Source organism: Afipia broomeae ATCC 49717 (assembly GCF_000314675.2).
GTDB lineage: Bacteria > Pseudomonadota > Alphaproteobacteria > Rhizobiales > Xanthobacteraceae > Afipia > Afipia broomeae.
Window position 1 is genome coordinate 1,870,179 of sequence record NZ_KB375282.1, and the last position, 113,198, is coordinate 1,983,376.

A 113,198-nucleotide genomic window follows, 5' to 3' on the forward strand; every position below is an offset into this window, starting at 1 on the left:
GACCGCTGAGCGTCGAGGACAATCTTCGCCTGGGTGCTTACATGCGCCGGGACAAGGACATCGAAAGCGACCGCGACCGTGTGTTCGGAATGTTTCCGATCCTTGCCGAGAAGCGCCGCCAGCTTGCCGGGGGATTGTCCGGGGGTCAGCAGCAGATGCTGGCGATTGGCCGTGCCTTGATGGGCAAGCCGAAGCTGCTGCTGCTAGACGAGCCTTCGCTCGGGCTATCGCCGACGCTTGTCGATCAGATCCTTGCGGCGATCGTGTCGCTGAGGAAAGAAGGGGTGACCGTTCTGCTTGTCGAGCAGAATGCCAGCGCCGCGCTCGAGATCGCCGACCGTGGCTACGTGCTGGAGACCGGCAAGGTGGCACTGGAGGGCGACGGCGCGACGCTGCTGTCGGACCCGCAGGTGAAAGCCGCATATCTGGGCGCCGCCTGATCCAGTTAACCGCGCAACGGTTCGACGGTTTGAGCTGGCATCGATGTTGTCTCTGATGCAACGCTCTCCGGCTTGCGTCCAAACAGCACATAAAGCGCGGGCAGAACGAACAGCGTCAGCAGCGTTGCGCTGATCAGCCCGCCGATCACGACCGTTGCAATCGGCCGTTGCACCTCCGCGCCGGTTCCGGTTGCCAGCGCCATCGGCACAAAGCCAAGCGACGCGACCAGCGCCGTCATGGCGACGGGCCGCAAGCGGGTGAGGGCGCCATCGAAGATGGCTTCCGCCTTCTCCTGCCCCCTGGCCATCAGTTGCTTGATGTGACTAAGCATCACCAGCCCGTTGAGGACGGCAACGCCCGACAGGGCAATGAAACCGACCGCCGCAGAGACCGAGAACGGAATCCCCCGCAGCCACAGCGCAACAACACCGCCTGTCAGGGCGAGGGGAACGGCGCTGAAGACGATGAGAGCGTCCCGCGCGGTGCCGAGCGCACCCATCAGCAGCAGGAAGATCAGGACGAAGCACCCCGGCACGACGAACGAGAGCCGCTGGCGTGCGGCTGCAAGGCTTTCGAACTGGCCGCCCCAGGACAGCCAGTAGCCGGGCGGCAACGCCACCCGAGTCTCGATTTGTGCCCGGGCGTCGTTCACGACCGAGGCAATATCGCGGTCCCGCACATTGGCGGTGATGACGACACGCCGCTTGCCATTCTCGCGGCTGATCTGGTTCGGACCGTCGCTGATCTTGAACGTCGCCAGTTGGCCGAGTGGGACGGTCAACGGGGTCAGGCCGGCCGGCGGCAGCGACACCGGCAGGTTCTTCAGGGCATCGAGATCGCCGCGGATGTCTTCCGGCAGGCGGACCACGATGTCGAAGCTCCGGTCGCCTTCAAACACCGCTCCGGCGCTTCGTCCGCCGATGGCTGTGCCGATCACGTCCTGAACGGCGGTGAGGCTGAGGCCGCGGCGGGCGATCTCCGCCTTGTTCACGGTGATATCCAGCACCGACAGGCCGCTGGCCTGCTCGACCTTGATGTCAGTCGCCCCTTGGGTTTTCTGCAGGATACCTGCGATCTGGCCCGCGCTGCGCAGCAGCGGCTCAAACTCGTCGCCAAAAACCTTGATCGCCAGATCGCCGCGCACACCCGCCAGCAGCTCGTTGAACCGCATCTGGATCGGCTGGGTGAATTCGTAGTTATTGCCGGGCAGTACGCGGACGGCTTCTTCGATCTGGTCCAGCAGCGCGGCCTTGCTCAATGCGGGATCGGGCCACTGGTCCTTCGGCTTGAAGATGATGAAAGTATCGGACGCGTTGGGTGGCATCGGATCGGAGGCGATCTCGGCCGTTCCGGTTTTGGAGAAGACGTAGGCCACCTGCGGGAAGCCGCTGATGGCTTTTTCGACGTCAAACTGCATCGCCTGCGATTGCGTGAGGCTGGTGCTGGGAATACGCAGCGCATGCATTGCGAGATTCTTTTCATCCAGCGTCGGGATGAATTCCTGACCGAGACGGAAGAACAGCAACAGCGCGCCGAGAAACAGAACCACGCCGGTCGCGATGGCGGCGAGGGGCCGGTTGATGGTGCGTTTCAGGAGCGGCGCGTAGGAGGACTTGAGGCGGCGCACGGCGAGGTTGTCGGATTCCTTCACCCTGCCGGTGACTGCGATTGCGATCAGCGCCGGAACGAACGTGAGTGACAGCACGAAAGCTGAAACGAGCGCGAGGATGACCGTCAAAGCCATCGGCTCGAACATTTTGCCTTCAACGCCGCTGAAGGTGAGCAGCGGGACATAGACCAGGATGATGATCGCCTGGCCGTAGACGGTCGGCGCGATCATCTCTTCAGCGGCGGCTTTCACCGTCGCGAGGCGCTCGGACAGCGTCAGTGTCCGGCCGGTTTCGGTTTGCCTTTCCGCCAGATGCCGCAGCGTATTTTCGGTGATGATGACTGCGCCGTCGACGATCAGGCCGAAATCGAGGGCACCCAGGCTCATCAGGTTTGCGCTGATCCGGCTTTGCAGCATTCCTGTGGCCGTCATCAGCATGGCGAGCGGAATGACCAGCGCCGTGATCAGCGAAGCGCGAAAGTTGCCGAGCAGCAGAAACAGGACGGCGATCACGAGCAGGGCGCCTTCGCCGAGATTCTTGGCGACGGTGGTGACGGTCGCATCGACCAGTTGGGTGCGGTTGAGGACGGTTTCCACTGTGACCCCGGCCGGAAGACTGCGGCGGATGTCCTGCATTCTTGCGTCGACTGCGGCGGCGACGGTCCGGCTGTTGCTGCCCATCAGCATCAGCGCCGTTCCGATCACGGCTTCGCGCCCGTCGCGGCTGGCGCTGCCGGTCCGGATCTCACCTCCGATTGCCACTTCAGCAACGTCGCGAATCCGCACCGGAACTCCGCCGCGCGTGATGATCGTCACATCGCCAATGTCGGCGAGGCTCTCCAGACGGCCACCGGCGCGGACAGCAATTCCCTCGCCGTTGCGATCGATGGTGCTGGCGCCCCGGCTGATGTTGTTGGCCTCGATGGCGCGAACGACATCGCCGAACGACAGCCCGAGCGAAATCAGTTTCGCAGGATCGGGCTTCACCTGATACTGCTTGATGTATCCACCGATGGCATCGACACCGGCGACACCCGGGACGCTCCTGACCTGCGGCCGGATGATCCAGTCCTGCACCGTGCGCAGATAGGCGCCGCGTTCGATATCGGTTTTGAGACGCTCGCCTTCCGCTGTCAGAAACGAGCCGTCGCTCTGCCAGCCGGCCTTGCCGCTGCTGCCGTTGGCTTTCGGCGCGAGGGAAACCGTCCACATGTAGATTTCGCCGAGGCCGGTCGAGATCGGGCCCATTTTCGGGTCGGCGCCGGGCGGCAGGCTGGCGCGGAGTTCGATCAGCCGCTCGTTGATCTGCTGCCGTGCGAAATAGATATCCGTCTTCTCGCGGAAGATGGCCGTCACCTGCGAGAAGCCGTTGCGCGACAACGACCGGGTGCTTTCCAGTCCCGCGATGCCCGCCAGCGCGGTCTCGATCCTGAATGTGACCTGCTTTTCGATTTCCACCGGGGACAGCGCCGGCGCGGTCGTGTTGATCTGCACCTGCTTGTTGGTGATGTCGGGCACGGCGTCGACCGGCAAATGCAGCAGCGACCAGGCGCCCAACGCGACAAAGCCGATGCTGAACAGGACGACGATCCAGCGGTGCCGGATGGACAGGTCGAGAATGCGACTGATCATGTTCGGTGGCCTAATGCGCGTGAGATGCTTCGCCGCGGCCGAGATCGGCCTTCAGGACGAAGGTGTTGGCGGTTGCGATGGGATCGCCGGCGGTGAGGCCGGATGTCACTTCGAACGAGCGGCTGTCCTCGCGGCCTGTGACGATCCTGCGAGGCTCGAAGCCAGTGGACGTTCGGACAAATACGGCGCTCTGGCCCTCAATGTTCTGCACAGCGGTTTTCGGCACCACCACGTCAGCCTTCACCTGCTGGAACGGGATTTCGGCGGTCACAAACATGCCCGGCCGCAGGATGTGCGCGGGATTGTCGACCGATGCGACGACGCGCGCCAGACGTGTGTCCTTGTCCAGCAGAGGGCTCACGAACATGATGGTCGCGGGCAAGGGCTCGCCCTGCGAACCGGCGCTGATGGTGATTTTCTGGCCCTCGCTGACCACGGCAAGATCGGCGGCGGCGAGAGCGAGCTCGGCCCACACGACACTTGAATCCACAATCACGAACAGCTCGCTTTCCTGACCTTCGCGGCCGACCAGAGATCCAAGATCGACGCGGCGTTCAGCGATCCGGCCGTTCATCGGCGCGCGCAATTCCTGTAATCTGAGGCTCTCGACAGGCTGCTGGGGCAGCACCGCGATCTGGTCGCTGGTCAGACCCAGCGCGAACAGCTTCTGACGCGCAACGTCGAACTTGATGCGGATATCCTCGAATGCGGTTTTCGCGCGCAGGAAGTCGTTTTCACTGCTGACCTTGGACTCGAACAGGCTTTTCGACCGCGTGAACAAGGTGTCCTGAAGGTCGAAGGCGACCCGCGCGGCGAGGTACTGGCTCTTGGCGTCGGCCACCTCCCGGCTTTCGATGATCGCGAGAACGTCACCCTCACGCACTGTGTCGCCGAGCCGCTTGCGTACCTCCGCCACGGTGCCGAGCAACCGGACGGAAACTTTGGCGATGCGGTCGCCGCTCGGCACGATTGCTCCCGGAACGACCATGCGTTTGCTCAGGAGTCCACCACGCGCTTCCTGGACCGCGAAGTTTCCGGCAGCGACCTGTTTCTCACTGAGCGTTATGCCGGGTTCGTCATGCTGAGCAGGCTGTTCCTGAACAGGCTGTTTTTCGTGTGCATAGGCTGCTACGAAGCAAAGCGCCGCGATCGCGCATGTCGCGCTTGCCGCAACAAGCAATTTGAGTCTGGTCATCGTTATGTTCCCGCGCACGATCGGAGTCGTGCCATCGCCATGTCTGCGAAATGGTGTGAACAGGCGCTCCCGCAGCTATGAGGCTGCGGTCATGCCGAACGGGCCTTGGCGGCCGCGTTAGTTCAGGCGCGGGGTGGTTTGAACAGGGGCAGGCCGGCCAGCGACGCCAGCGTTTGCTCACGGCCGAGAGGTGGCACGTGATGGCTCACGTCGGCCGGAATCTGCACGACAAATGTCGGTTGTCCGGTGACGTGGCTGAGACAATGCCCGCAATGAAAGGGCATCTTATGATCGGGCGTGTCAGGCGGGCTTGTCCCGTCGAAGTCCATTGCGACGACCGTGGTGTTCGAGCCGGCAATGGCCGGCTCGCAGCTTCCGCAATGAATCAGCGATGCCAGCAGGCCGATCATGAGCGCGAGGACAAGCGACAGACTGCGTCGCTGTCCGCTGCGTCCAGCGCCGGGCCTTGCATTGATGTAGGCATCGCTCCTCATGTCGTATCAGTAGATTCTCTGTCGGGCCTTTTCAAGGCTGGTTAAATAGCGCCTTCCGGCGCCAGCGTGCAGGCCGTGACCGCGCTGGTCACAATCTGGATCGTGGTGTGCTGAATCCCGAAGGTCTCTTTCAGGTGAAGCGTGGCCTGAACCAGAAAGGCATCCCCCGGATGCCCCGAGGGCATCACCAGATGACAGGTCAGTGCGGACTCGGTCGTGCTCATCGGCCAGATGTGCAGGTCGCAAACCTCGGTCACGCCGGGACGTTGTTCGAGGTATTGACGAACCGCAACCGGATCGATGCCTGACGGGACAGCGCCGAGCGACATCGCCGTGCTGTCGCGCAGAAGGCCCCATGTGCCCCAGACGATGACCCCAACGATCAAAAGGCTCACGACCGCATCCAGCCACACCCAGCCCGTGAACATGATGATCAGCGCGGCGATGACGACGCCGGCCGATACCGCGGCGTCCGCAGCCATATGCAGATAGGCGCCCCGGATATTGAGGTCGCTCTTGCGTCCGGATGCGAACAGCAGCGCGGTGAAACCGTTGATGGCAATGCCGATGGCCGCGACGATCATCACGGTCATCTCGGCCACGGGTTCCGGATTGAACAACCGCAGCACGGCCTGCCAGCCGATCGCGCCGACGGCGATCAGCAGGAAGACTGCGTTGAACAGTGCCGCGAGGATCGACGAGCCGCGCAGGCCGTAGGTGTAACGCACAGACGGCGGCCGCTTCGACAGAATGACCGCGATCCATGCGACGATCAGCCCGAGCACATCGGACAGGTTATGTCCGGCGTCGGCGATCAGCGCCGTCGAGTTGCTGGCGTAGCCGTAGACCGCTTCGACGACAATGAAGATCGTGTTGAGCGTAATTCCGATCGCAAAGGCCGGGCCGAAATTCGCAGGCGCATGAACGTGCCCGGCACCATGACCATGTCCATGGTCATGCCCCTCATGCCGATGATCAGTATGGTCGTGCGCGGTATCGTGCGAATGCGTCATGCGGTTCTCATACAGGCTGAACCCTGAAAGGTTCAGTTGCTGCATGCGATATGCGTTATCCGGAAACCGGATACTATCACATTCGAAAAATATGAGCTGATGGAGCCGTTACAGAAACGGCCTGACGCCGGCGACGGAGCGTGATCGTGCAACCGTGGCCGTGATGTTGTCGGCAAGCAGCCGGGCGAGGCAGGAATAGCCCCAGTCATTCATGTGCAGGCCGTCTGCGGAAATGAACCGGTCGAATGCAATAGCCTGATCTTCATGCCAGTGGCGCATCGCCACGAAACGCCGGAACAATGGAACGTGCGCCTGCTTGGCAACATAAGCGATAAGTCCGACCATCTCGCTCGCGCCGGGCTTGGCGTTGACGCGTGGTGCGAATTGCGGGTCGATCAGCAGCACATCCGCGCCGGTTTTTCTGATGCGCGAAATTCCGGCCTGCATCAGGTCCGCGGTTGCGGGAATGTTGCCGTCGCGAAGCACAGTGTTGGTGCCGAGCTGCCAGATCACCAGGTCCGGCTTGGGTGCGAGAACCGCATCCATCCGCTCCATCATCGAGGCGGCGTCCTCGCCGTTGACGCCCTGATTGATGACGGTGATCGGTGTCTCGGGAAACCTCTGGCGTAGTTCGCGCTCGAGGCGGCTGGGATAGGAATAGGCCGGAGAACTTGCACCCGCACCGCCGGTGGATGACGAGCCGACGGCGACAATGGTCACAGGCTCATGGGCATCCAGCTTCTTCGACAAACGAGCGATCGGTGCGTCGAGCTGGGCAAGCGATTTGGACTGCACGCAGGGTTGGGCCTTAAAGACGCTGTTGAGATCGTCGGAGACAACAGTGCTGGCGCCGGTTGTTGCCTGTTCAGCATGAGATGCGACGGGGGACAGCGCGAGAGCAGACAGGCCAAGCGCAAACGCACTGACCATCGCCGCGGTTGTCGAAGCGGTTTTAAGACCGTGAATAAGGCGAGGCATCAATCACAGACCCTGGCGTAGCGGCCATCCGAGGGCCTGCATCGATCAAGACCTAGCGAAAATTACCGTCATATTCAATGCGCCGTTTGGAGGGAGGGAACTCATGCTTAATTGAAATCTCTCGCAAAATTGGCGCTCGGAGCTGGAATTCCGATCTTGTTGCGATGCACAAATGCGTGAAGAGCGTGCGGATGGTGACCTGCAATGCGGGCTCAAATCGACTTGCCGAGCAGCGCGCTACACCCATTCCAGATGATCTGAATGCCGATGCAGAGGAGAATGAATGCCGAAAGCCGCATGACGACATTCGTGCCCCGCGTACCCAGAAACAGGATGATGCGGTCGGCAAAGCGGTAGCAAACGAAGATGGTGAGGGCGATGGCGGCAAGCCCCGCCACCGCAGCGCCACCGAGGATCGCGAGCTGCGCGAAATCTGCGGTTGGTGTCGGTCGTTGGCTGCCTAACGTGACAGCAACTGAAATCGATCCGGGACCGACCGTGAGCGGCATGGTCAGTGGGTAGAACGCATCGATTGCGGGGCCGGTGTCGACCTTCGCACGATCCGGGCCGGGATCTTCCGGGGCGTGCAACATCTGCCATCCAAAGGCTGCCACCACCAGACCGCCGGCCACGCGGACCACGGAAGGGTGATCCCGAAGAATTCGAGAACATGCGAGCCGATGAACAGCGATCCGAGCAGGAGAAAGAAGCTGTTGCGCGCCACGTTCAACGCAAGGACGCTGCGTTCGGCTGTGGTGCGCCCGCGCGTCATGCGCAGGAACAGGGGCGCACTGCCAACCGGATTGACGATCGGAAACAGCGCGGCATAGACCAGCAGGAATGCGTTGACCACGTTTTGCAAGATGTCCGCCCTGACGGTACTCACCCGGTCAGCGATTTCGAACAGAGATCGCGGATTCTTGCAACTCAAGATGAGGCTGGCCGCCAGATGAGGCCGTTGCCATGAAATGCTCGTCTCGGGCATCCGGTCTTGCTACCGTACTGCCGGAAGCAACCACGGTCGATTCATGCTGCGCAGACGTATCCTGATTTTAGTTACAGCTCTGGCGGGAGGCCTGCCTTCGGCGCTGCATGCCGAGCCGGTGCCGATCGTTTGCACGATTCTGCCGGGCGAACAGTCGGCCAGCATCTCTCTGACAAATCCGTTCAACTACACGGCGTCATGTCAGGCGAACTGCAAATTCTCGACGGCCGTTTACGACGACAACCCGCAGATCATCTGCGCCAAGCCGGTGCCTGCCGGCAAGCAGATCGAAATGTGCATTTTGAAGGCGGCTGGCAACAAGCTCGTCAAGCTTATCGAAGCGACGGCCGACTGCAGTAAGCCCTGAATTGCATGCGCGTCTTTGACGTGAAAGCCCTGCGTTGCGCAGGGGCTTTCGAAGTCGAACGAGTTTTAGCGGCCGAAGAAAAGCCAGAGCAGAATGATCACAGGGATCGGCACGCCCAGCAGCCACAACAAGAGTCCGCGTCCCATTTTTTCCTCCATGCATAATCGATGTCATGGAGAACGTGATTGCGATGTTCTTGTTCCGAAAATAAACCGGTGCCTACCAATGCCCGGTATTCGGCATCGAACTCCACGGCTCCTTCGGCGCGAGGGCGTCGCCCTTCTGCAAAAGCTCGATGGAATGAAGATCGGGTGAGCGGATGAAGGCCATCTGGCCATCGCGCGGCGGACGGTTGATGGTGATGCCGAGTTTCATCAGCCGGTCGCAGGTGGCATAAATATCGTCGACCTCGTAGGCGAGGTGGCCGAAGTAGCGATCCTCGCCATAGGTCTCTTCATCCCAGTTGTAGGTGAGTTCGACCAGCGGCGCGCCGCGCCCCTTGACCTGTTTGAGCAGACTCTCGTCTTCGTCCGCGCAGAGAAACACCAGCGTAAAGCGGCCTTTCTCGCTTTCCGTCCGGCGGACTTCCTTTAGCCCGAGCGCGTCGCTGTAGAACTTGAGAGCAATATCGAGGTTGCGGACGCGCAGCATGGTGTGCAGATAACGCATGTTTCTTATCCCTGTTCGAGCATCGCCGGAGTGCCGTTGAAAATTCCGACGATCAGATAGCAGCAAATCGGCCCCGAGGGCAGGTGTTGTTAAGGGAACCTTTTTGCTCCGTCGCCGTTATCTCACGGAATTGATGGGAATAAGGAGGCGTTCTTGGAAGAAGTGATCGATCGGATTATCCATACGTTCGGTATGATGCGTAACCTGGACGAGAACGAACTGAAGGAAGCCCGCGAAAGCGTCGATACCTATATCGAAACACTTTCTTCCGCCGGCGAGACCGACCCGCAACGTCTGACGGTGTGCGGTCTGACATTTCTCCGCAATCGCCTTGAAGAACCTTCCCCAAAATTTACCGGCTGTTGAGTCTCGACGCCTCGTCGCGATCCGCTGCCGTATGACAGTGGATAAGAAACCGCGTCGTCTGGCGAGGCACAGGCCTTCTTGGTACCTCCTTGACCCAGTCAAACGGGGAAGACCATGCAAAAGGTAGATTTGGATTCGATGTCGATCGACGATCTGGCGAACCTGCGCGACCAGGCCAGCGAGAAGCTTGCCGACAAGATCGCCGCACGTCAGCGCGAACTCGCCGCGGAAATGGAAAAGCTCGCCGCCTTGGGGAAGACAGCCAAGGTCAGCGCTCCCAAGAAGGATATGAGGGAGATCAAGGAAGCCCTGAAGCCTCAGGAAGCGTCCAAGCCTCAGGAAGCGTCCAAGCCTCAGGAAGCGCCGAAACCACAGGCGCCCAAGGCGGACAAGGCAGCCTGATTTTAGCGGTAGCTCGGAAGAGAATGGGGGCTTCGCGCCCCCATTTTTGTTGGGTTATACTGACACGATGATTGCATCCGATCTTCGCAGTGGAATCGACATGCTTGGCGATATGATCGCCGAGGCACGCACGATTGTACCGTTCACCGGTGCAGGCATTTCCACCGAAAGCGGCATTCCCGATTTCCGTTCGCCCGGCGGCCTGTGGACTCGCAATCGTCCGATCCCGTTCGGCGAGTTCGTCGCCAGCCAGGAGGCGAGGGACGAGGCCTGGCGCCGCCGCTTCGCGATGGAGCCGAGCTTCGCTGCGGCCAAGCCCAGCCGCGGGCACCGGGCGCTGGCGTCGCTGTACAAGGCCGGAAAGGTTCCGGCGATCGTTACGCAGAACATCGACAACCTGCATCAGGTGTCGGGGTTTTCCGCCGAGCATGTCGTCGAGCTGCATGGCAACACCACCTACGCGCGCTGCATCGGATGTGGACAGCGTTTCGAGATTCCCTGGGTCAAGGAACGTTTCGACGAAGAAGGCATTGCGCCCTCATGCACGACGTGCGGTGAGCCCGTGAAAACGGCGACGATTTCGTTCGGCCAGTCGATGCCGGAAGATGAAATGCGCCGCGCGACGGAACTGGCGCAGCATTGCGACCTGTTCCTTGCAATCGGATCGTCGTTGGTGGTGTGGCCTGCCGCGGGTTTTCCGCTGATGGCCCGCAATTGCGGGGCCAAGCTCGTGATCATCAACAACGAGCCGACGGATCAGGATGACGTTGCCGATCTGGTGATCCGTCACGATATCGGCGAGACCCTTGGGCCGTTCGTCGGCAATTGACCCCATTAATGATTCGCTGCCCTTCAAGGCTGTTCATAGGTCACCGCTGATTTGTTTTTTGTCTTTCAGCCCTGTTGCGGAGTGTTATCGTTAAATCAAGGATTCGCCTTAGTTCATTTTGATTCGTCACGATGAAATAGCGCGAGCTTCCTTGCATAACGTACTTGGTCATGTCGTTGACTGACTGAAGATTTGTTGGGGTCCGGGGGTCATGGGTTCGGACGGATTTGAGTCCAAGAAGGCAGGTGGTCAACCGGTTGGGGGATCCGACAGGTTTGCTCCGAGTGAACTGGCTGCCACTGCCGAGCGGAATTTGGCCGCCGACTCCTTCGCGGCCGCAGACGGTGCGGCTGTCAACCTCGTCGAGATTTCGGGCGTTATCAAATGGTTCGACGCCTCCAAGGGCTACGGCTTCATCGTCCCTGACAACGGCTGGCCGGACGTGTTGCTGCACGTCACGATCCTGCGGCGCGACGGCTACCAGACCGCCTATGAAGGTGCGCGTCTGGTCGTTGAATGCGTCCAGCGCCAGAAGGGCTATCAGGCCTTCCGCATCGTCTCGATGGACGAGTCGACGGCGATCCATCCGGCGCAGATGCTTCCGGCGCGGACTCACGTCAGCGTGACTCCGACCAGCGGGCTGGAGCGGGCGCAGGTCAAATGGTTCAACCGGCTTCGCGGGTTCGGCTTCCTGACCTGCGGCGAAGGCACACCTGACATCTTCGTGCATATGGAAACCCTGCGCCGTTACGGCATGACCGAACTGCGTCCTGGCCAATATGTGCTGGTCCGCTTCGGGCCCGGCTCCAAGGGTATGATGGCGGCCGAGATTCAGCCTGAGACCGGTGCACCCGGACTGTCGTCGCACTGACCTGACGTCAACCACATCCGCGTGATCATAAACGAAGGCCAGATCCTGCATCTGGCCTTTGCCATGATTGACGGGCTAGGGTGCGCCGTCGAACGTCAGGGTGTTGCTTGAGATGAATTCGGGTTCTCTGTTGAAATCTTTTCCATCCGTCATCCGGTCGCAAAACCTGAGGGGGTTTTTGCAAAGGGTTGCCGTTGCCTTCGTCGTGATGCTGACCGCCTCGCTCAGCGCCACCGCCGCCGAAGTGCAGCCGCTTGAGATCGTCACCAAGTCGGGTGTTCATGTGTTTTCGGTCGAGATGGCAAAGACCGAGCAGGAGCGCGCAACCGGCCTGATGTACCGCAAGGAACTGGCCGAGGGGCGGGGCATGTTGTTCGATTTCTCACCCGAGCAGCAGGTTTCGATGTGGATGAAGAACACCTTCATTCCGCTCGACATGATCTTTATCCGCAGCGATGGCCGCATTCTGCGGATCGCGGAAAACACCGAACCTCACTCCGAGAAGATCATTTCGTCGGGCGGTCTGGCGAAGGGGGTGCTTGAGGTGATCGGCGGAACGGCCCGGAAATACGGAATCCAGGCCGGCGACCGCGTGGCTCATCCGCTGTTCGGAACCCGCTGAGCCAATCTGGCATCGGGCGCGCGGACCGTCGGATGGCGTCCGTCTCCTGTAAAACTTAAGGAAATCAGTGGGTTGGTCGGGGCAGGAGGATTCGAACCTCCGACCTGCGGTACCCAAAACCGCCGCGCTACCAGGCTACGCTATACCCCGAGAGGGCAGTCGATACACGCTTCGCATGGCTCCAGCAAGGCAGAACGGCATATCGCGGGCGGTTAAACCGCCCGCGGCCAATTTGTCCGCCGTATGGTCAAATCAGGCCCCCGGAGCTGCCGAAGTCTGGGCCGCAGGTGCTTTCGCGGGTGCCGACCGCGCCGATGGCTTGTCCTGCTTCTTCGACCAGCTTCCGTAGTAGGCGACGGCGGTCAGGATCGCGACCCCGATGACGCTGACGCCGAGTTGCGCCCAGACCGTGCCCCAGCTCAGCATCAGCACGAAGTGCCCAACGAAGGAGAGGAAGATACCGACGCAGAACACCTGCAGCGATTGCTGGCCGCACTTGATCACCGGCTCGGCCCATTTCGACTCAAGCGGCCCCCAGTTTTTCGGAATAAAGCGCGTGATGAAGAACGCGATGACCACGAAATGGATGACGCGATACGGCGCCAGGAACGTCTTGTCGTTCGGATTGAAGGCGTCATAGAGCCACTTCGGAAACAGCGCGCCGAAGGATTCGAAGCGCCCGGCCATCGTCATGATCATCGCAAAGATCAGATAGAGTGTCCCGGCGATCAGCAGCCATTGCGACTTGATCACCGAGCGGGATTCGTTGGCCCCGCCCAGTGCGAACCAGGCGCCGAAGACGAACAGCAGCTGCCAAGTATACGGATTGAAGTACCAAGAGCCCACCGGATAGGCCGAGAAATTCCAGCCGAACTGGCGTGCCGCGAAATACAACACCAGCGAAGCGATCATCACCATGTCGGGCTTGCGCAGCATCAGCCACAGCACCGGCGGGAAGAAGCCCATCAGGACAATGTAAAGCGGCAACACGTCGAGATTGACCGGCTTGAAGCGCAGCAGAAGCCCTTGCGTCAGCGTCTGGATGGGATTTGCGATGAGGCCGGCGACGTTGAACTCGTTGAGGATGTCCGGATCGGCATATCGCAATGCGACCCAGCCGATCGCCGCGATATAGATCACGAACAGAATGACGTGCGCGACATAGAGTTGCCAGACGCGCTTCCACAGCCGGGTCGAGCCGACGATAAAGCCGCGATCGAGCATCATCTTCGCGTACACGAACGACGCCGTGTAGCCCGATATGAAGACGAACAGGTCGGCGGCGTCGCTGAACCCGTAATTGCGCGGGGTCGCCCAGTTGATAACGTTGTTCGGAATGTGGTCGAGAAAGATCCACCAGTTGGCGATGCCGCGGAAGAAATCGAGCCGGAGGTCGCGGCCCTTCTCTGGGAGTGTTGCCTGAATTTCCATGAGTACCGTTTCGTGATGCGATCGAACCAAATAACGCCAGCGGAACGCCTACCCGGACCCAAGCGGTCCGACATTGTCACCGCGTTTCGGACCGACTATACCAGAACTCGCCGTAAAAAGTCTTGTTCTGGGCAGTCATGCTCAGGATCTTGATGTTGGCCGGCATCCGAATCTCATGCTTTTTACCTATCCGATGCCACTAGTGATCAGGCGCAGGGACCCGTTAGCTCCATGACAGCAAGAATCTTCAAACCTGCTAAAAATGCGATGCAGTCCGGGTTTGCCAAGACCAAGGCATGGCAACTGGACTATGAACCCGAGCAGCCGCGTGTGGTCGAGCCGCTGATGGGCTGGACCAGCTCCGGGGACATGAAGCAGCAGGTGACGCTGCATTTCCACACCAAGGAAGAGGCCGTCGCCTATTGCGAGCGGGAAGGCATCCCCTATCAGGTGCTGGAGCCGAAGGAATTGCAGCCGCGCGTGAAGGCCTACGCGGACAATTTCGCGTTCCGCCGCGTCGAGCCCTGGACACACTAAGCCTCCCTCCGATGTTGCGCTCAGCGGGCGTTCGCCCGCGGGCCCGGCTTTGGTGTTCAGCCGGTCCGGCCTCATGAAATTGCCCCGGCAAATGTCGGGGACATGACATTTCCTGATGCCGCTTTGCCCTATTGAGGGCCTCTGACCCACGGCAAGTCTCTTCAAACTCGTCGCGAAAGTTGTGGTTGCATTCAGCCGCCAAGCAGTGACACCTTGCGGGTCGAAGCCGTCCGGAAAGGACGGAAGCAAGCAAGATCAAAACGTTACGCGGCGGGAAACAATGGCACTTCGTTCCGGACTCGATCCCAAATCGGCCGATTTCACCCGCAATGCGGACGTCATGCGGACCCTGGTTGCGGACCTCCGAGACAAGCTTTCACAAGTTGCGGGCGGTGGCGGGGAGGCTTCGCGCGCCAAGCATACCGCGCGCGGCAAGATGCTGGCGCGTGACCGCGTCGACCTCCTGATCGATCCAGGCACGGCGTTCCTCGAATTCTCGCCGATGGCCGCCTACGGCCTCTACGGCGGCGGTGTGCATTCGGCCAGCATCGTGACGGGCATTGGCCGCGTCTCGGGCCGTGAATGCGTGATCGTCGCCAACGACGCTACCATCAGCGGCGGCACTTATTATCCGATGACCGTGAAGAAGCATCTGCGCGCGCAGGACATCGCGCGGCAGAACAATCTGCCTTGCATCTACATGGTCGATTCCGGCGGCGCGTTCCTGCCGCAGCAGGACGAGATATTTCCCGACGAGAAGCACTTCGGCCGCATCTTCTACAATCAGGCCAACATGTCCGCGCAGGGCATCCCGCAGATCGCCATCGTGATGGGATCGTGCACCGCCGGCGGCGCATATGTGCCCGCGATGTCGGACGAGAGCATCATCGTGCGCAATCAGGGCACGATCTTCCTCGGCGGCCCGCCGCTGGTGAAAGCCGCGACGGGCGAGGTCGTCACCGCCGAAGAACTCGGCGGCGCTGACGTTCACAGCCGCCATTCCGGGGTCACCGATCACTACGCACAGAACGACAGCCATGCCATCGGCATCGCACGCCGCATCGTCGGCAATCTCAATCCGGCGAAATCCTCCGCAACTGGCCTGCGCGAACCGAGCGAGCCATTGTTCGAGCGCGAGGACATCTATGGTGTCGTTCCCGCCGATGCCCGCAAGCCGTTCGACGTGCGCGAGATCATCGCGCGCATCGTTGATGGTTCGGAGTTCGAGGAATTCAAGAAGCTGTACGGCACCACGCTTGTCTGCGGCTTCGCTCACATCTGGGGCTATCCGGTCGGCATCATTGCCAACAACGGCATTCTGTTCAGCGAGAGTTCGCTGAAGGGCGCACACTTCATCGAGCTCTGCTGCCAGCGCGGCATCCCGTTGCTGTTCCTGCAGAACATCACCGGCTTCATGGTCGGCAAGAAATACGAGGCGGGCGGTATCGCCCGCGACGGCGCCAAGCTGGTAACTGCCGTCGCAACCGCCTCGGTGCCGAAGTTCACCGTGGTGATCGGTGGATCTTACGGCGCCGGCAACTACGGCATGTGCGGCCGCGCCTATAGCCCACGCTTCCTCTGGATGTGGCCGAACGCGCGCATCTCGGTGATGGGCGGCGAGCAGGCGTCGATGGTGCTGAGCCAGCTCCGCCGCGATAACATCGAGGCCAAGGGGGGCACCTGGTCGGCGCAGGAAGAAGATGCGTTCCGTGCCCCGATCCGCGAACAGTACGAAACGCAAGGCCATCCGTATTACGCCACCGCGCGGCTATGGGACGACGGCGTGATCGATCCTGCCGATACGCGGCTTGTGCTTGGGCTCGGACTGTCCGCCGCCGCCAACGCTCCGATCGAGCCGCCGAAGTTCGGCGTGTTCAGAATGTGATGCGGGGCGCAAAACGATGACCGATCTTGTCCGCATCGAGCGCGATCAGGACGTGGCGCGCGTCACGCTGAACCGTCCTGAACTGAACAACGCCCTGAATCGCGCGCTGATCGAAGCGCTGCGCTCCGCCTTCGAGAGCATCGCTTCCGATCGCTCGATTGCGACGATGGTGCTCGCAGGCGAGGGCAAGAGCCTGTGTGCCGGAGCTGACATCAACGCGATGCGCGAAGCGGGCACCTATACGCGAGAGGAAAACATCGCGGACGCGATGCCGCTGGTGCGGATGTTGTCCGCGCTCGACCGGATGCCCCAGACCACCATTGGCCGTGTTCACGGGCCGATCTATGGCGGCGGTGTGGGAGTGGTCTTGGCCTGCGACATCGCGATCGGCTCTTCTGAGGCGACGTTCTGCCTGTCGGAAGTTCGTCTCGGCATCGTGCCAGGCATGATCAGCCCCTACGTGCTGCGCGCCATCGGCGAGCGGACGGCGCGGCGCTATTTCCAGACTGCGGAAGTGTTCGATGCGAACGAGGCGATGCGGATCGGCCTGCTGCACGAGGTTGTCGCGCCCGAAGCTCTGGACGAACGCATCGGCAAGTTGCTCAAGCAGTTGAAGTCGGCGGCGCCGGGTGCGCGGTCCATCGCCAAGAAGCTCGCTGGCGATATCGCCGGGCGTCGCATCGACGAAGCCCTCATGACCGAGACCGCGCAACTGATCGCCGATGTGCGCGCCAAACCTGAGGCCCGCGAAGGCCTTTCCGCATTTCTTGAAAAGCGCAAACCGTCGTGGACCTGATCCGATGAACGCCAAAGCCGCCACCAAGTCCGCAGCGCTGTATCGCCGGTTCAACACATTGCTGATCGCCAATCGTGGCGAGATCGCCTGCCGCGTCATCAGGACGGCGCGGGCGATGGGCCTGCGCACCGTCGCGGTCTATTCCGAAGCGGACGCCGATGCCGTGCATGTCGCCATGGCGGATGATGCCGTGCTGCTCGGCCCGGCACGCGCGCGCGACAGCTATCTCAATGTCGATCGCATCATCGAGGCAGTGAAGAAGACCGGCGCCGAAGCGGTCCATCCGGGTTACGGCTTCCTGTCGGAGAACGCCGACTTCGCGCGCCGCTGTGCGGCCGAAGGCATCGTGTTCGTCGGCCCGACCGCCGAGATGATGGAAGCCATGGGCTCGAAGTCAGGCTCCAAGGCGCTGATGGAAAAGGCGGGCGTGCCGCTGGTGCCCGGCTATCACGGCGAGGCCCAGGACGAGAAGACGCTGGCGGATGCGGCCAGCAAGATCGGCTATCCCGTGCTTGCCAAGGCGTCCGCCGGCGGCGGCGGACGCGGCATGCGCATCGTCCGCAGCGCGGACGAGCTGGCGGCGGCCATCGTCAGCGCCAAACGCGAAGCGCTGGCGGCCTTCGGTGACGACCGCATGCTGATCGAGAAGTTCGTCCAGAACCCGCGCCATATCGAAGTGCAGATCATCGGCGACAGCCATGGCAACCTGATCTCTCTGTTCGAGCGCGAATGCACCCTGCAGCGCCGCCACCAGAAGGTGATCGAGGAAGCCCCGTCGCCGACGCTCAATGCGGCGCAACGTGACGCAGTCTGTGCTGCTGCCCGCAAGGCTGCGGGTGCGGTGAACTATGTCGGCGCGGGCACCATCGAGTTCGTCTCCGACGGAAAGGAGACGTTCTTCATTGAAATGAATACGCGCCTTCAGGTCGAGCATCCGGTGACCGAACTGATCACCGGCGTCGATCTGGTCGAACTACAGTTGCGCGTGGCGTTCGGCGAAAAGCTGCCATTGGCGCAGGATCAGGTCACGCTCAATGGCCACGCCATCGAGGCGCGCGTCTACGCCGAGAATCCGAACAAGAACTTCATGCCGTCGGTGGGCCGCATCCGCACCTGGCACACGCCGGAAGAAGTGGATGGCCTGCGCATCGATGCGGGTTACGCCGAGGGCAAGACCGTGTCCCCGAATTACGACGCGATGCTGGCCAAGGTCATCGCCTGGGCGCCGACGCGCGATCTCGCAATCTCGCGGCTCAACCGCGGCCTGCAGGAAACCGATGTTCGCGGCATCGTCACCAATATTCCGTTCCTGTCGGCGCTGATCACGCATCCGGATGTCCGCGCCAACACCATCGACACCGGCTTCATCGAGCGCGAACTGGCGAAGCTGACGCCTGCTGAAGGGCAACTGACCGATCTTGAGTTGGCCGCTGCTGTGGGGTCAATTTTGCAAAGCGAGCGTGCGGCTGCGGGCGCTGACGTGAACTCGCCATGGCGCGCGGGAGCAGGCTGGGCCGCGGTCGCTGCGCGCCGTCGCCGGTTTATGTTCCGGCAAGCGGATGGCACCGAGCGCAAGGTGTCGATGCGTTATGGTCAGGGCCCTTCGACGCTGGCCATCGACGGACGGGTCATCGCGTTCGCAAGTTCTGCATCGCCGCGCGGCGGAATCGATCTTGTGCTCGACGGCGTGAAGCATCATGTGACCGTCGTGCTCGACGGCCACGAGGTCTATGTCCGCACCCGCAACGGACGCTTCGAAGTTCACTGGGTCGATCCGTTCGGCACTGAGGATGAGGAGCAGGCGGGTGCCGACCGTGTGGTGGCGCCGCTGCCCGGTACGGTCGTGGCGTTGCTGGTCGAAGAAGGCGCGGAGGTCGAGAAGGGCGCCGCGATCCTGACACTGGAAGTGATGAAGATGGAGCAGACCCTGCGCGCGCCGTTCGCGGGCACCGTCAAGGCGCTCAAGTGCAAGGTCGGTGACATCGTCGCCGAAGGCGTCGAACTCGCCGAGATCGAACCGAAGGCATAGACGGGTTTCATGAGCGATCAGGTCCGTATTGTCGAAGTCGGCCCGCGCGACGGGCTGCAAAACGAAAAGACGCCGGTCTCGGCCGAGACGCGGATCGCATTCATTGAAAATCTCGTCAAGGCGGGCCTTCACACCATCGAGGTCGGCAGCTTCGTCTCGCCCAAGGCCATCCCGCAGATGGTCAATTCGGATCAGGTGCTGCGCGCCGTCGACCACCATCCCGGTTACGAATTCCATGTCCTCGTTCCCAATGAGAAGGGTTACGAGGCTGCGAAGGCGGCGGGCGCCAAGGTGATCGCGGTGTTCGCATCGGCCTCGGAAGGATTTTCAAGGGCCAATATCAACTGCACCGTTGCGGAATCGATCCAGCGCTTTGTCCCGGTGATCGAGCGCGCCAGGGCCGACGGCATCAAGGTGCGCGGCTATGTTTCCTGCGTGCTCGGCTGTCCCTATGACGGTGAGGTGAAGCCATCCGCAGTTGTCGACGTGACGAAGAAGCTGTGGGATCTGGGCTGCTACGAAGTCTCGCTTGGCGACACCATCGGCGTCGGCACGCCGTCAAAGGCGCGGCAGTTGCTGCGCGCTGTCGCTGCCGAGGTGCCGATGCGGAATCTCGGCATGCATTTCCATGACACTTACGGACAGGCGCTCGCCAATCTCTACGCAGGTCTGGAAGAGGGCGCTCGCGTGATTGATTCCGCCGCCGGCGGTCTCGGCGGCTGTCCCTATGCGCCCGGAGCGACCGGCAATGTCGCCACCGAGGATGTCGTCTACATGCTGGAAGGCATGGGCGTTGCGACCGGTGTCGATATGAAGCAGCTCGTGGCCGCCACCAATGACATCGCCAAAGTCCTCGGCAAGTCGCCGGTGAGCCGCGTTGCATCCGCGCTCAACGCCAAGGCGCGCGGTTAGGAACCGAGGCGACAAAGCCGCCCCGGCGTGATCGCCTTTATTGGTGAACGGTCAGGATCGGGTTCATCACCAGGCCGAAGCTGCGCAACTGGCCAAGCAATTCGCGATGGCCGAAGGCCTGGCAGCCCGAAGCAAATCCAACCCTCTTCGGCGGCACCTGCAGCAACGAGAACGCGGCATAGGCCTGCAACATGCCAGTTTGCTTGTAGTTGCAGTTTCCGTGGATCACGCAATGCGCGCGGCCTAGCGGGCCGGACGCATAAACGGAATCGATCGAGGTGTTGATGCGTGGATTTTCGCGCGGCGGCATGCTGGCTTGCAGGCTCCCTGCGATTTCGGCCAGCGCCTTCTCCTGCTCCGCGGGCGGCAAGGGCTTGATCTTTTCCTTCACCATTTGCGTGGTTTGCACCACGCCTTCCATCACCGGGCGGGCAAGAACGCCGCCGAGCACACGGCAGTTGGAAACGCGCGGATCGTTCTTGAACCAGACCGGATGCGCGGTGCCTCCCCAAGGAACTGCGATCGCCGTTTCGTGCTGGCCTGGCACCACCACGTCGGCGCGGGCAGTGACGTCCCATTCGACATACTTGTTCTGCTCGAGGTAGTACCACTGCGCCTTGAGGATGGTGAAAATGGTCTGCGTCGAGGCGTAGGTTGGAAAACCCTTCCAGAACACCTGAATGTCGAGGCTGTCGAGACCGGGCGTTTCGAGACAGATGTTCGCCGCGATCTCGCCCGTCGTGTACATCTGAGCGATATTCGGCGCCAGCAGCAGGCCTTTCTCGGCGAACTTCGCGCCCCAGCGGTCCTGCGCCAGCATGACCCAGTCCTGTTCGCCCGTCGTATCGCTGTAATGGCAGCCGGCGGCCAGGCAGGCTTCGACGACCTCAGGAGCGTATTTGATAAAAGGCCCCACGATATTGCTGACGAATTTGGCGCCCTTAAAGAGGCTGGTCAGCGCTTCGACAGTGTGTGCGACCTCGACGACCTCATAATCCGCGGTCTCGATTCCCGGAATCTTCTCGACGACAGCCTGAACTCTCGCCTTGTCACGCCCGGCGGCGATAAAGGGAATGTTGTATTCCCGCAAATACTCACACACCAGGCGCCCGGTGTAGCCGGAGACGCCATATACGACGACAGGTCTTTTCGTTGTCATGATGGATGTTTCCTCGATTTGCCCTTTGTGAAGTTCAACAGCGCGTGCCGTCACATGCCCATTCCGCCGTCGACCGGCAGTCCCGCGCCGGTGATGAAGCGTGCGGCGTCGGAGCACAGGAAGACGGTTGCATCCGCCATGTCGGGAATTTCGCCGAGACGGCCGAGCGGCGTCTGACCGACGACGTCGCCGATGGCGGCTTCTCCGCTGGGATAAAGTCCCGCCGCGACGACGTCGCCTGCGAGTTGCATGCCCATGTCGGTCGGCACGAGGCCGGGATAGATGCAGTTCACCCGCACGCCGTAGCCGAGCTTGCCGGACTCCATCGCTGCGACGCGGGTCATGCGGTCGACACCGGATTTGGTCGCGGAGTAACCGGCAATGCCGGGGAACGCGATGGTGGCGGCGACCGATGCGATGTTGACGATCGCGCCGCCTTTGCCTGCCGCGCCACCCGGGCGCATGGCGCGGAATGCGTGCTTCATGCCCAGCGCGGTGCCGACGATGTTGACGCTGCACATGCGCTGCAAATCTTCGGCCTTGGCATCCACCAGCAGCGAGGTGATTTCGATGCCTGCGTTGTTCACGAGGATGTCGAAGCCGCCGAGCTTGGAGATCGTTGCGGCGACGGCGGCGGCCCAGCTTGCATCGTCAGTGACATCGAGCGGGACGAAGTCCGCCTTGGCGCCGCCAGTGGCGAGTGCCTTTGCGGTTTGCTGGCCGAGGTCTGTCAGCACATCGCCGATCACGACCGAGGCTCCGGCTTTGGTCAGGGCTTCTGCCATGCCGGCGCCGAGACCGCGTGCGCCGCCAGTCACCAGCGCCTTGCGTCCGGTGAGATTGAATACGCTCATGTGGGTTCCCGGGTTGTTTGTTGAGCAGGCAAGCCGCCGCCATCCGTCAGCGGGGTCGCTGCCGTTCAGTCGTTCTGAAGTGAGAAAGGCGCTGTCGTGACGGCAGCGGTTGCTGCCGTCGTGGTCAGGCGTTCCGCGTTGTCGCGGTGAGATCTGGCAATGTTTTCGGGAGCGGGAGGGCGCCCAAGGCCGGGCTGGCGACAGGACCGACGGACCGTTTGCAGATTCCTGCAAGCCGCATTTTATCCTCCCTGATGTTTCCTCGCGTCCCTCTTGGTGGGGAACAATGCGATCAGAGGCTCGTCTTTGACAGTTGTCAAGAAAATTTATACAGTCGTCAAGAAAATGCTGGTCAGGTGTCCAGTGCATCTTTCTTGTGCTGCGCTGTCCGCAGTTCCGGGCTCGCGAAGATTTTTGACGGATGAACAACAGACCTTGATCTCATGCGATCCGGTGTTATCCCTGAGGCGGGGATTTGAAAGGCTGAGAAACAATGGCTCCGGCCACGATCGAAAAAGCTGACCGCATCAACGGGCAGCGCGTCGACAAGTTTGCCGAACGACGCGCGGAACTGGCGCAGGCTGCACTGCAGACGCTGTCCGAACTGGGATATGCAAAGACCAGTTTGCGCGAGATCGCGCAGAACTCGATCTTCTCGCATGGCGTGCTGCACTATTACTTCAAGGACAAGGTCGACCTGATGATGTGCTGCGTCCGCCATTACAAGGCGGTATGCGTCACGCGTTATGACGAGGTTGTCGCGGGCGCGGCAACCTACGACGAGCTGCTCGAGGGATTTCTAGCCGCGCTGAGCGAGACCGTCCGCAATGACGCGCAGATGCACCGGCTCTGGTACGATTTGCGCTCGCAGTCGCTGTTCGAGGAAGAATTCCGGGCCGATGTTCTGGAAATCGACAAGAGCCTCGAGAACATGATCTGGCGGATCATGAGCCGGTTTTCAGAACTGACCGGTGAGCCGCAGCAGATGACGCCGGCGGTGCTTTACGCCGTTTTCGACGGACTGTTCCAGCAATGCCTGCTCAAGCATCTGGCTGGCGATGCAGATGCCATCGCGCAGATGCAGGCCGACGTCCGCGCGGTTCTGGCGCGGTTTGCGAAAAAGCCGGCCACTCCGGTCAAGGCCGTCAAAGCCAAGCCGGCCAAAGCCGGACCAGCCAAAGCCAAGTCTGCCCGAGCGATGGCGGGTGCCGTGAACCGGAAGATCTCTCAGCCTTCAAAGCGCGCGACAGCAAGCAGCCGCGCGCGCGCCTAGCGGACCGATTCCGGCCCCATCACCAGATCCGGCAGCCAGGTCGAGATGCCGGGGAAGACGCACAGCAACAACACGGCGAAGAACATCAGCAGCACGAACGGCAGCGTGCCCCAGATCACTTCGCTCAGCGGAATGTCCGGCGCGACGTTGCGGATGACGAAGATGTTCAGCCCCACCGGGGGATGAATCAGCCCCATCTCCATGACGATGGTCATGACCACGCCGAACCAGATGATGTCGAATCCGGCGGCGCGCAGCGGCGGCAGAATGATCGGCGCGGTCATCAGGATGATCGACACCGGCGGCAGGAAGAAGCCGAGCACGATCACCATGCCGAGGATGGCTGCGAGCAATTCCCACTTCGGCAGTTGCATCGCCACAATGGCGTTGGCCGCCGATTGCGAAATCGTCAGATAGCTCATGACATACGAGTAGAGCAGCGACATGCCGATAATCATCATCAGCATGGTGGACTCGCGAATCGTCGAGGTCAGGATCGGCGAGAGGTCCGCCGGTTTCCAGACGCTGTAGATCAGGGCGATCAGCAGCAGCGCCAGCAGCCCGCCGAGACCTGCGGTCTCAGACGGGGTGGCGTAGCCGCCATAGAGCGCGATCATCACGCCGGTCAGGAGGATGATGAACGGCAAGACGCGCGGCAGCGCATTGAAGCGTTCCGCCATGGTGAAATCGTCATGGGCAAGAATCGGCGATGTCGCGCCGGTCGCTTCATACGCCACCTTGGCGGCGGCATATTCCTTGCGGAAGCGGTACACCGCGTAGAAGCCGAACAGCGAGACCAGCAGCAATCCCGGTCCGATGCCGGCGAGGAACAGACGTCCGAGCGACTTTTCCGCAGCGACTGCGAACAGGATCATGGTGATCGATGGCGGCAGCAGAATACCGAGCGTGCCGCCTGCTGCGATGATCCCGGCGGCGAAGCCGCCGGAATAGCCGCGCTTTTGCATCTCCGGAATGCCGGCCGAACCGATCGCCGAGCACGTTGCGGGTGACGATCCCGCCATCGCGGCGAACAGCGCGCATGCAAAGACATTGGCGACGCCGAGACCGCCGGGCACCTTGTGCAGCCACGCATGCAGCGCGGAGTAGAGGTCCTGTCCCGCGCGCGACTTGCCGATCGCTGCGCCCTTGAGGATGAACAGTGGAATCGAGAGCAGGGTGATCGACGCCATCTCCTCGTAGACGTTCTGCGTCACCGTATCGAGGGACGCGGACGGCATGTAGATCGCCATGAACACGACCGCCACGGCGCCGAGCGCGAATGCGATCGGCATGCCGGAGAACATCGCGGCGAGGGTGGCGATGCCGTAGCTGATGCCAATTCCAAGAACGGTCATGAACGCGGAGCCTTGCCGAGAGAGGTAATGATCTGGAGCAGGATCTGGACGCACAACAGCGTCATGCCTGCCGCCATCAGGACGTACGGGATAGCGAGCGGCGGGCTCCACATCGAGTTGGAGACCTGACCGTCCACCCACGCTTCATGAGCCAGCGTCCATGATTTCCACGAGAAGAAGGCGCAGAACGCGAGGCTGGCGACATCGACCAGGGTGAGGCGTATCCGGTTCGCGGTCGGCGACAGGATGCCGACAAAGGCTTCGATGCCGATATGGCCACGCTGGCTTTGCACGAAAGCGGCGGTCATGAACGTCGCGCCGACCAGCAGAAAGACCGCGGCTTCATCCTGCCAGTAGGTCGCGCTGTGGAAGATGCTGCGCGTCAGGACGCTGTAGCTCAGGATCAGGCACGCCAGAATGAGCGCAGCGGACGCCAGCACGACGATGACGCGATTGCAGACAGCAAGAGCGCGTTCGACCCCGGCAATGAGCGGATTGCTCGAAGCCGGGGCGACCAGCTCCCGCTGGTCTTCCACCGAACCGTGCATCATGCGTCGGCCGCGAGCTTCATCAGGCTGGCAGAGGTCGCGGTCTTGCCCGAATAGTCCTTCCACGCGGTATCGCGGGCGATGTCGCGCCATTTGCCGACGATCGCAGCGTCCATTGTGGCGACCTTGGCTCCGGCTTTCTCATAGACCTTCGCCACTTCGACATCGTCGTCCTGCGCGCCCTTGCGGCCGAAGGCTTCCATTTCCGCGCCGACGGTCAGGATGATGTCCTGCTGGTTCTTCGGCAGTTTGTCGAAGATCGCCTTCGACATCATCAACGGTTCGAGCATGAACCAGTACGACTGGCCCGCGCCCGATGTCAGATGCTTGGCGACTTCCTCAAGCCGGAACGAGATCAGGCTGGTCGATGACGTGATGCCGGCGTCGCATGCACCGGTCTGCATCGCCGCATAGATTTCGTTCGACGGTACCGACAGCACAGCCGCGCCGGCGGTCTGAAGCACCATGTCCATCTCGCGCGATCCGCCGCGCACCTTCAGGCCCTTGGCATCTTCGGGTTCAACGAGCGGCCGCGTCCGGCTGGCGACGCCGCCGGCCTGCCACACCCAGGTGATGAGCATGATGCCCTTGTCGGCGAGGAAGTCGGTCAGCGCCTTGCCCACCGGTTTGTTTTTCCACCCGAGGCCCTGATCGTAACTCGACACCAGACCGGGCATCAGACCGATGTTGGTCTCAGGCAGTTCGCCGCCGGCATAGGGCAGCGGGTAGAGGCTCATGTCGAGCGCGCCTTTGCGCATCGCCGAGAACTGGGCGTTGGTCTTGATGAGCGACGAGCCGGGATAAACCTCGGCGACGATTTCGCCGCCGCTGCGTTTGGATATCTCGGCGGCGAAGACACGGGTCAGCCGGTCGCGGAAGTCGCCTTTGTCGATGGTGCCTCCGGGAAACTGATGCGAGATCTTGAGGGTGGTTGCGGCCTGCGCAGGGCCGAAGCGGAGAATGGCGGGTGCGGCAAGCGTGGTCGCGAGAAGGTGGCGTCGCGTAAGCATGGAGTCTCTCCCTGGCGTCTTTTTGCTTTTCGGTCAGCGCTTTGCGCTGATTAGAGGTCGTGCGTCATTCTGACCCAGTCATCCGCGCAATGCTACCGTTGCTGCACCGCACTACGTTGCGAAGGAGTCTATACTTTCGGCGCGTGCCGTCGTGACGGTTGGAAAGTTCCGGGAAAACCACCGGTCTGAAAATTATCTTCCGCGCGGGGGTAACGAAGCCGGCTTCTCACCGAAGACCCTGAAGCGACCTTTGTCGCACCAGAAACGGAATGAGAGGACGAACTTCAATGGCACGCACCACACGTTTCACCCTCGGCGCCACCGCTGCAATTCTTTCGCTCGGCCTGGCGTTCGCGCCCGCCGCCTTCGCTCAGGACAAGATGTCCAAGGATGGCATGAAGAAGGAAGATGCGATGTCGAAGGACGGCATGAAGAAAGATGACATGTCGAAGGATGGCATGAAGAAGGACGGCATGGCCAAGGACGGCATGAAAAAAGACGAGATGAAGAAGTAAATCTTCATCCCGTCTTTTTGCTTTTCGGCAGGCTCGCCATCCCCGGCGGGCCTGTCGTGTTCCAGATTTCGTGCGTCTTACTTCTTTGCCTTGCGTGCGGCGTAGCGCGCATCGCGCGCAGCCTTTTGCTTCGCCTTGAGCTCTGCCTCGGCAGCTTCCTTTTCCGCCTGGAGGCGCAATGCCTCGGCAGCGGCTTGCGCGGCGAGTTCGGCGTCGCGGGCCAGCTTTTCAACGCGGGCAGCCTCGCGCAGCTTCTGCGCTTCCGCGCGCGCGGCAGCCTGTGCCTGCCGTTCGGCGGCCTTCTTCTGGACCTCAGGATCATTGGGCCCCGGCTTGGCCTTGAATTTCTCGAGGATGTTCTTTCTGGCGTTCTGCGCGGCCGCGGCCCGGTCCGCGAAGCTTGGTTCCTTGAAACCCATACGGTCGATGTCTTTCTGTTGGCATGTGTCGCTGGGCGGCTTGTACCAGATTTTTTGCGGATGGTTGGAATTTGACGCGCCAGTTCGATAGGACAGCAAGGTTGTCCAAAGAGGTATCAGGGTGCGGAAAGACCGTTGCTGTGGCCCTCGGGTGACAGACTCTTGCCGCCAGTCATGATGGTATTTGGCACGGCGCGGTTCGCCAGCATTTTGAACCACACAGTTATTTCGGAGTTTTGGGATGCGTAATTTCCTGATTGCGGCCGCGGCTGCCACAGCCCTTTCGGCGAGTAACGCCTCTGCCGCTGACATCGCTGCCAAGCCCTACGTCAAGGTTCCCCCGGTGCCGGTCTACAACTGGACCGGTTTCTACATCGGCGGCAACGTCGGCGGGCAGTGGCTGGATTCTGGCTACGACGCCAGCTATCCGCCCCTGGCTCTCGTTGGATCGCGCGGCCTTCGCCACACGAGCGTCATCGGCGGCGGCCAGATCGGCTACAACTGGCAGTTCTCGCCAAATTGGCTGCTCGGCATTGAAGGCGACATCAGCTATGCCGACCACGATACGGGGGCGCTGATTATCCAGACCGCAACTCCAACGGACCACATCGATGGCGGCGCCCGTTTGCGGACGCAAGGCGCGATCCGTGGACGCTTGGGTTGGACCTCGAATGCGTGGCTGCTTTACGCGGTCGGCGGCATCGCGTTTGGCCAGACTGACACCGCCCTGAGTATCGTGCGTAATGGCGTCGGCGCGGACACGCGTACCAGTTCGGACACCCGGGTCGGCTGGACCGTCGGTGCAGGCGTCGAATACATGATGACGCCGAACTGGATCCTGGGCGTCGAATATCGCTACACCGATCTCGGCCGTGCAGATGTCATCGTTCCGGCAGGAGCGTTCCCGGCCGGGCATGGAATCGCATTCGGCAGCGCCGACTATCGCACCAACGACGTCCGAGCTCGCATCAGTTACAAATTTGGTGCCCCGGTGGTCGCCAAGAACTGATCTTGGCCGAGAACTGTTCTACAAGGTACAAAGACGACGGAAGACACTTAATCTCCATCCTTTCTCCAGTTTCCAAACTTAAGCCCGGCCTCGTGCCGGGCTTTTTTGCTCTCTGTGGCGGGTTACGAACAGCGATGACCCTCCCGCTGGAGTGGTGACGACCGCCACTCGACGCCTGGAATCGCGACGGTGTTCAGGGATTCAGGTCCTCGGTGGTGAGAACAAAGCCGTGGTCGGAATGCTCTTCACGCTGCATCTTCGCGATAGCGAGATATTCGATCTCGGCCCGGTGCTTCACAAAAATTGCAATGAGTTGCCCGTGGTTGAGGTGCTCGTCGATCACACGCTCGCGGTCCAGGAGGGCAGCCTCAGTTATCCGGCACCTCTCGGTATTTCCCTCGTAACGCACAACGAAGTCGACATAGTCGCCGCTAACGACAGCCATGAGGGTGACCCTCCGCTACCTTCCAGTCTTAACCGACAGCCGGCTGTTACGTTCCGGTCGGGCAGAGAAACATGGCCGCTCTCAAGCTTCACTGCGATCCTTGCCAATGGCGGCTGGCCGGCCCCGCACAAGCGCGTGCGGCATCATGGCTGACGTCTTCCTCAACGACGCCGACGCGGCAGGCTGCCGATCAGTTCTTCAAATCGAACTGCTTGCCGAGATGGTCGCCAATCTGGACGATGCGTGCGACGCACTCGCCGTAACCCACGGAGGACTGAGTGGCGTCGTCAGCGGTTGTCCGAAACTGCCAGGAAGCACCAGCCGGGATCACAGAGACGCTGATGCCCTCGGGACAATCGGCGTAGTGGTTCATTTCTTCGTTGAGGAGGGCAAGGAGATCTGCCGAGGTCTTTGCGGGTTTGCTCATGTCACGCACCTCCAGGTGGTGATGGAGCGAGATTAATACGAGATTTGAGACGACAGGAGACGCAGCTTGCGCCTGATTAGGCGCGGCTGAGAGATGCAATCGCATCAACCGGTCAATGCCGGATGTCCGAGCAAATATCAGGCATTGCGCGCTGATTTAACGGAGGCGGGGAGCTGAACAATCTCACCCCGATGGTCGGCTTTCACACCGGCTGCAGCGAGATAGTTTTGAACGGTGTCGTTGATGTCGTGCTTTCGATCGAGCCTGGGAAAATCCACAATACGCAGACGCCCAACCATGCGGTCCCTGCCTTTCGGTCCCAGCAATATCTTTTGCGCGAGTTCGATGTAATTCCCGATGTCGAAGTATTGAAACGTGTTCGGAAGATACTTTTCCATTTCAAGAAACTGCAGCGATCGCGTGAAATAACAGACCCTGCTCAACTCCACGGCCTGATTGGCCGGACCGGACGCGGACTGGCCCGTGTTCAGATAAGGCATGACGGCCGCGTCGCATATCTTCATGGCGAGGAGAAGATCGTCGTCGCTGACAGTGCCGATGAAATGGACCCGTTTCGTCAGCTTGTGCTTCTCGACCAGTCTGATCAGTTGGGCGAGATACGGCTGGACGCCGTCGCCGACCCGGAGAGTTGCCTCGTGAACGCCGGAAAACATCAAGAGATGGTAGTTTTCCGGCAGATGCTTCAAAGCAAGGATCGCGGTATCGAAACCTTTCTGCGGACCGATGAAGCCGAACACGCCGACGAAGCGGACGTTCGAGGGGAGATTTGGAAGGACGGACGGCAGGTTTGAGGTGTGAACCTTTTCATCCATGGCCTCGATGTAGCTCTCGGACATGTATGACAGCGGGTTATCCCGGACCTCGACGCCCGGAAGAATTCGCTTGAGAATTTGCGCGTCCGCCTTGCTGTGCGCGATTGCGCTCACCTTGTGTTTTCGGGTGTGCCCGGCGATATCGTCAAGCATGCCCCGCCACGTGAAGACGGAAAGCGCGTGACGGGCAAGCCTTACGAGCGCGCGCACCGAAAGATTTCGCGCCGTCTCCTTGAAAAGCCCCCGATACTCGTGTGGGGGGATCGAGTGAAACGTAACGATCAGCTCTTTTGAATTTTTCAGTACGGTTTGAAGCCGGCGCCGGATTTCAGCGGGCGTCAGGCCGAAAAGACTCGGTTCAAGCTGCACGCAGACGACGTCGAAATCGCGAAGGGCAGGCGCAATAGTGGCGATGTATTCGTCACCTTTCTTTCGATCCTTTTCATCCCGCAGCGTTTCACGCGGAAGAGGGACGACCGCGATGTCGAGATAAGGCTCGAGAGCCAGCTTCAGGAAGCTGCTGTAGTGCGCTATCCCGCAGCGCTCGTTCCATGTGGATAGAAGAGCGACCTTTTTCGATGCCTTGTTTTTCACAACAAGCTCTCGCCTCGGCGCGACCGGCTGTTCCGCGCCGGTTCGCGATAAATACAGATGCGCGATGTTTTGATCCCTCTGCTTCGGATCATAAATTTCTCCATCCGGTTCATTCAGCCGGATTTCAAACCCCTGCCGCATGAAGTTTTCAAGACAGGCCCTCGGATCAATTCCGCGTTCACGAATGAAAGGTTCGTGAAGTTCAAGATAGATCGACCGTAAGGATTTGAATGGCTTGAAGTCAGTCAGCGAAACCTCGTGTTCGGCCCCTTCGATGTCAATCTTCATGAAGGACGGATTCAATCCAGAGAAAGAGGTTATCGGTCTTATGGGTACCTCGAACTTGTTTCCGTCGGCGCCATGAAGGATGCGAGCGTCGGTGGACGCGATCGATAGTGTGCTCTCCCGGTCGGCAATGCCAACCATATGAACCTGAATGTTTCCGAGGCCGTTCAACTCGGCGTTCGCGGCCGTCGCGGCGGTGTTCCACGGGAAGGGATCGAATGAGTGGATGCGTCCTTCCTGTCCGACTTCCTTTGCGTACCAGACCGAGTTGCATCCGATATTGCAGCCCAGATCAAAGACCGTATCTCCACGCCTGAGCCAGTTGTGATCGCGAATTTGCTTGAACGACCATTCCGGCGTGTTGCTGTCGTACCAGGCCTTCGATTCACGATGAAATATGATCAACCGGAACTGATGGCCGAATTGATCGTGCTCGACGATGTAGGGATCCAGTCGCTCGAACGGACCTTCCATGACGACGTTTTGTTCGATGGTATCCAGCGCGCGCTGGAAGCGATCAAGAACCTGCTGGTCGTTCGAGCGTGAAAAGCTCAGCATTCGGCATTCCTGCGGTGGGTGAACGGCGCCAATGGCACGCCAATCGTGGTTGCATGATAATGAGCGAGGAAAGCAAATCCAGCCGCGCGATCGCAGCTCGGAGTTGCGTGTTTTACATCAGGGCGCGCTGAGATGCTGCGGTTGTTCGCCGCGCGGCCAGCCGATCGCGAGATCGGCTCACAAGCCAGTTCAGAAATGCGCGCGTCCTGTCCTTTTGTTTTTCCGTGATGAGCGAGAGCGTCATCGCCAGTCCCAGAACAACAAGCGAGACTGCGAGTGGAAGACCGTGCCGGCCGGGCAGTTGATAGGCCCAGGCGGGCAACAGCGCCGAGACAAGCTTGGTCAGCGGCGCACTGAAGAGGTAGATGCTGAACGTTGCTCCGGCAAAAATTCTCGCGAGGGATGTTCCTGGCAAATGCGAAGTCGCGCCTAGCATTCCGATCATGCCCAGCATGTTCGCAGCGAAAAGCCCGGCTGTCAGCCAATCAAGAGGAAAGGCGTTCGACGAATAGAATGGATAGCCGGTTGCGATGCTCAATGGTCCAACGATCTGCAAGGCGGTGAATTCGTAGAGCGGAAAGATCTGCATCAGGAGGAAGATTGCCAGCGTCGTGCCGGCGAGCAGAAGACCGAAAGATCGTGACGGCCGCCACGATCTTTGAATGTGGAATGTCGCGACACCTGCCAGCCAGCATGGCAACAGTGCCGCGATTTTGGGACCCATGAGTATGAGCGCGATGCCACCGGCCAGAAGTTTTGTCCTGCGGGATTTCGGATAGAAGACAACGCCAAACAGCGCGTAGTACCAGACCTCATAGGTGAGCGACCAATAAGGGGCATTTGAAAAACACGGATAGCTGTTATCCCAGACGTAACTTGTCATCGTCACGCAGATAGCGATTGTCTTCGCCATCTGGTCGAGAGGCGCGAAGTCCGGCCAGCCGCGCGGCCAGAGCGGACGCACATAGATGTCCACGAGGATGCCGAGAATAATGGCCGGAATGGCGACTGTGGCTATTCGCGCAATTCTGTTGATCGCGTATTGGCTGCCGGTCAGGTCTCGCTCGGCGGCTGTGTATGAGATCAGATAGCCCGACAGCACGAAGAACAGGATCACCGCGTCATGGGGCAGGGTGCGCCAGCCCAGCGCGTGGCCGAACAGCACGGTGCCCGCAGCGATAACGCGCAGCGCATCCAGATATGTCGATATCGCCGGATTCATCGCATTCGCGCGAACTGTGCGGCCAGGATGGCCGCCGGTCCTTCTTCTTTATTGTTATGCGGTGGGAGAAATCGTGGTCGCCGCCGCCGAGCGAGGCGCCATTTAACCGACTGGAAAGTTGGCGGCAAGGCGCCGGGGTTGGCGCTGATTTTCCGATCTGTGCATACGCTAAAGCCCTGAATCACAGCCCCCGGAGCTGAAAAACTGGGGACTTCATGCGAATTCAGTGCATTTTTGGCTTGGTATCGCGCTAATTCCAGTTTTGCAGACCGCAAACCACGTAAAGTCTGCAGGCACGAATCACTGGGAGCCAACATGGCAACGCAACTGACGAAGTCGCAGCTGATCGAGAAGATCGCTACGGAGAACGAAATCGCAAAGAAGGACGTCAAGGGCGTCCTCGAGACCCTCGCCAGCATTGGCTACAAGGAACTGAAGAAGTCGGGCGTGTTCCTGCTGCCCGGTTTCGCGAAGTTCGTTGTGATCAAGAAGCCGGCCACCAAGGCGCGCAAGGGCACCAACCCCTTCACCGGCGAGCCGATGACCTTCAAGGCCAAGCCGGCACGCAAGATCGTCCGGGCCCGCCCGGTCAAGGCCGCAAAAGACGCGGTCTGAACGACGACTGCCTGAATGCATAAAGGCCCGCCGGTTCATCCCGGCGGGTTTTTAGCAATGAACGCTTCGCGGACTTTCCAGGCCATCCTCGCGCGAAGCGGGTACGGGTTGTGGCCGGGGAGGCTGCGGCTTTGCACTTGGCGGGATTTTCGCGGCGTCCGTCATCGGGCAAATTCCTTATGATGCGTTGCAGCATTACATAGGGCGTTTCGGTCCCAATCCCCGTCATCCTTTAGTCTTGGATGCTTCCGGCAGACCACAACCGCTGGTTCAACAGTCTGCGCCTGCACGGCACTTCCCGCGATCGCCGGGAACGGATTCCCCATTGATCTCTTAAACAATGGCGCATCCAGGAGCCCGGCCATGACAGACCAAATTCCCCCGCAGCCATTCATCTACGAAGGGCTGGACCCCGTCGAAGACGAGGATCGCTTCGGCATCGGCAAGCTGTCGGCCGCAGTAAAATCTCTCAGTGATCTTGTGGAGAGCGCCAAGAAGCCCGGCATGCCACTCAGCATCCTGAGCAATATTGCGCGCGAAGCCCCGCTCGGGTCGCTGCTCGCGGCCTTCGTGCTCGGCATTGCAATCGGGCGGCGGCGCTGAGCTGAGCTCGACATTCTCCGGATGGATCTGGCACGAGTTGGCGATCCCAGCAGGATTCGAACCTGCAACCCACGGAGTAGAAATCCGTTACTCTATCCAGTTGAGCTATGGGACCGTTGGGGCCTTCATACCACCGCGATCGTGAAAAAACCGCCACCCGGCCGTGAAATTTCTGAACCTGTCCGAGGGCTCAGCCGACAAACCGGTGGGGCATACCCGAGGGCCTGCATTGCCTTTGGGGTCTCCCGACCTACAGTCGTGTTTTAGCCGGGTCAATGGCTGGGAGCGCTGCCTTGTGCCGCACATGTGCGGCGGTCGCGCGGAATCTTTCGACCCGATATCGGTAAGACCATGAGTCTGTCACGATTCGCGCATTGTCTATATTTCAAGCGACCTCGCTCAGCGTCGCCCGCAAGGAGTTTTCATCATGATTGGTCTGGTTCGCGCCATGTCGGTTTGCGCCACGCTCGCGCTTGGTCTGGTTTCAGCCCATGCTGCCGACAAGGCGTTCAAGCGGGATGACCTGGCGGACTCGGCGATCCGGCTCGAGGCCCAGATCAAGACCGAGGCCGGGATCATCAACAAGACCGTCGCGACGCTGAAGTCGGATACCGATGCCGCCTTCAAGCGCAGTGATCTGCGCGGCGCGCTGGTTCTGCTGGGACAGACGGCCGCCGTGGCCCCGGAGGACAGCGGCAACTGGCTGAGGCTGGCGAAGACCGTGTTCCAGATCCGCCCGTCGGATAACCGCGAGCGGACCTTCTTCCACGAGCGTGCGTCAACGGCGGCCTACATCGCCTATCAGCGTGCCGCGAATGCAGCCGAGGAAGCCGATGCGCTGGCGGTGCTCGGCAGCGCGCTGGCGGAGCGCAAGCTCTGGCGTCCGGCGCTCGATGCGCTGCGCCTGTCGCTCGACCAGAAGGAAGTCGCCGACGTTCGCGGCCAGTATGAAAAACTGCGCGATGAAAAGGGCTTCCGGCTGCTGGATTACAGCGTGGATTCGGACTCGGCCTCGCCCCGCGCCTGCTTCCAGTTCTCGGAAGACCTCGCCAAGCGGGCCGACTTCAATCCGTTCGTCGCGCTCGCGGGGACTGACAGCCCGGCGCTGACCTCGGAGGAGAAGCAGCTCTGCGTCGAGGGCCTCAAGCACGGCGAGCGCTACACCATCAACCTGCGTGCCGGCCTGCCGTCGACGGTGAAAGAGACCCTGCCGAAATCGGCGGAGTTCAACATCTATGTGCGCGACCGCAAGCCGTTCGTACGCTTCACCGGCCGCGCCTACGTGCTGCCGCGTACCGGCCAGAAGGGCATTCCTCTGGTCAGTGTCAACACACCCTCGGTGTCGGTGAACATTTTCCGTATCGGCGACCGCAACCTGATCAACTCGGTGCTGGGCAGCGACTTCCAGCGCAGCCTGTCGAGCTATGAACTGTCCGACCTCGGCAACGAGAAGGGCGTCAAGGTCTGGACCGGCGAGGTAGCGACTGCCGCCACACTCAACGCCGACGTGGTCACCGCATTCCCGGTCGATCAGGCGGTCGGCGAGATGCAGCCGGGCGTCTACGTGATGACGGCCGCCGCCAAGGGACCGGGCTCCGGCGGCGACGACGATTCAAGTTCGCTGGCGACGCAGTGGTTCATCGTCTCGGATCTGGGCCTGACCGCGTACTCAGGCAATGACGGCGTCCATGTGTTCGTCAACTCGCTCGCCTCAACCGAGCCGACGGCGAATGCCGAGGTTCGTCTGGTGTCGCGCAGCAACGAAGTGCTCGCGACACGCAAGACCGACAGCGCGGGTCACGTGCTGTTCGAAGCGGGGCTGGCGCGCGGCGAGGGCGGGCTTTCTCCGGCCTTGTTGTCGGTCTCCGGCGACAAGGGCGATTACGCCTTCCTCAGTCTGAAATCGAATGCGTTCGATCTGACCGATCGCGGCGTCTCGGGCCGCACAGTGCCTGCTGGGCCGGATGCGTTCGTCTACACCGAACGCGGTGTCTATCGCTCCGGCGAGACCGTCTACGTCACCGCGCTGCTGCGCGACGGCAAGGGCAACGGCGTCACCGGCACGCCGATGACGCTGGTGGTCGAGCGGCCCGACGGTGTGGAATTCCGCCGCACGGTTGTGCCCGATCAGGGAGCTGGCGGGCGAAGCCTGACGCTGCCGCTCAATTCGGCGGTGCCGACCGGCACCTGGCGGGTCCGCGCCTTCACCGATCCGAAGGCGCCGTCGGTGGGCGAAACCACCTTCATGGTCGAGGATTATGTCGCTGACCGGATCGAATTCACCTTAACTTCCAAGGCGAAGCAGATCACGGCTGAACTTCCAGCAGAACTTGAGGTCGATGGCCGCTTCCTCTACGGCGCACCCGCCTCGGGTCTAGCGCTTGAGGGCGACATGCTGGTGACGACCGCGACGGACCGTCCGGGCTATGCCGGCTACAAGTTCGGCGTCGCCGACGAGGAAACGGCAAGCAACGAGCGCACGCCGTTGGAAAACCTGCCGGAGGCCGATGCCAACGGCAAGGCGACCTTCAAGGTCAGTCTGCCGAAACCTCCGTCCTCGACGCGTCCGCAGGAAGCGCAGATTTTCGTCCGCATGGTGGAGACCGGCGGCCGCGCGGTCGAGCGCAAGCTGACGATTCCGGTCGCGCCCAGTGACGCGATGATCGGCGTGAAGCCGCTGTTCTCGGACAAGAATGTCGCCGAAGGCGATCCTGCCAACTTCGATGTTGTCTTCGCCGCCCCCGATGGCAAGGCGCTTGCGCGCAGCGACCTGCGCTACGAACTGCTCAAGCTTGAATCCCGTTATCAATGGTACCGGCAGGGTTCGTCCTGGGATTACGAGCCGGTGAAATCCACCAAGCGCGTGGCGGACGGCGCCATCGCCCTGACGGCGGACAAGCCGGCGCGTATCCAGGTCGCGCCCCAGCCCGGGCGCTATCGCCTCGACGTGAAGACCGGCGACAACGATGGCCCGATCACCTCGGTCCAGTTCGACGTCGGCTGGTATTCCGACGGCAGCGCCGATACGCCGGATCTGCTGGAAACGTCCATCGACAAGCCGGAATATAAGTCCGGCGACACGATGGTTGTGTCCGTGAACGCGCGCACGGCAGGCAAGCTCACCATCAATGTGCTGGGCGACCGCCTGCTGACCACCCAGTCCGCTGACATCAAGGAAGGCCAGAACAAGGTCAACGTTGTAGTCGGCAAGGACTGGGGCACGGGTGCCTATGTAGTCGCCACGCTGCGCCGTCCGCTGGATGCCGCTGCCCAGCGCATGCCGGGCCGCGCCATCGGCCTGAAGTGGTTCGGCATCGACAAGGCCGAGCGCACGCTCAAGGTCTCGCTCACGCCGCCGGCGCTGGTGCGTCCGGGCACGGCGCTCAAGCTGCCGGTGAAGATCGAAGGTCTGAGCCGTGGCGAGGACGCCAAGATCGTGGTCGCCGCCGTCGATGTCGGTATTCTCAACCTGACCAACTACAAGCCGCCTGCGCCGGATGACTATTATCTCGGCCAGCGCCGCATGACGTCCGAAATCCGCGACCTCTACGGGCAACTGATCGACGGCATGCAGGGCACCCGCGGGCAGATCCGCACCGGCGGTGACGGCGCTGCTGCCGAGTTGCAGGGCAGCCCTCCGACACAGAAGCCGCTCGCGCTTTATTCCGGCATCGTCACAGTCGGCGCCGATGGTACGGCAAACATCTCCTTCGACATTCCGGAGTTTGCCGGCACCGCCCGCGTCATGGCCGTGGCCTGGACCGCGACCAAGGTCGGCCGCGCCAACACCGATGTCACGGTGCGCGATCCTGTGGTGCTGACGGCAACGCTGCCGCGCTTCCTGCTCAGCGGCGATCGCGGCACCATGAACCTCGATCTCGATAATGTCGAAGGTGCTGCAGGCGACTATGTCATCAGCGTCAAGCCGTCCGGCCCGCTGAAGCTCACCGGCAACCCGGCGACCACGATGCGGCTGGCTGCCAAGCAGCGCAGCACCGTTGCGCTCGCCATCGATGCGACAGGCGGAGCAGGGGCCGCCGCGCTCGATGTCGACATCAAGGGGCCGAACGGGCTGACGCTCGCGCGGCACTACGACCTCAACGTCAAACCGGCGACGCAGATCCTCGCGCGCCGCTCGGTCCGCACGCTGGCGAAGGGCGAGAGCCTGACGCTGACGAACGACATGTTCTCCGATCTCGTGCAGGGCACCGGCGGGGTGCAACTGTCGGTCGGCCTGTCTACCGCGCTCGATGCCGCCACGATCCTGAAAGCGCTGGACCGTTATCCGTTCGGATGCTCCGAGCAGATCACCAGCCGCGCGATGCCGCTGCTTTATGTCAACGATCTGGCGGCGGAGAACCATCTTGCGCTGGATACCGGCGTCGATCAGCGCATCAAGGATGCGATTGATCGATTGCTCGCGCGGCAAGGCTCCAACGGTTCGTTCGGCCTCTGGTCGGCGGGCGGCGACGATGCCTGGCTCGACGCCTATGTCACCGACTTCCTGACACGGGCGCGCGAGAAGGGCTTTGCCGTACCGGACGTGCTGTTCAAGACGGCGCTGGACCGCATCCGCAACTCGGTGGTCAATGCCGAGGAGCCGGAGAAGGACGGCGGCCGCGATCTCGCCTATGGCCTCTACGTGCTGGCGAAGAACGGCACCGCGCCGATCGGCGACCTGCGCTATCTCGCCGACACCAAGCTGAACAACATCGCCACGCCCATTGCCAAGGCACAGTTGGCGGCGGCGCTGGCGCTGGTCGGTGATCGTGGCCGCGCTGAGCGCGTCTATGCGGCGGCGGTGAACAGCCTCGCGCCGAAGCCTGCGCTTGAATTCGGCCGCATGGACTACGGCTCGTCGCTGCGCGACGCGGCGGCGCTGGTCTCGCTGTCCAGCGAAGGCAATGCACCGAAGGCGACGATCAGCCTCGCGGTCGAGCGCGTCGAGGCCGCGCGTGGCCTGACGCCCTACACCTCGACGCAGGAAAACGCGTGGCTGGTTCTGGCCTCGCGGGCGCTGGCGAAGGAGGCGAATGGTCTTGCGGTAACGGTCAACGGCGAGACAGCGAAAAACGCGGTTTACCGCAACTACCGCAGCGCGGACGTCGCGGCGAAGCCGATCACCATCACCAACACCGGCGACACGCCGGTGCAGGCGGTGGTCTCGGTCACCGGCGCACCGGTCACGCCGGAGCCTGCGGCGTCGAACGGCTTCAAGATCGAGCGCAACTTCTTCACGCTCGACGGCAAACCCGCTGACGTGAGCAAAGCGAAGCAGAACGACCGCTTCGCCGTCGTGCTGAAGGTCACCGAAGCCAAGCCGGAGTTCGGCCGCATCATGGTGGTCGATTATCTCCCGGCGGGGCTGGAGATCGACAATCCGAAGCTGGTGTCGTCCGGCGACTCGGGAACGCTCGACTGGATCGAGGACGGCGAGGAGCCGGAGAACACGGAGTTCCGCGATGACCGCTTCAGCGCGGCCATCGAGCGCGAAGCCAAGGACGAAGCCGTGTTCACGGTCGCCTACATCGTGCGCGCGGTATCGCCCGGCAAGTACGTGCTGCCGCAGGCCTATGTCGAGGACATGTACAATCCCTCGCGCTACGGCCGTACGGGTACGGGAACGGTCGAGGTAACGAAGGCAAAATGAGCGAGAAGGCCGACCATAATTCTCAGGTCACCGGCGAAACTTCTCCGGTCGTCCCGGCGCAGCGGATGCATGCTCTTGCTTCACCTCTCCCGTGGGGAGAGGTCGGATCGCGAAGCGATCCGGGTGAGGGCGTAGAATCTATCGATGGATCGAGAGCCCCTCACCCCAACCCTCTCCCCACCGGGGAGAGGGGGCCGATTTCGCTCGCTGCAAGGTCGGCACCGCCGAGAGACATACTTCGCAGCTTCGCACTATCGACCATGGCTGTGTTTGCTTTCCTGGTCATCGCCGCCGCCATCTGGATCGCCTCACTCCCGCCGCTGCCATTCACCGACGCAAAGAAGGTCTCCACCACCATACTCGACCGCAACGGCAAGCTGTTGCGCGCGTTCGCCATGGCGGACGGGAGGTGGCGCCTGCCTGCTCACGCCAAGGATGTCGATCCCGGCTATCTCAATCTGCTGCTGAGCTACGAGGACAAGCGCTTCCGCTCGCATATCGGTGTCGATCCGCTGGCGATGGGACGCGCCGCGGCCCAGCTCGTCACGCGCGGACACATCGTGTCCGGCGGCTCGACCATCACCATGCAGGTGGCGCGGCTGATGGAGCCGCGGCAGGAGCGCTCGGTGACGGCCAAGCTGCGCCAGATGGTGCGCGCGATCCAGCTCGAGCGCACACTGAGCAAGGACGAGATCCTCGATCTCTATCTGACGCTGGCGCCGTTCGGCGGAAACCTCGAGGGCGTCCGCGCGGCCTCGTTCGCATACTTCGGCAAGGAGCCGAAGCGGCTCTCGCTTGCAGAGTCCGCGCTGCTGGTGGCGCTGCCGCAGTCGCCGGAAACGCGGCGGCTCGATCGTCATCCCGAGGTGGCGCAGGCTGCGCGGGATCGCGTGCTCGCGCGCATGGTGGAAGACGGCCGCGTTTCCGCCGACGATGCGGCGCACGCCAAACGCGAGATCGTGCCGCGATTGCGCAAACCGATGCCGCTGCTCGCGCCGCATGCGACCGATCAGTCGCTCGCGATCATGAAGGACACGCCGGTGATTCAGCTCACACTGGATTCAACGATTCAGAAAGCGCTGGAGTCGCTGGCACGGGATCGCGCGATTGCACTCGGACCTGACGTCTCGGTCGGCATTCTCGCGGTCGACAACGAGAGCGGCGATGTGCTGGCGCATGTCGGATCGTCCGATTACTTCGACACAAGGCGTGCAGGGCAGGTGGACATGACCCGCGCGGTGCGCTCGCCAGGCTCGACGCTGAAGCCGTTTATCTACGGTCTCGCGTTCGAGGATGGCTTCGTGCATCCCGAAAGCCTGATCGAGGACCGTCCGATCCGCTACGGCAGCTACGCCCCGGAAAACTTCGACATGACGTTTCAGGGCACCGTCACTGTGCGCAAGGCCTTGCAGATGTCGCTGAACGTGCCGGCCATCGCGCTGCTCGACCGCATCGGCTCCAACCGGCTCACCGCGCGGATCAAGCAGGCGGGCGCGAACCTGATCCTGCCCAAGGATGAAACGCCCGGTCTTGCCATGGGCCTCGGCGGCGTCGGCGTCACACTGAATGATCTCGTCCGGCTCTATTCGGGTTTCCCCCAGCTTGGCGAGACGACAGCGCTGCGGGAAATCGTGCGGCCGGACGACGCAGCCGAGCCCGAGACGCGGCGTCTGCTCGATCCATCGGCCGCATGGCTGGTCGGCAATGTGCTGATGGGCACGCCGCCGCCGGACAATGCGCCGCATAACCGGCTCGCGTTTAAAACGGGCACGAGCTACGGCTACCGCGATGCCTGGTCGGTCGGTTTTGACGGCCGGATGACCATCGGCGTTTGGGTCGGCCGTCCTGACGGTGCCCCGGTTCCGGGCCTGACCGGCCGGACGGCGGCGGCTCCGATCCTGTTCGATGCCTTCGCACGCACCGGGAAGCTGCCCATGGCGCTGCCGAAAGCCCCGAAAGGAACGCTGATGGCGAGCAACGCCAGGCTGCCGCTGCCGCTCCGGCGTTTCCGTCCGTCTGGCGACTTCGTCCGGACCGGCAGCGAACAGGCACTGCGCATTCAGTTCCCCCTGAACGGCTCGCGGATCGACGCCTATGGCGGCGGCGAGACGGGCCAGTCGGCCATGCCAGTCAAGGTCGCGGGCGGGGTGCTGCCCATGACCATGATGGTTAACGGCGTCGCGGTCGGAAATATCGACAGCCGGCGCCAGAAACTGGTCGATCCGCCGGGGCCGGGCTTCGTCCGGCTGACGGTGATGGATGCGACTGGCGCGGCGGACACAGTCGTCGTGAGAATTCAGTAGGGCGGGCTCAACCTGTTGTCCGGCTATCGGTTTCAGCGTATGCGGAACCGATGGCTGAGAGCTACCCAAGACCCCGATTTGGCGCGCCGCGCGAGCCCGTGGAACAGAAAAACCCGGGCAGTGGACTCGCGCGCGTCGTTGACGTCGCGGTCGGGAGCCATGCCCGCGCCGTCACCCTGCTTGTGCTGGTCGGCCTGCTGTTTTTCCTGCCCGGTTTCTTCAACATTCCGCCGGTCGACCGTGACGAAGCCCGCTTCGCGCAGGCGACGAAGCAGATGGTTGAGAGCGGCGATTTCGTCGACATCCGTTTCCAGGACGAGGTGCGCTACAAGAAGCCCGTCGGCATCTATTGGCTGCAGGCCGCCGTCGTGGAAACCGCATCCAAGCTCGGCCTGCCGCGCGCGCAGGTTCGCATCTGGCTTTACCGCATTCCCTCCATGATCGGCGCGATCGGCGCCGTGCTGCTCACGTACTGGACGGCGCTGGCCTTCGTGACCCGGCGGGGCGCGCTGATCGCCGGCCTGATCATGTGCAGTTCGATTTTGCTGGGTGTCGAAGCGCGCCTCGCCAAGACCGATGCGATGCTGCTGCTGACCACCACGGCCGTGATGGGCGCGATGGCGCGAGCCTATCTGTCGTGGCAGCGCGGCGACGACAATCCACATCCGTCGTGGACACTTGCGTTTGTGTTCTGGACCGCAATTGCGGGCGGCATTCTGCTGAAGGGCCCGCTGATCCTGATGTTCGTCGCGACGACCGTCGTGACCCTCGCGGTTCTCGATCGTTCGTCGGCGTGGCTGTGGCGTCTGCGTCCGGTCTGGGGATTGATGTGGACGCTGGTGCTGGTGCTGCCGTGGTTCATCGCGATCTTCCTCAAGGCCGGCGATACCTTCTTCGCAAATTCGCTTGGCGCCGACATGCTGAGCAAGGTCGCCAGTCCGCAGGAGTCGCATGGCGCGCCGCCGGGACTCTATTTTGTCCTGTTCTGGGTGACGTTCTGGCCCGGCGCCGCGATGGCCGGCATGGCGACCCCGGCGATCTGGCGCGCGCGCCGCGAACCCGGTGCGCAGTTCCTGCTGGCATGGCTGTTGCCGGCCTGGATCGTCTTCGAACTCGTCATCACCAAGCTGCCGCACTATGTGCTGCCGCTTTATCCGGCCATCGCCATCCTGATCGTCGGCGCGCTGGAGCGCAAAGTGCTGTCGCGTTCCGCATGGATCGTGCGCGGGTCGGCATGGTGGTTCGTGTTGCCGCTGATCATCACCGTCGCATCCATCATCGGAGCGATCGCGCTGCTGCGGCAGCCGGAGTTTCTGGCCTGGCCGTTCGCGGCTGGTGCGTTGATCTTCGGACTCTTCGCCTGGTGGATGTATGACGACACTCACGCCGAGCGTTCTCTGCTGAATGCGATCGGCGCATCGTGGTTCATGGCGGCGTGTATTTACGGCGTCGTGGTGCCGTCGCTTGCGCCGTTGTTCCCGAGCGTCCAGATCGCGCGTGCGCTGCGCAGCGTCGAATGCGTCGGACCGGCAGCCGCGGCCGCAGGTTTCCAGGAGCCGAGCCTCGTCTTCATGGTGGGCACGTCGACCGTCCTGACCAACGGCTCGGGCGCGGCGGACTTCCTGTTGCAGGGAAGCTGCCGGTTTGCGCTGGTGGAATGGCGCGAGGAGCGCGCGTTCGCGCAGCGCGCAGAAGCAATCGGGCTGCGCTACAACGCCGGCACGCGCATCGATGGTTATAATTTCTCGCAAGGCCGCGCGATTTCGGTCGCTATCTTCCGCTCCGAAGGTACGGAGTAAATGGCGACTGGACCCGGCGCGCGACCGGCAAATTATGTGACGCTGGTCGGGCAGGTCGCGTGGCAGTCGGTGGCGCGGCTGGTGCGTGCGTCGTCGCACTCGCGGCGTGCCGAGGCGCGCCGCGCTCTGGCGCGGAGATGGATCGGGGTGGCCGCACTGACGGCGATCGCCATCGGCATTCTGATGTTCGCAGTCGATGTCGCCGCCATCAAGCAGATGCCCGCGCGCGGCACTGCCAGCCTGTGGTGGCTGCGGATCTTCACCGATTTCGGCAAGTCGACTTATGTGCTGTGGACGCTGGCGGGACTGCTCTTCATCATTCTGCTGATCCAGCCGTTGCTCAGCGACGTCTTGCGATCAATGCTGATCGCGTTTGGCGTGCGCATTCAGTATCTGTTCTTCGCGGTGCTGTTCGCGGTTCTGTGCGGCGAACTTCTGAAATACATCATCGGCCGGAGCCGGCCTTTTGTCGGCGGCGATGCCAACGCGTTTTTCTACCAGCATTTTGCGGGCAATCCGGCCTTCGAGAGCCTGCCGTCCGGTCACGCGACCACGGCGTTTGCGCTCGCCTTCGCGGTCTCCGCCGTGTGGCGGCGGATGACGCTTTTCATGTTCGTCTATGCGGTGCTGATCTGCGTCAGCCGGGTGGTTCTGCTGGCCCATCACCCGAGCGACGTGGTCGCGGGGGCGCTGACCGGCATCATCGGCGCGATGATCGTCCAGTACTGGTTCGCGGCCCGCCGTCTCGGGTTCAAAATCGTGAGCGGCGGGGCCATTGAAACCCTCGCAGGACCGTCCTGGTCCGCCCTGAAAAGGGTTGCCCGCGGGGCGTTCGCACCATAAGAAGCGGTCGCCCGGTACGGTTTTGACCGCGTTTTCGGGTTTTCGGACCCATCGAGATATGAACGATCAATCCAGCATCCCCGGCCTGCCGGCCCCCGACGTATCGATTGTGGTTCCCGTCCGCAACGAACAGGACAACGTCGCGCCGCTGATCGCCGAGATCGCGGCGGCGCTCGATGGCCGCTGGGCCTACGAGATCATCTACGTCAACGACGGATCGACGGATGCAACCGGCGAGCGGCTCGCCGCCGAGATGAAGGCGCGCGGTAATGTGCGCCAGATCCGGCACGCCGCCTCAAGCGGCCAGTCGGCCGCGGTGCGGACCGGCGTTCGCGCGGCGCGGGGAAAGATCGTCGCGACGCTCGATGGCGACGGGCAGAACAATCCGGCGTTTCTTCCGGCCTTGATCGAGGCGATCGAGAAGGGCGGCGACAAGGTCGGCCTCGCGGCGGGACAGCGCGTCGGCCGCAAGGACACCGGCTTCAAGCGGTTTCAGTCGCGCGCGGCCAACGGCGTGCGCAACGCGATCCTGCATGACGGCACCCGCGACACCGGCTGCGGATTGAAGGCGCTGCGCCGCGATGTGTTCCTTGCTTTGCCATATTTCGATGGTCTGCATCGTTTTCTTCCGGCGCTGGTGCGGCGGGAGGGTTACGACATCGTCTATGTCGATGTGATTGACCGTCCTCGGCATTCCGGCGTGTCGAACTACGGGTTCTTCGACCGGCTCTGGATCGGGATCATGGATCTTGCGGGCGTGTGGTGGCTGATCCGCCGCAAGAAATCCACGCCGGTCGCAACGGAGGTGACCTGATGCTGATTCAGTTCGGTCAGGATCTTGGCAATTATCTCTACGATGTGTTCGTCGCGAAGTTCGATTTCTGGCTCGCGTTCGGCCTGATCGCGCAGTTGCTGTTCACGGCGCGGTTTCTCGTGCAGTGGATTTCGAGCGAGCGCGCCGGCCAGAGCGTTGTGCCGATGGCATTCTGGTTCTTTTCGATGGGCGGCGGGTTCATGACCCTGATCTACGGCATCGCCAAGCGCGAGCCGGTGATTATTCTGGGGCAGGGACTGGCGACGATCATCTATATCCGCAACATCATGCTGATCCTGAAGAACCGCGGGTCGGGATCGAAGGTCGAGAAGAACTGAAAAGTCAGCACCCCGTCATTGCGAGGAGCGTAAGCGACGAAGCAATCCATTGTTGCACGTCGCTGTGGATTGCTTCGCTTCGCTCGCAATGTCGAAAAGTGAGATTACGCCGCCGCCTTCAGCGCCGCGAAACCTCGCTCAAGATCGGCCTTCAGGTCGTCAAGATTTTCCAGACCGATGTGGAAACGCAGCGTCGGCCCGCCCGGATTCCATGTTGTAGCCGTGCGATAGGACGCGCAGTCGAACGGAATGACGAGGCTCTCGAAGCCACCCCACGAATAGCCCATGCCGAACAGCGTGACCGTGTCGAGGAACGCATCGACCGCCTGCTTCGATGCCGGCTTCAGCACGATGCTGAACAGGCCCGTGGCGCCGGTGAAGTCGCGCTTCCAGATCGCGTGTCCCGGATCGGTCTCCAGCGCCGGATGAATGACCCGCAAAACTTCCGGACGCGATGCGAACCAGCGCGCCATCTCGAGACCCGCCTGCTGGTGATGGGCGAGGCGCACGGACAGCGTCCGGAGTCCGCGCAGCGCGAGAAAGACATCGTCGGGACCGGCGCAGACGCCGAGCAGCCGAATCGCTTCGGTGATCAAAGGCCACGTCTTTGCGTTCGCCGAGATCGTCCCGAACATGATGTCCGAGTGGCCGCCGATATATTTTGTTCCGGCCTGAATGCTGATGTCGACGCCCTGATCGAGCGAGCGATGAAACAGCGGCGTCGCCCAGGTGTTGTCGTCCACAACCAGCGCGCCCCTGGCATGCGCGACGGCCGCGATGGCCGGAATATCCGGCATCTCGAATGACTGCGATCCCGGCGCTTCGACAAGGACGGCCCTGGTGTTTGGCTTGAACAGCTTTTCGACGCCTGCTCCGATCAGCGGATCGAAATAGGTGGTCTCGACGCCATACCGCTTGAGCACGCTGTCGCAAAAGTTTCGTGTCGGGCGATACACACTGTCGATGACGAGTAAGTGATCGCCGGCCTTGAGAATCGCCAGCAGCGCTGTGGAAATCGCGCCCACGCCGGACGGCGCCAGTCCCACGCCGGCACAGTTCGGTCCTTCCAGCGCCATCAGCGCCTGCTGGAGCGCCTTGGTGGTCGGCGTGCCGTGCCGCCCGTACTGAAACTCGCCGCGGTGGGCATGGAGGTCTTCGGCGGTCGGATAAAGCACTGTCGAACCGCGCACGATCGGCGGGTTGATGAAGCCCTTTTGCGCAACGGTGTCGCGCCCGGACGTGACCAGTTCGGTCTGCGGATCAAGCGGTTTCGAGGGACGGCTGTCTTTTGGGGAAGTCATGTGACGATCACTTGTGCAAGACATCTTGCCGCAGCCGCGGAGGGGACTGCTCGACAAAAGGCAATGTGCTGCCTTATGGGTCAGTAAGCTGACCGCAATGGCGGACGTCAACCCCTTGACCCGTCGCGTTCGGCGTTCTGTTATGCAGACCAGATATTTAGCTGGGATTTGTGTTGCTTCAGCAGGATCATTTCGCTCCGTGCGACGTTGTTCGTCGCCAGCGCGGAATTGCCGGGAAAGGTCGTTCTATGAAACGGGTATCGCTCGCTCTTATTCTCGCAGCATTCGCCATTCAGGCAGCCCAGGCACAGTCGCAGGACAAACCGAAGGATCGGGGCACGCTTCAGAGCATCAAGGATCGCGGAAGCCTGTCCTGTGGCGTCAGCCAGGGTCTGCCCGGATTCTCGGCCCCCGACGACAAGGGCAACTGGGCCGGTCTCGACGTCGACGTCTGCCGCGCCCTTGCAGCAGCGATCTTCAACGATCCGACCAAGGTGAAGTTCGTACCGCTGTCCGCGAAGGATCGGTTCACAGCCTTGCAGTCCGGCGAAATCGATGTGCTGTCGCGCAACTCGACCTGGACGCTGTCGCGCGATACCTCGCTCGGCCTGAACTACACCGGCATTTCCTACTACGACGGCCAGGGCTTCATGATCCGCAAGTCGCTCAAGGTCAATTCGGCGCTGGAGCTGAACAGCGCGTCGATCTGCGTGCAGACCGGCACCACCAACGAGCAGAACGTCTCGGACTACTTCAAGGGTAACAACATGAAGTACGAGCTGATCGCGTTCGGCACCGCGGATGAGACGGTTAAGGCCTATGAGTCGGGTCGCTGCGACGTGTTCACCTCGGACGTTTCGCAGCTTTACGCCGAGCGCCTCAAGCTCGCCGCACCGAACGATCATGCGGTTCTGCCGGAAGTGATCTCGAAGGAGCCGCTCGGCCCAGTGGTCCGTCACGGCGACGACCAGTGGTTCGACATCGTGCGCTGGACTTTGTTCGCGATGATCAATGCCGAGGAATATGCGATAACCCAGAAGAACGTCGACGAGATGGCGAAGTCCAGCAAGCCCGAACTCAAGCGGATTTTCGGCACCGACGGCAATCTCGGCGAACAGCTCGGTCTTACCAAGGACTGGGTCACGCGCATCATCAAGGCGACCGGCAACTATGGCGAATCGTTCGATCGCAACGTCGGCGCAGGCTCCAAGCTCGGCATCGCCCGTGGACTGAACAAGCTCTGGAATCAGGGCGGTCTTCAATACGCGCCGCCGATCCGTTGACGGCATTGCCGGATACGGCAATGGCAACCGAGCCCCGCAAGCCTCCGCTGCAACTGGTTGCACGGCTTCGCCGCGTACTTGGCGGGCAGGCGGGGTGGGGCGGTGTGATCGTTCAGATCCTGTTCGTCGCGGCCGTTGTCTGGATTGGATATGAGATTGTCGAGAACGCGCGGGCCAATCTTCAGGCCCAGCGGATCGCGTCCGGCTTCGGCTTCCTGTCGAACACTGCGGGCTTCGCTGTCAGCCAGGCGCTGATTCCATATTCGGAGACCGACACCTATGCGCGGGTGTTTTTCGTCGGCCTGCTGAATACCCTGTTGGTTTCTATCGTCGGTATCATCATCGCGACCATCATCGGCGTACTCGTGGCGCTGGGGCGGCTGTCGCCGAACTGGCTGCTGGCGCGGATTTCCGGCGGCTATGTCGAGCTGATCCGCAATCTGCCGCTGCTGTTCCAGATCCTGTTCTGGTATCTCGCTGTGCTGGCGACACTGCCAAGCCCGCGCCAGAGCATCTCGCTGTTCGGGACCGTCTTCCTGAGCAACCGCGGATTGATCGTTCCCGATCCGGTACCGCAGCAAGGATTTGGCGTGTTCGTGTCCGCCATCGTGATCGCTGTCGCGGCGTCGCTGCTGATGCGCTTCCATGCCCGCAGGCAATTGTTTGCCGCCGGTGTGAAGGTGACGATCTGGCCGTTCGTGCTGGGGATGCTGGTCGGTCTTCCCGCGCTGGCCATCCTGATTTTCGGCGCGCCGTTCGCATTCGACATGCCGCAGTTGAAAGGTTTCAACTTCGCCGGCGGCGCCAAGGTGCTGCCGGAGTTTGCCGCGCTCACCATCGCGCTCTCGACCTACACCGCAGCGTTCATCGCCGAGATCGTGCGTGCCGGTATCCAGTCCGTGCCGAAGGGCCAGATGGAAGCGGGCGCATCCCTGGGGTTGTCGCGCGGCGAGACGCTGCGGCTGGTGGTGATTCCGCAGGCCATGCGGGTGATCCTGCCGCCGCTGACCAATCAGTATCTCAACCTCACCAAGAACTCGTCGCTCGCGGTCGCCATCGGCTATCCCGATCTGTTCTCGGTGTTCGCCGGAACGACCCTGAGCCAGACCGGACAGGCGGTCGAGATCATCGCGCTCACCATGGGCGTTTATCTGCTGATCTCGCTGGTCACGAGCGCGATCATGAGTTTCTACGGCTGGCGTCTGAACCGGAGCCTTGCCACATGACGGAGCAGACCGCGTCATTCGTCCGGCAGCAGATTGCCGAACCGCGCCGCGCTCCGGTCAGGACCACGGGTGTCATCGGCTTTGCGCGCGAGCGGCTGTTCAATTCGCCGCTCAACATCATGATCACGCTGATCGGCGCTGCGCTGCTGTGGCTGATCCTCGTTCCCGCCGTGAAATTCCTGTTCGTCGATGCCGTGTGGCACGGCAGTGATCGCAATGCCTGTCTTGAAGCGAATGCCGGGCGGGTGGTCGGTGCGTGCTGGCCGTTCGTGCAGGCGAAATTCGATCAGTTCATCTACGGCTTCTATCCGGAGGACCAGCGCTGGCGGGTCAATCTGACCTTCGCGCTCGGCGCACTTCTGCTCCTGCCGCTACTGATTCCGCGCGCGCCCGCGAAGGCGCTCAACTCCGGGCTGTTCTTCGCCGCCTATCCCGTCATCGGCTTCTTCCTGCTGCGCGGCGGCGGACTGAAGGGCTTTGCCATTCACTGGCTGGCCGATCTCGGGTCCGGACTGGCTTCCAGCTTCCAGGACGCAGGCGCACGGTTGGCCTCCACGGCAATCGTGGGACCCTTGGGACAGGGGCTGTCGTTTGTCGGCAGGCTGGTCGGATGGATCGGCGACGGACTGGCCATCCTGATCTGGCCGGTTGAATGGTTGCGTGACTACATCGAGCGTTTCCAGTCTCCGCTGTGGACCGATCTTGCCGCGACCGCGATCATTGTTTCGTTGCTGATGTTTTTCCTGACCGGCGGATTCCGCAACGGCTGGCGGGCGCTGTTCAAGAGCATCGCAATCTTCGCCGGAATTGCTGCCGTGATCGTGGTGATGGGCCTCGACAAGGGGGGCCTGCCGATCGTCGATACCCGGTCATGGGGTGGTCTGCTGGTGACGCTGGTCGTCTCGGTCACCGGGATTGTCGCGTCGATGCCGGTCGGAATGATCCTGGCGCTCGGGCGGCGCTCGACCATTCCGCTGATCCGGGTGTTTTCGATTGCCTTCATCGAATTCTGGCGCGGCGTTCCGCTGATTACGGTGCTGTTCTTCGCAACCTACATGCTGCCGCTGTTTCTGCCGGGGAACTTCACAGTCGATGGTCTGGTGCGGGTGCTGATCGGCATCGCGCTGTTCGCCGGTGCCTACAATGCCGAGGTCATTCGCGGCGGCTTGCAGGCCGTGCCGCGCGGACAGGCGGAAGCCGCCAGCGCGCTCGGCCTGTCCTACTGGAAGACCACCGGTCTGATCGTGATGCCGCAGGCGCTGCGGAATGTCATTCCGGCGCTGGTGAACAGCTTCATTGCGCTGTTCAAGGACACCACGCTGGTGCTGATCGTGGCGATCTTCGATCTGCTCGGGCAGTTGCGGGCCTCGTTCGCCGATCCGAACTGGGCGACGCCGACGACGCTGTTCACCGGCTTCGCCTTCACCGGAATGATCTACTTCGTGTTCTGCTTTGGAATGTCGCGCTATTCGCTGTTCGTGGAGCGGCGCCTGAATGTTCACAAGAATGTCTGAGATGAAACCATGACCGCAGACGCAATCGTCAACATCTCGGGCCTCAACAAGTGGTTCGGCGACTTCCATGTGCTGCGCGATATCGACATGGCGGTCGGCCGCGGCGAGCGCATCGTGGTCTGCGGGCCGTCCGGCTCCGGCAAATCGACGCTGATCCGCTGCATCAATGCGCTGGAGGAATTTCAGGAAGGCCGCATCGTTGTCGACAATATCGAGCTCGGGCCGAACCTGCGCCACATCGATGCGGTGCGCCGCGAGGTTGGCATGGTGTTCCAGAGCTTCAATCTGTTTCCGCATCTGACCGTGCTGGAAAACTGTACGCTGGCGCCGATCTGGGTGCGCAACATCCCGAAGAAAGACGCCGAAGCCGCGGCGATGAAATATCTCGAGCGTGTGCGGATTCCCGACAAGGCGAACAAGTATCCCGGCCAGATTTCAGGCGGCCAGCAGCAGCGCGTGGCGATTGCGCGCGCGCTGACGATGAATCCGAAAGTGATGCTGTTCGACGAGCCGACCTCCGCGCTCGATCCCGAGATGGTCAAGGAAGTGCTCGACACCATGGTCGATCTGGCGAAAGAGGGCATGACCATGCTGGTGGTGACCCACGAGATGGGCTTCGCCCGCGAAGTCGCCGACCGCGTGGTGTTCATGGACGCCGGTCAGATCGTCGAAGCGAATACGCCGGAGAAGTTCTTCTCGAACCCGCAGCACGCGCGGACCAAGCTGTTCCTCAGTCAGATCTTGAGGTGACATCTTCACCTCTCCCCGCGTGCGGGGAGAGGTCGCGAGCGAAAGCGAGCGGGTGAGGGGCCTCTTTGTAGTTTCCGACTGCCCCTCACCCGGAGACTTCGCTGCGCTCAGTCTCCGACCTCTCCCCGTAAACGGGGAGAGGTGAAGTCAGAAGCGCTCGCGCTTGCAATAAAGGCAACTCACACCTTCTCAAACGGCGGCTTGATCGTGCTCTTGCGCTCCAGCCATGCAGGCACCGGCAGGTTCTTCGAGCGCAGGAACTCCGGATTGAACAGCTTCGACTGATAGCGCGTGCCGTAGTCGCACAGGATGGTCACGATGGTGTGGCCGGGCCCGAGATCCTTCGCCAGACGGATGGCGCCTGCGATATTCACGCCCGACGATCCGCCGACGCAGATGCCTTCGTTCTCAAGCAGGTCGAACACGATCGGCACGGCTTCCGAGTCCTCGATGAGATAGGCCTTGTCGACCTTGATGTCCTCGATGATCGGGGTGACGCGGCCAAGACCGATGCCTTCGGTGATCGATCCGCCCTCGGTCGATTTGACCTCGCCATGATCGAAGTAGTTGTACATCGCCGCGCCGCGCGGATCGGCGACGCCGATCTTGATGTCTTTCTTCTTCTCGCGCAGGAACGTCGCCGTGCCCGCGAGCGTGCCACCGCTGCCGATCGAGCAGATGAAGCCGTCGACCTTGCCGTCGGTCTGGTCCCAGATTTCGGGACCGGTCGAGACGTAGTGGGCCTTGCGGTTGTCGAGGTTGTTCCACTGGTCGGCGAAGATGACGCCGTTCTTTTCGGTCTTGCGCAACTCATCTGCAAGACGCCGGCCGACATGCTGATAGTTGTTCGGGTTGCTGAAGGGCAGCGCCGGCACTTCGACCAGTTCCGCGCCGAGCAGACGCAGCACGTCTTTCTTTTCCTGGCTTTGCGTTTCCGGAATCACGATGATGGTGCGATAACCCCGCGCCGCCGCGACGAGGGCGAGGCCGATTCCGGTGTTGCCCGCGGTGCTCTCGACGACCAGACCGCCGGGCCGCAGGTCGCCGCGCTTTTCCGCTTCGAGGATCATCTGTTTGCCGGCGCGGTCCTTCACCGACTGACCGGGATTCATGAACTCGGCCTTGCCGAGAATTGTGCATCCGGTCTCTTCGGATGCGCGCTTCAGCTTGATGAGCGGGGTGTTGCCGATGGCGTCGATGACGTCTTTGCGAATGTGCATGATATGGAAGGACCTGGGACCGGATGTATCAGGAGCAAAGGGAAGGGCTGCTGTTTCAGGGATCAACCTAGAGGCGGCCCGCCGTTCCGACAAGGGCAGCGCGTGCAGGCGTGATCTGCCCGCTTTTTGAGGAAGTTGAACCGGTCAATTAACCTGATTTGGCGAATACGACCTGACGCACATCGATATTGCCGGACAGGAATCCGGCTTCGCAGTAGGCAAGGTAGTATTCCCACAGCCGCCGGAAGCGCTCGTCGAATCCGAGCGGCATCAGGTTCGGCCATGCGGCGCGGAAGTTGTCTCTCCATGTCGCAAGCGTCTTGGCATAATCTTCTCCAAAAATGCGCTCACGGATGACGGGGACGCCGAACTTCTCGCCCAGCGATTTCAGCACCTGCGGCGACGGCAGCATGCCGCCGGGAAACACGTAGCGCTGGATGAAATCGACCTCGCGCCGGTAGGCGTTGAAGAACTTGTCCTGAATGGTAATCGCCTGAATTCCGGCGAGGCCGCCGGGGGCAAGGCGGTCCCGAAGCTGGCTGAAATACTGCGGCCAGAACTCCTCGCCGACGGCCTCGATCATTTCGATGGAGGCGATCCGGTCATATTGTCCGCGCTCGTCGCGGTAGTCCTGAAACCTGATCTCGACCTTCTCGCTGAGGCCTGCGGCCTGCATCCGCTTCAGCGCGAAATCGCGCTGCTCGGTGCTGATGGTCAGCCCGACAACCCGGACGTCGTAGTTCTTGGCGACGTACTCCGCAAAGCCGCCCCAGCCGCAGCCGATCTCCAGCACTTTCTGTCCGGGCTGAAGGTTGATCGCCTCGGCGAGACGCCGGTACTTGTTGTGCTGCGCGGCGGTGAGATCGTTGGTGCCGTCCTCGAACAGCGCCGACGAATAGGTCATGCTCGGATCGAGCCACGCCGAGTAGAACGAATTGCCGATGTCGTAGTGCGCGTAGATATTGCGCCGCGCCTGCCGCCTGGTGTTGCGGTTGAACCAGTGGCGCAGCGACTGCACGAACCGCGCAACCGGTTTGCCGCCGAGCATGGTCTGGATCAGATCGTGATTGACGCAAAAGATGTAAAGGAACTGCGTCAGGTTGGGCGTGTCCCACTCGCGGCGCAGATAGGCCTCGGCAATGCCGATGTCGCCGCCTCGCGCCAGCCGCCATGCAAATCCGTAGCTGTAGATCGTCATTTGCGCGGCGGGGCCGGGCTCGAGACCGCCGCAGCGCACCGTCCGGCCATTCGGCAGGGTGACGTCGAGGGTGCCGCGCCGGAGCCTCGAAGCGAACTTGAATGCAAACCGGACCAGTCGGGGAACATCCGGCAAAACCGCCTCGACATTGTCGGGGGTCAGGATGATCGGGTCAGACATCGCGCAATTCCATCAGTATGACGTGGCTCTGTGTCCAACTCTTCTGCTCGCGCGCCGGCCGCTTTCCGCCGAACTGTCCTTCGCTGTTGGTCTTGCCACAATTCTTGCGCCCTTTAGCCAAAGACGCAAGGCCGGGTATCATGGTGTGAAGGCCACGTCCGGCCTGCAGCCTCTGACGCCGGCTCCGGATGAAATCTTTGTAAGGCTTGCCGCCGTTCAGATCGATGAACGCAGGAAACCCTTTGTTTATGGGGATAAGTCGAATTCCGGACCTGACACCCGGGAGGCACAGGTCGCGCTTGTCTTGAGGACGGCGGCAGGACATGCCTGTCCGTGGCCAGAACGGCCCTGTAGAATGAGATTCTGGCCCATTTCGGAGAGTGTTAGCGCCGGTGTTTGAGCTGCCTTGCAAGTCGAGACGTGGAGCATTTCCGCGGCCGTCGTTCGCGCTTTGCGCGGCGCTGGCCATGGCGGCCATGTCGGGCGGCTGCATCCTCACGTCCGATCTGCCGGACCCCGCGCTGGACGTGCCCGGCGCCTACAAGGCGGCGTCAGGTGACGCGGAGAGCAAACCGCCGACGCTGGACTGGTGGCGAGGCTTTCGCTCAAGGGAACTGACCGTCCTCATGGAGGAGGCCCAGACCGTCAACCTCGACATTGCCGCCGCGGTTGCCCGCATCCGGCAAGCGGACGCGCAGGCCCAGACCGCAGGCGCTGCGCTGCTGCCGAGTGTCACCGGCACCTTCTCCGGCTCGCGGTCGCGCTCGTCGAGCAATACCGGCGTGGTGACGTCAGGCAGCTCGATCGGCGGCCGTGGCGAGGTGACGAATCATGTTGCCTCCCTCAGCGCGAGCTACGAGATCGATTTCTGGGGCAAGAACCGCGACGCGCTGCTGGCCGCGGAAGAAACCGCCAACGCCAATCGCTTCGATCGCGACGTTGTGGCGCTGACCACGTTGGCGAGCGTCGCCAATGCCTACTTCCAGGTGGTGGCTGCGCAGGAGCGCATCAACATCGCGACCCGCAACATCGCCAGCGCGCAGCGCATCTATGACGCCATCAAGGCGCGCGTCGATTCGGGGACGGGCTCCGATCTCGACCTTGCGCAACAGGAAAGTCTGCTTGCGAACCAGAAGGCAGCGGTGCCGCCGTTGCGGCAGGCGCTGGATCAGAATGCCAACATTCTCGCAACGCTGGTCGCGCGTCCGCCGGAGCGGGTAAGGCTGACCGGCGGATCGCTCGGCAGCATCGCCATTCCGCGCGTCACCCCGGGTATTCCCTCCGACCTGCTGACGCAGCGGCCCGACATCCGGCGTCAGGAAAACCAGCTCGCGTCCGCGACCGCGAATGTCGGCAGCGCGCGGGCACAGTTCTTCCCGAGCATTCAGCTCACCGGACAGGGCGGCTACCAGAGCGCGCAACTGGCGATGTTGTTCACGCCGCAATCGGCGTTCTTCAATATGGCGGCCGGACTGACGCAGCCGATCTTCGACGCCGGACGGATTCAGGCCAACTTCGACTTGCAGCAGGCACGGCAGGACGAGTTGTTGCAAACCTATCGCAAGACCGTTGTCTCGGCCTTTGCCGATGTGGACACGGCGCTCTCGACCCTCAAACAGGCCAACGAGCGGCTGCGGCTCCAGCGCATCGTGGTGTCGGCCTCCAGGCGGGCGTTCGAGTTGTCCGAGCGGCAGCTTCGCGCCGGCACGGCCGACATCGTAACTGTGCTAAACACGCAATTGACGCTATTTCAGGCTGAAGATTCGCTGGCGCAGTTCCAACTCGCCCGGCTGCTGGCGGTCGTATCTCTCTATCAGGCATTGGGCGGTGGTTGGTCGCCAAGGACGGAAGGGCCGGCTAATGCTCTTTAAGCCCGAGCTGAATGAAAAGGCCAAAGCGGCTGGCGAAGGAGTCGCGCGGGTGGCGTCCGGCGCGCGGCGGCGAACCGTCTCGATTGCCGTGTGGCTCCTGATCATCGGCGGTCTTGGCTATCTTGGGTGGACCTATTTCAAGAAGACCGAGACCGCGACCCGCACGCGGCCCGATTTGGCCATTCCCGTGCTGGCCACGACGCCGCGCATCGAAGACGTTCCGGTCTATCTAGACGGCGTCGGCACCGTCCGCGCGCTGAACAACGTAACGGTGCGCGCGCAGGTCAACGGCAAGCTGCTGTCGGTCAATTTCAAGGAAGGCCAGGACGTCAAGAAAGGTGATGTGCTGGCAGAGATCGATCCGGTGATTTACCAGGCGCAGTACGATCAGGCTGTCGCCAAGAAGGCGCAGGACGAAGCCACCCTCGCCAACGCGCGCATGGATCTGGTCCGCTATCAGCAGTTGGCGGCATCCAAGGCAGGCTCCGCGCAGCAGGCCGACACCCAGAAGGCGCTGGTTGCGCAGCTAGAGGCGCTGGTGAAATCCGATCAGGCGGCGATCGACAACGCGCAGGCCACGCTCGGCTACACCAAGATCATCGCGCCGTTGTCTGGCCGCGCCGGACTGCGTCAGGTCGACCAGGGCAACATCGTCCAGACCTCGGACGCGACGGGCGTTGTGGTGATCACGCAACTCCAGCCCATCTCCGTTCAGTTCAGTCTGCCGCAGCAACAGATTTTCCGTGTCAACACGGCGCTGGCAAAGGGGCCGCTCGCGGTCGATGTGTTCGGCAACGACGGCAAGACGGTGGCCGATACCGGAAAGGTCACGGGCGTCGACAATCAGGTCGATCAGACCACCGGCACGGTGAAGGTGAAGGCGGAATTTCCCAACGCGAATTTTCAGTTGTGGCCGGGACAGTTCGTCAATGTGCGCCTCAAGGTGAACACGCTCGACAAGGCCATCGTGGTTCCGACCGCGGCGGTTCAGCGCGGGCCGGCGGGCACGTTCGTCTACGTGATCGGTCAGGACAATACCGTCGCCGCGCGCCCCGTCACGGTGACATTGCAGAACGAAACCCTCGCCGTCATCGCGTCGGGCATCACGGTCGACGATCAGGTTGTGACCACGGGCTTCGCCAATCTGTCCGAAGGCGCGAGGTGACCATCAGCAAGGACTATCAGGCTCCGACGCCGGACCTTGCGCCGCGCAAACAGCAGCGGCCGGGCGGCGGCGAAAAGGGACAGGGCCAGCGCGGCGAGAAGGGCGAACGGCGCGGCGCGAGGGAGCAGGGAGCTGCACCGCAAGGCGGGCAACCGCAAACAGGCGGCGACACGAAAGCGCCGCAGTGAGCCTGCGATCGAAACAGGATTTCTCACCGTCATTGCGAGGAGCAAAGCGACGAAGCAATCCAGCTTCCCATATCCAAAAGATGGATTGCTTCGCTTCGCTCGCAATGACGATGGAAAATCCACGACTTGATGATGTTCTAGAGTCCAACCCGGTGAGCACGCATCGATGAGCGTCTCTGAGCCATTCATCCATCGTCCGATCGCGACCTCGCTGCTGGGCGTGGCGCTGCTGATCGGCGGTGCGCTCGGATACTGGGCGCTGCCGGTGTCGGCTTTGCCGCAAGTCGACTTTCCGACGGTGCAGGTCACGACCCAGTTGCCGGGCGCCAGTCCCGATGTCGCCGCGTCGCTGATCACAGCGCCGCTTGAGCGGCAGCTCGGGCAAATTCCGTCGCTGGTCTCCATGACCTCAACAAGTTCGTTCGGCGTCAGCCAGATTTCGCTTCAGTTCGATCTCAACCGCGACATCGACGGCGCGACGCAGGACGTGCAGGCCGCGATCAATGCCGCGGCCGGCGTGCTGCCGAAGAACCTGCCGTATCCACCGACCTACGCGAAAGTGAATCCCGCCGACGCGCCGGTGCTGACGCTGGCGATGACGTCGGAGACGTCCCCGCTGCGTGCGATGAGCGATCTCGCCGACACCATGATGGCGCAGCGGCTGGCGCAGATTTCCGGCGTCGGCCGCGTATCCATTCTCGGCGGATTGAAACCCGCCGTTCGCGTGCAGGCCGATCTCGCCAGGCTTGCCGCCTATGGCATCTCGATGGAAGACCTTCGCACCGCGATTGCAGGCGCAAACGTGTCCGGCCCGAAGGGATCGCTCGATGGCGCACAGCAGGCCTACACCATCTCGGCCAACGACCAGATCGCCACCGCCGACGCCTACAAGCCGATCATCATCGCCTATCGCAACGGCTCGCCCGTTACCATCGGAGATGTTGCCCGGATCGTCGATGGACTGGAGAACGAGAAGACCGGCGCGTGGTATCAGGGCAAGCCCGCGGTGGTCATCGAGATCCAGCGCCAGCCCGGCGCCAACGTCATCGAGGTGGTGCGGCAGATCCGCGAAGAGATCCCCAAGCTTCAGAAGGCCGTTCCTGCGGGCGTGGACCTGACCGTGGTCAGCGACCGCACCGTCACCATCAAGGCGTCGGTTCGCGACGTGCAGTTCACGCTGGTGCTCAGCGTCGTGCTGGTGACTCTCGTGGTTCTGATCTTCCTGCGCTCATTGCGGGCTACGCTGATCGCGGGCGTCGCGCTGCCGCTGTCGCTGATTACCAGTTTCGGGGTGATGTACTTCGCCGGCTTCAGCCTGGACAACCTGTCGCTGATGGCGCTCACCATCGGCACCGGTTTCGTGGTCGACGACGCCATCGTGATGATCGAGAACATCGTCCGGCATATGGAGGACGGCGAGGGCGTGATGGACGCCGCGCTGCGCGGCGCCAGTGAAATCGGGTTCACGGTCATATCGCTGACGGTGTCGCTGATCGCGGTGTTCATCCCGCTGCTGTTCATGTCGGGCCTCGTCGGGCGCATGTTCCGGGAGTTCGCGCTGACGCTGACGATTGCGGTCGTGACATCCGCCGTAGTGTCCCTGACCCTGACGCCGATGATGTGCTCGCGGCTGCTGAAACGGCATGACGAAGAACTCAAGGTTCCCGGCCTTGCCACGATCAGCGGCTGGATCGACAGGATGGTGGCGTTCTATGAGCGCACGCTGCTCTGGGTGCTTCGGCATCAGCGCGCGACGCTGGTGGTCACGCTTCTCACCATCGTTGCGACACTCGCGCTCTATGTCGTCGCGCCGAAGGGCTTCCTGCCGTTGCAGGATACGGCCTCGATCACTGCGGTGACCGAAGCCGGCACCGAGGTGTCCTTCTCGGACATGCAGTTGCGGCAGAGCCAGATCGCCGATGCCATCAAGGCCGATCCCGACATCGTCGGCGTCGTCTCGGTGATCGGCGCGGGATCGGTGAACCCTACCACGAATGTCGGGCGTCTCGTTTTGACGCTGAAGCCGCGCGGCGAGCGCAAGACCGATATCGCCGTGGTTGTCGACCGGCTGAAGCAGCGCGTCGCCGCCGTTCCCGGCATGACGGTCTACTTCCAGGCGGTGCAGGACGTTCAGATCAGCACGCGGTCCAGCCGGTCGCAGTATCAGTACACGCTGACCGCCACCGACGCGCCGTCCGTCATCGAATGGGCGAACAAGCTCGTTCAGGAGATGCGGCGCGATCCGATGTTCCGCGACGTCTCGTCGGACGGGCAGGAGGGCGGTCTGCGCGCCCTGGTCAATGTCGATCGCCAGCGGGCGGGCCAGCTTGGCGTCTCGGTGCAGGCGGTCAACGACACGCTGAACGACGCCTTCGCCCAGCGCCAGATCTCAACGATCTTCGGTCAGGCCAACCAGTACCGCGTCGTGCTTGAGGCGCTGCCGGAGTATCAGCGCGATCCATCGGTGCTCTCGAAGCTTTATGTTCCGGGCGCCGCCGGCGCGTCAGGCGCGCCCACCGCGCAGGTGCCGATCGACGCGGTGGCCACCATCGTGCGAACGACCGCGCCGCTGTCGATCTCGCATCAATCGCAGTTCCCGTCGGTCTCGCTGTCGTTCAATCTTGCGCCGGGGGAAGCGCTCGGCAACGCGGTCGAACGGGTTGCGGAGATCGAGAAGAACATCGGTATGCCGGGAAACATCGCCGGCCTCTATTCGGGCGACGCCGCCGAGTTCTCCAAGTCGCTGTCGGGCCAGCCCTGGCTGATCCTCGCGGCGCTGGTGACGATCTACATCGTGCTGGGAGTGCTGTACGAGAGCTACATCCATCCGATCACCATCCTCTCGACACTTCCATCCGCCGGCGTCGGCGCGATCCTGGCGCTGATCCTCTGCGGGCAAGACCTGTCGGTGATCGGCCTGATCGGCATCATCCTGCTGATGGGCATCGTGAAGAAGAACGCGATCATGATGATCGACTTCGCGCTGGAAGCGGAGCGGCATCAGGGCCTGTCGGCCTACGACGCCATCGTCAAAGCGTGTCTGCTGCGTTTCCGCCCGATCATGATGACGACGCTTGCGGCGCTGTTCGGCGCGCTGCCGCTGGCGCTCGAAAGCGGCACCGGATCTGAACTGCGTTTCCCGCTCGGCGTGTCGATCATCGGCGGATTGATCGTCTCGCAAATCCTGACGCTCTATACGACGCCGGTCATCTACCTTGCGCTCGACCGGATCAATCGCCGGATCGAAGCCGCGGTGCCGCCGGATGATTCCGGCAAGCCCTCGCCTCCGATCGCGGGAGCCACGGAGGGCATTCAGTAATGAGGCAACCATCCCATATGGTGCACGCCGTCATCCTGAGGTGCGAGCTTTTGCGAGCCTCGAAGGATGACAAGACGCCGTCGCCCTTCGAGGCCTTCGCTTCGCTTCGGCACCTCAGGGTGACGGATCGGTTGTCTTCATGCAAACCAGCTAGGCCATAACTCATGGCCTCGCTCTCCGAACCATTCATCCGCAGGCCCGTCGGCACCACGCTGCTGGCGATCGGCCTGTTTCTGGTCGGAGCGGTTGCCTACAACTTCCTTCCCGTCGCGAGCATTCCGTCGGTCGATTTCCCGTCGATCCGCGTGAGCGCCTCACGCCCCGGCGCCGATCCGACCATCATGTCGTCGACCGTCGCCGCGCCGCTGGAACGGCGGCTCGGTGAGATCGCCGGCATCGACCAGATCACGTCAACCAGTTCGCTCGGCACCACCAGTATCTCGCTGCAGTTCGCCATCGGCCGCAACATCGACCGCGCGGCGCGCGACGTGCAGGCTGCGATCAATGCCTCGCTTGCGGATCTGCCGACCGACCTGCCGACGCTGCCGAATTTCCGCAAGGCCAATCCCGCCGCGGCTCCGGTGCTGATCGTCGCGCTGACATCGAAGACCATGCTGCCGAGCGCGATCTATGACGTCGCGGATACGGTGATCGCCCAGCGCATTTCACAGGTGCCCGGCGTGGGCGAGGCGACCGTGAGCGGTGCGGATCAGCCGGCCATCCGCGTCCAGCTCAATCCAGGAGCGCTGGCAACCGCAGGTATCGCCAGCGACGATGTCCGCAACGCCATCGTCAACGCCAACGCGATTGGACCGGTCGGAGCCTTCAACGGTCCGGTTCTCGGCGAAACGCTCGCGGCCAATCCGCAGATGCGCACGGCGGCCCAGTTCCGCGATATCGTGATCAAGGCGGCCAACGGCAATTTCGTGAAATTGTCCGACGTTGCCACCGTGCTCGATGCGACGCGCAACAGCCGTTCCATCGCGTGGTTCAACAAGCAGCCTGCCGTTCTGATCCTGATCACCAAGCAGCAGGACGCCAACGTCATCGACACCGTGGACCGGGTGAAGGCGTTGCTGCCCGAGTTGAAGCAATGGATTCCGGGCGGTGTGGAGATTTCCATTCTCTCGGATCGCACCGGCACCATCCGAGCCAACGTCGAGGACATGGAATGGACGCTGGGCGCGACCGCCGTGCTGGTCATGCTCGTGGTGTTCGTGTTCGTGCGCCGGATGACGCCGACCATTGCGGCGGGCATTTCCGTGCCGCTGGCGCTGGCGGGGACCTGCGCCCTGATGTGGGTCGCGGGGTTTTCGATCAACAACCTGTCGCTGATGGCACTGGCGGTCTCGGTCGGCTTCGTGGTCGACGATGCCATCGTCATGATCGAGAACATGTACCGCAATCTCGAAGAGGGCATGAAGCCGTATCAGGCCGCACTGCTTGGCGCGAAGCAGATCGGCTTCACGGTGCTGTCGATCAGCATTTCGCTGGTGGCGGCGTTCACGCCGCTGATCTTCATGGAAGGCATCGTCGGGCGGCTGTTCCGTGAATTCTCGCTGACCCTGACCTTTGCCATTCTGGTGTCGATGGTGGTGTCGCTGACCGTGACGCCGATGATCTGCGCTCACTACATCAAGACCACCGTTTCGCCGGACGCCACCTGGTTCGACCGGCTGGTCGAAGGCAGCCTGTCGCGCATCGTGCGGTTCTATGAGCGGACGCTGCATGTCGTGCTGCGCTTTCCGATTTTGACCATGCTGGTGTTTGTCGCGACCATCGCATTGACGGTCACGCTCTACATCAAGACGCCGAAAGGCTATTTTCCGACCGACGACAGCGGCCTCGTGATCGGCGCGACGCGGGCATCGCCTGACGTCTCGTTCCAGGCCATGCTCGGTCTCCAGCAGCGGATTGCGGACATCGTGATGGCTGATCCCGCCGTCGCGGGTGTCGGTTCGAGCCTCGGCGGCAGCGGCGGGCCGGGCGGAGGCGGGGCCAACCGCGGCACCATGTTCATCAGTCTGAAGGACCTCGACCAGCGCGGCGGCCTGACCACCACGCAGGTGATCGATCGGCTCCGGCGCAATCTCGGCACGGTGCCCGGCATCCGGCTGTTCATGTTTGCCGCACAGGATTTGCGCGCGGGCGGACGCCAGAGCGACTCCAACTACCAGTACACGCTGATCAGTTCAGATCTGGATTTGCTGTCGAAGTGGGCGCCGATCGTAGCGAAGAAATTCGAGAGCGTGGAAGGCATCACGGATGTTTCCAGCGACCGCGACGCTGCTGGCCTCGCGCTGAACCTGTCCATCGACCGCAAGACCGCCGCCAGCCTCGGCGTGCAGGTTCAGGACATCGACAACGCCCTGAACAATGCGTTCTCACAGCGGCAGATATCGACCATCTACACCCAGCGGAACCAGTACAAGATCATTCTGGAGGTCGATCCGCGGTTGCAGGGCGATCCGACGGCGCTCGAAAAGATATACGTTGCGGGCGCAGGCGATGCGCAGGTGCCGCTGTCGGCAGTGGTGCGGATGGAGCGCGGCCTGTCGCCGCTGTCGGTCTATCATCAGGCGTCGTTCCCCTCGAACACGATCTCCTTCAACGTACCCGACGGCGTTCCGCTGCAGACCGCGACCGATAACATCCAGCGTGCGGTCGAGGAGTTGCACATGCCTGAAGGCATTCGCGGCGAATTCGCCGGCAACGCCGCCGACAGTCAGAAAACCGCGAACCGCCAGCCGCTGCTCATTCTCGGCGCGCTGATCGCGGTCTACATTGTGCTCGGCGTCCTTTACGAGAGCCTTGCCCATCCGCTGACGATCATCTCGACTTTGCCGCCGGCCGGACTTGGCGCGCTGCTGGCTCTGCAGGTCACCAACACGCCGCTGACGGTGATCGCGTTTATCGGAATCATCCTGCTGATCGGCATCGTGAAGAAGAACGGCATCATGATTGTCGACTTCGCCCTTGAGGGCGAACGGCAGCGCGGCCTGTCGTCGGAGGATGCGATCTTCGAGGCCAGCCTGGCGCGTTTCCGGCCGATCATCATGACCACGATGGCGGCGCTTCTTGCCGCGGTGCCGCTGGTGATCGCGACCGGGCCGGGGACGGAGCTGCGCAGGCCGCTCGGCATCACCATCATCGGCGGGCTGATCGTCTCCCAGATCCTGACGCTCTACACGACGCCGGTGATTTACCTGTTGATCGACCGGCTGCGCGGACGGGACACACGGAGGCCGCTGCCGCAGGCCACACCTGCCGAATAGCCGATTTGCGGCAGCGCACTTTGGGCGGGAACTTTGTGGTTCCACTGGCGTTGGGCCGGTATGAATAGACCGCCGATTCAAGAAGTTCTCGCTGAAACCGGAGAGCCGGTTGAAGCGCCCCCGCCCGAAATGGTTGAGCCCGAACCCGGGCTCTCTCCCGAGGAACTCGAACAGCTCAAACGCGACTATCTGCTGACCCGGTTCTGGATCAGCGCGCGCGGCTTTTGGGGCCGTGGCGGAGGCCGCCTGGCGTGGACGTTGAGCTTCGGCCTGCTCGCGCTGATCGTTCTGCAAATCACGTTTCAGTACGGCATCAACGTCTGGAACAGGTCGATCTTCGACGCCATCGAGAAGAAGGATGCCGCCAAGGTTTTCTATCTGACGGGAATATTCTTTCCGCTCGCGATCGGCAGCGTCGTTATCGGCGTCGTGCAGGTCTTTGCCCGCATGAGCATCCAGCGGCGCTGGCGCGCGTGGCTGACCAACTCCGTGGTGTCGCGGTGGCTGGCCAACGGCCGCTACTATCAGCTCAATCTGGTCGACGGCGATCACAAGAATCCGGAATACCGGATCGCGGAGGATCTGCGGGTTGCCACCGACGCACCGGTGGATTTCGCCGCTGGCGTGACGCAGGCATTTCTCTCGGCGGCCACCTTCATCGTCGTGCTGTGGACCATCGGCGGCGCGCTGACATTGTCCGTCGGGGGCAGTACTGTCACCATTCCGGGCTTCCTCGTCATCGCCGCCGTCGTGTATGCGGCGATCGCCAGCGGCTCGATGATGATCATCGGCCGGAACTTCGTGTCCGTCTCCGAGAGCAAGAATCAGGCGGAGGCCGAATACCGCTATGCGCTGACCCGCGTGCGCGAGAACGGCGAAAGCATCGCGCTGCTCGGCGGCGAGGAGGAGGAGCGTTCGGGAATCGACAAGTCGTTCGGGAATGTCTTGCGGCAATGGGCGCGGTTGTGCGGGCAGCACATGCGCACCACCGTTGTGTCGCAGGGATCGAGCCTGATTGCGCCGGTCATTCCGATCCTGCTCTGCGCTCCGAAGTTTCTGGAAGGAAGCATGTCGCTGGGACAGGTCATGCAGGCGGCATCGGCTTTCACGATCGTGCAGGCGGCGTTCGGCTGGCTGGTGGACAACTATCCGCGCCTTGCGGAATGGAACGCCGGTGCGCGGCGCATCGCGTCGCTGATGATGTCGCTCGATGGTCTGGAGCGAGCCGAAACCGGCGAGGGGATCAACCGCATCGAGCGTGGAGAGACCGAAGGCGACGCTATGGTGCGCCTGAACGAACTATCCGTCACGCTGAACGACGGCACCGCCGTGGTCGGCGAGTCTGAGGTGGTTATCGAGCCCGGCGAACGTGTCCTTGTTGCCGGCGAATCCGGCAGCGGAAAGAGCACGCTGGTGCGCGCCATTGCCGGTCTGTGGCCGTGGGGCAGCGGCAGCGTCGACTTCCATCGCGATCGCCGGATTTTCATGCTGCCGCAGAAGCCGTATGTCCCGACCGGCACGTTGCGGCGCGCGATCGCCTATCCCGGCGCCGCCGAGGACTGGACGGTCGAGCAGATGGCGGAGACGCTTGAGAAGGTCGGGCTCGCGCACCTGAAGGAGAAGGTCGAAGAGGACGCGCCGTGGGATCAGACCCTGTCGGGCGGCGAAAAGCAGCGGCTGGCCTTCGCGCGACTGCTTCTGCACCGGCCTGATATCATCGTTCTCGACGAAGCGACCTCCGCGCTCGACGACACCGGGCAGGACAATCTCATGAAGTTGCTGCACGAGGAATTGAAAGACGCGACCATCATCAGCGTCGCCCATCGCACGGAACTGGAGGAGTTTCACAGCCGCAAGATCACGCTGGAGCGCCGCAAGGGAGGCGCGAAGCTCGTCAGCGACATCGAACTGATCCCGCGAGGTGACAAGCGGCGTTTGCTGGGCGGATGGCTTCGGCACCGCCGGCCCCCGAAGCCGGGCAAGGCGGCCTGACGGAATTGTCCTCGGACGATGCTGACAGGTTGCCGTGACGGGGTGCGCAGCGTATAGCCGGACCCATGTCAAAAGCCGCCAAAGCCAAGCCGGGCGCCGATGCGTCCGAAGAGATCGAAGAGTGCACCCGCTGCGGCAAACCGTTGCCGCTGTGCATCTGCGACAGCGTCACTCCGATCCGCAACCGGATCGAACTGCTGATCCTGCAGCATCCGCAGGAGCAGGACAGGGCGCTTGGCACCGCGCGGCTGACCGCGCAACATTTCGAGAAGGTGACCCACAAGATCGGATTGTCCTGGCCGAGCCTGTCGAAGGCGTTGGGCCGCTCCGTCGATCCGCAGGACTGGGCCATCCTCTATCTCGGGTCGGCGAAGGTCGCAGACCTTGCAACCGATCGGGATGTCGTTGCGATCGACCGCAAGGGCGAGATCGAGGACCATCAGCGCCAGATTCTGAAAGACATCGAGGGCGTCGTACTGCTCGACGGCACATGGAGTCAGGCCAAGGCGCTGTGGTGGCGCAATGCGTGGATGCTGAAATGCCGGCGCATCATTCTCGGGCCGGCGCAGCCGTCGCTCTACGGCAAGCTGCGCAAGGAGCCGCGGCGCGACGGCCTGTCGACCATCGAGGCCGCGGGAATGGTTCTCAGCAGGCTGGAAGGACGCGCCGAGATCGAAACCGAACTCAATGCGACGTTCCAGCGGATGCTGACACAGTATCGCGCCGTGCAGTCGTCGATGCCCGAACTGGCGCCGAAGCCGAAGAAGCGCGATTACCGGCGCCCGGAAAACCGTCGCGGCAAGAAATCGTTGCAGTCATAAAAAACGCCGCCGTAAGCGGCGGCGTTTTTTTGAATGCGGCCACCGGTCAGAACGTGCGGCGGACGCCGAGCAGACCGGACCAGACACCCTGATCCTTGAAGTCATAGACACCGGTCGGCTTGAAGGTGCCGGTCAATTGGCCGGGATTGGTCAAGGCCTGCGAGCCGGTATGCGACTGATCGAGGTAGGAGTAGAGCACCTCGGCCGAGAAGGTCAGGTTTTTGACCGGGGTCCATGCCGTGCGCTGGCCGACCTGCCAGATGCTGAAGTTCGGATTACAGGAATAACCGTTCAGCTTCGGCGACAGGGCCGTGAAGGCGGCACAGAATGCCGCCGCGCCGTTCGTATTGTATTCGATGCGGGAATAGGTGCCGACGATTCCGGTCTCCCATGTTGGCGACCAGTTGTGCACGAAAGCGGCACGGACTCCCCACCCCGAAGTCTTCTCGATCTTGCTGCCCGTGGTGTAGACGCCGTCCGTCAACGACAGCACCGCCATGGTCTGATAGCTGCCCGCGAAGTTGGGCGTGCCGCCGCCAAACGCATCGAAAGCGGTTCCGGTCACGCCGCCGATCAGATACTTGGAGGCTCCATTCACATAGGATGCATCGATCGAAAACTTGTCGCCGGGGCCAGTCGGCAGGTTCTTCAGTTGCAGGCCGCCGAGCACGGCAAAGCCCCATGCATCGCTTGGATGTCCGTTCGGTTCGACCGGGGTGATCCCTCCGGGGCCGGCATAGTAGTTGGCGCGGATGTTATGCACGCCGCCCGAGAGCTGCGCGGTGAAAGCGGTCTGGTCGACCCGGATGTTGCCGACGAAATCAGGCGTGACATTCCCGCCGTAGGAATTGGTGAAGGCGCCGTTGAATGCGCTGGTCGCCGGCTGCGTCAGGCTGGCATTGAGCAGTTGCGCGCGATTGATGACGCGGTTGTCTTCGACCGCGACCGAGGCCGACACGCCGTTGCCGAACTGCCAGGTGTAGGCCACCTGCGTGATGCCATTAACGTTGTCGTAGCCGCCGAGCATGAACGACGTCAGCGTGTTGGCGCCGGTCGCGCCCCACGGTGTCTGGAAAATCGACACGGCCTTGCCGAAGGTGAAGCCGGCGAACTGAATGAAGCCGTAGTCCAGCGTCAGCACGCCGGTTTCCGGCAGCGCGCCGGAATCGAACTGGAAGCGCGGATTCATGTAGGTGCGCACCACGCCGTATTCGGTCTGGGTGCGGGTATCGATCTGAAATTCGGTGCGCGTGCGGGTCACGAAGTAGTCGCGGTCGCGCGACTTGGTGCCTTCGGCGTTCGTCTGATCCCAGCCGGGCCTGTTGTAGTTGCCGCCGTTGATGCTCCAGTCGGCCCGCATGTAGCCACTGAGCTTGATGCAGGTGTCGGTGCCGGGGATGTAGTAATAGCCCGCGCCATAGAGCGAGCAGATCTTCACATACTGGACGGGCTTGGCCTTGACCGGCAGGTCGGCTGCCGATGCGCCCGCCACCGTTGCGAGGCTGGCCGCGGCGCCGAGGAAAAACGCTCCGGTGACGGATGCGGTTTTTCCGGATTGTCCGGCCTTACCAGAGATTCCCATCGACTCGGCCCCCAGCGGTAACATTTGAGGATTGTTACCAACGAAGGTTTCAGGGGCAAGCACCGGGAACCCGTACGGATTACATGGCCGGGCAGTTGCGACATTTTTGTCATATCGAACGCGGGCGGCTCAGCGCCACCCCGCGTGCTGGATCAGCAGCACGCCCACGATCACTGCCAAGGTCACTGCGGCCGCGATCAGCATCGACCGTCCGCCCATGCCGCGGCCGATCCACCACAGCAGCGCTGCGCCCATCAGAACCGGAACAACAATGTCGAGGGGGTTGCTCATTCGGGGCTTTCCAAGACGCGCGCTGTCACGCCTTCCGGCCCATCCACTTCCGCTCGATCCATCCGAGCGCGTTGGCGAGCGGCAACTGAAGGAACGGCACATCCTGGGCGATCAGCAACAGGCCAAGCGGCAGCATCCAGAGACCCAGAATGGGAAGGAAGCTGAAGATGCCGCCGACGACCAGCAGCAGGGCGAGCGGAATGCGGACCCATCCCGAGCCCGGTTCGCGCAGCCAGCGGATGAAGCGGGCGCCTTTTTCGGGAAGCCGTGCTGCGATCCAGTCGAAATGACGGTCGAGCTCGGCCCTTGCTTCTGCGCTCACTTTCTACCTGCCTGTTCCATTCCGGGAGCGCCCCGCAGCCCGTCACAGGATTGAGCTATATACGCAGGCGATCCCGCGCAAGTTGCGGGACGGAGGCAGGCTGATAAGTGATTGATTTGATTGGCTCCCCGGGCTGGATTCGAACCAGCGACCATTCGATTAACAGTCGAATGCTCTACCGCTGAGCTACCGAGGAATACTGCTGAAGCAGCAATGGGCCGCCTATAGCAAAGGCACCGAGTCTTGCAAAGCATAAAGTCTCGCAAAGCGCCAATCGCCGAAAAATCGCGGCGGTTGGAGCCTTGTGGCTTTTCGCTCAGTACTTTCCGGGTTCAAGCCCCGAGAACTTGAAGCCAAGCCGGAACTGAACAAGATCCGCCTTGGCCGAAACGTAGCGCGCCGAACCGACGGCCGGGATGTTGGTCGTCTTGTACAGGTCAGTGTCGAATTCAATGTGACGATATTCGACGCCTGCGTAGAGCCAGTTTGTGATCAGATAGTCGATGCCGCCGCCGGCAAACCAGCCGTCAGGACGCTTCTCGATCAATGCAGGGACGTTGGGAAAACCTCTCGCATAGAAGGCGGTGCTAACCGTACCTCGTGCATAGCCGCCGGTTCCGTAAGCCAGCCACTGGGGGCTGAAAACCCAGCCCACGCGGGGGCCGACCATGAACAGCTGAGAAAGCGACATGTAAGCATCGAAGGCCGGTGCAAAAACGGGAGCATCCGGACCGACACCTGTCATCGGCTGCGTTTGCCACTGCGCCTCGACGCCGAAGACGAACTGCCTCCACTGATACTGAGCGCCGACGTGGGCGCCAACCTGGCCGCCCTCAGGTTTACGGGCGAGCGTTTGTCCCGGCAGGTTGTAATAGGCCCAATCGAGTTGGGTCCACTCGTAGCCGGCGTTGACGCCGCCATAGATACCGCTCCAGGTATATACGGGAACGGGGTCTGCCTTCACGGCTTTCACGGGTAAATCGGCTGCTAATGAAGCGCCGGTGCTCAAAATTGAAAGGCCGATAGCGAAAGCCAGCGTCTTCATTTGCAATATCCTTGATAAAAATCTGAATAAAATAATACCGACGATAGCGGTTCGGGCTGGCGGCGTCTGTGACGCGTTAAGCACAATGCCGAGGTAAGTTTGGGTGCCGCCCAATGGAAATCCCGGGCCGGGCTTCGCAGGCATCATCTTCGATGCGGCGTGCTTCCTCAATCGCATCAATGGGATTTCGTTCCTGACAGTCGGGATAGCATGCTGACGCAGCGTTCTCCTGCGCTGAAACCCGGCAGCTCGATGCTGCACCCTTGCACGTGTTTTTACAGGCTGACAGAGAACCCAGCACGCGAATCGTTCATTTTGCTAATACTCACCGCCGCATTCTCGTTGCAGTTCACGCAGAATCGCGCATTAGTTGTGCCAGCGTTGTTGAGCGCGCGGCTTGTATGCAATGGGCTAACTGTTGGGCGCTGAGGGCGTTGATCTTTGGAGCTTTCCTTCGCCACGACAGACTTGAGAGAAGTTTGCGAGCAGCGAGAAGTCGCTACCGCTAAATTTGGACCTGCTGTTGCGTTTGAACTCGGCCAAGTGATTGCGGAAATTGACGCGTCAACAGATTGCTCCGAGTACATCACGTTATTCAATGACGTTGTCCACAGGTCAGCAACCGAGCTTATGGTGCGGCTGAAATCCGGTTACAAACTGATCTTGAGGTCCGGCCATCCCCGCGATGCAAGTGTTATGCAGACCGATTGGGACAAAGTTACCCGAATTCGTATTCATGAGCTGAGACCCGATGAATAGTGGCGATTTCCATCCGAACTGGTTCTCCAAGCCGGGAGACACGCTCTCGAACTTGTTGTCGCGCAAATCAGTCACGCTAGATGCGTTTGCAAAAGACACTGATTGGGGAGTGGATAGAGTCAGGGGATTGTTAGAAGGATCGATCAAGATCGATGATTCAATCGCTGCAAAACTAGCCCATCACTTAGGTGGAACCAAACAGTTTTGGCTAAATCGACAGGCCTCCTACGATAAAGCCCTTAATCGCGCGGTTGATTCCGTACCTGTTGCTGAGCGTGATCTTTGGCTAAAGCAGTTCCCCCAGAGCGATATCGCCAGCTATGGGTGGGTGAATAAATCCGTCAATCGAAAGGAAGCTTTAAAGGCTTACCTTTCGTATTTTTCAGTCAATGGTCCAAGCGAGTGGCATTCGCGGTACGCAACGATATTTGAAGACTTCGCTTTCAGAACATCACCCTCGATGCAATCGAAAATCGGGCCCTTGTCTGCGTGGCTTAGGCGCGGAGAGATTGAGGCCGATTTACTTCAGTGCAAACCTCTTTCTATCTCGACGCTTAAATCAAATGTCGACGATATGAGAAAACTAACGAAAGTAAAAAATCCAACTTACTTTCTCCCCCGTTTGCGGAATCTTTGCGCCGACGCAGGTGTCGCAGTTGTGTTCGTGAGAGCACCGTCTGGTTGTCGTGCAAGTGGTGCGACCCGCTATCTATCTTCCGACAAAGCAATGATAATTCTGAGCTTCAGGCATCTGTCGGACGATCAGTTTTGGTTCACTTTCTTCCATGAACTCGGCCACGTAATTTTGCACAGCCCCTCGCAGACATTTGTAGACGACGGAATGGAAGGTAAAAGTGAGCAAGAGATAGAGGCGAATGCTTTCGCAGCAGACATCCTAGTCCCTCGCGAGCGACGCGAAGAATTATCCGACCTAAAACCGGGCAGTCAGTCGGTCATCCGATTTGCTACGTCCATCGGCATAGCGCCGGGCATCGTTGTGGGGCAACTTCAGCACTCAGGCATTATTCGACGAAATCAGTTGAATTTTCTGAAGCGATATCATCGGTGGGACGCAATCGCTTCTGCGGTTAACTAGCCGAGAAAATGGACAAATTTAGAAGGGCTTTTTTGCCAGTTGCAGAGAGCATCTTCCATTACTTGCATTCCGACGTTTAACGCAGCGTCCAACTTATCAAGCAGGTCTTGCATTGATGGAACGTCGATAGCGGCGTCGGGATCATTTGCGATAAGAAGTCTTACTCCTTTGCGAGGACCAGTCGCGCCATCTAGGTAGGCCGAGCCAGGCTCGATTGGAGCTAAATCTAATCTTCCCAACATAGCCAAAAAGTCGAATTTTCCTAACCGGCCAAAACGAGCGATATGCATGTCGTTATAGAATTTATCGAAGATTTGGTGCGGATTGTTGCCGCCAGCCTGTACTAACTGCGAAAAGCGAGCCCGATGGCTCGGGCCAATCCATGAGATGTAACTCTCAATTACACTTGCTGTGCCTTTGTTCGACGCAGTCTTAAGAGATTCGTACTTTCTGTGATTGCTAAACGCTCCACCGATCTTTGATTCGTTTTTTGAAAGCCATGCCCTGAAGGCCGGAGGATCTGCGCTGACTGCTACCCACGTCCAAGTCTTTTTACCAAGCCCCGAATAGACATCGATCAGCCTTTTCCACTTATGCCTTCCATGCTTGCCGAAATGGGTGGCAAGGAAAATGAGCCAAACAGCTTCGTCAATATTTCCCATTTTGTGGTGAAATATTGCGGCTCGCTCTGGGTCAAACAACGGATCGTTGGGATCGGCTCTGCGTGGATCAATAGGCCTTTTCAGTTGAGCTTGCGTGTAGTCGAGGCGTCGTATGCTCGCTACCATTTGTAGCGCCAAGGTGTGTGTTCGCTGCCTATCCGGAATTCCTAGCAAGGGAATCTCGTTGTTCGAGAACTCCCACAGCGCAGTTTCAATTCTTTGAATCTGCTTTTGTCTAGAAGGCCACATTAATTGTCTCTAGGTTCGAAAAGTGTGGGCTGTGCTGATTGACGTCGCTTGCGTGGTTTCATCGAAACGCGTGTATCGACGTAGACACTGTATCGCTTAAAGGCCATGGACTCTTTGAGATCAGCGATCTGCGCCTCGTCGCCTGTTGCTCGGAAAATCTGAAGCAGCCTCACCAAGTCTCGCCAATATTCATCAATCGGAAGCGATGACGCGGTAAGCTGCTCGCCTGTACGAACGCGCTCTTCAGCTTCCGACAGAATGCGCAATGATGGCCAAGGATCACCAATCGGCATTGGCGGCATTTCTATACGTGGTTGGACCGCTTCATCAATGTACAACTTGGCACCAGAAAAATCAGACTCGTACAAATGCATGCTGCCGACGAAGTGCTTGTAAGTCCCTAGTTCACAGTCAAGCGAGCGCGCCATAATTTCTTGCAACATCGTGAAACAGAAAACGTCATGCGGCAATCCTTTGTATGCATCGTTGGATCGCATGGTCACGACCATGTCGAACCGATTGTCCCTTATAAAAAATTGCAGAGTTGTCGTGCATGGAATTTCTTTGAAATTCGCTGTTAGATCCTCTGCATCGAACAATTGAATCACTGCTCGGCGAGTTTGAGGCCGCGCATGGAGTAAACCGAGTACATTCTGTATTTGGTCAATATTTCGGTGTCTAAACAGTCTGCGACCGTAGCCGCCGTGAACGGTTACCCCATCGTCGCTTTCTTGTTCGTACCGAGGAATATAATAAGCAACAAAATCTAATCGGTTGTTGCGTGAGAAATACCAAAGAAGCTCTCCCAACGAGCTAAATGGCTTTCCTCGCGTTTCAGTTCGACTCAACCGTGCACGAGGCTTCGTTATTTCAAGGAGTACGCCAATTGCTTCTACGGTTTTGCCACGAGATGCAGCGACAGAAGCGGATTGCGTAAGGAGACTCGGATATAGCTTACGGAGAACGTCATCCAATGTTTCCTGAACAATTTCCATGTATAGCTGCCTGTTTAAGCATAGGCTGCAAAATTGTCTCAGCCACGCGGGTGCCGACTTGCTTGAGAGAGGCTAACCAAGTGAAAGCAAAATAGCGGGGCTAATTAATCTTCGTACATGTACCTCCACCCATACTTGGGGTGTTTTCGTTGTCGTCGCTCCCGTCAACGTATCCGATGGCGTACCAAGTCAAGAACCGATTCGCTTTTAGGTTGAAACGGTAGCCACTCAATGATGATGTACAGAATGCATTCTCGTATTCATCAATGGACACCGGCAATTTCGCGTTGCTCGTATTGTGGCAAGGGCGGGATGTGTTTTTTCCGGCCTCCGTCAAACTTATCTGAAAATCTTTGTACTTTGTGGGTGGCAGAGAAGGCACATATGGCGGTTCCTCTCGCTCTTGGAGAAACCTTAGCTTGAGCACAAATTTTTCGGATGGTCGAAACTTCGCGCTGCCCCATTGTTTCGAGAAGGAATCGTAACTTATTCCGCCCGAAAACAGTACTGTGCAAAAGTAGGCCGCATCCTCAGATGGGAGTGAAAACGCCGGTGTTTGGGTACTGAGCGATATCGCTCCAAAAACTGCCGCACGGAGCGCAAGTTTAGCAAATGAGCAGAAAATTCCGAATAAGCGCTGACGAGTCGAAAGCATAAAAAGCCTCAGGCAATATGCTGACAATTCATTGACGTTAAAGAAGTTCGTGAGTTCGGCCCTGCTAAGTCGTTGAAATATTGGAGGCCACGACCAGAATTGAACTGGTGTACACGGTTTTGCAGACCGTTGCGTAACCACTCCGCCACGTGGCCTCACAGGCCGGACTAGTTACAAGGGCGCAGGCGCTTATGCAATCGTCCCGTGGCGGAACGGGTCCATTGCGGCCATTTGGCACCCAAATCCGCTTCTGATGGTGAATTCGGCGATAGTGCCGGTCCTTTACGATCCGCTCTCTACGATTCGCTCTCTAAGAACCGCTCTTCGCGTTGCTTGCCGCGATCACCTTCATGAGGTCCGCGACGGGAAAGCCGCTCCGGTTCATGGTGCACAGGACGTCGATCATCTGGTCGCTCGGTTCGTTCGCCGACATCAGGGCCGCGCGGACTTCGGACGGCAGATCGTCGAACTCGTCCATCTGCCGCCGCATCGTCGACAGTCTGCTTGCAGACAGGTCTCCCTGTTCCGAGCCCGGCGCGGGTTTGCCCGCAGATGGTGTCTGGTCGCGCTTCATTTGAATGTGTTCGCTGCCACGTCGTAGGTCCAGGTCAGGCGTCCGTTGGTGAAAACCACTAAGCGAAATCCGAGATCGCGCGCCTTGTTGAAGATATTCCCGGACCGGGCAAGGTTAAGGACCGTCGGCCGATCCATCTTGAAATACTTGTAGTTCAGCACCGTCTCGTGATCGCCGGACGTGCCGATGTCCATCGCAAGTCCTCTGCGCAACATCTGCTTGCTGGTCGTGATCGCGAACTGCTTACGGCCCTCAACGTTCTCGGCGAGCGAATCGAGCCGGGCGCTGATGTTGGTCGCGCCATGTTTGCGGACGTATTCACGCTCATTCTTCTGCATCGCCGCCAAGAGTTTCTTCGCGCGCGGAGCCTCCGGTGCGGAATCATCGATTTTTCCGAGATCGGCTTTGGCAGCGTAGTAATCGGCCAGGGCGGGAAGCTTCTGTGTGCGCCTGGCCGAATAATCGCTCAGCGCCTTCATGATGGCGGCGGCGCGCTCGACCACTTTCTTGCGCTTCGGCGCGGGCTGATCGGAGGCCGCAGCCGCTGCGGGCGCCGGGGTCTGTGCCGCCGCCGGCGCGATACCTGCGCCGATTAACAATACAGCCAGCGGGAGGCCGCAAAGCCGGGTGCGGAGAGGGTGTCTCGTTGCGCTGCCTGTCATGTGCCCCGCTTCAGCCGTTCAGGTGCCGTTACCACGGCGATCGCATATCATAACAAGACTTGAACCGGACCTGCAGGCTTGCATCGCATGCGGCCTTGCAGCAAATATGTGCCGCGCTGGCCACACCCCGCTGGCCGATGATCCATTCGGTGTTCCTGTCTTGAGGCTATCCCATGTCTGATTTCACGACCTCTCGGCAGTATATGGTCGACTGTCAGGTGCGGCCGAGCGACGTGACCGATCTGCGGATCATCGATGCGATGCTCGCCGTGCCGCGAGAGAATTTCGTGCCGCAGAGCAAGCGCCTGATCGCCTATCTGGATCTCGATATTGATGTCGCGGCGGACGGTCAGCCGAAGCGCTGCCTCATCAAGCCGGCAGTTCTCGCAAAAATGCTCCAGGCGGCGACGATCTCCGAAACCGACCGCGTCCTGGTGGTCGGCTGCGCCACCGGCTATTCGGCGGCGGTCGTGGCGCACCTCGCGGCGCAGGTCTTTGCCACCGAGCCCGATCCGGCGCTCGCCAATGCGGCGGCGAGAAATCTTGCCGATCTGGGCCTCGCCAATGTGACCGTCAGCACGGCAGAGCCGGCCGAGGGCGACAGGGCCCACGCGCCCTACGATGTCATCGTCATGGACGGCGCCACGGAAGTGGAACCTCACAAGCTGTATGAGCAGTTGAAGATGGGTGGACGGCTGGTGGGCGTGTTCGCGACCAGCCAGCCCCCCCGTGCCACATTGATCGCCCGGTCTCCGGCCGATTTCGGCAGCCGGGTCCTTTTTGACGCAACCGCGCCGGTTTTGACCGGCCTGGAACGTCGTCCAGCCTTCACATTCTAGCTTTCGGCGCACGTCTTCTAGGGTTGTTTTCCTAGGACTGCGACAGTGTGGCAGCAATGTCCCATCCGCACTGTTTCGGCAGTGAGTGCCTGCGCCGGGGTTTCACCAAGATGAACCGATGCATAGACTGACGCGGTACGGGCACAGGCGACTCAGCTACCCGGTTTTCGCGCGCCCTGATGGCGAGTGTAGAGCCGGTTTGGGGATAGAAGTGATGCAAGCTAAATATCGGAAGAAACTCAGTGCGGGTGTCGCCCTGGCGACGCTTCTGCTGTGCCCGGTCATGACGGTCCCGGTCATGGCTGACACGATCGAGGCCGCGCTGGTTCGTGCCTATCAGAACAATCCACAATTGAACGCGCAGCGCGCATCGGTCCGGGCGACGGACGAAAGCGTGCCGCAGGCCCTGTCGGGTTATCGCCCGCGTGTCGCGGTGACCGCCAGCGCGGGAACGCAGTACACCGAAACGCAGACCAACACGCAGATCGGCGGCCGGCTCAGCGAAATCGGGCTTCGCGGCGTGAATGCGCCGCGCTCGGTCGGTGCGACCCTCAGCCAGACGCTGTACAACGGCGGCCAGACCGGCAACCGCACCCGCGCCGCTGAAAGTCAGGTCTCGGCTGCGCGCGAAGGCTTGCGCGTGCTCGAACAGACCGTGCTGTTCTCGGCGGCGACCGTCTACATGGATTACCTTCGCGATTCGGCGATCGTCGAGGTGCAGAAGAGCAACGTCCGTGTGCTCGAACAGACGCTCAAACAGACTCGCGATCGCTTCAATGTCGGCGAAGTCACACGCACCGACGTCGCGCAGTCCGAAGCCCAGCTCGCCGCAGGCCGCACGCAGCTTCTGACGGCAGAATCGAATCTGACGACGACGCGCGCGAACTTCCGCCGCATCATCGGCAACGAGCCTTCCAACCTTGCGGCCGGATCGCCCGTCGATCGTTTCCTGCCGCCCACGCTGGCGGGTGCGGTCGATCTTAGCCTTCTCGAAAATCCGAACGTCACCGCCGCGATGTACGGCATCGACGTGAGCTTCCTTCAGGTGAAGGTCAGCGAAGGCGCGCTGTTCCCGGTCGTCACTCTTCAAGGCAGCGTGCAGCAGTCCTATGAAAGCACGATGTCGACCTATAAGGCGTTCGGTGCATCCGCCGTCGCGCAGTTGACCGTGCCGGTCTATCAGGGCGGCGCCGAATACTCACTGATCCGCCAGTCGAAAGAAACGCTGGCGCAGCAGCGCCTCAACCTCGAACAGGTTCGCGACCAGACCCGTGCCACCGTGGCGCAGGCCTGGGGCCAGCTCGTTGCCGGCAAGGCGCAGGTGCAGTCCGCGCAGGCGCAGGTGACGGCATCTGAAATCGCCCTGAACGGCGTTCGCGAAGAGGCGAGGGTTGGGCAGCGCACGACACTCGACGTCCTCAACGCCCAGCAGGCGCTGGTCAACGCGCGTGTCGCGCTCGTCACGGCGCAGCACGATCGCGTCGTCGCGTCCTACAGCGTGCTGAACTCCATCGGACGTTTGTCGCCGACCGTTCTGAAACTCGCCACCAACGTCTACGATGCAGGCGTCCACTATCATCAGGTTCGCGATAGCTGGTTCGGCGTACGGACACCTGACGGCCGCTAAATTGCGCTAGCTTGAATCGGCATTCGCGTCGCGATCCCATGTATGGGACGGGCGCGGATGCCTGAATCAGTTTCGCCGTGCCGACGGTTAACCGTCTCTCATCAGCGCTGTGATCAACCGGCCGAGTTCGTCGCCCGTTGCTTGCAATCAATTGTTGCCATGACATACCGTTCTGAAGGATCGCAAAGCGATTCGTGACGTTGGTGTGCGGCTATTGCAGGTCCCTCAGGTGAACCTTGCAGCCGATGGGGTGGAGTCCGAGATGTCGCAACCGGCAAAGGCGCAGGAGCCCTCAATGGAGGAGATTCTCGCGTCGATCAGGCGCATCATCTCCGATGACGAGGCCAAGCCGGCAGCGGGAGCTGCTCCGGCTGCCGCTGCTCCCGCAGCCGCGCCTGCTGCGCCTCAGAAAACGGAGGTTCCCAAAGCTGAGATGTCGCGGCCCGCGCCCGCGCGTCCCGTGATGACCGGCATTCCGCCATCCAGGATCGCGCCCAAGCCCGCGGCTGCTCCTGCGCCCGCACCGGCGCCGGTGGCAAAGAACAGCCAGGCCGAAATCGATGCGATGATGGCAAGCTTCGATGCGCCTGCTGTCCCGGCGAAAGCCGCCGAGCCGGAGCCGGAAGAGGACGCCGATGTGTTCGAATTGACCGAACAGATGGCCGTGCCCGAACCGCCACCGTCATTCAACAAGATCGAGCCCGAGGACGATCTGGAGTTCACCGAGTCGCCGATGGTTCAAGCACCCCAACAACGGTCGCCTGTCATGGAAGCGCCTTCATTCACCGAACGGGCGCAGCCACAGCGTGAGATGCCGACGCAGCAGATTCTGTCGGGATCGACGGTCTCGGCGGTCGAGTCCGCGTTCAACACGCTGGCGAATACCGTTCTCAGCAACAACGCCCGGACCCTCGAGGATCTCGTCAAGGAGATGCTCCGTCCGATGCTGAAATCCTGGCTGGACGACAATCTGCCCAATCTGGTGGAGCGGATCGTCAAGGCCGAGATCGAGCGGGTCTCCCGCGGCCGGTGATTTCGGCGATTCAGGCCTAAATCCTCCATATTCCGAGTGGTTGACTTGAGCCGCGCCGGGGGCTTTCTAGGGCGCGATGAAATCGGATTGGACCGCGATTTCGTCATTGTGAGCAGCGCCAGCGACGAAGCAATCCAGCTTCCTTTGCCCAGCGCAATCCTGTCCGGATTGCTTCGCTTCGCTCGCAATGACGGCAATGTTCCAGCCCTGATCCACTCCTTTTGATTGCAGTGTGATGATCGAGAAAAACTACCAGCCCGCCGAGATCGAAAACCGCATCGCGAAGGCGTGGGAAGACGCCGGCGCGTTCAGGGCTGGGCGGCCGGAGCGGCGCGACGCCGAGCCGTTCACGATCGTCATTCCGCCGCCGAACGTCACCGGCTCGCTGCATATGGGCCACGCGCTCAACAACACGCTGCAGGACATCCTGTGCCGGTTCGAGCGGATGCGCGGCCGCGACGTGTTGTGGCAGCCGGGAACGGACCACGCGGGCATCGCCACGCAGATGGTGGTGGAACGCCAACTGATGGAGCGGCAGGAGCCTGGCCGCCGCGACATGGGCCGTGCGAAATTCCTCGAGCGTGTGTGGCAGTGGAAGGCCGAATCCGGCGGCACCATCGTCAATCAGCTCAAGCGCCTCGGTGCATCGTGCGACTGGTCGCGCGAACGCTTCACCATGGACGAGGGCCTGTCACGCGCGGTCGCCAAGGTGTTCGTCGAACTCTACGCGCAGGGCCTGATCTACAAGGACAAGCGTCTGGTCAACTGGGACCCGAAGCTGCTGACCGCGATCTCCGATCTCGAAGTGCAGCAGATCGAGGTGAAGGGCAGCCTCTGGCATCTGCGCTATCCGCTGGAAGGCAAGCAGTTCAATCCCGAGGACGCATCCACGTTCATCGTGGTCGCGACCACGCGGCCTGAAACCATGCTTGGCGACACGGCTGTCGCCGTGAATCCCGATGACGAGCGCTACAAGCATCTGGTCGGCAAGCACGCCGTGCTGCCACTGGTCGGACGTCTTATTCCGATCGTCGCCGATGAGTATTCCGATCCCGAGAAGGGTTCGGGCGCGGTGAAGATTACCCCTGCGCACGATTTCAACGACTTCGAGGTCGGCCGCCGTCACAATCTGCGGCTCATCAGCGTGCTCGATCAGGAAGCGCGCATGTCGCTCTCCGCCAACGAGGACTATCTGCGCGACCTGCCGGAAGCCGCGCTCATCTTCGCCGAAGAACTGCACGGCAAGGACCGCTTTGCCGCGCGCAAGCTGATTGTCGCGAAGCTGGAAGAGGCGGGCTTCCTGGAGAAGATCGAACCGAACACCCATATGGTGCCGCACGGCGACCGCTCCGGCGTGGTCATCGAGCCGTATCTCACCGACCAGTGGTATGTCGACGCCAAGACGCTGGCCGCGCCCGCGATTGCAGCGGTGCGCAGCGGCGAGACCGCGTTCGTGCCGAAGAACTGGGAGAAGACCTACTTCGAGTGGATGGAGAACATCCAGCCGTGGTGCATCTCGCGCCAGCTCTGGTGGGGTCATCAGATTCCGGCGTGGTATGGACCGGACGGCAAGGTGTTCGTCGCCGAGACCGAAGACGAAGCGGTGGGCAAGGCGCTCGGCTATTACGTCGAGCAGGAGGTCATCACGGCGGAGCAGGGCCATGACATGGCGCTCGATCCGGCCAAGCGGGAAGGCTTCATCACGCGCGACGAAGACGTGCTCGACACCTGGTTCTCGTCGGCGTTGTGGCCGTTCTCGACGCTCGGCTGGCCCGACACCGACGTCGATGTGAAGCGCTACTACCCGACCAACGTTCTCGTCACGGGTTTCGACATCATCTTCTTCTGGGTCGCCCGGATGATGATGATGGGCATGCACTTCATGAAGGACGTGCCATTCCCGACCGTCTACATCCACGCCCTCGTCCGCGACGAGAAGGGCGCCAAGATGTCGAAGTCGAAAGGCAACGTCATCGATCCGCTGCATCTGATCGACGATTACGGCGCCGACGCGCTGCGTTTCACGCTGGCGGCGATGGCGGCGCAGGGCCGCGACATCAAGCTTTCGACCCAGCGCGTCGAAGGCTATCGCAACTTCGCGACCAAGCTCTGGAACGCGTCGCGCTTTGCCGAGATGAACGGCTGCGCGCTGGCCGAGGGCTTCGATCCGGCGAAGACGAAGGAAACGCTCAACCGCTGGATCGCGCACGAGACCGCGCGCGCCACGCGCGAAGTCACCGAAGCCATTCAGGCCTATCGGTTCAACGACGCGGCGGGCATCATGTACCGCTTCGTCTGGAACATTTACTGCGACTGGTATCTTGAACTCGCCAAGCCCGTGCTGATGGGCGCGGACTCGCCGGCGAAAGCCGAGACGCAGGCCAGCATCGCCTGGGCGCGCGACGAAATCCTCAAGCTGCTGCATCCGTTCATGCCGTTCCTCACCGAGGAGCTTTGGGGCGTAACGGCGCAGCGTGATGGGCTGTTGGCGCTCGCCGAATGGCCGCTCAAGGCGTCGGCGGAAACGATCATTGAACCTGCGATCTCCGCCGATCCGCTGGCGATGCCGGTCGTGGTCATGCCTGCACCGGAAGCTGCACCCTTCAGCGATCCCGCCGCCGAAGCCGAAATCGGCTGGCTGATCGAACTGATCTCGGCGATCCGCTCGATGCGCGCGGAAATGAATATTCCGCCGGCAACGCTGTTCCCGCTGGTGTTGGTCGGCGCATCCGCCGACATCAAGGCGCGTGCGGAGCGCTGGAGCGATGTGATGAAGCGCCTTGCGCGGCTCGGCGACATTTCGTTTGCGGATCGTGCGCCGGACGGCTCCGTGCAGTTGCTGGTGCGTGGCGAGGTGGCTGCGATTCCGCTCAAGGGTGTGATCGATCTCGGCGCCGAGAAGGTGCGTCTCGACAAGGAGCTTGCGAAGGCAACCGCCGACATCCAGCGTGTCGATGCCAAGCTCGGCAACGAGAAGTTCGTCGCCAACGCGCCGGAAGAAGTCATCGACGAACAGCGCGAGAAGCGCGAGGAAGCGGAAAGCCGCAAGACGAAAATCCTCGAAGCGCTGGAGCGGCTCAAGGGCGCGGAATGACCTTGCAGCGGTCATCCTCGTTCAACGCGCTGCTTCTCCTCTGGCTCGCGGGAAACGGCCTGCGGCTGACGATCCTTGCCGTGCCGCCGGTGCTGGCGCTCATCATTCTGGATCTGAAGCTGTCCGGCACGGAAGTCGGAATCCTGAATGCGATTCCGGTTTTCCTGTTCGCGCTGGTCGCCGTGCCGGGCTCGCTGCTGATCGCGCGCGTCGGCGCCGTGCCTGCGCTGATCATCGGACTTCTGATCGCGGCAGCGGGTTCGGCGCTGCGCGGTTTCGCATCCGATCCATGGTTGCTCTACATCACGACGATCATCATGGCGGCGGGGATCGCGGTGATGCAGCCGTCACTTCCGCCGATCGTGCGTCAGTGGGTGCCGGACCGGATCGGCTTCGCAACGGCGGTCTATACCAATGGCCTTCTGTGCGGCGAAATCTTCCCGGTCATGCTCGCGGCTTTCATCGTACCGCTTCTCGCCGGAAGCTGGCGCGCGAGTCTGGTGCTCTGGTCGATTCCGCTGGTCGCGATTGCGCTCATCATTTTCCTGTTTCAGCCTGGCGGAAAGGATGCGCCGGTCTCGCGCCATCGTCTCTGGATGCCGGACTGGCGCGATCCGTTGCTCTGGAAGCTGGGCCTCATCATGAGCGCGCCCAACCAGCTCTACTTCTGCACCAATGCTTTTCTTCCCGGTTACCTCCTGCACACGGATCGCACCGAACTGATCGGCCCGGCGCTCACAGCGCTGAATGTCGGCCAGTTGCCCGCGTCGTTTCTTCTGCTGGTCATGGCGAGCCGATGGGAGCGCAGGAAATGGCCCTTGCTCTCTGCGGCTGCGCTCGGGATTGCAGGTATCGCCGGCATTCTGGTGTCCGGACACGCGTGGAGTCTGATCGGATCGGCGGCGATGATCGGCTTTGCCTGCGCCATCACACTGACTCTCGTGCTGGCATTGCCCGCACTGCTGGTTGCACCAGACGATGTGCCGCGAATGTCGGCGGGGATCTTCACGATGGGCTATGGCCTTGCGATGACGATCTCCGTTCTTGGCGGCGTCGTGTGGGATATCACCGGGAATGCTGCGTTTGCGTTTGTCCCGATCGCGGTGTGGATGTTGCCGCTCATTTTCTTCACGCTGAGAACGGACTTCTCGTCGCGCCGGGCCTGAACGGCTGCTGGTGAATTTGAGTCCAGCCAGCAGCGCATGGCTCGGCTGCCTGCGTTTTGATGGATGCTCTTTGGTGAGGCTGTCGCGCTTTTCTGGTTATGCAGGCGACGCATAACAAGTGCACGAGCTGTCGATCGCGATGTTGCCGCGAGGCAAATAGCCAAAATCTCCAAGCGCCGCCGCTACGTCACCATTCCGCCTTTTGCGGCGAAGTTCGTCACCATTTCGCCTTATGCCGGAAACGGCTTGCTCATGAATTTCGAGCCCTTCAGGCCATAGCGCCACGGCAGTTCCACCGCCTTGGTGATGCCGATGCGGATGCCGCTGACGATCTCCGGCTTGCGCGTCCGTGCGTAAATCGCAATCGGCGGCGCATCGAGCGCGAGGCCGTTGTGCTTGCCGGTCACCGCCATCGCCTCACAGAGTTTGCCGGGGCCCGAAGACAGCATTCGTTCGTCGTGCAATCCGCGCCGCCGCCGCATCGCCGGGATGCCGTGGGTCGGCTCGATCGCGCGGATCAATACCGCGCTGGCGGAGCCTTCCTTCTCGCAGACGAAGTTCATGCACCAGTGGATGCCGTAGGAGCGGTAGACGTAGAGAAATCCCGGAGGGCCGAACATCACCATGTTGCGCGGCGTCGGCCCGTTGAACGAATGCGCCGCAGGCTCGGTGTGGTGGTAAGCCTCGACCTCGACAATGATTCCGCCGACGCCGTCCACCAGCAGCGTTGCGCCGATCAGGTCGGGTGCCACGTCATGGACGCTGCGCGCGAAGAATTTACGCGTCAGCAGCTGTCCGGCAGGGGCTTGGGACTGTAGGTCAGCCATTTATGGGCAGGGGATAGGCGCGCAGGGCCATGCAGGACCGGTTGGAAACGTGATAGTCATTCCAAGGTAGCACGATGCGGGCGGCTTGCGCCAAGACATTGGCGGGCTTAGGTAAGTCTAAGGAAATCGCGGACTTTTCATGGTCACTTTGATCGATACGGTGTCGCCAAATCAGGTGCGCCCACGTCATCCGGAGAAGGTCAACCGGCCCGACGCCAAGTCGCCGGCCAAGCCCGACTGGATTCGCGTGCGCGCGCCGAATTCGCGCGGCTATGCCAACACCCGCAACATCGTCAAGGAAAACGGTCTCGTCACGGTGTGCGAGGAGGCGGGTTGCCCGAACATCGGCGAGTGCTGGGACAAGAAGCACGCCACCTTCATGATCATGGGTGACACCTGCACCCGCGCCTGCGCCTTCTGCAACGTCAAGACGGGAATGCCCGGCGCGCTCGACGCGTCGGAGCCCGAGCATGTGGCGCTGGCCGTATCGAAACTCGGCCTGAACCATGTCGTTATCACCTCGGTGGACCGCGACGATCTCGCCGACGGCGGCGCAGATCACTTTGCGAAAACCATCCGCGCCATTCGCGCGAGCTGTCCGACCACGACCATCGAAATCCTGACGCCGGACTTTCTCCGCAAAGAGGGCGCGCTGGAGCAGGTGGTCGCCGCCAAGCCCGACGTGTTCAACCACAATCTGGAAACCGTGCCGTCGCGCTATCTGACCGTGCGTCCCGGCGCGCGTTACTTCCATTCGATCCGGCTGTTGCAGCGGGTCAAGGAAATGGACCCGACCATCTTCACCAAGTCCGGCATTATGGTCGGTCTTGGCGAGGAGAGGCACGAAGTGCTGCAGGTGATGGATGATCTCCGCTCGGCGGATGTGGATTTCCTCACCATCGGCCAGTATCTGCAACCGAGCCTCAAGCATCATGCGGTGATGCGTTACGTGACGCCGGATGAATTCGGCGGCTATGAGAAGGTCGCCTACACCAAGGGCTTCCTGATGGTGTCGGCGAGTCCGCTGACGCGTTCGTCACATCACGCCGGCGAGGATTTCGCCAAGCTGCAGGCGGCGCGCGACGCGGCCAACCGCTAAGATTCAATCGTCATTGCGAGCGAAGCGAAGCAATCCATCTTTGGCCACAAGAGAAGATATGGATTGCTTCGTCACTTACGCTCCGCGCAATGACGGTACACAACCGTCAACAACCTTAGACCGCCACTTTTGGTTTTCGATGCCGCAGTTTTCCAACAAGCGCCGCGTTCGCCATAGCGCGGAGAAGATGTTCGATCTCGTCGCGGACGTCGAACGCTATCCCGAATTCGTGCCGATGTGTCAGGCGCTGAAGGTTCGCCAGCGCACGCAAAAGCCGGACGGTACCGAAGTCATTGTCGCCGATATGACGGTGTCGTTTCAGGTGGTCCGCGAAACCTTCACCAGCCGCGTGACGCTGGACAAGCCGAACCTGAAAATCCTTGTCGAGTACTTGCAAGGTCCGTTCAGCAAGCTTGAGAACCGCTGGACCTTCGAGGCGAAGTCCGAAAACGCCTGCGATGTCGGCTTCTTCATCGCCTACGAATTCAAGAGTCGGATGCTCGCGGTGCTGATGGGCGCGATGTTCGACGCCGCTTTCCAACGCTTCGCCGCGGCGTTCGAGAAACGCGCGGATGCGGTCTATGGGCCGCCGCGCGTGGCCGCTTCTTGATCGGGGGCTGTGGTCCGCGGGCCATCTCAGTCAGCATTTTCAGCGCTTCGACCACTGACTGCTCGCGGACATTGCTGCGGCCGACCGCGCCGAAGCGGCATTCCTTGTGAGCAATACGGCCATCGCGTGCCGCGACCGCCAGATACACCAGCCCGACGGGTTTTCCAGGCGTTGCGCCGCCGGGGCCCGCGATGCCTGTGATCGAAACCGCCAGATCGACATCGGCATGTTCAAGTGCGCCAAATGCCATGGCGGTCGCGGTTTCCTTGCTGACGGCGCCGAATGTTTCCAGCGTCGAGGTTTCGACGCCGAGCATCGCGTGCTTGGCTTCGTTGGAATAGGTGATGAAACCGCGATCGACCACATCGGAAGAGCCGGGAATTTCGGTGAGTGCCGCAGCGACGAGACCTCCCGTACAGGACTCGGCGGTCGCAATGGTCAGCTTGCGCATCCGGCACAGATCCAGCAGCGAGCGGGAGAGGGCGCGGATGGTGCTGCCGCTCATGTCAGTTGCTCCCGCTTTCATCCCACGGAAGGCGGATCGTTGCGGCCGCCGTTGCGGCGATGCCCTCCTGGCGGCCGGTGAAACCGAGCCGCTCGCTTGTCGTTGCCTTCACGGCCACGCGTGACTGTGGAAGCCCGGTGATCTCGGCGATTTTCGCACGCATCTCATCGCGCAGCGGGCCGATCTTTGGTGCTTCGCAAATCATCGTCACTTCGAGATGTGCGATCCTTCCGCCGCGCTGATGCACGAGGCTGACCGCATGTTTAAGGAACTGGTCTGAGGCCGCACCCTTCCATTTCGGATCGCTTGGCGGGAAGTGCGAACCGATGTCGCCGTCGGCCAATGCGCCGAGGATGGCGTCGACAATCGCATGCAGTCCGACATCGCCGTCGGAATGGGCGAGAAAGCCGCGATTGAAAGGCACGCGAACGCCGCACAGCATCAGATGGTCGCCGTCGGTGAGCGCATGGACGTCGTAGCCAGTGCCGGTGCGGATATCGCCCAGCATGGCGCCAAGGCGCGCTTCCTCGCGTGCGAAGTCTTCCGGTGTGGTCAGCTTCATGTTGGCAGCATCACCTTCAAATGTTGCGACGGTCAATCCCGCCCATTCAGCGATCGCCGCGTCGTCGGTGAAATCGTCGCGCCCCTCGCGCGCGGCGCGCCGATGGGCATCGAGAATGGTGTCGAATCGAAACGCCTGCGGTGTTTGCGCGATTCGCAAATTCGCACGATCCGGTGTCGCCTGGATGGCGCCGGTTGCATCGACGACCTTGATGGTATCGGTCACCGGCACGACGGGAATCGCTGCACCCGTGATCAGCGCCGCATCGATCGCGCGCGAGATCACCTTGTCGGTGACGAAGGCGCGCGCGGCGTCGTGAATAAGAACGATATCCGGCGCCTCGCTTGCGAGCGCCTCGAGTCCGGCACGAACGGACGCCTGCCTTGTAGCGCCGCCATTCACCGGCGTCTGATATTTGAGATGGCTAACCGCCTGATCGAAAATATCGGCGTCATCCGGATTGCGGACCGGCTGAACGGCAAAAACGTCCGGATGGGTACAAAATGGCTCCATCGCCCTCGAAAGGACGGTTTTGCCGCCGATTGATCGGTATTGCTTGGGGCCTCCGGTCCCGGCGCGAAGTCCGCGGCCGGCAGCGACGATAATGGCGGCAGTCCGTTTTTGGTTTGGCATGAATATTTGACGACCGTCAGAGCAGGGTGGCTGAGCCCGTTGTTGGCAGCTTTGGGTGCTGCACTTACCATATTCGGGCGGGGAACAGCATGATTCCGCAACCCTGTGAAGAATTTGGAAGAATTGTTGCGCCGCACTTGCAAGCCTGCCGGAATTGGCTAAAGTGTAGGCATGCTTTCAGTATGCTTAGAAATTAAGCTGTTTGATCTCCGCAACGAGGCGGGGTTCGGCAAAAAACGAAAAGAACAGTGATCGGTATGGGTCCGGTAAGTCAGCCAACACTGACCATTGGCGGTATCGAGGTCGCAAATCGCGTCCTTCTCGCACCGATGTCCGGCATCACCGATGCTCCATTCCGGCGCATCGCTGCCGAGCTTGGGGCCGGTCTTGTCGTATCGGAAATGACTGCCAGCGACGATCTCGCGCGAGGCCGCCCAATGTCGGTTCTTCGTTGCGAGGCGGCCGGTATCGGCCCGCACGTAGTTCAGCTCGCCGGCTGTGAAACCCACTGGATGACCGAAGGCGCGAAGATCGCGGAAGCCGCCGGTGCAGACATCATCGATATCAACATGGGCTGTCCCGCGCGGCATGTCACGGGCGGCCAGTCCGGCTCCGCGCTGATGCGCGATCTTGATCACGCGCTTCGTCTCATCGACGCCACGGTATCCGCTGTCAGCGTCCCGGTGACGTTGAAGATGCGGCTGGGCTGGGATGACAAGTCGCTGAATGCTCCGGAGCTGGCGCGCCGCGCCGAAGCGGCGGGCGTCAAGATGATTACCGTGCACGGGCGCACCCGCTGTCAGTTCTACAAGGGAAGCGCCGACTGGACCGCCGTGCGGCCGGTCAAGGACGCGGTCACAGTGCCTGTGGTCGTCAATGGCGACATCACCTCGTTTGAGCAGGCTGCGATCGCGCTCGAAGCGTCCGGCGCAGACGCCGTGATGATCGGGCGGGGAGCGCAGGGTCAGCCATGGTTGCCGGGACAGATCGCGCGCCGTCTCGATGGCGGCGCAGCAGAATCGGTACCGCACCTCCGTGAGCAACTGGATCACGTCTGCAAACTCTACGATCAGGTCGTTGATCATTACGGATCGCGCATCGGTTCGCGTCATGCGCGTAAGCATCTGGGCTGGGCACTCGATGTTGCTGCGAAGGGCAGCGCCGCATCCGCGGACGTGCTCAAGCGTTGGCGCCAGACCATCCTGACAGCGACCGATCCAGCTCACGTTCGCCGCTCCCTTCACGATGCCTTTGGCGAGTTTTCCTGGAGCGCTGCTGCATGAGCAACGTCGCTGAACGACGCGTTCCGCAACTCGCTAACAGCGATGCGATTCTGAACGCGCTCCCGAATCCGGTGATGCTTGTCGCGCCGGACGGCAAGATACTGGATGCGAATATCGCAGCGGAATCGTTCTTTGAAACGTCGATCCCGCATTTACAGCGTCAGATGTTGCGCGAACTGGTGCCATTCGGCAGCCCGCTGCTCGCGCTGATCGATCAGGTGCGCCGTACCGGCTCGGCTGTAAACGAATACAAAGTCGATCTTGGCACACCTCGCATCGGCGGCGATCGTCAGGTCGATCTCCATGTCGCACCGCTCAGCGAGCACCCCGGCCATATCGTGGTGATGCTTCAGGAACGCACCATCGCCGACAAGATGGACCGGCAGTTGACTCATCGCAGCGCCGCCCGCTCGGTGATCGCGCTGGCCGCGATGCTGGCGCATGAAATCAAAAACCCGCTGTCGGGCATTCGCGGTGCCGCGCAATTGCTCGAACAGGCAGCTTCGCCGGAAGACCGTACGCTGACACGCCTGATCTGTGACGAGGCGGATCGCATTGTGACGCTTGTCGATCGCATGGAGGTGTTCGGCGATGAGCGCCCCGTGGCGCGCGGTCCGGTCAACATCCATTCGGTATTCGATCATGTGAAGCGGCTCGCCCAGTCCGGCTTCGCGCGCAATATCAAGTTCGTCGAGGAGTATGATCCGTCATTGCCGCCTGTGCTGGCCAATCAGGATCAACTGATTCAGGTATTCCTGAATCTCGTGAAGAATGCGGCCGAGGCCGTCTCCGATCTCGGGACCGATGGTGAAATTCAGTTGACCACGGCATTCCGGCCGGGTGTGCGTCTCTCGGTGCCTGGCAAGAAGTCACGTGTGTCGTTGCCGCTGGAATTCTGCGTGAAAGATAATGGACCCGGCGTGCCGGACGATCTGTTGCCAAATCTGTTCGATCCGTTCGTGACCACCAAGCCGACCGGCAGCGGTCTTGGCCTCGCGCTCGTCGCCAAGATCGTCAACGATCATGGCGGCATCATCGAATGTGAATCCCAGCCGCGAAAAACGGTTTTTCGCGTGCTGCTGCCGATGTTCAATCCAACCAAAAACAACAATCCCAACCACAGCAATAGCGACGGGCGCCCGGGAACGCTCTCGCATGCCTCACAGACCGCAGATGAGGAATAAATAACAATGCCCGCAGGTAGCATACTTGTCGCTGACGACGACACCGCCATCCGTACCGTTCTCAATCAGGCGCTGTCCCGCGCCGGATATGAGGTGCGGCTGACAGGCAATGCCGCCACGCTCTGGCGTTGGGTGAGCCAGGGTGAGGGCGATCTGGTCATCACCGACGTCGTGATGCCCGATGAGAATGCGTTCGATCTGCTGCCGCGGATCAAGAAGATGCGCCCGAACCTCCCGGTCATTGTCATGAGTGCGCAGAACACTTTCATGACAGCAATCAGGGCATCGGAGCGCGGCGCCTACGAATATCTGCCGAAGCCGTTCGACCTCAAGGAACTGATTGCGATCGTCGGCCGCGCGCTGTCGGAGCCGAAGGAGCGCCCGGCGGCTGTGAAGGACGAGGGCGAGTTCGATTCGATTCCGCTTGTCGGACGCTCGCCGGCGATGCAGGAAATCTACCGTGTCCTCGCGCGTCTGATGCAGACCGATTTGACGGTGATGATCTCCGGTGAGTCCGGCACCGGCAAGGAACTGGTCGCACGCGCGCTGCATGATTACGGCAAGCGCCGCAACGGCCCGTTCGTTGCCGTGAACATGGCCGCCATTCCGCGCGATCTGATCGAGTCCGAATTGTTCGGACACGAGCGCGGCGCATTCACCGGGGCGAATGCCCGCGCGACCGGCCGGTTCGAGCAGGCCGAAGGCGGGACGCTGTTCCTCGACGAAATCGGCGATATGCCGATGGAAGCACAGACCCGCTTGCTGCGTGTACTGCAGCAGGGCGAATACACGACGGTTGGCGGGCGCACGCCGATCAAGACCGATGTGCGGATCGTCGCCGCCAGCAACAAGGACCTGCGCATTCTCATTCAGCAGGGCCTGTTCCGCGAAGATCTGTTCTTCCGCCTCAACGTCGTTCCGCTGCGGCTGCCGCCGCTGCGCGAGCGGATTGAGGATCTGCCCGATCTGATCCGGCACTTCTTTGCGCTGGCGGAAAAGGATGGCTTGCCGCCCAAGAAGCTCGATGCGCAGGCGCTGGAGCGGCTGAAGCAGCATCGCTGGCCGGGCAACGTGCGCGAGCTTGAAAACCTCGCACGCCGCCTTGCCGCGCTCTATCCGCAGGATGTCATTACGGGCTCGGTGATCGAAGGCGAACTGGCACCCCCTGCCGTGGTGTCAGGCGGCAGCATGCCGCAGAGCGTGGACAACCTCGGAGGCGCGGTGGAGATGTACCTTGCGTCGCACTTCGCCGGCTTCCCGAACGGGCTGCCGCCGCCGGGGCTCTACCATCGGATCCTGAAGGAAATCGAAGTCCCGTTGCTCACGGCCGCGCTGGCGGCGAATCGGGGAAACCAGATCAGGGCGGCGGACCTCCTTGGATTGAACCGGAATACCCTCCGCAAGAAGATTCGGGACCTCGATATTCAGGTCTACCGCAGCGGCGGCTAGGACCCGTTTGCGGCTTCGCCGGGCCCGTTTTGACAGCGCGTCCGTTCCGATCCCGGTTTGCCACCGAGTGGCATTCCGGTGACGGAGGGGACAGGCGGAAGCGTACCGTCCAGCTTAGAAGCAATTGAAGGCGCAATTCGTCACGGACCTGCGCCTAGGAAATGTCGCAATTCAGCAACATTGTGATATGATTGCATCACTGGTCGGGGCACCCCGCCTCGTACCGGCAAAATTGGCCTGACACGATCCCCGCATGACAGCAGCAGAGGCGTCGGCCCAAACCCTCGACCCAACCGTCGCCGAGCCTCACAGCCGGCCATGGCACCGGCTATTGGCTCCGTTCGCCGTCGGCCTGGCGCTCCTCTCGGCATTCCTGACCTTCGTGGTGCTGACCGGACTGACCCCGATCGCACCGACCCACGAAATCGTCGTCACCTTCCTCCTGATTAATGGCGCCACGATCCTGCTGCTGCTGGCGATCATCGCCCGCGAGGTCTGGCAGGTCGTTCAGGCTCGCCGCCGTGGCCGCGCCGCTGCGCGCCTGCATGTCCAGATCGTCAGTCTGTTTTCGGTGATCGCAGTTTTGCCTGCAGTGCTGGTTTCGATCGTGGCCAATGTCACCATCGACCGCGGCCTCGACCGGCTGTTCTCGGTGCGCACCCGTGCGGTGATCGAGAACTCGCTGATCGTGGCCAACGCCTACGTCTACGAGCACGCGCAGCTCATTCGCGGCGATATCATCGGCATGTCGAACGATATCGCACGCGCGCGGCCCCTTTACGATCAGGATCGTCAGACTTTCCGCAGCGTACTGACGTCGAGCGCGACCTCCCGCAATCTGCCCGGCGCCATGATCATCGACAAGGATCGCAACATTCTTGAAACGGCAGCGACCGGTATCCGGCAGGATTTCCAGACCCCCGCCGCGGATTTTCTGAAGAACGTCACCGAGGATGAGCCTCAGATCGCCGTCTTTATCGAACAGAACTACGTCGCCGCGGTCATTCGCCTGCGCGCGTTTCAGGACAGCTTTCTTTACGTGGCGCGCATTCTCGATCCGCGCGTCGTTGCGCAGTTGCAGCAGACGCAAGCGAGTGTGAAGGAATACGCCGAGCTCGAATCGCGGCGTCTCGGAATTCAGGTCGCCTTCGCGCTGATGTTCACCGTGATCGCGCTGACGGTTCTGATGTCATCAGTACTGATCGGCCTGAATTTCGCTAACTGGCTGGTTGCGCCGATCCGCCGGCTGATGAGCGCGGCCAATCTCGTCTCTACCGGCGATCTCCATGTTCAGGTCCCGGTCATCAAATCCGAGGGCGACCTCGCCAATCTTGGCGAAACCTTCAACAAGATGACGCAGGAATTGCGCACCCAGCGCGATGACCTCGTGAATGCCAGTGGTCTTATCGACAGTCGCCGCCGGTTTATCGAAGCGGTTCTTTCATCGGCGAGTGCGGGCATCATCGGCGTCGATGGCGCTGGCAAGATCGCCGTTCTCAACCGTTCGGCGGAAAAACTGATCGGACACTCGGAATCGGAGGTGATGGGTAAGCCATTGTCCGAGATCGTCCCGGAACTTGACGAACTGATGTCGACGGCGCGCAGCAGTGCACAACGGCTGTTGCAGGGGCAGATCGAAATCAGCCGCGACAGTGTCGAGCGAAACCTTTCCGTGCGCGTCAGTTCCGAACAAACCGGGCAGTCGAACGAGAGCTACATCATCACGCTCGACGACATTACCGAGCTGGTGACGGCGCAGCGGACCTCGGCATGGGCGGACGTCGCCCGCCGCATCGCGCACGAGATCAAAAATCCACTGACCCCGATTCAACTGTCCGCCGAACGCATTCGCCGCAAGTTCGGCAAGGTCATCACGGAAGACCGGCCAATTTTCGATCAGTGCACCGACACCATCATCCGTCAGGTCGATGATATTCGCAGAATGGTGGATGAGTTCTCGAAGTTCGCGCGTATGCCAAAGCCCGTCATTGAGGGCGAGGATGTTGCGGACACTGTCCGTCAGACGGTCTTCCTGATGCGTGTCGGTTATCCCGATATCGATATCGACGTCGATATCAAGCAGGAGCCGATGCATGCGAAGTTCGACCGGCGGCTGATTTCGCAAGGGCTGACCAATATTATCAAGAACGCGACCGAAGCCATTGCTGCGGTTCCTCCTGGAGAGATCCAGCGTGGACACATCGATGTCATCGCCGCGCGCGAAAACGACGATATCGTGATTGATATTCTCGACAACGGAATCGGGTTGCCTAAAGAAAGCCGCGCGCGGCTGCTTGAGCCATATGTCACCACCCGCGAGAAAGGCACCGGTCTCGGTCTCGCCATTGTGGGCCGTGTTCTCGAAGATCACGGCGGACGTATCGAACTAAACGACGCATCTGCGCTTCGCCCTGGTGCGCGGGGCGCGTGGGTGCGAATGAGATTTTCTATCTCCGGTCAGGCTAAAGACCCCGGTGCCGGAGAACCACATGAAACAAAAACAGAAGCCGTAACCGGCGATTGATAGAGCGGGCGTGATTCATGGCGAATGACATTTTGATCGTCGATGACGAAGCAGATATTCGGGATCTCGTCGCGGGCATTCTCGACGACGAGGGTTTCAAGACGCGCACCGCGCGTGACAGCGATACTGCTCTGGCGGAAATTTCGAGCCGCCGGCCGAACCTGATTTTCCTCGACATCTGGCTTCAAGGCAGCAAGCTGGATGGTCTGCAATTGCTCGAGCAGATCAAGCTGAACCACCCTGAAGTTCCGGTGGTGATGATTTCGGGGCACGGCAACATCGAAACGGCGGTCGCGGCGATCAAGCGCGGCGCATACGATTTCATCGAAAAGCCCTTCAAGGCTGATCGGTTGATTTTGGTCGCCAACCGCGCGCTGGAAACGTCACGCCTCAAGCGTGAAGTCCGCGAACTCAAGCAGCACGCGCCATCGTCGGGAACGCTGATCGGCCGCTCTCCTTGCATGAACCAGTTGCGTCAGACCATTGAACGCGCGGCCAAAGCCAACAGCCGCATCATGATCGTCGGCCCGTCGGGGGGCGGCAAGGAGCTTGCTGCGCGTACATTGCACGCGATGTCCAGCCGCGCGGATGGGCCTTTTGTTGTCATCAATGCTGCCGCGATCACGCCGGAGCGGATGGAAGTCGAATTGTTCGGGGTTGAATTGTCCGACGGCGAAACCGGCCGCAAGCCCGGCGCGCTCGAGGAGGCTCACGGCGGCACGTTGTTCATCGACGAGATCGCCGATATGCCGCGCGAAACCCAGAACAGGATTTTGCGCGTGCTGGTCGATCAAACGTTCCAGCGGGCCGGCGGCACCACCAAGGTCAGCGTTGACGTTCGTATCGTGTCGTCGACGGCGCGCAACCTCGAAGCCGAGATCGCGGAGGGAAAATTCCGCGAAGATCTCTACCATCGCCTGTCGGTCGTTCCGATCCGAGTGCCGCCACTCTCGGAGCGCCGTGAGGATATTCCCGACCTTGTCGAATACTTCATGGACCAGATTTCGTCCGCGACCGGTCTGCCGAAGCGGCGGATCGGGGAGGATGCGATGGCTGTTCTGCAATCGCATGTCTGGCCGGGCAACGTCCGGCAGTTGCGGAACAATGTCGAGCGCGTGATGATCCTGGCGGGGGGTGACCCTGATGCTGCGATCACCGCCGACATGCTGCCGCAGGATGTCGGCTCGATGATCCCGGCCATGCCCACAGGTAACAACGGCGAGCACATCATGGGCCTGCCTCTGCGCGAGGCCCGCGAGGTGTTCGAGCGCGACTACTTGATCGCGCAGATCAGCCGCTTCTCAGGCAATATTTCGCGCACGGCAGAGTTCGTGGGCATGGAACGTTCTGCGCTACATCGGAAGCTCAAAGCGCTGGGTGTAGGTTAGTGCGGCGGTTCACAAGGCCGCAATATGCTCGCAGCAAGACGTGTTTGCGAACTTGTGAACCAAAGCCGTACTAGAATATTGGTTGCTCGCGTCTCTTTGATTCCGAAGTTCGTATCAGGGAGCGCTGCAAGGTCTTACGAACTTCGGAATCGAGACACGACCGCATGTCCCGCATTGCCTATGTGAACGGCCAGTACCGCGACATGCGGGATGCCAGTGTGAACATCGAAGACCGCGGCTATCAGTTTTCAGATGGCGTCTACGAGGTCTGCGAAATCAGGGGCGGCAAGGTGGTAGATATGCCGCGCCACCTGATGCGGCTGCAGCGCTCGCTGCGCGAATTGCGCATCGACATGCCGATGCCGCTTGCCGCACTGGAAGTCGTGATCCACGAAACCGTGCGGCGCAATCGCGTGAGCTACGGTATCGTGTACTTGCAGGTGACGCGCGGCGTAGCCCGGCGCGATCACGCATTTCCGGTCAAGCCCGTCAAACCAGCCGTGGTGGTCACAGCGCGCGCTCTCAACTTTCAGAAAAATCAGGAAACGGCGGCGAAGGGAATCGGGGTCATCACTGTTCCCGAAAATCGCTGGCCGCGGGTGGATATCAAATCCGTATCGCTGCTGCCTAACGTGCTGGCGAAGCAGCAGGCGCGCGAGAACGACGCGTACGAGGCGTGGTACGTCGATAGCAACGGCCACGTCACCGAAGGGGCATCGAGCAACGCCTGGATCGTGACCCGGGACGGCAGCGTCGTAACTCGATCGGCCGAGAGCGGCATCCTTGCCGGCATCACGCGAGCGGTGCTGACCGAGGTGATGGCAGCGCTCCAGATCAAGTTCGAGGAGCGTCCTTTCACCCCGGCCGAGGCTTATGAGGCGGCCGAGGCGTTTGTCACTGCGTCCAGCCAGATCGTCATGCCTGTGGTCAAGATCGACGGTCGCAGCATCGGAGATGGTAAACCCGGCTCCATTTCCATGCGATTGCGGGAAGAATTCCACCGATTTTCAGCATTTTCGTAAGTTTTTCCGCCCTTTGGCGGCTTAGCCGGGTACCGCGGCCTTGCCTAACAACCGGGCGTGCCTTTTAATCGCGTTGCAGCACCCGGAGGGGGATCTCAGGGACGCCGGCAGCCGGACCACGCCACGCAGAGGGCAGGTCGGGCCCAAAAACAATAATGCGGGATAAGAAAATGGCGGCAGACCGCGCACAAAACCTACAGGATACTTTCCTCAATCACGTTCGCAAAACCAAAACGCCACTGACGATCTTTCTGGTCAATGGAGTGAAGCTGCAGGGCATTGTCACCTGGTTCGACAATTTCTGTCTGCTGCTTCGGCGCGATGGTCACTCGCAGCTTGTCTACAAGCATGCGATCTCGACAATCATGCCGGGCGCTCCCATCCAGCTGTTCGAAGGCGGCGAGGACGCGCCAGCTTGAGATTGAATTAATTTGGAACCCCGCAACTTCGACGGGGGCGCCGACCGGCCAAAGTCGGCGCGGGGCGACACAGGACGGGTGCTGGTCATCGGTCCTTACAAGCGCGTGCGGCGGGGCGATCCTGACGCGACGACGGTAGCTCATGGAGTACGCAATCCTGAAGCGCGGCTTGAAGAAGCTGCGGGTTTGGCGCGTGCCATCGATCTCACTGTCGCGGAGGTGGTCCTGGCGCCGTTGAGCGAAATCCGGCCAGCGACCTATCTCGGCAAAGGCAAGGTCGAGGAGATGATCGGCCTGATCAAGGCCAATCAAGTCGATCTGGTGGTGATGGATTGCGCGCTTTCGCCGGTTCAGCAGCGCAATCTCGAAAAGGAATGGAATGCCAAGGTGCTCGACCGCACCGGTCTCATTCTGGAAATCTTCGGCCGCCGCGCCAAAACCCGCGAAGGCACATTGCAGGTCGAACTCGCGCATCTGAATTATCAGCGCAGTCGTCTCGTTCGGTCATGGACCCATCTTGAACGCCAGCGCGGCGGCTTCGGATTCATGGGCGGCCCCGGCGAAACCCAGATCGAGGCCGACCGCCGCTTGATTGGCGATCGCATCTCCAAGATCGAGTCTGAACTCAAGAAGGTGCAGGCAACGCGCAGGCTGCACCGGGCAGGGCGTCAACGCGTGCCTTACCGTGTTGTCGCGCTGGTGGGTTACACCAATGCGGGTAAATCCACGCTTTTTAACAGGTTGACCCGCGCGGACGTGCAAGCCGCCGACATGCTGTTCGCAACGCTCGACCCGACCTTGCGCGCGCTGACGCTACCGCACGGCGGCAAGGCCATGCTGTCGGATACCGTCGGGTTCATCTCGGACTTGCCGACCATGCTGGTGGCGGCGTTCCGCGCCACGCTCGAGGAAGTCATCGAGGCTGACGTCATTCTGCATGTGCGCGATATCTCGCACGAGGATGCCGACGCCCAGCAGCATGACGTTGAGGGCGTATTGCGTCAGCTCGGCATTGATCCGGATAGCGGTCAACGCATTCTGGAAGTCTGGAACAAGATCGACCGCTTCGACGAAGAGGGTCGTGCCAATCTCATGAATATCGCCGCGCGGCGCTCGCCAGAACGGCCGTGCTTTCCGGTGTCGGCTGTGACCGGAGAGGGCATTGATGCCCTGCTTGCGGCCATCGAGGACCGTCTGGCCGCAACCCGCGTGACGCTGGATCTCTCTATCGATGCGTCGGACGGCGCCGGCATCAGCTGGCTGCACCGGAATGCGGAAGTGCTGGACAAGCATATGGAGAATGGTCGGTTTGCCATGACCGTGCGCGTGGACGAGACCAAGCGCGACATCACGATTGCCAAGTTCGGCGCTGTCCCAAGCGCACATTGATTGCGCTTGCCGCGAAAACTATGTTGCAGTCTTCGCTTCGTTCCATAGCGCGTCCATCTCGGCCAGCGTCGCTGCTTCCAGCGATGAACCGCGCGCGGCGAGAGTGCGTTCGATATAGGCGAACCGCCGCTCGAACTTCGCGTTGGTTGCACGTAACGCCATCTCGGGATCGGCCTTGGCGTGCCGCACCAGATTGACGACTGCAAACAGAAGATCGCCGGCTTCTTCGGCGATGTGCGATTGATCGCCGCTGTCCAGCGCCGCCTCGATTTCGTCGGCCTCCTCGCGGATTTTGGCGAGCACCGCCCGCGGGTCGTTCCAGTCGAAGCCGACGGTCGAAGCAGTCCGCTGCAAGTCCATCGCGCGCGCCAGCGCCGGCTGGCTCTTCTTGACGCTTTCCAAGAGACCGGGCTTTGCATCAGGAACCTCCCCGCGCAACGCCGCTCGCTCGGCTTTCTCTTCCGCCTTGATGCTGTGCCACAGGCCTTTTACTTCATCGGGTGTCATCCGGCCGGCCCTGTCGCCGAACACATGCGGATGACGCCGGATCATCTTTGTGGTGATGGCGTTGACGACGTCGCCAAACGCGAAGGCGCCTTTCTCCTCGGCCATCCGTGAATGAAACACGACCTGAAGGAGTAAGTCACCGAGTTCTTCCTTCAGATCGTCGAGATCATCCCGCGCGATCGCCTCGGCAACCTCATAGGCTTCCTCAATGGTATAGGGCGCAATGGTCGCAAACGTCTGCTCCAGATCCCATGGGCATCCGGTTTTCGGCGTGCGCAAAGCAGCCATTATCTCGAGCAGTTTGGAGATATCATGGGAAGCAGGCATGGCGCACCGTGGGCTGAACAGGTTCTGCCCTCTATGCCGTAACGATGGCCCCGAGACAATTGGCGGCGCGGTGTTCGGATGCTAAGTGCAATGCCATGACGGAATTAAGCCAAAACAACGCAGCTCTTGTGCTTTTCTCCGGCGGGCAGGATTCCGCCACCTGCCTCGCGTGGGCATTGGCTCGTTTTGAACGCGTGGAGACCATCGGCTTTTCATATGGCCAGCGGCATGCCGTCGAACTGGAAAGCCGGGCGACATTGATCGGCGGCATGAAGGCTCTACACCCGGAATGGGCGGCGAGACTCGGCGAAAGCCACACGCTGGACATCCCGACCCTGGGCGATATTTCCGAGACCGCGCTGACGCGCGACACGGCCATCGAGATGGGCGAGGGTGGTTTGCCCAACACCTTCGTGCCGGGCCGCAATCTGGTGTTCCTGACCTTCGCGGCTGCACTGGCCTATCGGCGGGGCATTACGCACATCGTCGGCGGGATGTGCGAGACGGATTTCTCCGGTTATCCCGATTGCCGCGATGACACCATCAAGGCGCTCAATATCGCGCTTAACCTCGGGATGGCACGTCCGTTCGAGTTACACACGCCGCTGATGTGGCGCGACAAGGGTGAAACATGGGCGCTGGCGGAAGAACTCGGCGGCAAGGGGCTGGTCGATCTGATCGTTGAACACTCCCACACCTGTTACCTCGGTGAGCGCGGCGCGCGGCACGACTGGGGTTACGGCTGCGGCGAGTGCCCGGCATGCAGCCTGCGCTCTAAAGGTTGGGCGGCTTACAGCGCGAAAGCGAAGACCGAAAAGCAATGACCCTCGCGCACCGGCTTCGCACGGAAGGCTTTGTATTTCTGGCCGCCTATATCGCCTGCATTCCGGTCGCGAACTGGCTGATCCAGCACATCGGCACCGTTTGTCCACCGGACGGCCCATGCCTGATACCAGTTGCGCCGGGTCTGATGGCGCCGAGTGGCGTGCTGATGGCCGGGCTTGCGCTTGTGCTGCGCGACCTCGTGCAGCGGCGGCTCGGTATCACCTATGGACTGATAGCGATCGGAGCGGGGACTGTGCTCTCCGCAGCACTGGCCCCTGCGCCGCTGGTCGTCGCGTCGGCGGTTGCGTTCCTGCTGTCGGAACTGGCCGATTTCGCTGTCTACACGCCGTTGCAAAAACGCGGGCTTGTGCTCGCCGTGGCAGCGAGCAGCCTTGTGGGACTGGTGGCGGACTCGCTGCTGTTCCTGTGGCTCGCGTTTGGCAGCCTTGAGTTTCTGGCAGGCCAGATCGTAGGCAAAGCGATCATGGTGCTCCTGACGCTGCCGGCGATCCGCTGGCTGCGCAACAGAGACGAGCGGTTGGGCGCTGCGTAGATTAGCGTCCCTTAAAGTCCGCCGGCCGCTTTTCGAGGAACGATGCCAGGCCTTCACGAAAATCCTGCGTGCGCATCAACGGCAGCAGTTGCAGGAAAACGTGGTGGACATGATCGTTGAAATTCTCGGAAAGGCCGACGCGCATCATGCGTTTGGCCGACTGAACAGCCAACGGCGCATTGGCGGCGATCTCAGAGGCAAGTGCCCGGGCGCGCGGCATCAGCTCGGCATCGGGGACCACATGATTGGTCAGACCCATCTCGAGGCTTTCCTTTGCCGAAAGCGTGCGGCCGGTGAAGATGATTTCGGCCGCCTTGGCCCAACCCAACATGCGCGGCAGAAACCAGGTACCGCCTGACTCAGGCACAATACCGCGCTTGACGAATGCGGCAGCAAACTTCGCACTCTCGGCCATAATGCGAATGTCGCAGCCGAGCGCCGTGTCCATGCCGTAGCCGGCTGCTGCGCCGTTGAGCGCACAGATCGTCGGTTTCTCCATGTTGAAGAGGATCGTCGGAGGAGCGGTCTTGAGATCAAGCGTCGTCCGCGCGCCATCGGCGTCGTTCTGCGAGCCGATGCCGGTGCCGCTGGCAGCGCTGCCAACATCAAGGCCAGCGCAGAAAGCGCGTCCAGTCGCGGTGAGGATGACGACACGCACCGCCGGATCGTTGTCCGCTTGCAGAAGCAGTTGACCGAGTTGCGCCAGCATCGGCCGCGAGATCGTGTTCAACCGCTCAGGGCGATTGAGTGTGATGGTGGCGATGTTACCATCGACCGCATAAAGCACCTCCGATTCAGCGGCACGTGATTCCTGGATGCTTTGCGGTTTTGACATTGCAATTTCCTCAGTCGTTCTGGGCGCAGGAAAGATCAAAAGCCGCCCGGACGCAAGCATTGGACGCTGCTGGACAGCCTTGCACCGCCCTGGCCAGCCGCATAGGCTCGGCAAGCCGCACACGGGAGAAGCGCGATGATGAAGCTGAAGCCGAATTGTGAATGTTGCGACAAGGATTTGCCGCCCGAGAGCCGCGAGGCCGTGATCTGTACCTTCGAGTGCACGTTCTGCGCAGCCTGCGCGGATACCGTTTTCAAAGGCGCATGCCCCAACTGCGCGGGCAATTTTGTGCCGCGCCCGATCAGGCCAACGGCGATGTTGCGGAAATATCCGGCATCGACCGAGCGGCACCTGCGGGAGCAGCCGTGCCTGGCGAAAGCGAGCTGAGACGCAGGGACGCAGCTAATCCTTGCGGTGATCATCCGTGCGCGGATGCTGGTGTCGCCATTCGCGCGGCGGTGTAAATGTCCCGGCCCACAATCCGCGCCTCGCGGATTTCGCATCATCCTGTTGGGCGCCGTAAACGTTCGCAAATCCTGATGTTACGGCCCAGCCTTGCTGGACCATCCAGCCATTGATGTCGGTGCCATCGGGAAGGGTGCAGGTCGCCAGCGTGCGTCCGTACTTATCGATCGATTTCGGCTGGCATGTGAGATCGTGTCCGCGGACACGGCTTCGGAGTTGCGCGGAAGCCTGCCGTCCGCAAGGCCAGTCCCGACCTTGTGCGTCAGTGCAGGTCTGGTCAAGTTCGGGCGCATCGATGTCGATAAGGCGAATTCGCATGCCGGAGATTGTCAGTGTGTCGCCATCGGCCACAAACGCATTTCCCGAGACCGGCGCGTCCGGCTTCCGCATCCAGCGTTCAACGGCATAGACACCGAGCGATCCGATCAGCACGATCACCATGACCGTCCAGCGGCGAGTGTCCGGGTTGAACCGCGTCGGTCTACGAGATTGTTGGCGCTGTGACACCCGGAAACTCATGCTCAAGTCCGCGCTGCAATGTGAGAGTTTTATGTCACGCGGCCGCGCAACGCGATTCATCAACTGAATTATCTGCTTTGGACGAGGCGGGTTCAAGCGGGTGTTGCCAGCGACTTTTTCTTCCGCCTATGTGCAGGTTCTCGATTGTCTTTACTGTCACAGGGTTGGCGTGTGCCATGCGTGAGAATGTTCCCTGGTGGAAATCGGGTATTCTCTATCAGATATACCCGCGCTCCTTTCAGGACTCCGATGGCGATGGCGTAGGGGACCTTCGCGGCGTTATCGAGCGGCAGCCCTACCTGCGTGAACTTGGCGTCGATGCGCTGTGGCTGTCGCCGATTTTTCCATCGCCGATGGAAGATTTTGGCTACGACATCTCCGACTACACGGGTATCGATCCGCTGTTCGGCACGCTGGCCGATTTCGATGCGCTGGTGGCGGCTGCTCACGATTTTGGACTGAAGATCGTCCTCGACCTTGTCCCCAACCATACGTCCGATCAGCATCCATGGTTCATCGAAAGCCGCGGTTCGCGAGATAGTTCGAAACGCGACTGGTATATCTGGCGCGATCCAAAGGGAGAGGGCGGTCCTCCGAACAACTGGCTTTCCGAATTCGGCGGCAGCACCTGGGAATTCGATGCGCACACCGGGCAGTATTACTATCACGCGTTCCTGCGCAGCCAGCCCGATCTGAACTGGCGCAATCCCGAAGTGCGCGGTGCCATGCATGACGTGATGCGCTTCTGGCTGCGGCGCGGTGTCGATGGATTTCGTGTCGATGTGATGTGGCATCTGATCAAGGACGATATGCTGCGGGACAACCCGCCGAATCCCGATTTCGTGCCGGGACAGCAGCCTTATGAGCAACTAATCCCGCTTTATTCGACCGACAGGCCTGAGGTTCACGACGTCGTCGCCGAGTTGCGGCAGGTGATCGACGAATTCGACGATCGTGTACTGATCGGTGAAATCTATCTGCCGCCAGCTAAGCTCGTAGCCTATTATGGCCGCAACCTCGCTGGCGCTCACCTGCCGTTCAACTTCGCCCTGATCTCGACGCCGTGGAATGCGCGTGCCATAGCAAAGCTTGTCGACGACTATGAAGCCGCGTTGCCGGCCGGCGCATGGCCGAACTGGGTGCTCGGCAATCATGACCGCCAGCGCATCGCCAGCCGTCTAGGTACCGATCAGGCGCGCGTCGCGGCCATGCTGCTGCTGACGCTCCGGGGAACGCCAACGCTGTATTACGGCGACGAGATCGGGATGCCGCAGGTTGCGATCGCACCGGATCGGGTGAGGGACCCGTGGGAGAAGAATGTCCCGGGTATGGGTGTTGGCCGCGACGGCTGCCGCACGCCGATGCAATGGGATGAAACAGCATATGCAGGATTCAGCGTTCGCGAGCCATGGCTGCCACTCAGCAAGGATATCGCCTTGGTGAACGTCGCCACCGAGCGTCAGAACACAGCGTCCATGCTCAGCCTGTACCGGGCGCTGGTCACACTGCGCCGTGCCCGGCCAGAGCTTGCACTCGGTGGTTACAGGCTCGTGAGCGTTGCTGATGATCTCCTGGTTTATGCGCGTGAGCATCAGGACCAGCGGTCACTCGTTGCGCTGAACCTTGGCATGGCGACCATTTCGCTGGAGGTCCGTGGGCATGTCTTGTTGTCGACGTTTATGGATCGGCAGGCTGAGGTGATTGACGGTCTACTCAGTCTGCGCGGCGCTGAAGGGATCGTTATTGAGCCCTAAAGCTGAACGAAGAAGCGGGCCAGCGCCTTTAAAAGCGTCATTCTTAGCAGATGCGGCATCGCGCCGTTGGCGGGTTGGTATGTGAGGCGGGGTTGTTGTAGCATTTGCCAATCTTACGTGCCGTACTCGTGATTTTAGACAAACAGTGTGCGTCCGGAGTAAGTCGTGAGAAATCCATACGAGATTCTTGACGTTGCCCCGACTGCCTCTGCCGCCGACATCCAGAAGGCGTATCGGAAGCTGGCAAAGAAATTGCACCCGGACTTGAATCCCGGTGACAGGACGGCTGAAGAGAAATTCAAGGAAGTCGCCGGCGCCTACGACTTGCTGAGCGACGCCGAGAAGCGGAAGCGTTTCGACAATGGTGAGATCGACGCGACCGGTGCAGAGCGGCCGCAGCATCACTATTACCGGGATTTTGCCACTTCGGATGAAGGGCATCATTATGCGAACAGCTCGGGCTTCGCCGACTACATGGATACGGACGATGCGTTTGCAGAACTCCTGCGCCGCGGTCAGAGAGCACGTGCGAACCGGCGTGGACCGGATCTGCACTACACCGTGCCGATCGATTTTGTGGAGTCGATCAAGGGCGCGGACAAACGTCTGACACTGCCTGACGGTAGTTCGCTTGACGTGAAAATTCCACCCGGTCTGGTGGACGGTCAGGTTATCCGTCTCAAGGGCAAGGGAGCGCCCGGCGCCGGTAAGGGCGGCCCTGGAGATGCCCTGATCGAGGTGGAGGTCCTGCCCGATCGCCGCTTCACCCGCGACGGCGACGATATATCTATCGAGTTGCCGGTCTCTCTTACCGAAGCCGTATTGGGAGGGAAGATCCGCGTTCCGACGCCGACTGGAGATGTGCAGCTGGCGGTGCCAAAGGGATCGAACACCGGCACCACCCTGCGCCTCAGGGGGAAGGGCGCGCCCCGCCGCGGCGGCGGGCAGGGCGATCAGTTCGTCAAATTGAAGGTGGTTTTGCCTAAATCTCTGGATCCGGAACTCGAAGCCTTCGTCTCGAATTGGGAGAAGGGCAAAGAATTCAATCCGCGCGCGGACAGGACATCTTGATCATGAACAAGCAGGAATTTCTGACTTATTCGGGTCTTCAGGTGCAGACACTCGACCTCTGGCTCGAGCAGCGATGGCTGATTCCGGAGGAAACCTCCGTCGGAATTCAGTTCTCTGACATCGATGTTGCACGGGCCCGTCTCATTTATGATCTAAAGAGCGATCTGGGTGCTAATGATGAGGGGATCGACGTCATCCTTCATCTCATGGACCAGATCCATGGGCTGCGCCACGCGCTCGCGCAATTGCAAAAGGATATTCAGGAGCGTTCACCTTAGGCGCACTGCCGCACCAAACGCCGAGATCGGAGCCGCAGGCTAACCTTGGAGATCGAAATGGTCGGAAGATTCACGGCTCTTGGACACGGTGAAATCGACTCCCTTATCCTGCAAGCGCTAGTGCGCAAGCTGGTCTCTAAAAATGTTCTTTCATCAGACGACGTGCGCGCACTGCTGTTTGAAGCCGCAACTCATCTCGACCTTGTGGGTAGCGACCAGACACCCCAGGCCGCGCGGGTCGTTGTTGAGGAGGATCTGGTGCCTGTGTTTCTTGGCGAATGACCGTTTTCAACACGCACGAACTCAAAGAAGGAGGCAGTTGCGATGAGGAATCAGATCAAGGAAAACATGGAGGTCATCGGGGCCGACGGCGTTCATGTCGGCACAGTGGACCGCATCGAAGGTGATCGCATCAAGCTCAAAAAGAGCGACAGCTTCGGAGCCCACGCGGGGCACCATCACTACATCGAAACCGGCTTCGTGGCTGGCGTTGAAGGCAACAAGGTTCGCCTCTCGGCGAACGCTGATATTGCCGTGACGTTGGAAGAAGAACCGTCAGGCCGGCCCGTCAAGCTGTGATGTGCGGTTCAGACCGTCAAAAACTGACCGCCTGAACTGCCAGTAGCGGAGAGGGCTAAACAAGCCGCGAACATTCCCATGGGAGTGCTGCGCGCGAGGTTGTATGGTTGGGTTCTCATACGGGTTTTGGACTTATTGTACAAAAACACCAAGCTTGGACGCCAGTGCAGCAGGAGGGCCGTGATGCAAGAATACGATCTCTACATCAACGCGAAAAAGCCAGCCATCGGCCTCTACGTACGCAAGGGTGCGGGTCTCCCCGACCTCGCCGATAAATCGGATTGGGTCTTCGATGGCACTGCTGCGCAGGATCTGTTGCCTCCGGGCGTGGTGCAAGGTGTCGCCGCGGACGGCCATGCGTTTCGAAACATGGACTGACCTCAACATAGCAACTCAAGAACATCACCGATGTGCCGTAGGGCTTGCCCTGCTGCTGGCCGGATCGCGATTGAACCAAAGGTATTAAACGGATCGAGCATGGTCTCAAGCCTGCCACACCCCGTGTCCCAATCCGTCGCTGCCAAGCTTACGCGGGCGGCGATATTTCTGGTTGTGACAATCAATCCTGGAACGACGTCCGAGGAAACGGTTCGCGGCTTATGCGCGGATCTTTCGAGCCTGCTGCGGGGCGTGGGGTTTCGCGATCTCGATGGCCAACTGACCTGCGTAATGGGATTTGGCTCTGAGGCCTGGGACCGCCTGTTTGGACCGCCGCGGCCGAAGGACCTCCATCCGTTTCGCGAAATTCGTGGTGTGCATACCGCCGTTTCGACGCCCGGGGACATCCTGTTTCACATCCGTGCTGCGACCATGGATCTGTGTTTTGAGCTGGCGACGCATATTATGTCGCGGCTCAACGGTGCCTTCTCGACCGTCGACGAGGTGCACGGCTTCAAGTTTTTCGATGACCGCGATCTCATTGGCTTTGTGGACGGTACAGAAAATCCGGTGGGGCAGGCTGCCGAAGCGGCCACCCTTGTCGGGGATGAAGATTCGGCCTTTGCTGGCGGCAGCTATGTGATCGTGCAGAAGTATCTGCACGACGTCGCGCGATGGAATAAAGTGCCTGTCGAGGAGCAGGAGAACATTATCGGCCGGCACAAACTGTCCGACATCGAACAGCCTGACTCCGTGAAGAAACCGTACGCGCACAACGTTCTGACGTCGATTGAAGAGAACGGCGAGCAGCTTCAGATCCTGCGCGACAACATGCCGTTCGGCGAGGTGGGCAAGGGTGAATTCGGCACGTATTTCATCGGTTACGCGCGGTCACCGCACCGGATTGAGAAGATGCTGGAGAACATGTTCATCGGCAATCCGCCGGGTACCTACGACCATCTGCTCGATTTCAGCCACACAGTGACCGGATGCCTGTTCTTCGTGCCGACGGTGACGTTCCTGGATGATGTCAGCCCAGAGGCACAACACGTTGCCGACACCGACGTAAAAGAGGCGCGGGCGCCTGTGGCGCCTCAGCCGAACGCGCGCAGCAGCGATGGCTCACTCGGTATTGGATCCCTGAAGAAAGAGGCAGGACATGAATAATCTCCATCGGCACCTCGCGCCTATCTCGGCGGGAGCGTGGGAACAGATCGAACAGGAAGCGTCTCGCACACTCAAGCGTCACCTGGCGGCGCGCCGTGTTGTGGACGTTGTCGGCCCGAAGGGCGTCGATTTCTCGGCTGTGGGGACAGGGCACCTCAAGCCGATTTCAGGGCCGGGCGACGGGATCCAGGCCGCGCAGCGCGACGTGAAGGCCCTCGTCGAACTGCGCGTTCCGTTCGAACTCACGCGTCAGGCGATTGACGACGTGGAGCGCGGCGCAACCGATTCTGACTGGTCGCCTGTCAAGGACGCGGCGCGGAAGATTGCCTTCGCCGAAGATCGTGCGGTTTTCGAAGGATATGCCGCGGCCGCGATCCAGGGTATCCGGGAAGGTAGTAGCAACGCCGCCGTGACGCTTCCGGCCAGTGTGAAGGGCTACCCGGATGCTGTGGCGCAGGCGGTGAGTGAGTTACGGCTTGCCGGATGTGAAGGTCCCTATGCCCTTGTTCTCGGCGGGAACGCCTACACGGCAGCAAGCGGTGGCAGCGACGATGGATATCCAGTGTTCCACCATATCGAGCGTGTGGTGGACGGCGGAATTATCTGGGCGCCGGCGATTGAAGGCGGGTTTGTACTCACCACGCGGGGCGGCGATTTCGAACTGGATATCGGTCAGGATTTCTCGATCGGCTACCTGAGCCATTCCAGCTCTGTCGTTGAACTGTATCTGCAGGAAACCTTCACGTTCCGGCAATTGACCGCCGAGGCGGCAGTTGCGCTTGTAACTCCGAAAAAATGATTGCGGGGATGAGGATGTCGATGCGTGGCTGACGATAGGACCGTTGAAGCTTCCGTGCCTCATATTGTGATCGTCGGAGCCGGTTTCGGCGGTCTTGAAGCCGCGCGCGGTCTTGCCGAAGCACCCGTGCGCATCACGATTGTCGATCAGCGCAACCATCACCTGTTTCAACCGCTGCTCTATCAGGTCGCCACCGCGACACTCGCGACCTCAGAAATCGCCTGGCCCGTCCGCCATCTCGTCCGCAGACAGAAGAACGTCACGACGCTGCTCGGAAGTGTCGTCGGCGTGAACACCCAGGCGAAGCAGGTTCTGTTGGACGGCGAGGAGCCGATCGCTTTCGATACCCTGATCCTGGCGACGGGAGCCCGCCACGCTTACTTCGGTCACGACGAATGGGAGCCATATGCACCCGGGCTGAAAACGCTTGAGGATGCCACCAAGATCAGGCGGCGGATTCTCGCCGCGTTTGAGCAGGCGGAATGGGAGACCGATCCGGCGGAGCGCGCCAAATTCCTCACATTTGTGATTATAGGAGCGGGGCCTACCGGCGTGGAACTGGCCGGCACGATCGCCGAACTTGCGCGGGATACGTTGCGCGATGAATTTCGCAATTTTGATACACGAAGCGCGCGGGTCGTCCTTATCGAAGCCGGACCTCGCATCCTTTCGAGCTTTAGCGAGGATCTATCGGATTACGCGCAACGGGCGCTGACGCGTCTCGGTGTCGAGGTCAAATTGGGACATGCTGTTTCAAAGTGCGGAGAAGGCGGGGTCGAACTGGGCGGCGAATTCCTTCCGGCAAAAACCATCATCTGGGCCGCGGGGGTCGCGGCCTCGCCGGCGGCCGAGTGGCTGCATGTACCAGCCGATCGCGCAGGGCGCGTTCTTGTGGAGCCCGACCTGACGGCGCCGGGTCATCCGGACATCTTTGTCATCGGCGATGCCGCGCATGTCGAATCGGCGGATGGAAAGCTGGTGCCTGGCGTAGCGCCTGCAGCCAAGCAGGAAGGGCAATATGTTGCCCGGAGGATCATGGAGCGCCTGAGGGGCCGTAATCCAGGCGAGCGGTTCGCATACAAGAACGCGGGCAATCTCGCCACGATCGGCAAGCGCGCCGCCATTGTCGACTTCGGTTGGATCAAGCTCAAAGGCCGGTTGGCTTGGTGGATGTGGGGCGTCGCGCACATTTTCTTTTTGATCGGGCTACGCAATCGCCTGGCCGTCGCGATGAACTGGCTGTGGATTTATATCAGCGGCCAGCGGAGCGCTCGTCTCATCACGCAAGGCAAGACGACGAAGGGCGGCATCTAGGGCGCCTTGATACGGCGAGCGGACGGGTCTTGAACTGCCGGGTGGATGACCGCCGGATCGCCATCGGAGCCTGGCTGGGCCAATATCAAAGATTCGCATAAGGTATATTATGGAATATAATATAGCTGAGCGATTTCAATATGATCTATTCAATAGTAGATAAAATGATCGATATATATTGGGTTATATCTGAAAATACCTGTGCAACTGAACACTGCCTGCTCCGTGTAATTGCCGCTCAGGCATCTCTGCGCTGGGCATGCAAGCAAGGTTGTATCGATGGCCGCGTTTGGAGACCGGCCCGATGATTGACCGCAAGGATGGTCATTGTAGAACGAGATAAATGCCTGACCGGACACCGTTGGCGTCCACTGCGTCGGACAAATCATGGAGTCAGGATATGAGCAGCAATCAGGGCCAATACAGCACCGGTCTGAACAAGAACGCTGCCAACTACGTGCCGCTCTCGCCGCTGAGCTTTCTGGCTCGCAGCGCCAGCGTCTATCCGGACCACACCAGCGCCGTTTACGAAGGCCGCAGGTTCACCTGGGCGCAGACCTATGAGCGCTGCAAGCGGTTTGCGTCGTTTCTTGCCAAACGCGGCATTCAGCGTGGCGATACCGTGGCGGCTATGCTGCCGAATATCCCGGCGATGAACGAGGCGCATTTTGCCGTACCGATGGCCGGTGGCGTTCTCAACGCGCTCAACATCCGGCTCGATGCGGCATCAATCGCATTCCAGCTCGATCACGGCGGCGCCAGGATTATTTTGGTCGACCCTGAGTTCGGCGGCGTGATCTCGGATGCACTGGGCTTGATGAAAGGCCCGAAGCCGCTGGTGATCGATGTCGACGACGCTGCGTTTGCCGGTGGCAAGCGAATTGGCGAACTCGAATATGAGGCTGCGGTCGCGTCCGGTGACCCGGAGTTTGCGTGGCTGACGCCGGACGACGAATGGGACGCCATTGCGCTCGGCTATACATCCGGCACCACGGGCAATCCCAAGGGCGTCGTCACGCATTACCGCGGCGCCTATCTCAACGCCGTCAGCAATATTCTGGCGGGCAATCTCGGCACGCATCCGATCTATCTCTGGACGCTGCCGATGTTTCACTGCAACGGCTGGTGCTTCCCGTGGACCATCGCAGCGTCGGCCGGTGTCAATGTCTGCCTGCGCAAGGTCGACCCGGCCAAGATTTTCGAGCTGATCAAGATCCACGGCGTGACTCACATGTGCGGCGCACCGATCGTCTACAACACGCTGATCAACGCGCCGGATGCTCCCAAGAGCAAGTCTGCGAAGCCAGTCGTGGGATTGATCGCGGGCGCGGCGCCCCCGGTGGCGGTGCTCGAGGGCGCCGAGGGCATCGGCATCAAGCTGACCCACGTCTACGGCCTCACCGAGGTATATGGCCCCGCCTCCGTTTGCGCCGAACAGCCCGGCTGGGACGAACTGCCGGCAGACCAGCGCGCTCAGCTCAAGCGCCGGCAGGGCGTGCCCTATCCGCTTCAGGAGGCCGTCACGGTGCTTGATCCGGAGACGATGCGTGAGGTGCCGCGCGATGGTGAAACCATCGGCGAGGTCATGTTCCGCGGCAACATCGTCATGAAGGGCTATCTGAAGAACGAGAAGGCGACCAGGGAAGCCTTCGAGGGTGGCTGGTTTCACACCGGCGATCTCGGCGTGCTCGACAAGGACGGCTATGTCATCATCAAGGATCGCTCCAAGGACATCATCATCTCGGGCGGCGAAAACATCTCGTCGGTCGAGGTCGAAGATGTTCTGTACAAGCATCCGGCGGTGCTGTTCGCAGCCGTGGTTGCCAAGCCGGACCCGAAATGGGGCGAGGTGCCCTGCGCCTTCGTCGAACTGAAGGACGGCGCGACCGCGACCGAAGCGGAAATCCTGAGCTACTGCAAAAGTATACTGCCGGGATTTAAATCGCCGAAGTCCGTCGTGTTCGGCGCCATCCCGAAGACGTCGACCGGCAAGATCCAGAAATTCGCGCTGCGCGATCAGGCCAATTCTGCGAAGGCGATTTCCGCCTGAACCTCAGGCCTCGATCGCCAGACGCATGCCGTCGTAGCCCGCCTCGACGCCCGGCGGCAATTTGGCTTGCAGCACGTCGTAGTCGAGGTCCGAGTGCAGGTTGGTCAAAACCGCACGTCGCGGCTTGAACTTCGCAATCCACGACAGTGCATCGTCGAGACTGAAGTGGCTCGGATGCGGCGCATAGCGCAGCGCATCGATGATCCACAGATCGAGGTTTTCCAGCGCATGAAAACTCTCAGGTGGAATGTCATGAAGATCCGGCGTGTAGGCGGCGTTGCCGATGCGATAGCCCAGCGCCGGAATATTGCCGTGCTGAACCAGGAAAGCGGTCAGGGCGAGGGAGCCGCCCTTCCCCTCAATGCTCTTGGTTTCACCCGCTTCGATTGATCGCTTTTCCAGGATCGCAGGATAGTCGCTGCCTGGCGCTTGCTCGAAGCAATACGAGAAACGCAGCAGGATATCCTTGCCCGTAGACTTGTTCAGATAGACCGGAATCCGCTTGCGCTGATGCAGCACCACCGAACGCAGATCGTCGATGCCATGGGTCTGGTCGGCGTGCTCGTGCGTCAGAAAGGTCGCCTCAAGGTGATCCACGTTGGCGTCGATCAACTGCTCGCGCAGGTCCGGCGAGGTATCGATCAGGACGCGCGTCAGACCGTTGGCGCCACCCTTTTCGGCCAGCAGCGAACAGCGCCGGCGGCGGTTTTTCGGATTGTTCGGATCGCACGCGCCCCAGCCAAGCGCGGGGCGCGGCACGCCGGCGGACGATCCGGAGCCGAGGATTGTCAGGATCACCGTCATGCAGCTTTTGCGTCCGGGCGCGGGACCTTGTTGAACAGCCGGAAGAAGTTCTCCGTGGTTTGCCGCGCGATTTCGTCGAGCGTAACGCCGCGCGTTTCTGCCAGCACTCTTGCGGTCTCGACCACGAAAGACGGCTCGTTTCGTTTGCCTCGGAATTTGCCCGGCGCGAGATACGGCGCGTCGGTTTCCACCATGATCCGGTCCGCAGGGAGTTCAGCGGCGATGTCCCGGATCGCCTGCGAATTCTTGAACGTCAGGATACCGGTGAAGGAAATCGAGAGCCCAAGTCCAATGGCGTTCATCGCGAGTTCGCGTCCGCCGGTGTAACAGTGCAGCACAGCCTTGAATGGTCCCTTCGCGATTTCGTCTTCAAGAATGCGGCCGCAGGCTTCATCCGCTTCGCGGGTGTGGATTACAAGCGGCAATCCGGTCGCACGGGCTGCTGCGATATGAGCACGGAAGCCCCGCTCCTGTGCTTCCGGCGACCCGTCCTTGTAGAAATTGTCCAGCCCCGCCTCTCCCAGCGCCACGACTTTCGGATGCTTCGTGAGCGCGATCAGCTCGTCCGAGGTGATACCGTCTTCTTCATCC

98 protein-coding genes, 4 tRNA genes and 3 pseudogenes (2 of these 105 cut by a window edge) are annotated in these 113,198 nt (G+C 61.2%); 63 read left to right on the forward strand and 42 right to left on the reverse strand.

What is annotated here, in order from left to right; translation table 11 throughout:
* Positions 1 to 440, forward strand: partial view of an ABC transporter ATP-binding protein gene (locus HMPREF9695_RS08650; protein ID WP_006020460.1) — the 3' portion only. 265 nt of this gene lie to the left of the window's left edge; only the last 440 of its 705 coding nucleotides appear in the window; its start codon lies off the left edge, out of view; its stop codon occupies positions 438 to 440.
* 5 nt (positions 441 to 445) lie between these two features.
* Here the strand turns inward: HMPREF9695_RS08650 and HMPREF9695_RS08655 are convergent, their stop codons facing one another.
* The 6 genes and pseudogenes from HMPREF9695_RS08655 to HMPREF9695_RS08680 all read right to left on the reverse strand — a co-directional run bounded on the left by HMPREF9695_RS08655 (position 446) and on the right by HMPREF9695_RS08680 (position 8,347).
* On the reverse strand, positions 446 to 3,682 hold the full coding sequence (locus HMPREF9695_RS08655; RefSeq protein ID WP_006020461.1) for an efflux RND transporter permease subunit: 3,237 nt from the start codon (positions 3,680 to 3,682) through the stop codon (positions 446 to 448).
* Between the two features lie 10 nt (positions 3,683 to 3,692).
* A complete protein-coding gene (locus tag HMPREF9695_RS08660) occupies positions 3,693 to 4,877 on the reverse strand; it encodes an efflux RND transporter periplasmic adaptor subunit (RefSeq protein ID WP_006020462.1) in 1,185 nt (394 codons plus the stop codon).
* A gap of 122 nt (positions 4,878 to 4,999) precedes the next feature.
* A complete protein-coding gene (locus tag HMPREF9695_RS08665) occupies positions 5,000 to 5,371 on the reverse strand; it encodes a hypothetical protein (protein ID WP_006020463.1) in 372 nt (123 codons plus the stop codon).
* Positions 5,372 to 5,412: 41 nt separating this feature from the next.
* Positions 5,413 to 6,384 (reverse strand): cation diffusion facilitator family transporter, encoded by a 972-nt coding sequence (locus HMPREF9695_RS08670; RefSeq protein ID WP_041712026.1) that lies wholly within the window; start codon positions 6,382 to 6,384, stop codon positions 5,413 to 5,415.
* Positions 6,385 to 6,492: 108 nt separating this feature from the next.
* Positions 6,493 to 7,362, reverse strand: coding sequence for an SGNH/GDSL hydrolase family protein (locus HMPREF9695_RS08675; RefSeq protein WP_006020465.1), 870 nt, complete (start codon positions 7,360 to 7,362; stop codon positions 6,493 to 6,495).
* A 212-nt stretch (positions 7,363 to 7,574) separates the two neighbouring features.
* Positions 7,575 to 8,347, reverse strand: a pseudogene (locus HMPREF9695_RS08680) (MarC family protein).
* Between HMPREF9695_RS08680 and HMPREF9695_RS08685 the strand changes: the two are divergent.
* Positions 8,331 to 8,714 (forward strand): hypothetical protein, encoded by a 384-nt coding sequence (locus tag HMPREF9695_RS08685; RefSeq protein WP_244434437.1) that lies wholly within the window; start codon positions 8,331 to 8,333, stop codon positions 8,712 to 8,714. The pseudogene HMPREF9695_RS08680 and the gene HMPREF9695_RS08685 overlap by 17 nt on opposite strands.
* A 219-nt stretch (positions 8,715 to 8,933) precedes the next feature.
* Here the strand turns inward: HMPREF9695_RS08685 and HMPREF9695_RS08690 are convergent, their stop codons facing one another.
* Positions 8,934 to 9,383 carry a VOC family protein gene (locus tag HMPREF9695_RS08690; RefSeq protein WP_006020468.1) on the reverse strand — a complete coding sequence of 150 codons (450 nt, stop codon included), beginning with the start codon at positions 9,381 to 9,383 and terminating at the stop codon, positions 8,934 to 8,936.
* Positions 9,384 to 9,536: 153 nt separating this feature from the next.
* Here HMPREF9695_RS08690 and HMPREF9695_RS08695 point away from each other — a divergent pair, with 153 nt between their 5' ends.
* The 5 genes from HMPREF9695_RS08695 to HMPREF9695_RS08715 all read left to right on the forward strand — a co-directional run bounded on the left by HMPREF9695_RS08695 (position 9,537) and on the right by HMPREF9695_RS08715 (position 12,473).
* Positions 9,537 to 9,749, forward strand: a complete 213-nt coding sequence (locus tag HMPREF9695_RS08695) for a hypothetical protein (RefSeq protein ID WP_006020469.1) — start codon at positions 9,537 to 9,539, stop codon at positions 9,747 to 9,749.
* 114 nt (positions 9,750 to 9,863) lie between these two features.
* Positions 9,864 to 10,151 (forward strand): hypothetical protein, encoded by a 288-nt coding sequence (locus HMPREF9695_RS26775; RefSeq protein WP_006020470.1) that lies wholly within the window; start codon positions 9,864 to 9,866, stop codon positions 10,149 to 10,151.
* Between the two features lie 67 nt (positions 10,152 to 10,218).
* Positions 10,219 to 10,980 (forward strand): SIR2 family NAD-dependent protein deacylase, encoded by a 762-nt coding sequence (locus HMPREF9695_RS08705; protein ID WP_024919204.1) that lies wholly within the window; start codon positions 10,219 to 10,221, stop codon positions 10,978 to 10,980.
* A gap of 211 nt (positions 10,981 to 11,191) precedes the next feature.
* The gene (locus HMPREF9695_RS08710; protein WP_006020472.1) at positions 11,192 to 11,851 is read left to right on the forward strand and encodes a cold-shock protein; all 660 of its coding nucleotides are present in this window, start codon (positions 11,192 to 11,194) and stop codon (positions 11,849 to 11,851) included.
* 208 nt (positions 11,852 to 12,059) lie between these two features.
* Entirely contained in the window at positions 12,060 to 12,473 is a 414-nt protein-coding gene (locus HMPREF9695_RS08715; protein ID WP_157223958.1) for a DUF192 domain-containing protein, read from the forward strand.
* A 73-nt stretch (positions 12,474 to 12,546) separates the two neighbouring features.
* Here the strand turns inward: HMPREF9695_RS08715 and HMPREF9695_RS08720 are convergent.
* Positions 12,547 to 12,623, reverse strand: a tRNA-Pro gene (locus HMPREF9695_RS08720).
* A gap of 102 nt (positions 12,624 to 12,725) precedes the next feature.
* Positions 12,726 to 13,904 carry an OpgC domain-containing protein gene (locus HMPREF9695_RS08725; RefSeq protein WP_006020474.1) on the reverse strand — a complete coding sequence of 393 codons (1,179 nt, stop codon included), beginning with the start codon at positions 13,902 to 13,904 and terminating at the stop codon, positions 12,726 to 12,728.
* Positions 13,905 to 14,135: 231 nt separating this feature from the next.
* Between HMPREF9695_RS08725 and HMPREF9695_RS08730 the strand changes: the two genes are divergently transcribed.
* The 5 genes from HMPREF9695_RS08730 to HMPREF9695_RS08750 all read left to right on the forward strand — a co-directional run bounded on the left by HMPREF9695_RS08730 (position 14,136) and on the right by HMPREF9695_RS08750 (position 20,063).
* Positions 14,136 to 14,441: an ETC complex I subunit gene (locus HMPREF9695_RS08730; RefSeq protein WP_006020476.1), complete on the forward strand. Its 306-nt coding sequence runs from the start codon at positions 14,136 to 14,138 to the stop codon at positions 14,439 to 14,441.
* 280 nt (positions 14,442 to 14,721) lie between these two features.
* Positions 14,722 to 16,326 (forward strand): carboxyl transferase domain-containing protein, encoded by a 1,605-nt coding sequence (locus tag HMPREF9695_RS08735; RefSeq protein ID WP_006020477.1) that lies wholly within the window; start codon positions 14,722 to 14,724, stop codon positions 16,324 to 16,326.
* A 16-nt stretch (positions 16,327 to 16,342) separates the two neighbouring features.
* Complete coding sequence (locus tag HMPREF9695_RS08740; RefSeq protein ID WP_006020478.1) at positions 16,343 to 17,122, forward strand: enoyl-CoA hydratase/isomerase family protein; 780 nt, start codon at positions 16,343 to 16,345, stop codon at positions 17,120 to 17,122.
* A gap of 4 nt (positions 17,123 to 17,126) precedes the next feature.
* Positions 17,127 to 19,151 carry an acetyl/propionyl/methylcrotonyl-CoA carboxylase subunit alpha gene (locus HMPREF9695_RS08745; RefSeq protein WP_006020479.1) on the forward strand — a complete coding sequence of 675 codons (2,025 nt, stop codon included), beginning with the start codon at positions 17,127 to 17,129 and terminating at the stop codon, positions 19,149 to 19,151.
* Between the two features lie 9 nt (positions 19,152 to 19,160).
* A complete protein-coding gene (locus tag HMPREF9695_RS08750) occupies positions 19,161 to 20,063 on the forward strand; it encodes a hydroxymethylglutaryl-CoA lyase (RefSeq protein ID WP_006020480.1) in 903 nt (300 codons plus the stop codon).
* A gap of 37 nt (positions 20,064 to 20,100) precedes the next feature.
* Here HMPREF9695_RS08750 and HMPREF9695_RS08755 read toward each other — a convergent pair whose 3' ends face one another.
* Both HMPREF9695_RS08755 and HMPREF9695_RS08760 read right to left on the reverse strand, forming a co-directional pair.
* Positions 20,101 to 21,222: a DUF5938 domain-containing protein gene (locus tag HMPREF9695_RS08755; RefSeq protein WP_006020481.1), complete on the reverse strand. Its 1,122-nt coding sequence runs from the start codon at positions 21,220 to 21,222 to the stop codon at positions 20,101 to 20,103.
* 50 nt (positions 21,223 to 21,272) lie between these two features.
* Positions 21,273 to 22,076, reverse strand: coding sequence for an SDR family NAD(P)-dependent oxidoreductase (locus HMPREF9695_RS08760; RefSeq protein WP_006020482.1), 804 nt, complete (start codon positions 22,074 to 22,076; stop codon positions 21,273 to 21,275).
* A gap of 493 nt (positions 22,077 to 22,569) precedes the next feature.
* Here HMPREF9695_RS08760 and HMPREF9695_RS08765 point away from each other — a divergent pair, with 493 nt between their 5' ends.
* Positions 22,570 to 23,349, forward strand: a complete 780-nt coding sequence (locus HMPREF9695_RS08765; RefSeq protein WP_006020483.1) for a TetR/AcrR family transcriptional regulator — start codon at positions 22,570 to 22,572, stop codon at positions 23,347 to 23,349.
* Here the strand turns inward: HMPREF9695_RS08765 and HMPREF9695_RS08770 are convergent.
* From HMPREF9695_RS08770 to dctP, 3 genes are read right to left on the reverse strand one after another with little or no spacing between them, the layout of a single operon-like run.
* The gene (locus HMPREF9695_RS08770; RefSeq protein WP_006020484.1) at positions 23,346 to 24,704 is read right to left on the reverse strand and encodes a TRAP transporter large permease; all 1,359 of its coding nucleotides are present in this window, start codon (positions 24,702 to 24,704) and stop codon (positions 23,346 to 23,348) included. The genes HMPREF9695_RS08765 and HMPREF9695_RS08770 overlap by 4 nt on opposite strands.
* Complete coding sequence (locus tag HMPREF9695_RS08775; RefSeq protein ID WP_006020486.1) at positions 24,701 to 25,255, reverse strand: TRAP transporter small permease; 555 nt, start codon at positions 25,253 to 25,255, stop codon at positions 24,701 to 24,703. Before HMPREF9695_RS08775 ends, HMPREF9695_RS08770 begins: the two co-directional genes overlap by 4 nt.
* Entirely contained in the window at positions 25,252 to 26,262 is a 1,011-nt protein-coding gene (dctP, locus tag HMPREF9695_RS08780; protein ID WP_006020487.1) for a TRAP transporter substrate-binding protein DctP, read from the reverse strand. The genes HMPREF9695_RS08775 and dctP overlap by 4 nt, the downstream gene beginning before the upstream one ends.
* Before the next feature lie 287 nt (positions 26,263 to 26,549).
* Between dctP and HMPREF9695_RS08785 the strand changes: the two genes are divergently transcribed.
* Complete coding sequence (locus HMPREF9695_RS08785) at positions 26,550 to 26,777, forward strand: pentapeptide MXKDX repeat protein (RefSeq protein WP_006020488.1); 228 nt, start codon at positions 26,550 to 26,552, stop codon at positions 26,775 to 26,777.
* A gap of 77 nt (positions 26,778 to 26,854) precedes the next feature.
* Here the strand turns inward: HMPREF9695_RS08785 and HMPREF9695_RS08790 are convergent, their stop codons facing one another.
* Positions 26,855 to 27,196: a DUF6481 family protein gene (locus HMPREF9695_RS08790; RefSeq protein WP_024919214.1), complete on the reverse strand. Its 342-nt coding sequence runs from the start codon at positions 27,194 to 27,196 to the stop codon at positions 26,855 to 26,857.
* A gap of 241 nt (positions 27,197 to 27,437) precedes the next feature.
* Between HMPREF9695_RS08790 and HMPREF9695_RS08795 the strand changes: the two genes are divergently transcribed.
* Positions 27,438 to 28,205 carry an outer membrane protein gene (locus tag HMPREF9695_RS08795; protein WP_006020490.1) on the forward strand — a complete coding sequence of 256 codons (768 nt, stop codon included), beginning with the start codon at positions 27,438 to 27,440 and terminating at the stop codon, positions 28,203 to 28,205.
* 193 nt (positions 28,206 to 28,398) lie between these two features.
* Here HMPREF9695_RS08795 and HMPREF9695_RS08800 read toward each other — a convergent pair whose 3' ends face one another.
* The 4 genes from HMPREF9695_RS08800 to HMPREF9695_RS08815 all read right to left on the reverse strand — a co-directional run bounded on the left by HMPREF9695_RS08800 (position 28,399) and on the right by HMPREF9695_RS08815 (position 32,569).
* Complete coding sequence (locus HMPREF9695_RS08800) at positions 28,399 to 28,650, reverse strand: DUF1488 family protein (protein ID WP_006020492.1); 252 nt, start codon at positions 28,648 to 28,650, stop codon at positions 28,399 to 28,401.
* A gap of 190 nt (positions 28,651 to 28,840) precedes the next feature.
* Complete coding sequence (locus tag HMPREF9695_RS08805; protein ID WP_006020493.1) at positions 28,841 to 29,077, reverse strand: hypothetical protein; 237 nt, start codon at positions 29,075 to 29,077, stop codon at positions 28,841 to 28,843.
* A gap of 137 nt (positions 29,078 to 29,214) precedes the next feature.
* Positions 29,215 to 31,347 (reverse strand): FkbM family methyltransferase, encoded by a 2,133-nt coding sequence (locus tag HMPREF9695_RS08810; protein WP_006020494.1) that lies wholly within the window; start codon positions 31,345 to 31,347, stop codon positions 29,215 to 29,217.
* A 112-nt stretch (positions 31,348 to 31,459) separates the two neighbouring features.
* On the reverse strand, positions 31,460 to 32,569 hold the full coding sequence (locus tag HMPREF9695_RS08815) for an acyltransferase family protein (protein ID WP_006020495.1): 1,110 nt from the start codon (positions 32,567 to 32,569) through the stop codon (positions 31,460 to 31,462).
* A gap of 315 nt (positions 32,570 to 32,884) precedes the next feature.
* Here HMPREF9695_RS08815 and HMPREF9695_RS08820 point away from each other — a divergent pair, with 315 nt between their 5' ends.
* Positions 32,885 to 33,184: an HU family DNA-binding protein gene (locus tag HMPREF9695_RS08820; RefSeq protein WP_006020497.1), complete on the forward strand. Its 300-nt coding sequence runs from the start codon at positions 32,885 to 32,887 to the stop codon at positions 33,182 to 33,184.
* 363 nt (positions 33,185 to 33,547) lie between these two features.
* Positions 33,548 to 33,787: a hypothetical protein gene (locus HMPREF9695_RS08825; RefSeq protein WP_006020498.1), complete on the forward strand. Its 240-nt coding sequence runs from the start codon at positions 33,548 to 33,550 to the stop codon at positions 33,785 to 33,787.
* A 38-nt stretch (positions 33,788 to 33,825) separates the two neighbouring features.
* On the opposite strand, the gene HMPREF9695_RS08830 is transcribed toward HMPREF9695_RS08825, so the two are convergent.
* A tRNA-Arg gene (locus HMPREF9695_RS08830) sits at positions 33,826 to 33,902 on the reverse strand.
* Positions 33,903 to 34,214: 312 nt separating this feature from the next.
* Between HMPREF9695_RS08830 and HMPREF9695_RS08835 the strand changes: the two genes are divergently transcribed.
* The 6 genes from HMPREF9695_RS08835 (at position 34,215) to HMPREF9695_RS08860 (ending at position 45,534) form a co-directional block, all read left to right on the forward strand.
* The gene (locus HMPREF9695_RS08835) at positions 34,215 to 39,437 is read left to right on the forward strand and encodes an alpha-2-macroglobulin family protein (RefSeq protein ID WP_006020499.1); all 5,223 of its coding nucleotides are present in this window, start codon (positions 34,215 to 34,217) and stop codon (positions 39,435 to 39,437) included.
* 260 nt (positions 39,438 to 39,697) lie between these two features.
* Positions 39,698 to 41,740, forward strand: coding sequence for a penicillin-binding protein 1C (pbpC, locus tag HMPREF9695_RS08840; RefSeq protein ID WP_245258732.1), 2,043 nt, complete (start codon positions 39,698 to 39,700; stop codon positions 41,738 to 41,740).
* Between the two features lie 50 nt (positions 41,741 to 41,790).
* Positions 41,791 to 43,539: an ArnT family glycosyltransferase gene (locus HMPREF9695_RS08845; RefSeq protein WP_006020501.1), complete on the forward strand. Its 1,749-nt coding sequence runs from the start codon at positions 41,791 to 41,793 to the stop codon at positions 43,537 to 43,539.
* Complete coding sequence (locus HMPREF9695_RS08850; protein ID WP_006020502.1) at positions 43,540 to 44,382, forward strand: phosphatase PAP2 family protein; 843 nt, start codon at positions 43,540 to 43,542, stop codon at positions 44,380 to 44,382.
* 58 nt (positions 44,383 to 44,440) lie between these two features.
* Complete coding sequence (locus tag HMPREF9695_RS08855; protein WP_006020503.1) at positions 44,441 to 45,196, forward strand: glycosyltransferase family 2 protein; 756 nt, start codon at positions 44,441 to 44,443, stop codon at positions 45,194 to 45,196.
* Entirely contained in the window at positions 45,196 to 45,534 is a 339-nt protein-coding gene (locus HMPREF9695_RS08860; RefSeq protein WP_006020504.1) for a lipid-A-disaccharide synthase N-terminal domain-containing protein, read from the forward strand. Before HMPREF9695_RS08855 ends, HMPREF9695_RS08860 begins: the two co-directional genes overlap by 1 nt.
* A gap of 104 nt (positions 45,535 to 45,638) precedes the next feature.
* Here HMPREF9695_RS08860 and metC read toward each other — a convergent pair whose 3' ends face one another.
* The gene (gene metC, locus HMPREF9695_RS08865) at positions 45,639 to 46,835 is read right to left on the reverse strand and encodes a cystathionine beta-lyase (protein ID WP_006020505.1); all 1,197 of its coding nucleotides are present in this window, start codon (positions 46,833 to 46,835) and stop codon (positions 45,639 to 45,641) included.
* A gap of 248 nt (positions 46,836 to 47,083) precedes the next feature.
* Here metC and HMPREF9695_RS08870 point away from each other — a divergent pair, with 248 nt between their 5' ends.
* From HMPREF9695_RS08870 to HMPREF9695_RS08885, 4 genes are read left to right on the forward strand one after another with little or no spacing between them, the layout of a single operon-like run.
* Positions 47,084 to 48,118: an amino acid ABC transporter substrate-binding protein gene (locus HMPREF9695_RS08870; RefSeq protein WP_006020506.1), complete on the forward strand. Its 1,035-nt coding sequence runs from the start codon at positions 47,084 to 47,086 to the stop codon at positions 48,116 to 48,118.
* Between the two features lie 20 nt (positions 48,119 to 48,138).
* On the forward strand, positions 48,139 to 49,344 hold the full coding sequence (locus HMPREF9695_RS08875; protein ID WP_006020507.1) for an amino acid ABC transporter permease: 1,206 nt from the start codon (positions 48,139 to 48,141) through the stop codon (positions 49,342 to 49,344).
* Positions 49,341 to 50,858: an amino acid ABC transporter permease gene (locus HMPREF9695_RS08880; protein WP_006020508.1), complete on the forward strand. Its 1,518-nt coding sequence runs from the start codon at positions 49,341 to 49,343 to the stop codon at positions 50,856 to 50,858. Before HMPREF9695_RS08875 ends, HMPREF9695_RS08880 begins: the two co-directional genes overlap by 4 nt.
* Before the next feature lie 9 nt (positions 50,859 to 50,867).
* Complete coding sequence (locus HMPREF9695_RS08885) at positions 50,868 to 51,608, forward strand: amino acid ABC transporter ATP-binding protein (RefSeq protein WP_006020509.1); 741 nt, start codon at positions 50,868 to 50,870, stop codon at positions 51,606 to 51,608.
* 179 nt (positions 51,609 to 51,787) lie between these two features.
* Here the strand turns inward: HMPREF9695_RS08885 and HMPREF9695_RS08890 are convergent, their stop codons facing one another.
* The 3 genes from HMPREF9695_RS08890 to HMPREF9695_RS26620 form a co-directional block, all read right to left on the reverse strand.
* Positions 51,788 to 52,828: a cysteine synthase A gene (locus HMPREF9695_RS08890; protein ID WP_006020510.1), complete on the reverse strand. Its 1,041-nt coding sequence runs from the start codon at positions 52,826 to 52,828 to the stop codon at positions 51,788 to 51,790.
* A gap of 148 nt (positions 52,829 to 52,976) precedes the next feature.
* A complete protein-coding gene (locus HMPREF9695_RS08895; RefSeq protein WP_006020511.1) occupies positions 52,977 to 54,206 on the reverse strand; it encodes an SAM-dependent methyltransferase in 1,230 nt (409 codons plus the stop codon).
* On the reverse strand, positions 54,199 to 54,699 hold the full coding sequence (locus HMPREF9695_RS26620) for a hypothetical protein (protein WP_208856380.1): 501 nt from the start codon (positions 54,697 to 54,699) through the stop codon (positions 54,199 to 54,201). Before HMPREF9695_RS26620 ends, HMPREF9695_RS08895 begins: the two co-directional genes overlap by 8 nt.
* Between HMPREF9695_RS26620 and HMPREF9695_RS08905 the strand changes: the two genes are divergently transcribed.
* The 6 genes and pseudogenes from HMPREF9695_RS08905 to HMPREF9695_RS08930 all read left to right on the forward strand — a co-directional run bounded on the left by HMPREF9695_RS08905 (position 54,674) and on the right by HMPREF9695_RS08930 (position 66,837).
* On the forward strand, positions 54,674 to 56,077 hold the full coding sequence (locus tag HMPREF9695_RS08905) for an efflux transporter outer membrane subunit (protein WP_006020513.1): 1,404 nt from the start codon (positions 54,674 to 54,676) through the stop codon (positions 56,075 to 56,077). The two genes, HMPREF9695_RS26620 and HMPREF9695_RS08905, sit on opposite strands and share 26 nt — an antisense overlap.
* Positions 56,067 to 57,430 (forward strand): annotated as a pseudogene (locus HMPREF9695_RS08910) (efflux RND transporter periplasmic adaptor subunit). Before HMPREF9695_RS08905 ends, HMPREF9695_RS08910 begins: the two are co-directional and overlap by 11 nt.
* A 166-nt stretch (positions 57,431 to 57,596) precedes the next feature.
* A complete protein-coding gene (locus HMPREF9695_RS08915; protein ID WP_006020516.1) occupies positions 57,597 to 60,749 on the forward strand; it encodes an efflux RND transporter permease subunit in 3,153 nt (1,050 codons plus the stop codon).
* Positions 60,750 to 60,913: 164 nt separating this feature from the next.
* A complete protein-coding gene (locus HMPREF9695_RS08920) occupies positions 60,914 to 64,024 on the forward strand; it encodes an efflux RND transporter permease subunit (RefSeq protein ID WP_006020517.1) in 3,111 nt (1,036 codons plus the stop codon).
* 60 nt (positions 64,025 to 64,084) lie between these two features.
* Positions 64,085 to 66,016, forward strand: a complete 1,932-nt coding sequence (locus HMPREF9695_RS08925) for an ABC transporter ATP-binding protein/permease (protein ID WP_024919231.1) — start codon at positions 64,085 to 64,087, stop codon at positions 66,014 to 66,016.
* A 65-nt stretch (positions 66,017 to 66,081) separates the two neighbouring features.
* Entirely contained in the window at positions 66,082 to 66,837 is a 756-nt protein-coding gene (locus HMPREF9695_RS08930) for a tRNA-uridine aminocarboxypropyltransferase (RefSeq protein ID WP_006020519.1), read from the forward strand.
* Positions 66,838 to 66,883: 46 nt separating this feature from the next.
* Here the strand turns inward: HMPREF9695_RS08930 and HMPREF9695_RS08935 are convergent, their stop codons facing one another.
* The 5 genes from HMPREF9695_RS08935 to HMPREF9695_RS08950 form a co-directional block, all read right to left on the reverse strand.
* A complete protein-coding gene (locus HMPREF9695_RS08935; RefSeq protein WP_006020520.1) occupies positions 66,884 to 68,419 on the reverse strand; it encodes a porin in 1,536 nt (511 codons plus the stop codon).
* Between the two features lie 129 nt (positions 68,420 to 68,548).
* The gene (locus HMPREF9695_RS26625; RefSeq protein WP_006020521.1) at positions 68,549 to 68,710 is read right to left on the reverse strand and encodes a hypothetical protein; all 162 of its coding nucleotides are present in this window, start codon (positions 68,708 to 68,710) and stop codon (positions 68,549 to 68,551) included.
* 25 nt (positions 68,711 to 68,735) lie between these two features.
* A complete protein-coding gene (locus HMPREF9695_RS08940) occupies positions 68,736 to 69,032 on the reverse strand; it encodes a hypothetical protein (protein WP_006020522.1) in 297 nt (98 codons plus the stop codon).
* 121 nt (positions 69,033 to 69,153) lie between these two features.
* Positions 69,154 to 69,228: transfer RNA gene (locus tag HMPREF9695_RS08945), tRNA-Asn, on the reverse strand.
* 120 nt (positions 69,229 to 69,348) lie between these two features.
* A complete protein-coding gene (locus HMPREF9695_RS08950) occupies positions 69,349 to 70,077 on the reverse strand; it encodes an outer membrane protein (RefSeq protein WP_006020523.1) in 729 nt (242 codons plus the stop codon).
* Between the two features lie 751 nt (positions 70,078 to 70,828).
* Here HMPREF9695_RS08950 and HMPREF9695_RS08960 point away from each other — a divergent pair.
* The gene (locus tag HMPREF9695_RS08960) at positions 70,829 to 71,932 is read left to right on the forward strand and encodes an ImmA/IrrE family metallo-endopeptidase (protein WP_006020524.1); all 1,104 of its coding nucleotides are present in this window, start codon (positions 70,829 to 70,831) and stop codon (positions 71,930 to 71,932) included.
* On the opposite strand, the gene HMPREF9695_RS08965 is transcribed toward HMPREF9695_RS08960, so the two are convergent.
* The 5 genes from HMPREF9695_RS08965 to HMPREF9695_RS08985 all read right to left on the reverse strand — a co-directional run bounded on the left by HMPREF9695_RS08965 (position 71,929) and on the right by HMPREF9695_RS08985 (position 75,729).
* Positions 71,929 to 72,843: an alpha-glutamyl/putrescinyl thymine pyrophosphorylase clade 3 protein gene (locus HMPREF9695_RS08965; RefSeq protein WP_006020525.1), complete on the reverse strand. Its 915-nt coding sequence runs from the start codon at positions 72,841 to 72,843 to the stop codon at positions 71,929 to 71,931. The genes HMPREF9695_RS08960 and HMPREF9695_RS08965 overlap by 4 nt on opposite strands.
* Entirely contained in the window at positions 72,843 to 73,838 is a 996-nt protein-coding gene (locus tag HMPREF9695_RS25705; RefSeq protein WP_006020526.1) for a thymidylate synthase, read from the reverse strand. Before HMPREF9695_RS25705 ends, HMPREF9695_RS08965 begins: the two co-directional genes overlap by 1 nt.
* 736 nt (positions 73,839 to 74,574) lie before the next feature.
* Positions 74,575 to 74,648 (reverse strand) — tRNA-Cys (locus HMPREF9695_RS08975).
* Between the two features lie 155 nt (positions 74,649 to 74,803).
* On the reverse strand, positions 74,804 to 75,067 hold the full coding sequence (locus HMPREF9695_RS08980; protein WP_006020528.1) for a hypothetical protein: 264 nt from the start codon (positions 75,065 to 75,067) through the stop codon (positions 74,804 to 74,806).
* Complete coding sequence (locus HMPREF9695_RS08985; RefSeq protein ID WP_006020529.1) at positions 75,064 to 75,729, reverse strand: hypothetical protein; 666 nt, start codon at positions 75,727 to 75,729, stop codon at positions 75,064 to 75,066. The genes HMPREF9695_RS08980 and HMPREF9695_RS08985 overlap by 4 nt, the downstream gene beginning before the upstream one ends.
* A gap of 173 nt (positions 75,730 to 75,902) precedes the next feature.
* On the opposite strand from HMPREF9695_RS08985, the gene HMPREF9695_RS08990 reads away from it, so the two are divergent.
* The 6 genes from HMPREF9695_RS08990 to HMPREF9695_RS09010 all read left to right on the forward strand — a co-directional run bounded on the left by HMPREF9695_RS08990 (position 75,903) and on the right by HMPREF9695_RS09010 (position 83,488).
* Positions 75,903 to 76,568, forward strand: a complete 666-nt coding sequence (locus tag HMPREF9695_RS08990) for a protein-L-isoaspartate O-methyltransferase family protein (RefSeq protein ID WP_006020530.1) — start codon at positions 75,903 to 75,905, stop codon at positions 76,566 to 76,568.
* 214 nt (positions 76,569 to 76,782) lie between these two features.
* Entirely contained in the window at positions 76,783 to 78,195 is a 1,413-nt protein-coding gene (locus tag HMPREF9695_RS08995) for a TolC family outer membrane protein (protein WP_006020531.1), read from the forward strand.
* Between the two features lie 262 nt (positions 78,196 to 78,457).
* Positions 78,458 to 79,228, forward strand: a complete 771-nt coding sequence (locus tag HMPREF9695_RS09000) for a PopZ family protein (protein ID WP_041712037.1) — start codon at positions 78,458 to 78,460, stop codon at positions 79,226 to 79,228.
* Between the two features lie 87 nt (positions 79,229 to 79,315).
* On the forward strand, positions 79,316 to 79,453 hold the full coding sequence (locus tag HMPREF9695_RS26330; protein ID WP_157223920.1) for a hypothetical protein: 138 nt from the start codon (positions 79,316 to 79,318) through the stop codon (positions 79,451 to 79,453).
* 10 nt (positions 79,454 to 79,463) lie between these two features.
* Positions 79,464 to 82,322, forward strand: coding sequence for a valine--tRNA ligase (locus HMPREF9695_RS09005; protein WP_006020533.1), 2,859 nt, complete (start codon positions 79,464 to 79,466; stop codon positions 82,320 to 82,322).
* Positions 82,319 to 83,488 carry an MFS transporter gene (locus tag HMPREF9695_RS09010; protein ID WP_006020534.1) on the forward strand — a complete coding sequence of 390 codons (1,170 nt, stop codon included), beginning with the start codon at positions 82,319 to 82,321 and terminating at the stop codon, positions 83,486 to 83,488. Before HMPREF9695_RS09005 ends, HMPREF9695_RS09010 begins: the two co-directional genes overlap by 4 nt.
* A 230-nt stretch (positions 83,489 to 83,718) precedes the next feature.
* Here the strand turns inward: HMPREF9695_RS09010 and HMPREF9695_RS09015 are convergent, their stop codons facing one another.
* The gene (locus HMPREF9695_RS09015; RefSeq protein WP_006020535.1) at positions 83,719 to 84,315 is read right to left on the reverse strand and encodes a DNA-3-methyladenine glycosylase; all 597 of its coding nucleotides are present in this window, start codon (positions 84,313 to 84,315) and stop codon (positions 83,719 to 83,721) included.
* A 139-nt stretch (positions 84,316 to 84,454) separates the two neighbouring features.
* On the opposite strand from HMPREF9695_RS09015, the gene lipA reads away from it, so the two are divergent.
* Entirely contained in the window at positions 84,455 to 85,414 is a 960-nt protein-coding gene (gene lipA / locus HMPREF9695_RS09020) for a lipoyl synthase (protein ID WP_006020536.1), read from the forward strand.
* 139 nt (positions 85,415 to 85,553) lie between these two features.
* A complete protein-coding gene (locus HMPREF9695_RS09025; RefSeq protein ID WP_024919242.1) occupies positions 85,554 to 86,024 on the forward strand; it encodes a type II toxin-antitoxin system RatA family toxin in 471 nt (156 codons plus the stop codon).
* A 34-nt stretch (positions 86,025 to 86,058) separates the two neighbouring features.
* On the opposite strand, the pseudogene HMPREF9695_RS25710 reads toward HMPREF9695_RS09025, so the two are convergent.
* Together HMPREF9695_RS25710 and HMPREF9695_RS09030 are read right to left on the reverse strand one after the other, a co-directional pair.
* A pseudogene (locus HMPREF9695_RS25710) lies at positions 86,059 to 86,550 on the reverse strand (CinA family protein); the annotation flags it as partial.
* Positions 86,531 to 87,724, reverse strand: coding sequence for a bifunctional 2-C-methyl-D-erythritol 4-phosphate cytidylyltransferase/2-C-methyl-D-erythritol 2,4-cyclodiphosphate synthase (locus HMPREF9695_RS09030; protein ID WP_006020539.1), 1,194 nt, complete (start codon positions 87,722 to 87,724; stop codon positions 86,531 to 86,533). The gene HMPREF9695_RS09030 and the pseudogene HMPREF9695_RS25710, both read right to left, overlap by 20 nt.
* Before the next feature lie 257 nt (positions 87,725 to 87,981).
* Here HMPREF9695_RS09030 and dusB point away from each other — a divergent pair, with 257 nt between their 5' ends.
* From dusB to hflX, 8 genes are all read left to right on the forward strand, one after another.
* Positions 87,982 to 89,007, forward strand: a complete 1,026-nt coding sequence (dusB, locus tag HMPREF9695_RS09035; protein ID WP_051054973.1) for a tRNA dihydrouridine synthase DusB — start codon at positions 87,982 to 87,984, stop codon at positions 89,005 to 89,007.
* On the forward strand, positions 89,004 to 90,191 hold the full coding sequence (locus tag HMPREF9695_RS09040) for a two-component system sensor histidine kinase NtrB (protein WP_006020541.1): 1,188 nt from the start codon (positions 89,004 to 89,006) through the stop codon (positions 90,189 to 90,191). The genes dusB and HMPREF9695_RS09040 overlap by 4 nt, the downstream gene beginning before the upstream one ends.
* Positions 90,192 to 90,197: 6 nt before the next feature.
* Positions 90,198 to 91,640: a nitrogen regulation protein NR(I) gene (gene ntrC, locus HMPREF9695_RS09045; RefSeq protein ID WP_006020542.1), complete on the forward strand. Its 1,443-nt coding sequence runs from the start codon at positions 90,198 to 90,200 to the stop codon at positions 91,638 to 91,640.
* A gap of 253 nt (positions 91,641 to 91,893) precedes the next feature.
* Entirely contained in the window at positions 91,894 to 94,164 is a 2,271-nt protein-coding gene (locus HMPREF9695_RS09050) for a sensor histidine kinase NtrY-like (protein WP_006020543.1), read from the forward strand.
* Between the two features lie 17 nt (positions 94,165 to 94,181).
* Positions 94,182 to 95,552 (forward strand): nitrogen assimilation response regulator NtrX, encoded by a 1,371-nt coding sequence (gene ntrX / locus HMPREF9695_RS09055; RefSeq protein WP_006020544.1) that lies wholly within the window; start codon positions 94,182 to 94,184, stop codon positions 95,550 to 95,552.
* Positions 95,553 to 95,716: 164 nt separating this feature from the next.
* On the forward strand, positions 95,717 to 96,574 hold the full coding sequence (locus HMPREF9695_RS09060) for a D-amino-acid transaminase (RefSeq protein WP_006020545.1): 858 nt from the start codon (positions 95,717 to 95,719) through the stop codon (positions 96,572 to 96,574).
* A gap of 170 nt (positions 96,575 to 96,744) precedes the next feature.
* Positions 96,745 to 96,993 (forward strand): RNA chaperone Hfq, encoded by a 249-nt coding sequence (gene hfq, locus HMPREF9695_RS09065; RefSeq protein WP_006020546.1) that lies wholly within the window; start codon positions 96,745 to 96,747, stop codon positions 96,991 to 96,993.
* Between the two features lie 12 nt (positions 96,994 to 97,005).
* Positions 97,006 to 98,382, forward strand: coding sequence for a GTPase HflX (gene hflX, locus HMPREF9695_RS09070; protein WP_006020547.1), 1,377 nt, complete (start codon positions 97,006 to 97,008; stop codon positions 98,380 to 98,382).
* An 18-nt stretch (positions 98,383 to 98,400) separates the two neighbouring features.
* Here hflX and mazG read toward each other — a convergent pair whose 3' ends face one another.
* A complete protein-coding gene (mazG, locus tag HMPREF9695_RS09075) occupies positions 98,401 to 99,216 on the reverse strand; it encodes a nucleoside triphosphate pyrophosphohydrolase (RefSeq protein ID WP_006020548.1) in 816 nt (271 codons plus the stop codon).
* A 95-nt stretch (positions 99,217 to 99,311) separates the two neighbouring features.
* Here mazG and queC point away from each other — a divergent pair, with 95 nt between their 5' ends.
* Together queC and HMPREF9695_RS09085 are read left to right on the forward strand one after the other, a co-directional pair.
* Positions 99,312 to 100,040: a 7-cyano-7-deazaguanine synthase QueC gene (gene queC / locus HMPREF9695_RS09080; protein WP_006020549.1), complete on the forward strand. Its 729-nt coding sequence runs from the start codon at positions 99,312 to 99,314 to the stop codon at positions 100,038 to 100,040.
* Complete coding sequence (locus HMPREF9695_RS09085; RefSeq protein ID WP_006020550.1) at positions 100,037 to 100,594, forward strand: VUT family protein; 558 nt, start codon at positions 100,037 to 100,039, stop codon at positions 100,592 to 100,594. Before queC ends, HMPREF9695_RS09085 begins: the two co-directional genes overlap by 4 nt.
* A gap of 1 nt (position 100,595) precedes the next feature.
* On the opposite strand, the gene HMPREF9695_RS09090 is transcribed toward HMPREF9695_RS09085, so the two are convergent.
* Positions 100,596 to 101,429, reverse strand: coding sequence for an enoyl-CoA hydratase/isomerase family protein (locus tag HMPREF9695_RS09090; protein ID WP_006020551.1), 834 nt, complete (start codon positions 101,427 to 101,429; stop codon positions 100,596 to 100,598).
* 135 nt (positions 101,430 to 101,564) lie between these two features.
* On the opposite strand from HMPREF9695_RS09090, the gene HMPREF9695_RS09095 reads away from it, so the two are divergent.
* Entirely contained in the window at positions 101,565 to 101,816 is a 252-nt protein-coding gene (locus tag HMPREF9695_RS09095; protein WP_006020552.1) for a DUF1272 domain-containing protein, read from the forward strand.
* A 15-nt stretch (positions 101,817 to 101,831) separates the two neighbouring features.
* Here the strand turns inward: HMPREF9695_RS09095 and HMPREF9695_RS09100 are convergent, their stop codons facing one another.
* Complete coding sequence (locus HMPREF9695_RS09100; RefSeq protein WP_083875171.1) at positions 101,832 to 102,413, reverse strand: thermonuclease family protein; 582 nt, start codon at positions 102,411 to 102,413, stop codon at positions 101,832 to 101,834.
* A gap of 176 nt (positions 102,414 to 102,589) precedes the next feature.
* Here HMPREF9695_RS09100 and HMPREF9695_RS09105 point away from each other — a divergent pair, with 176 nt between their 5' ends.
* From HMPREF9695_RS09105 to HMPREF9695_RS09150, 10 genes are all read left to right on the forward strand, one after another.
* Positions 102,590 to 104,167: an alpha-amylase family glycosyl hydrolase gene (locus HMPREF9695_RS09105; protein WP_006020554.1), complete on the forward strand. Its 1,578-nt coding sequence runs from the start codon at positions 102,590 to 102,592 to the stop codon at positions 104,165 to 104,167.
* 165 nt (positions 104,168 to 104,332) lie between these two features.
* Positions 104,333 to 105,238: a DnaJ C-terminal domain-containing protein gene (locus HMPREF9695_RS09110; protein WP_006020555.1), complete on the forward strand. Its 906-nt coding sequence runs from the start codon at positions 104,333 to 104,335 to the stop codon at positions 105,236 to 105,238.
* 2 nt (positions 105,239 to 105,240) lie between these two features.
* Positions 105,241 to 105,516: a chaperone modulator CbpM gene (locus HMPREF9695_RS09115; protein ID WP_006020556.1), complete on the forward strand. Its 276-nt coding sequence runs from the start codon at positions 105,241 to 105,243 to the stop codon at positions 105,514 to 105,516.
* Positions 105,517 to 105,573: 57 nt separating this feature from the next.
* Complete coding sequence (locus HMPREF9695_RS09120; RefSeq protein WP_006020557.1) at positions 105,574 to 105,798, forward strand: hypothetical protein; 225 nt, start codon at positions 105,574 to 105,576, stop codon at positions 105,796 to 105,798.
* Positions 105,799 to 105,840: 42 nt separating this feature from the next.
* Positions 105,841 to 106,095: a DUF2171 domain-containing protein gene (locus tag HMPREF9695_RS09125; protein ID WP_006020558.1), complete on the forward strand. Its 255-nt coding sequence runs from the start codon at positions 105,841 to 105,843 to the stop codon at positions 106,093 to 106,095.
* Positions 106,096 to 106,278: 183 nt separating this feature from the next.
* On the forward strand, positions 106,279 to 106,473 hold the full coding sequence (locus tag HMPREF9695_RS09130) for a hypothetical protein (RefSeq protein ID WP_006020559.1): 195 nt from the start codon (positions 106,279 to 106,281) through the stop codon (positions 106,471 to 106,473).
* A gap of 99 nt (positions 106,474 to 106,572) precedes the next feature.
* Entirely contained in the window at positions 106,573 to 107,640 is a 1,068-nt protein-coding gene (locus HMPREF9695_RS09135) for a Dyp-type peroxidase (RefSeq protein WP_006020560.1), read from the forward strand.
* Complete coding sequence (locus HMPREF9695_RS09140; RefSeq protein WP_006020561.1) at positions 107,633 to 108,439, forward strand: family 1 encapsulin nanocompartment shell protein; 807 nt, start codon at positions 107,633 to 107,635, stop codon at positions 108,437 to 108,439. Before HMPREF9695_RS09135 ends, HMPREF9695_RS09140 begins: the two co-directional genes overlap by 8 nt.
* 24 nt (positions 108,440 to 108,463) lie before the next feature.
* The gene (locus HMPREF9695_RS09145) at positions 108,464 to 109,753 is read left to right on the forward strand and encodes an NAD(P)/FAD-dependent oxidoreductase (RefSeq protein ID WP_006020562.1); all 1,290 of its coding nucleotides are present in this window, start codon (positions 108,464 to 108,466) and stop codon (positions 109,751 to 109,753) included.
* A 400-nt stretch (positions 109,754 to 110,153) separates the two neighbouring features.
* Positions 110,154 to 111,803, forward strand: a complete 1,650-nt coding sequence (locus tag HMPREF9695_RS09150; RefSeq protein WP_006020563.1) for an acyl-CoA synthetase — start codon at positions 110,154 to 110,156, stop codon at positions 111,801 to 111,803.
* A gap of 3 nt (positions 111,804 to 111,806) precedes the next feature.
* Here HMPREF9695_RS09150 and HMPREF9695_RS09155 read toward each other — a convergent pair whose 3' ends face one another.
* Together HMPREF9695_RS09155 and HMPREF9695_RS09160 are read right to left on the reverse strand one after the other, a co-directional pair.
* Positions 111,807 to 112,607 (reverse strand): MBL fold metallo-hydrolase, encoded by an 801-nt coding sequence (locus HMPREF9695_RS09155; RefSeq protein ID WP_006020564.1) that lies wholly within the window; start codon positions 112,605 to 112,607, stop codon positions 111,807 to 111,809.
* Positions 112,604 to 113,198, reverse strand: the 3' portion of a protein-coding gene (locus tag HMPREF9695_RS09160) for a TatD family hydrolase (protein WP_006020565.1). 200 nt of this gene lie beyond the right edge of the window; only the last 595 of its 795 coding nucleotides appear in the window; its start codon lies beyond the right edge, outside the window; its stop codon occupies positions 112,604 to 112,606. The genes HMPREF9695_RS09155 and HMPREF9695_RS09160 overlap by 4 nt, the downstream gene beginning before the upstream one ends.

Excerpts from the sequence above, each read along its gene's own strand:
- HMPREF9695_RS08655 (WP_006020461.1), bottom strand. The coding sequence starts at position 3,682 with ATGATCAGTCGCATTCTCGACCTGTCCATCCGGCACCGCTGGATCGTC.
- HMPREF9695_RS08660 (WP_006020462.1), bottom strand. The coding sequence starts at position 4,877 with ATGACCAGACTCAAATTGCTTGTTGCGGCAAGCGCGACATGCGCGATC.
- HMPREF9695_RS08665 (WP_006020463.1), bottom strand. The coding sequence starts at position 5,371 with ATGAGGAGCGATGCCTACATCAATGCAAGGCCCGGCGCTGGACGCAGC.
- HMPREF9695_RS08670 (WP_041712026.1), bottom strand. The coding sequence starts at position 6,384 with ATGACGCATTCGCACGATACCGCGCACGACCATACTGATCATCGGCAT.
- HMPREF9695_RS08675 (WP_006020465.1), bottom strand. The coding sequence starts at position 7,362 with ATGCCTCGCCTTATTCACGGTCTTAAAACCGCTTCGACAACCGCGGCG.
- HMPREF9695_RS08685 (WP_244434437.1), top strand. The coding sequence starts at position 8,331 with ATGCTCGTCTCGGGCATCCGGTCTTGCTACCGTACTGCCGGAAGCAAC.
- HMPREF9695_RS08690 (WP_006020468.1), bottom strand. The coding sequence starts at position 9,383 with ATGCGTTATCTGCACACCATGCTGCGCGTCCGCAACCTCGATATTGCT.
- HMPREF9695_RS26775 (WP_006020470.1), top strand. The coding sequence starts at position 9,864 with ATGCAAAAGGTAGATTTGGATTCGATGTCGATCGACGATCTGGCGAAC.
- HMPREF9695_RS08705 (WP_024919204.1), top strand. The coding sequence starts at position 10,219 with ATGATTGCATCCGATCTTCGCAGTGGAATCGACATGCTTGGCGATATG.
- HMPREF9695_RS08710 (WP_006020472.1), top strand. The coding sequence starts at position 11,192 with ATGGGTTCGGACGGATTTGAGTCCAAGAAGGCAGGTGGTCAACCGGTT.
- HMPREF9695_RS08715 (WP_157223958.1), top strand. The coding sequence starts at position 12,060 with ATGCTGACCGCCTCGCTCAGCGCCACCGCCGCCGAAGTGCAGCCGCTT.
- HMPREF9695_RS08725 (WP_006020474.1), bottom strand. The coding sequence starts at position 13,904 with ATGGAAATTCAGGCAACACTCCCAGAGAAGGGCCGCGACCTCCGGCTC.
- HMPREF9695_RS08730 (WP_006020476.1), top strand. The coding sequence starts at position 14,136 with ATGACAGCAAGAATCTTCAAACCTGCTAAAAATGCGATGCAGTCCGGG.
- HMPREF9695_RS08735 (WP_006020477.1), top strand. The coding sequence starts at position 14,722 with ATGGCACTTCGTTCCGGACTCGATCCCAAATCGGCCGATTTCACCCGC.
- HMPREF9695_RS08740 (WP_006020478.1), top strand. The coding sequence starts at position 16,343 with ATGACCGATCTTGTCCGCATCGAGCGCGATCAGGACGTGGCGCGCGTC.
- HMPREF9695_RS08745 (WP_006020479.1), top strand. The coding sequence starts at position 17,127 with ATGAACGCCAAAGCCGCCACCAAGTCCGCAGCGCTGTATCGCCGGTTC.
- HMPREF9695_RS08750 (WP_006020480.1), top strand. The coding sequence starts at position 19,161 with ATGAGCGATCAGGTCCGTATTGTCGAAGTCGGCCCGCGCGACGGGCTG.
- HMPREF9695_RS08755 (WP_006020481.1), bottom strand. The coding sequence starts at position 21,222 with ATGACAACGAAAAGACCTGTCGTCGTATATGGCGTCTCCGGCTACACC.
- HMPREF9695_RS08760 (WP_006020482.1), bottom strand. The coding sequence starts at position 22,076 with ATGAGCGTATTCAATCTCACCGGACGCAAGGCGCTGGTGACTGGCGGC.
- HMPREF9695_RS08765 (WP_006020483.1), top strand. The coding sequence starts at position 22,570 with ATGGCTCCGGCCACGATCGAAAAAGCTGACCGCATCAACGGGCAGCGC.
- HMPREF9695_RS08770 (WP_006020484.1), bottom strand. The coding sequence starts at position 24,704 with ATGACCGTTCTTGGAATTGGCATCAGCTACGGCATCGCCACCCTCGCC.
- HMPREF9695_RS08775 (WP_006020486.1), bottom strand. The coding sequence starts at position 25,255 with ATGATGCACGGTTCGGTGGAAGACCAGCGGGAGCTGGTCGCCCCGGCT.
- dctP (WP_006020487.1), bottom strand. The coding sequence starts at position 26,262 with ATGCTTACGCGACGCCACCTTCTCGCGACCACGCTTGCCGCACCCGCC.
- HMPREF9695_RS08785 (WP_006020488.1), top strand. The coding sequence starts at position 26,550 with ATGGCACGCACCACACGTTTCACCCTCGGCGCCACCGCTGCAATTCTT.
- HMPREF9695_RS08790 (WP_024919214.1), bottom strand. The coding sequence starts at position 27,196 with ATGGGTTTCAAGGAACCAAGCTTCGCGGACCGGGCCGCGGCCGCGCAG.
- HMPREF9695_RS08795 (WP_006020490.1), top strand. The coding sequence starts at position 27,438 with ATGCGTAATTTCCTGATTGCGGCCGCGGCTGCCACAGCCCTTTCGGCG.
- HMPREF9695_RS08800 (WP_006020492.1), bottom strand. The coding sequence starts at position 28,650 with ATGGCTGTCGTTAGCGGCGACTATGTCGACTTCGTTGTGCGTTACGAG.
- HMPREF9695_RS08805 (WP_006020493.1), bottom strand. The coding sequence starts at position 29,077 with ATGAGCAAACCCGCAAAGACCTCGGCAGATCTCCTTGCCCTCCTCAAC.
- HMPREF9695_RS08810 (WP_006020494.1), bottom strand. The coding sequence starts at position 31,347 with ATGCTGAGCTTTTCACGCTCGAACGACCAGCAGGTTCTTGATCGCTTC.
- HMPREF9695_RS08815 (WP_006020495.1), bottom strand. The coding sequence starts at position 32,569 with ATGAATCCGGCGATATCGACATATCTGGATGCGCTGCGCGTTATCGCT.
- HMPREF9695_RS08820 (WP_006020497.1), top strand. The coding sequence starts at position 32,885 with ATGGCAACGCAACTGACGAAGTCGCAGCTGATCGAGAAGATCGCTACG.
- HMPREF9695_RS08825 (WP_006020498.1), top strand. The coding sequence starts at position 33,548 with ATGACAGACCAAATTCCCCCGCAGCCATTCATCTACGAAGGGCTGGAC.
- HMPREF9695_RS08835 (WP_006020499.1), top strand. The coding sequence starts at position 34,215 with ATGATTGGTCTGGTTCGCGCCATGTCGGTTTGCGCCACGCTCGCGCTT.
- pbpC (WP_245258732.1), top strand. The coding sequence starts at position 39,698 with ATGGCTGTGTTTGCTTTCCTGGTCATCGCCGCCGCCATCTGGATCGCC.
- HMPREF9695_RS08845 (WP_006020501.1), top strand. The coding sequence starts at position 41,791 with ATGGCTGAGAGCTACCCAAGACCCCGATTTGGCGCGCCGCGCGAGCCC.
- HMPREF9695_RS08850 (WP_006020502.1), top strand. The coding sequence starts at position 43,540 with ATGGCGACTGGACCCGGCGCGCGACCGGCAAATTATGTGACGCTGGTC.
- HMPREF9695_RS08855 (WP_006020503.1), top strand. The coding sequence starts at position 44,441 with ATGAACGATCAATCCAGCATCCCCGGCCTGCCGGCCCCCGACGTATCG.
- HMPREF9695_RS08860 (WP_006020504.1), top strand. The coding sequence starts at position 45,196 with ATGCTGATTCAGTTCGGTCAGGATCTTGGCAATTATCTCTACGATGTG.
- metC (WP_006020505.1), bottom strand. The coding sequence starts at position 46,835 with ATGACTTCCCCAAAAGACAGCCGTCCCTCGAAACCGCTTGATCCGCAG.
- HMPREF9695_RS08870 (WP_006020506.1), top strand. The coding sequence starts at position 47,084 with ATGAAACGGGTATCGCTCGCTCTTATTCTCGCAGCATTCGCCATTCAG.
- HMPREF9695_RS08875 (WP_006020507.1), top strand. The coding sequence starts at position 48,139 with ATGGCAACCGAGCCCCGCAAGCCTCCGCTGCAACTGGTTGCACGGCTT.
- HMPREF9695_RS08880 (WP_006020508.1), top strand. The coding sequence starts at position 49,341 with ATGACGGAGCAGACCGCGTCATTCGTCCGGCAGCAGATTGCCGAACCG.
- HMPREF9695_RS08885 (WP_006020509.1), top strand. The coding sequence starts at position 50,868 with ATGACCGCAGACGCAATCGTCAACATCTCGGGCCTCAACAAGTGGTTC.
- HMPREF9695_RS08890 (WP_006020510.1), bottom strand. The coding sequence starts at position 52,828 with ATGCACATTCGCAAAGACGTCATCGACGCCATCGGCAACACCCCGCTC.
- HMPREF9695_RS08895 (WP_006020511.1), bottom strand. The coding sequence starts at position 54,206 with ATGTCTGACCCGATCATCCTGACCCCCGACAATGTCGAGGCGGTTTTG.
- HMPREF9695_RS08905 (WP_006020513.1), top strand. The coding sequence starts at position 54,674 with ATGGCGGCCATGTCGGGCGGCTGCATCCTCACGTCCGATCTGCCGGAC.
- HMPREF9695_RS26620 (WP_208856380.1), bottom strand. The coding sequence starts at position 54,699 with ATGCAGCCGCCCGACATGGCCGCCATGGCCAGCGCCGCGCAAAGCGCG.
- HMPREF9695_RS08915 (WP_006020516.1), top strand. The coding sequence starts at position 57,597 with ATGAGCGTCTCTGAGCCATTCATCCATCGTCCGATCGCGACCTCGCTG.
- HMPREF9695_RS08920 (WP_006020517.1), top strand. The coding sequence starts at position 60,914 with ATGGCCTCGCTCTCCGAACCATTCATCCGCAGGCCCGTCGGCACCACG.
- HMPREF9695_RS08925 (WP_024919231.1), top strand. The coding sequence starts at position 64,085 with ATGAATAGACCGCCGATTCAAGAAGTTCTCGCTGAAACCGGAGAGCCG.
- HMPREF9695_RS08930 (WP_006020519.1), top strand. The coding sequence starts at position 66,082 with ATGTCAAAAGCCGCCAAAGCCAAGCCGGGCGCCGATGCGTCCGAAGAG.
- HMPREF9695_RS08935 (WP_006020520.1), bottom strand. The coding sequence starts at position 68,419 with ATGGGAATCTCTGGTAAGGCCGGACAATCCGGAAAAACCGCATCCGTC.
- HMPREF9695_RS26625 (WP_006020521.1), bottom strand. The coding sequence starts at position 68,710 with ATGAGCAACCCCCTCGACATTGTTGTTCCGGTTCTGATGGGCGCAGCG.
- HMPREF9695_RS08950 (WP_006020523.1), bottom strand. The coding sequence starts at position 70,077 with ATGAAGACGCTGGCTTTCGCTATCGGCCTTTCAATTTTGAGCACCGGC.
- HMPREF9695_RS08960 (WP_006020524.1), top strand. The coding sequence starts at position 70,829 with ATGAATAGTGGCGATTTCCATCCGAACTGGTTCTCCAAGCCGGGAGAC.
- HMPREF9695_RS08965 (WP_006020525.1), bottom strand. The coding sequence starts at position 72,843 with ATGTGGCCTTCTAGACAAAAGCAGATTCAAAGAATTGAAACTGCGCTG.
- HMPREF9695_RS25705 (WP_006020526.1), bottom strand. The coding sequence starts at position 73,838 with ATGGAAATTGTTCAGGAAACATTGGATGACGTTCTCCGTAAGCTATAT.
- HMPREF9695_RS08980 (WP_006020528.1), bottom strand. The coding sequence starts at position 75,067 with ATGAAGCGCGACCAGACACCATCTGCGGGCAAACCCGCGCCGGGCTCG.
- HMPREF9695_RS08985 (WP_006020529.1), bottom strand. The coding sequence starts at position 75,729 with ATGACAGGCAGCGCAACGAGACACCCTCTCCGCACCCGGCTTTGCGGC.
- HMPREF9695_RS08990 (WP_006020530.1), top strand. The coding sequence starts at position 75,903 with ATGTCTGATTTCACGACCTCTCGGCAGTATATGGTCGACTGTCAGGTG.
- HMPREF9695_RS08995 (WP_006020531.1), top strand. The coding sequence starts at position 76,783 with ATGCAAGCTAAATATCGGAAGAAACTCAGTGCGGGTGTCGCCCTGGCG.
- HMPREF9695_RS09000 (WP_041712037.1), top strand. The coding sequence starts at position 78,458 with ATGTCGCAACCGGCAAAGGCGCAGGAGCCCTCAATGGAGGAGATTCTC.
- HMPREF9695_RS09005 (WP_006020533.1), top strand. The coding sequence starts at position 79,464 with ATGATCGAGAAAAACTACCAGCCCGCCGAGATCGAAAACCGCATCGCG.
- HMPREF9695_RS09010 (WP_006020534.1), top strand. The coding sequence starts at position 82,319 with ATGACCTTGCAGCGGTCATCCTCGTTCAACGCGCTGCTTCTCCTCTGG.
- HMPREF9695_RS09015 (WP_006020535.1), bottom strand. The coding sequence starts at position 84,315 with ATGGCTGACCTACAGTCCCAAGCCCCTGCCGGACAGCTGCTGACGCGT.
- lipA (WP_006020536.1), top strand. The coding sequence starts at position 84,455 with ATGGTCACTTTGATCGATACGGTGTCGCCAAATCAGGTGCGCCCACGT.
- HMPREF9695_RS09025 (WP_024919242.1), top strand. The coding sequence starts at position 85,554 with ATGCCGCAGTTTTCCAACAAGCGCCGCGTTCGCCATAGCGCGGAGAAG.
- HMPREF9695_RS09030 (WP_006020539.1), bottom strand. The coding sequence starts at position 87,724 with ATGCCAAACCAAAAACGGACTGCCGCCATTATCGTCGCTGCCGGCCGC.
- dusB (WP_051054973.1), top strand. The coding sequence starts at position 87,982 with ATGGGTCCGGTAAGTCAGCCAACACTGACCATTGGCGGTATCGAGGTC.
- HMPREF9695_RS09040 (WP_006020541.1), top strand. The coding sequence starts at position 89,004 with ATGAGCAACGTCGCTGAACGACGCGTTCCGCAACTCGCTAACAGCGAT.
- ntrC (WP_006020542.1), top strand. The coding sequence starts at position 90,198 with ATGCCCGCAGGTAGCATACTTGTCGCTGACGACGACACCGCCATCCGT.
- HMPREF9695_RS09050 (WP_006020543.1), top strand. The coding sequence starts at position 91,894 with ATGACAGCAGCAGAGGCGTCGGCCCAAACCCTCGACCCAACCGTCGCC.
- ntrX (WP_006020544.1), top strand. The coding sequence starts at position 94,182 with ATGGCGAATGACATTTTGATCGTCGATGACGAAGCAGATATTCGGGAT.
- HMPREF9695_RS09060 (WP_006020545.1), top strand. The coding sequence starts at position 95,717 with ATGTCCCGCATTGCCTATGTGAACGGCCAGTACCGCGACATGCGGGAT.
- hfq (WP_006020546.1), top strand. The coding sequence starts at position 96,745 with ATGGCGGCAGACCGCGCACAAAACCTACAGGATACTTTCCTCAATCAC.
- mazG (WP_006020548.1), bottom strand. The coding sequence starts at position 99,216 with ATGCCTGCTTCCCATGATATCTCCAAACTGCTCGAGATAATGGCTGCT.
- queC (WP_006020549.1), top strand. The coding sequence starts at position 99,312 with ATGACGGAATTAAGCCAAAACAACGCAGCTCTTGTGCTTTTCTCCGGC.
- HMPREF9695_RS09085 (WP_006020550.1), top strand. The coding sequence starts at position 100,037 with ATGACCCTCGCGCACCGGCTTCGCACGGAAGGCTTTGTATTTCTGGCC.
- HMPREF9695_RS09090 (WP_006020551.1), bottom strand. The coding sequence starts at position 101,429 with ATGTCAAAACCGCAAAGCATCCAGGAATCACGTGCCGCTGAATCGGAG.
- HMPREF9695_RS09095 (WP_006020552.1), top strand. The coding sequence starts at position 101,565 with ATGATGAAGCTGAAGCCGAATTGTGAATGTTGCGACAAGGATTTGCCG.
- HMPREF9695_RS09100 (WP_083875171.1), bottom strand. The coding sequence starts at position 102,413 with ATGAGTTTCCGGGTGTCACAGCGCCAACAATCTCGTAGACCGACGCGG.
- HMPREF9695_RS09105 (WP_006020554.1), top strand. The coding sequence starts at position 102,590 with ATGCGTGAGAATGTTCCCTGGTGGAAATCGGGTATTCTCTATCAGATA.
- HMPREF9695_RS09115 (WP_006020556.1), top strand. The coding sequence starts at position 105,241 with ATGAACAAGCAGGAATTTCTGACTTATTCGGGTCTTCAGGTGCAGACA.
- HMPREF9695_RS09120 (WP_006020557.1), top strand. The coding sequence starts at position 105,574 with ATGGTCGGAAGATTCACGGCTCTTGGACACGGTGAAATCGACTCCCTT.
- HMPREF9695_RS09125 (WP_006020558.1), top strand. The coding sequence starts at position 105,841 with ATGAGGAATCAGATCAAGGAAAACATGGAGGTCATCGGGGCCGACGGC.
- HMPREF9695_RS09130 (WP_006020559.1), top strand. The coding sequence starts at position 106,279 with ATGCAAGAATACGATCTCTACATCAACGCGAAAAAGCCAGCCATCGGC.
- HMPREF9695_RS09135 (WP_006020560.1), top strand. The coding sequence starts at position 106,573 with ATGGTCTCAAGCCTGCCACACCCCGTGTCCCAATCCGTCGCTGCCAAG.
- HMPREF9695_RS09140 (WP_006020561.1), top strand. The coding sequence starts at position 107,633 with ATGAATAATCTCCATCGGCACCTCGCGCCTATCTCGGCGGGAGCGTGG.
- HMPREF9695_RS09150 (WP_006020563.1), top strand. The coding sequence starts at position 110,154 with ATGAGCAGCAATCAGGGCCAATACAGCACCGGTCTGAACAAGAACGCT.
- HMPREF9695_RS09155 (WP_006020564.1), bottom strand. The coding sequence starts at position 112,607 with ATGACGGTGATCCTGACAATCCTCGGCTCCGGATCGTCCGCCGGCGTG.